This window comes from Paenibacillus sp. A14 (assembly GCF_036864815.1).
Taxonomy (GTDB): Bacteria; Bacillota; Bacilli; order Paenibacillales; family Paenibacillaceae; genus Fontibacillus; species Fontibacillus sanfengchensis.
In genome coordinates this window covers 1-115343 of sequence record NZ_JBAGJD010000006.1, presented here as the reverse complement: position 1 = coordinate 115343, position 115343 = coordinate 1, and the positions used below count along the sequence as shown (strand labels likewise).

Here is a 115343-nt window from a genome sequence, read left to right as displayed (position 1 = left end):
TTGGCGCGGATCGTCCAAATTCACATAGTAGATGGTATCCAAAAAATCGCTGATATGGTGTTCAAAATATTTAGCGTTCATATAAATCCCGCCGCCCAGCGTTCCCGGCAGCAAATAGCAGAAATCGAAATCACCGGTGCCGATCTCGGCGCCGACAAGCGCCAGCAAGGACATTGGCGTCCCCGCCGACACGAACATTCGATCCCCGCTCAACGAAAGTTCACGATGGGATCTCGTCGAGATGAATAAAGATTCCCGGCTTGGCTGGTCGGGAAACAACAAATTGGATCCCATGCCGAAGAAGACGGGGTTCAGACCATGCGATCGTGCCGCCTCCAAAACTTCGCGGATGTCGTCCTCGGTCTGCGGCAGAGCCAAAAATGTTGCGGTTCCTCCGATCTCATACGTGGAATATCGGGATAAAGGCTGGTCCCTGAGAAGACAGGCCAGATCCAGGGTTGTCATGTGAAGCTCCTTCCTTATGCTCTTGCCGTCAAACAAAAAAGCACACATCATATACGTTCATGTATATTATGTGTGCTCTAAAGGCGAGATGCAACACCAGGCCCGTACCTAAATTCCGGATTCCGAAGCAGCTTTCTTACAGAAAGCTTGTAGCTTCTCCAGAATCATTTCACACTCTTGCCTATTGGTAATTCTTTGGTTCAACCTATATAGAAAGTAATTTGCCGCTTAATCGGCTTTCCAGTTGGTCAGCATCCCTGCGGCCATCTCCATGTCTTGTTCTCTCCCCGTCGTCAGCGCAAATTTTGCGACCAGTGCGGGGTAAGCCGCCCACTGCTCGGCGATATGCTCAGACATGCGGGGCCAAGTTCGGCCACCGTACCGTTCATAGCGCCCCAGCAAATCTTCAAGTCCTTCACGTCCGAACAGCGCATAATAAATCGTAAAATCCTTTCCCGGGTCGGCGACTTCCGCTTCGGTCCAGTCAATCAGACCGGTCACGCGCTGATTTTCATCAACCAAAATATGAGGCGGATGCAAGTCACCGTGAATCAGAACCGAGAAGTCCGGCCAGTAACTGTCCGTGGAGAGCCACCGCTTCCATCGGGTTTCTAAAGGTTCAGGTACGGTAAAATGAGCGGATATTTCCCGAATATGATCCGCAAAACCTTGTCTCGCTTCCTGCGGCGTCTTGACCCGCAAGCCGGCCGCGGCGGCAGCTTCCCGATCAATCCGGTGAAGATCGGCAAGCGCGCCGGCAAGGGAGTCGAAAAATGAATCCGTGAGCTGATCCTGTTCAAAAGCCCAGGCATACCCTCCGGCGACCGGATCGACGGCGGCGACCGGATTTCCCGGAAGCAGCGGATAAGCGATCAACTCCGGGCTGAACATCCGCCAGTCGGGCACGGCCACGGACAGCTTGCTATGAAGCAGGTTCAACACGTTTCGTTCGTTGACCGCCCTCTCCCAGACATCCTCTCGTCTGGGCTTTCGAAGCACCCAAGTACGGCCAGTGTTCACGTCTTTTGCGAAGCCGACCAAAAAGTCCATTCCTGTTTCATTCAGTTCCAGACTCTTCCGTTCAAGATTTAACCCATGCCGCCGAGCATCCGAGATCAGTTGCGCTTCGGCATTCTCATTGCTGATACCATTTGAATTTGAATATGTCATAGATCGACCACTCCTCTTTGCTGAAAATAAAAAACACAGGCAGTTCTCTGCCTGTGACGGTATCGAAAAAGAAATGGCTTCACAGAACCAAATTATTAAGGGCAAAAAAATCACATAAAATGCACCTTAACAATAACGGTTTGAAGACACTCGCCGATAGACATACCTCTCCCGATTTCCTGCACACAGGCAGAACGAATACAGCTTGATGAATTCATTGCCGTCTCAATCGGGAATAATCTATCACACGAAAGCCTCCTTTCATTAGGTTGCGTAATCATATCACAGATAATAGCCTGTGGCAATCCAAATTTACCCTTTCGCCATATCCATTTTTTCCTTGGATTTTACATCCGCCCGTAAACTTCCCCATGCGGCAAAAATGGCGAGTAAGACGCCGAGCGCACCAATCCACGTTACCGAAGCCAATGAAATATACTTGATGGCCAAGCCGCCGACTCCCGCCCCGGCAGCCATGGCTAATTGCATCATCGACTGGTTCAAGCCTAACAGCACACCGGAGGCTTTGGGTTCCATCGTCGCCATATGGTATTGCTGGGTCGGACCCGTCGACCAGGCGGCGAAAGACCAAAAAATCAGGAGAAGGAACACACCGGTTACCGTTCCGGCTATCATCGACAATAAGATCAACATTAAAATATGGAGGAGCATCCCCCCGGCCAAAGTGACGTTAACTCCCCAACGGTCCGTACTGAATCCCCCGAATTTGGAACCGGCTAGACTGGCCAATCCGAAAGCGAGCAGTAAAGGACTGAGCAGGTTTCCGGCTATTCCCGAGACTTGAAGCAGATAAGGAGAGAGATAGGTATAAGCGATGGAGTACCCACCCAGCCAGAAAAAGGAGATCGACAGCCCCAGAGCGACGTTCCGCTTCTTCAGGAGAGACAACTGTTGGATCAGGGGGACCGGTTTATCCCCTTCAATGCGGTCGAGGGTTCGCCAAAGCACCAGGATGGCCAAAACGCCTATGACGGCAATTCCACCAAAAACGGTCTTCCATCCCATCGTATCGGCGACGATACGACCCAAAGGTACCCCGATAATAAGCGAAGCCGTGAAGCCCATGATGACGGTCGCAATGGCGCTGCCCTGCTTGCCGGCAGGCGCTATTTTGGCCGCGATATTGAGCGCGGTGACGACCACGGTCCCCGCTCCAAGCGCCATGATGGCGCGGGCAAGCACAAACAATCCATAGCCTGGAAGCAAAAAGGCAAGTACGTTTGCCGCAACGAACAAACCTAGTCCGTAGAGAATCAATTTCTTGCGGTCCATTCGCGAGGTTACAGCCATAACAATGGGGGTCCCCAGAGCGTAGACCAGCGAAAAAATCGTAATGAGCTGGCCGGCGGCCGAAATAGTAATCCCAAGATCCTCGGCAATTTTATCCAGTATACCCGAGATCACATATTCCGAAGTCCCGACTAAGAAACTAACGATAGCGAGCACGTAAACTTTCCAGGTATTTTGCATGAGGTTCACTCCTATTCTGTTACATGATTTAAAATCTATATAAAGACATTTCGCGATATAACGATATGTTAAAGAAAAAAATATATATCGCGAATTGTCGAATTGTATTTGAAAAAATGAATCCTGAGCCTTTCCATCACTGCTCAGGATCCGTGGTCTCAAATTTCCTTCTTCAAATATTCCGCAATTTCCGCGATCGCCGACTCGTCCCTCCGATAATAAGTGAACTTGCCGATCCTTTGCGTTTTGATCAGTCCGGCTCGCTGTAAAATCGTCAAATACTGCGAAGCTGTAGATTGCGTCATATTTAATTTGTCGGTGATTTGGGAAACGCACACTCCAATTTCGTTCATGTCAATGCCTTCATGCGGCTTAAAGTGAAGATCGGGTTGTTTCAGCCAGTACAGGATTTGCAATCTCGACTCATTCGACAACGCTTTAAAAACTTCAATTGGTTTCATGAATATTATTATATCGATAATTTTCGATATGTCAATTACTGATCCGGAGATTATAATTTAATTCCGCTAAGACTTCCGCCTTGAGCAAATAATCGGTCAATTCTCTTTTCCACGGCCGTATCCGGTACGAGCGGCGGAGCCTGGTGCGGTTTGGAGCGCGCATCAATGATGACGTTGTCGCAGCCCCAATGCTTGTTGTCATAGAAGCTGTTTACGCCATGAATATCATGAGACGGATTGCTGCGCGTAAAGGTCGCCCAGAGGAAGTTCCTCAGGTTGGCACTTACGAAAGAACTGTCGTCACACAGGATAATCATCGGGCAAGAAGAAAGCTCCCCTTTTCCGGAGATCGCTTGCGTCAATGTCTCCAGCTGTTTTTGCGCCTCCGGGTAACTTTCGAATCGCGGTCCTTGAATCGCTACGATTCCCGGCATGATGAGCTGGGGATTTTCAAAGTCCCGAATCTGCTTCAGCGAGTCCGGCACCTCCCTGCACAATTCCCTCTTCTTGTCCCCATAAGCCGCAAAAACCACTTTACTGCCGCTGTTCAAGCCGGTTCCGGAGTAATCGAGCGTATCGATCGTCGTCTGGGTTTGAAAATGAATATCCCGGTGCAGGTCGATCCGCTCCAAAATATAAGTCAGGAACTCCACTTCCCGGTGTGTATCGAGCGGCATCTTGTCCTCGGCCGTAATAAACAAATATTTCGCCAGGCTTAATTGACCGGTGCCGAGTACCCGGTTGGCGATCGTCAGCAGCTCCGCCGGCCGTTTTGCGTCTTGATAGGGCGTATATCGTTCACTGCCGATGGCGAACAGCAGCGGGTGTACCCCCGCCGCATCCACGGCATGAACTTCTTTGACGCCCGGGATTTCCTGGCGCACCGCGTCGCCGGTCAGTTCATGGATCAACTCGCCAAACGCGGTATCCTCCTGCGGTGGCCGGCCGACTACGGTGAACGGCCAAATCGCGTTCGTTCTGGCGTACACTTTGTGCACTTTCATCACCGGGAACGGATGGACCAGGCTATAGTAACCCAAATGATCGCCGAACGGTCCCTCCGGCTTGGTCTCACCCGGGTAAATCTCGCCAGTGATCACGAAATCGGCCTCATTGCTGATGCAGTACCCGTCCACATAGCTGTACCGGAATCTCCGGCCGCTTAACATCCCTGCTACCGTGAGCTCGCTAAGTCCTTCCGGCAACGGCATGACGGCAGAGAGCGTATGTGCGGGCGGTCCCCCGACGAAGATACTGACTTTTAGCGGTTGTCCGAGTTGGTTCGCTTTGTCCTGATGAATGCCAATTCCCCTGTGGATTTGGTAGTGAACGCCCACCTCGCGGTCCTGCTCGTACGAATTTCCGTTAAGCTGGATCCGGTACATCCCCAAATTCGAATTCATGATGCCCGGTTTGCCGGGATCTTCCGTATAAACCTGCGGCAGAGTTACAAAAGCCCCGCCGTCCATCGGCCAATGATGAATTAACGGCAGGTCCGAAATCCGGATTTCCCGCGAGGTTACCGGACGGTTTCCTCCCTTCATGGGCAGGGCTTTCAACGCCGCCCAACCGGTTCCGATGCTTTTGAAGGGGGTTTTCAGGGCAGCCAGGGGGTTGCTCTTCAAAGCGATAATATTCTGCGTGTTGTTCCAGGTTTTGCGGAAAATGAATTTGCTGCGCTCCAAGGTGCCGAAAAGATTGGAAGCGGCCCTGAACTTGGATCCTTTGACGCGCTCAAACAACAAGGCGGGTCCACCTGCCTCATAAACGCGCAGGTGGATTGCCGCCATCTCAAGATAAGGGTCCACTTCCTCGCGAACCCGGATTAAATGCCCATGCTTTTCCAAATCCAAAATACACTCTTCCAAATTGCGATACATAACGGGATTACTCCATTCTAGTCGATGTTACATTCAGCATAATCGAGATTCCCGCGAGGTTCAACCGCCGATTGCTAGATTCGGCTGTCCTCCAGTTCAATCAAACGGAGAATGGTTTTGATCTTCTCGAAATGCATGCCCTCATGATACAAACAAAAGCTCAAAAACTCATCCACTCTGGATAAGCGGAGTCCTTTGGAAGTCGTATAAGGCTGTTTAACCTCCTCTTTGAGCCGCGCGGACAACGCAGCCTCAATCCGCGTCATTTGCCCGTCCAATAAATCGAGGATTTCCGCAAGCGCGAATCCATCAGCAGGTTCACTGCCTGGACGAGTCCCTGGGGCATACAGCTCGGCAAAGCCGGGCGGAAGAAGCATCTCTTCCCCAAGGAAGTGGAAGGCGAATTTCTCCTGCACAAAGTAAATATGGCCAAGGTTCCATTTGACATGGTTGCTTAAACCTTCCAGCAGAATCTCCGATTTCCGTTCATCCAGCGTGCTCACGAGCTGTAGCGTATTGTTGCGCACAAAATTCAACTGCGTAAAAATATAGTTACTCATTTACGGAGTCTCCATTTCAAGATTAGTAAGTATCCTTTACCAGACAAAGTTCAGCACTTTTCGATAATTAATGACATAAATATTTAATAACATTTATATCGATTTATTGCTCTATGTTGGCCGGTTCCATATATAATACTTCCCAAAGATGCCCGTCCAAATCTTGAAAACTCCAGGAATACATAAAACCGTGGTCCTGCGGCTCGTTATATTTGGAAGCACCTGCCGCCATCGCCCGATTGACAATATCGTCCACTTGCTCCCTGCTGGTTGCGGAGAACGCCAGGATCATCTGAGCTTGAGATCGCGTGTCGGGAATTTCTTTGTTCGTGAAACCTTTAAAGTACTCTTCCGTTTGCAGCATGGCGAAAATATGCTCGCTAATGACCAGGCAAGCCGCATTCTCATTCGTAAACTGCGCATTGAATTCAAAACCGATCTCCTTATAAAAGGCCATGCTTTTATCCAGGTCCTTTACCGGCAGGTTAATAAAAACTTGATTCAACTGAAGCGCCATACGATTACCACCTTTTCCTAAATTTTTTTGAATTGGAATGATCATGAGGTCTGACCATGCTGCTCTCCTCCTCTATTCTTTTCATACAGAACAGAGGTTCGCCCTTATTCTAGCACAGAGTTCAAAATTTAGGAATTCTTAAATTGAAACAAATATGAACCTTACGGTACATGCCGTCGATATCTCAAAAAAACCGGGCCCGCCTCATGGCGAAACCCGGTTTGTTCATTACCGCTGCGAAGATTATGCTTCTTCAAACTCCACGTTGTGATATACCTGCTGCACGTCTTCCAAATCCTCCAGCGCATCGATCAGCTTCTCGAATTGAGCGACGGAGTCCTCGGGCAGCGTCAAATAGTTCTGGGCCAGCATCGTCAGCTCGGCCACCGTAAACTCCGTAATGCCGGCTTGCTTGAACGCTTCTTGCACCTCATGGAACTGATCCGGCTCGGCGTAGACAATCACGTTGTCATCTTCCTCAATGATATCGCGGACTTCCAGATCGGCCTCCATCAGCAGTTCAAACACTTCGTCGATCGATTTGTCCGCGACGCCGATCACCGCGGTGGAGTCGAACATATAGGCCACGGAACCGCTGACGCCCATGTTGCCCCCATTTTTGTTAAACGCGGCGCGCACGGCGGAAGCGGTACGATTCACGTTATTCGTCAAAGCGTCGACGATGACCATGGAACCGTTCGGTCCAAAGCCTTCGTAACGCAATTCTTCATAGATCTCCTCGGCGCTGCCTTTGGCTTTATCCAACGCCCGGTCGATGATCGCTTTAGGCACATTGTAAGTTTTTGCACGTTCCAACACGACCTTCAACGCGCGGTTGGATTCGGGATCCGGCTCGCCTTTTTTGGCCGCAACATAAATCTCTACGCCAAATTTCGCATAGATTCGGCTGGTGTTTGCATCCTTAGAAGCTTTCTTCTCTTTGATATTGTTCCACTTACGCCCCATGGGTGTACCTGCTTTCTTTTTAAAATTTACGGTATCTATTATAACATCATAACTAGAATAAATTGAAGTCCGTTACAAGAGTAACCGGCTCACCGTCTTCCCCGATCCCCCAGTAGGACGCATAGTGCCCGTCACCGTAGCCGGAAGCGAACAGGATGACATTTAGTCCGCTTTCTTCCTTGACGATTAAATTTCCCCAGTTGTCGTCGTTCTCCTCAAGGATAAATTCGACCTTGTTATCATAAAAGCTGATAAACTGATCCCCGAGCTCCCGGGCCAGCCGTTCCTCCAACTGCTCCATTTCCCGAATCGCCCTAGCGTCGGCAAAACAACCAAGCCCCGCATCAACAGGGTACCCGTAAATATGCCCCGGCTCCAGGGTCGAAAGGTCCTGTCCCGCCCTGGTGGCCATCTCCCAACGTACCGGTCGTTCCTCGGTTAATCTTAACTCCGCTCCGGCGATCCTGCCTTCCTGCTTGTGCCACCAGAGAATCACCGGGTAAACGCCGGGAGAAATGCGCTTAGTAAAAGATTCGTGATGAGGTATCAGCGGATCGCAGGCGATAATCTCTCCGGAGATTACAGTAAGGCCGCCAATGGTTTCGTTAGAAAGCGATGCATCGGTAACCCGTATTTGAACCTGTTCCAACAGTTTTGACATCAGATTTACCTCCTTACAGCAAAATAAGTTGAACTATTGATTTTCTGTCAGACAACGTATTTGCGGCGTGTGTAGTAAAACAATCCGTCCTTTAATTCGTCCGCTTGATTGAACATCAGCTTATTCATCAAGCGCTCTGATGCGGGGGATTTCTTTTTGAAAAATAACATACTTCACCTTCCCGGTTAAATGCTTTTGCTTAATAAGTAGGTCAGTTTATCGCGGTTCCGCTTATTGATATATTGTTTCTCAACCGTCATTCCGATCTTCTCCGCCACGCGTCTGGAGGCATGATGGTCCACGGCCATGTTGGCGCAGATGCGGGTCATCCCCAATTGCCGGAAGCCGTAATTGAGGCAGGCGGCGGCCGCTTCGGTTCCCAGATTTTGACCCCAATATTCGGCGGCCAAAATATACCCCAGATCATTTTCCATCTGCCCGGCCAATTCGGCCTGCATAAATCCGACGTCACCGATGATCTTACCCGTTTCCCTCAGAACCATGGCCCATCGTCCGAACCCCCATGTCCGGTTCGCTTCGAAGCTCCGCTCCAGCCAAGCTTCCGCCTGTTCTCTCGTAAAAGGGGCCGGCCAGAATTTCATTGTTTCGGCGTCGCCAACAATCGCAGCCAGTTCTTCCAGGTCATCCTCCTTGTACCGCCTGATCAACAGCCTTTCCGTTTCCAATACAACCCTAGTTTCTTCCACGACTCTATTTCCTTTCTTCAGTTAGGTCCCATTCCTTGTAAAATTGAACCAGAAACTGTTCCATAAATTGATGCCGCTCTTCCGCCAGATTCCTGGCATGGTCTGTATTTAACAAATCCTTCAACTTCAGCAGCTTCTCGTAAAAGTGATAAATTGCCGATTTATCAACCGATCGGTAATCCGATCCGCTGAAGTCCTGTCCGGGCAGATGTATTGGCCGTCCCTTGGCCCCCGAATACACAAAGGTTCGGGCGATGCCGATCGCTCCGATGGCGTCCAGGCGGTCCGCATCTTGAACCACCTTCCCTTCCAGGGTATCCATCGGCGGATTCTTACCTCCGTTATACGACATGGTCGAAATGATGGACAGGACTTTTCGCTCAACGTCCTCCGTGGCTCCCTGACCGGTCAGCCACATGCGCACCTTGTTCATCCCCGCTTCTTTCGAGTCGTTCAGCTTCTCGTCAGCTATATCATGGAGCAGCGCGGCCAGCTCGCAAATGAACGGGTCAGCCCCTTCCTGTTGCGCCAGCAGCACGGCAAGCCTTCGGACACGCTCGATATGCCACCAATCATGTCCGCTCGGTTCATGTTCCAGCTCTTTTTTCACAAAGTTTTCAGCCGCCTGGATGATGTCTCCCATACCCGTAAACCTCTTTTCATAGCAAAGACTTGAAGGACACCCGATATATTCCCCATAGGGCTCAATCGGGGCAAAGCCATGCTTCTCATAGAAGCGCACCGCTTCGATCTGATCGGCCCCGGTTTCCAGCTTCATGGATGCAAACGACTCGGCGCGGGCCCGCCGCTCCAATTCGCCCAGAATCAGACCGGCAATGCCTTGATTCCGATAGGCTTCGTCGACAAAAAAGCGTTTGATTTCCACGCTCGATTCGTCCACTTTTTTAATCGCTCCGCAGCCTACCGGCTTCCCTTGAATATAGGCGACGATAAACTGTATTTCATTGACGTAAGGATCGTTGAAATCGACCGTAAACACTTCCTCCGGCGGATAGAGCATGAACAAATACTCGTCCAATCGGGCAATAAGCGCTTTTAGGTCTGCATGATGAGGCGGAACCTGGATGAGTTCCACTTGCTGCATAATCATTCACCTCTCCGGAATTCAAAATCTTCATAGATGTTTCAGACGCCAAGTGACCGCCCTCACAAGCGGGATTCATAAATTAGTTAAAATTTAATTATACACCGTTTATCCTTGATCATGAGAGTGAGGAAACCCGTATATGAAACCCAAATATATTCCGAAACAGCACGGCGCCTGGGCTATGCTGATTATACCATTTTTGCTCGGCATGTTCGCCTCAGGACCGGGATGGCTTCACGGCTTGTTGTTTATAGGTTGGCTGCTTGTGTACCTGTTCACCTTCCCGCTCCTGCAATGGATTCGTACGGGGAAAACCCGGCTTTACGGCAAACCGATGCTTCTCTTCGGCGGCTTACTCATCCCGGTAGCTGTGGCACTAATCATGCTGTATCCGACGCTGTTGTTCTGGATCCCCTGTTTTCTCCCCTTGTTTCTGGTCAACGGCTATTTTGCCCGGCGCAACCGGGAACGGGCGTTTCTGAACGATCTCGCGGCGGTGGTGCAGTTCAGCCTGATTCTGTTCATCGCGTACCAAATGGGCGGCGGGAAGGATTGGCGTTTAGCCGGGAGCTTGTTTCTGTTAAATATTCTGTATTTTACAGGAACCATTTTTTATGTCAAAACGATCATCCGCGAGAAAAACAACCCGTTGTTCTACAAGCTTTCCGTAGGTTATCATATCGCTTCCCTAGTGGTCTGCGCGGTCTGGTTCCCCGCCGCCATGCTGATTCCGTTGACCGTCCTGCTGATGCGGGCCGTATGGCTGCCGAAAACAAAAATTACCGTGAAGCGGAGCGGCATGCTGGAAATCGCCTTTTCGCTTCTGTTCACTGTCTGCACCTTGGTCATTCTGTAACTGATGGTCAATAAAAAGGTTCCTAAACGCGTACCCGCGATTTTAGGAACCTTTTTTGCAAACGACAAAACCACTACCCGCCGATATAAGACATCCCGATTTTTTTCCGGTTTCTCGCGGTAAATTCCGTCCGCTCATCGGAATAGCGGTCGGTACGCTTTTCCCATACCGCCCGTACGGCTGCCGCCAGCTCTTCGTCGCTAGCGCCCTCGCGCAGGAGCTTTCTCAGATCAAAGCCTTCGGACGCGAATAAGCAAGTGAACAGCTTGCCTTCCGACGATAATCTGGCTCTGGTGCAGGACGAGCAGAACGATTCGGAAACCGAGGTGATGAAACCGAGCTTCGCCGTACTCCCGTTATATCGGTAATACTTGGCCACTTCACCGAAATAGGATGGCTCCACGGGTTCAAGCTCGTAAGCCTCGCCCAGCAGCCGAAGCATTTCCGCTTTCGGTGTTACCTTCTCAAAACTCCAACCGTTGTCATTACCGACATCCATATATTCGATCAGGCGCAGCGTGATGTTGCGATCTTTAAAATACTCGGCCATCGGGATGATTTCCCCGTCGTTCATCCCTTTCTGAACGACCATGTTTACCTTGATCTCGTAGCCTAACTTGCCGGCGAAATCAATATTCTCAAGAATCCGTTCGGGACGAATGCCTCTTCCGTTCATCGTGCCGAAGATACCCGGGTCCAGCGCGTCCAGGCTGATATTCAACCGCCGCAGCCCCGCTTCGTACAGCTCCTCGCCATATTGATGAAGGAGCAGGCCGTTGGTCGTCATCGCGATATCCTCGACGCCGCCGATGCCGCTAAGCTGCCTGATCAGCCCGCCAAGGCCGCGGCGGAGCAAAGGTTCCCCGCCGGTCAAGCGGATCTTTTTGACCCCGAAGGTCACGAATAGTCTCACCAGCCGTTCGATTTCCTCAAACGAGAGCAGCTCGCTCTTCGGCAGAAACGGGTAATCATCCCCATATTTCTCGATGGGCATACAGTAGGTACAGCGGAAATTGCAGCGATCCGTCACGGAAATCCGCAAGTCGCGCAGGGGTCTATGAAGTTGATCTTGCAACGGGGTTTCCATGATCCGCCATCCTCCAATCAGCCGCTCTTCCTCCGGCTTTCCACAAGTTCCGAAAAAGTTCCCACATAACGGATATCTTCACCGGTCTCATCTTTTATAGCACTTATGTTCAACCATTGTAAATAGACTTCGCCGTTTTTCCGGCGATTCCAGATTTCACCCTGCCACATGCCGGTTTGCTTGATGCTCTTCCACATCTTTTGATAAAAATCCGCCGGCTGCCGATCCGTTCTGAGGATATTCGGCTTCTTCCCGATCGCTTCCTCTTCCTCAAAACCCGTCAGTTCGGTAAATGCCGGATTGACCGCGGTGATAATGCCCTTCGCATCGGTGACCAAAATCCCTTGATGGGTCTTTTTGAACACTTCCGAGGATAGACTCAACTTGTTTTGATATACCATCCAAATAACCAGAATCAGACTCGCCAACGCAATTTGGGACAACAGCATAAATCCGATGGAATATTGACCGGTCATGGAATGAATCGCCGACAACAGCAGCGGCGGGAAAAATCCGCCAAGCCCCCCCATCATCGAAACAATCCCGTTGACAATCCCGGCCTGTTTGTTGAAATATTGCGGAACGAGTTTAAAAATAACGCCGTTCCCGATGCCCGCGCTGACCGCAATGGCCAGAGAGCCGAACGTATAAAGCGCGATGGTCGGCGAGAAGGCCAGGATGATCGCGGCCCCCGTAAAGGCGGCGAATACGCCGATCAGCAAATAGAGCGCGTTGAAACGGTCCGCCAGCCATCCGCCGACGGGACGCATAAATGTGGCGAGCGCGATAAAACCGGCGGTGCGCATACCTGCGTCCACTTTGGCCAGATCAAAATTCGTCACCAGGAAGTTCGGCAAATAAACCGTAAAGGCCACGAAAGATCCGAAGGTGATAAAATACAGCAAGGAGAAGAGCCAGAGCTTTTCGTTCTTGTAAACGCCTTTGATTTGCACGGCCAGCGACGTTTTTACTTTCGGTTCCTTCCGGTCGCCGAGCAGAAAGTTCAGCGCCGCAAAGACGAGCAGCAGCACCAGATAAAATTTAACGGTCATCGACCAGCCGAAGCGGTCGGCGACCAGCGGTGCGGCGAACGTGCTGACCGCGGTTCCCATGTTGCCCAACCCGTATATCCCGTTGACCAGCCCGTGCCGTTCTTTCGGGTAATATTTGGGCAGAGAGGTCACCCCTACCGAGAAGACGGAGCCGCCGATCCCAAGGAACAGCCCCCCAATAATCAGCGCCGAATAGGAGGACGCCTCGCTGATGAAATACACCGGAACCAGCAGCAGAATAAAGCTGATCAAGAAGACGATCCGGGCCCCGAAAATGTTGGTGTAATACCCGACCGGAATGCGCAGAACGGACCCCAAAACAACAGGGATCGCCGTAATGATCGCGACTTTCTCCGCCGGAATCGCAATATCCTCCCTCATATAAGGAAGCAGCGAAGAAATAATGACCCAGACCGCAAAACCTACAATCAGATTTAAGGTTTGCAGCGGCAATTGAGCTTTTTTAATCATACCGTATCACCTTTCCCATGAACTAAAATGAAGCCGAATGAATTTCCCCTGCACGTATTGTAGCGCAGAAAAAACGGCCCCCTTAATAGGGAAATCCCCTAATCGGCACGGTAAAAGCCCTATGCGCAAGGTTTTGACACACAAAAGCCCAAAATCATCAAGGGATGATCTTGGGCTTGTATAAGGGAAAGGACTAGTCGACAATTAGCGTATGAAGTTCCTCGTACAATTTATTCCGGTCGGGCTTCGACAAAGTCTGGGCTGCCAAGGAAAAAAGCACGGTTTCTTCTTTGACAAAATGAATCGTTAAGATTTCAAAGGCTTCACAAGCATCCCGAGAGATCGCACTCATTTCCAGAGGCGTATAATCTCCTTCCGAATGATGCAAAAAATGATCGATGTAAGCGAACACTTCCTCGTGCTCTTGCTCAATAGACATAATGGGACCTTGTTCATAACCGATATATTGGCCCAACAGCGGAAAGAAAATGGCCTCTTCCTTCTCCATATGTTTCTTTAAAGGAATTTTGAACTCCGACAGGAGCATGCGCAGCCGGGCCATCTCTTCTTTTGCCTGCGCAGAAGTATATACACAGTTTTGCAGATTCCGGGCGATGCTATGCCACTGTTCCATAAGATATGACAAATAGCGGTGTTCGTTTTCAAGAACCCGCATGGCGGGCAATTCACTCAACAAAGTCGATTGGGTCATGGGTGCCTACCTCTTTCGTCAAAAATCAAGCAATTTCTTCTTCAAAGCGTATTCCACCAGTTCCGGCCTTGTTTTTAGGTTCAATTTGTCCATTAGTTTGGCTTTGTGGGCTTCAACGGTTTTCACGGAAATATGGAGCATTTCCGCAATTTCCTTGTTGCCGTAACCCTTGGCCACCAAAGGGAGGATCTCGATTTCCCGCGTGGACAGCACCTGGTAGGGATTACTCTCATCCACGCCGTGATCCTTGTTAATGAATTCCCGAACCAGCGAGGTGGCGAGCTTGGGATGGATATACGTTCCGCCTTGGTGCACCATCCGGATCGCCGTGACGAGCTGCTCATCCGGCGAGTTCTTGAGCACATACCCCCTGGCTCCGTTCTTGAGCACATGAAACAAATACTCCTCATCATCGTACATGGTCAGGATGAGGATTTTCGTATCCGGAAAGTCTTCGTTGATTTTGCCGGTTGCGATCAAGCCGCTCTCACCGGGGGGCATGCTGAGGTCCATCAGCAGGATATCCGGCCGGTGCTTGGCGACCATCTGATAGGCCTCAATTCCATCCGCCGCCGTAGCGACAACTTCCATGTCTTCCTGGAAATTGATGATCATTTCAAACCCGCTTCTGACAACTGCGTGGTCATCCGCGATGACAATTCTCATTCCTCATCCCCCCGTCGATAGCTTTCACCGGAACCTCCGGACGGCTGGTCCGAAGTGGCCTTTCCCATAGGAATCCGCAAATGCACGGCGGTGCCTTTACCGGGCTCGGAAGTGATCGTTAATTCCCCATTCACCAGCTCGGTCCGCTCTTTCATCCCGTACAGGCCGAGCCCGGTCCCCTTCGGATCCCGGGAATTCACGTCAAACCCGCTGCCTTCGTCCCTAACGATCAATTCGAGGCTGTCCTCGCGCTCAAAGAGCCGTACGGCGATCTCGTCCACATCCGCATATTTCAGCGCGTTCAGTACGGATTCCTGGCAGATGCGGTAAACGACCGTTTCAATTTCGCTGTTAAACCGGGTTCCGTTCAATTCCGCCGTAAAACGGACCAGAACGCCGTAATTTTTCTCGATCCATTTGAAATGGGAGCGGAATGCCGCCTCCAGCCCCAAATCGTCCAGGGACGCGGGTCGGAGCTCGACGGATAGGTTGCGGATTTGATCCAGCAGACGGGTCAAGGAAGCCTCCGTTTGTTGGATCTTTTGCAAGGCTTCGTCCTGCACGTTCAAGTATTTGAGAACCCGAAGATCCACCAGGGAACTGATCAGTTCTTGAGCTACGCTGTCGTGAAGTTCGCGGGAAATCCGCTTACGCTCATCCTCCTGGGCTTTGATGATGCTCTTCGTCATCGTATTCCGGTTCAGACTGGCTTGCGTCATCAGCGGGTTGGTCAAATCCCGGAGCATCAGCACCCGGACCCCCGTGTCCTCGTCGATAGGGAAAAAGCTGGCCGAGAACGGGAGCAGCCCCCGCTCCTTCGTTTCCAAAAAAACCTGAAAAGATGTAAAGTCATTCGACGGACTGGACAAGTAGCAGTTGAGGCAGGACATCAGCTCCTCCTCGCTCGTATAACCGCGGCAGGAAAAACAGAAGTCGTTGTTGCCGCCAGAGGACAGCCGGTTCATCATTCGGGGATTAAACATGCGCTCGGCGGCCGGGTTCATGGCAAAAATACGGTTCCCGGCATCGAAGAACAGCACGGCTTCCGGGCTGTTTCGGTACATGTTTCCTAAAAGTTCGGATGGTATTTCCGCGATCTGCCGATTCATAGTACGGACATCTCCTTGACTTCAAAATCACCGAACCGGCCCTGAAGCTGTGCATTTAACAGCTCCAATCCTTCTCTCGTAAACCGTCCGCTCTCCCGGTAACCCGCAAGCAGAACGCCTTCCACCCGCTCAAACCGGTATAAGGGGATTGCGGCAAGGCTGCTCAGCCGCTCGGAAATCAGAATCGGATAATTGAACAAATCCCCCGGATTCAGCTCATCCGCAACATTCTCCACCAACATCGGCTTCCCCGTTTTAAACACAATTCCGGCGATACCTTTGCCTGACTGAAGCACAATCCGTTTATACCGGTTATTCAAATTACCGGAGGCAAACTGCCAAGTAATGACAAAACCGTCCGCCTCGGACTCGGCAAAAGCAAGCGAAACGAAATCATAGCCCATCTTCCCTCTCAATTGATCGATGATCGTTTGGTATTGACCGGAGGTTTGGCGCATATCTCTATCTCCTAACATTATTCCTGAACAAGTTAGCGGCGTACGCTCTGCTGACGATGTTTCCTATAAAGGATATAGCTTCTGCGGACATAATTCAAGGGTACGCTCCAAACATGAACCAGCCGGCTGAACGGCCAGAACGCGAAAATCAGGAAGCCGGCCACCACATGCATTTTGAACGAAAGCGGAACCTCGCTCATGAGCGCGGCGTCCGGTTGAAACAGGAACAGATTGCGGAACCAGACGGAGATTGTCTCCCGGTAATCAAACTCCGGCTGCACATTCGTGGTCACCAAAGTGGAGAACACCCCCATAAAAACGATGAACAGCAGCATGACGTTGACAATCAGATCCGAGGTGGTACTTAGTTGACGGATTGTACGTTTGGTTAGCCGTCGGGCGGTCAAGAGCAGCATCCCCACCAAAGTGATTACTCCAAATAATCCGCCGACATAAACCGCTCCGATATGATACAAATGTTCGTTAACGCCCAGCGACTCCATCCATTCTTTGGGAATCCCCAGACCGGCGATATGCCCCATAATGACGGGGAGGATACCGATGTGAAATAAAAGGCTGCCGACCATCAGCTGCTTTTTCTCGATAAACTCGCTCGATTTGGCCGTCCAGTTAAACTGATCATAACGGTACCTGAAAATATGACCCACCACAAAAACCGCGACGCTTAGATACGGAAAGATGACCCAGATAAAGTGATCGAGCCAATTCATGATTCCAGCGCCTCCTTCCGTAAACAGCATTTGAACGTTTCCCTTAACGCTTTGACCAGGTAAAAATAGGGGCTTTCGCTTTTCTCCAGCGCGTTCATCAGGGAATACGTGCCGTCTTCCAGGACGCTGAGCAGCGTATTGACGCCGAGTTCGGCTTTCTCGTGGCCCCCCCATTCTGCGGCATAGAGGAATTCGCACATCAAGGGCAAATAATCGGGAAGCTCACTATCCGCGATTTCCAGACCGAACATCTCATAGATCGCCTTCAGCGCGGTCATCATATTCCCCCGTTCGCGGGAGTCTTCATACTTATAAAAAGTCATATAGAGCGTCGTCGTTTTTTGAAAATCGAACGTTTGTACGTACCTCTCTTCGATTTCCTCCATACTGAGCTGCTCCATTTTCTCACGGTATGTCTTCAGCAATTGAGCGATGGCTGGGGGAACGTCCCCATCCATCGTCAGATTTTGCATACTTTGTTTCTCGGGATAAGCCAACTGCCGGGCAAAATAGCCGAAGGCTTCTTTATAGTCGTTTAACTTGACCAGATCAATCACGCCAGATCCCCCCGTAGAAGTTCTCCTCATACAGCTCCTTGCCGCTCTTGGCTTCCGCCCGTGGCGATGCCGGTCCGCATCCGTCGCAGTTCATGCCGCCGAACCCCTCCATCCCTTGAGCACGGTAAGGATCCATATATCCTTCTTTATGCGATGTCGGAATAACGAAACGGTCTTCGTACTTGGCGATGGCAAGCAGCCGGTACATCTCCTCGATTTGCCGGGCGGTCAAGCCGACGCGGGCCAACCGGCTCTCTTCCAAAGGCTGTTTCGAGAATTCCGCCCGTTTATAGGAACGCATCATCGCCATCCGCTGCAATGCTTCCTTGACAGCTTGGGTATCCCCGGCCGTAAGCATGTTGGCCAAGTACTGAATCGGCGTTCTCATTTCCTCGATCGCCGGGAAAATCATGTCCGGGTTCTGGATCGAATCTTTGCCTTCAAAATGGCTCATGATCGGGCTAAGCGGCGGTACGTACCACACCATCGGCAAGGTACGGTATTCCGGGTGCAGCGGGAACGCCAGCTTGTATTCAATCGCCAATTTGTAAACCGGCGAGTTTTGCGCCGCTTCGATCCACTCCTCGGCGAGCCCGTCTTTCCGGGCCTGCTCGATCACTTTCGGATCGTGCGGGTCCAGGAACAAATCGCACTGCGCCCGGTACAGATCCTTCTCGTCCGGCATGGACGCCGCATCCTGTACACGGTCGGCGTCATACAGCAGGACGCCGAGGTAGCGGATGCGCCCGGTGCAAGTTTCCGAGCATACCGTTGGCAATCCGGCTTCGATCCGCGGGAAGCAGAAGGTGCATTTTTCCGCCTTGTTGGTCTTCCAGTTGAAATATACTTTTTTGTACGGACATCCCGTCATGCAGTAGCGCCAGCCCCGGCAGGCTTCCTGGTCCACAAGCACGATGCCGTCCTCATCCCGTTTGTACATGGCGCCCGACGGGCACGAAGCCACACAGCTCGGGTTCAGGCAGTGCTCGCAAAGGCGAGGCAGATACATCATGAATGATTGTTCAAAATTGAATTTGATCTCTTCTTCGATCTTTTCAATATTAGGATCCTTCGGTCCGGTAATATGGCCGCCGGCAAGATCATCCTCCCAGTTGGGCCCCCAGTCGAGCTCCATCGTCTCCCCGCTCACCGCGGATTTCGGGCGGGCTACTGGCTGATGCTTCTTCTCGCCGGAGTTCGTCAATTTGGCATAGTCATAGGTCCAGGGCTCGTAATAATCCTTCATTTCCGGCATGTCGGGATTGTAAAAGATTTTCCCCAGCGCGATTTTGGACAATTTGCTGCCGGATTTCAGCTCCAGCTTGCCTTTGCGCAGGGTCCATCCACCCTTGTAATGTTCCTGGTCTTCCCAACGCTTCGGATAGCCGATGCCCGGCTTGGTCTCTACGTTGTTGAACCACATGTATTCCGCACCTTCCCGATTCGTCCAGGTGCTTTTGCAGGTGACGCTGCAGGTATGGCAGCCGATACATTTGTCCAGGTTCATTACCATGGCGATTTGCGCTTTAATCTTCAAGCCAGTCGACCTCCTTCATTTTGCGAACGGCTACGTATACGTCCCGCTGGTTACCGATCGGTCCGTAGTAGTTGAAGCCGTAACTGAGCTGCGCGTAGCCGCCGACCAGCTGTGTCGGCTTGAGATGAATCCGCGTCGGCGCATTGTGGCTGCCGCCCCGCTCTTTGGTGATGGAAGAGCCCGGAACGTTAATATGCTTATCCTGGGCATGATACATGAACATCGTGCCTTTCGGCATTCTGTGGCTCACCACGGCTCTGGCCGTCACGACGCCGTTGCGGTTGTATACTTCCAGCCAATCGTTATCGTTGATCTGATGCGCTTCCGCGTCCTCCCGGCTGATCCAGACGGTCGGTCCGCCGCGGAACAAGGTCAACATGTGCTGGTTATCCTGATAGGTACTGTGAATGTTCCATTTGCCGTGCGGCGTCAAATATCTCAGCACCAGCGTATCCTTGCCGCCGGTTACCTGTTGGTCGCGAGGGCCGAACACCATCGGCGGCAGCGTCGGTTTATAAACCGGCAGCGATTCGCCATACTGCATAAAGATCTCGTGGTCCAGATAAAAATGCTGGCGTCCCGTCAGCGTGCGGAACGGTACCAGACGCTCGATATTTGTCGTGAACGGCGAGTAACGTTTGCCCGATTTGTTGGAGCCGCTGAACACCGGCGTCGGAATGACTTCCCGCGGCTGCGCGGTGATGCTGGCGAACGTGATTTTCTCGGCCGCCCGGTCCGCGGAAATATCTTTGAGTTCCACGCCCGTATCCTGCTCGGCGGCCTCCCAGGCCCGCTGCGAGACCCGGCCGTTCGTCGCGGACGAAATATGCAGTACCGCGTTCGCTGCGTGCCGGGCCGTGTGCAGCTTCGGCCGGCCGTTTTTGATCGTATCGTCAAAATACGCGCCATTGATCTTCTTCAATTCCTCATACTCTTCCTTCACGGAGAAGGAAACGCCATGCGCTCCGACTTTGCCGTTCTCCAGGTTCGGTCCGAGGGTGACGTATTTATTGAAGATTTGCGTATAATCGCGCTCAACCACCGTGAAGCCGGGCATCGTTTTGCCGAGAACCGGTTCGACTTCGCCCTTCTTCCAATCCTTCACCAAGCCGTACGGCTGGGAGATTTCGGCCGCGGAATCATGACCGAGCGGGGAAGAGACGACATCCTTGTAAACCCCCGGCAAATGCGTCTCGGCCATCTCCGAGAACGTATAGGCCAACGACCGGTAAATGTCCCAGTCGGATCTCGATTCCCACAGCGGGTCGATAGCCGGGTTGAACGGATGTACGAACGGATGCATATCCGTGGACGAAATATCGACCTTCTCGTACCAGGTGGCCGCCGGGAGTACGACGTCCGCGTACATCGGGGTCGCGGTCATCCGGAAGTCGAGAGCGACGAGCAGATCCAGCTTGCCTTCCACTTCGTCCCGCCAGACGATTTCCTGCGGTTTCTCCTCCTCGTTCGGCGTGGACAACAGCCCGTTGCTCGTGCCGAGCAGATGCTTCATGAAGAACTCCTGCCCTTTCGCGGAACTGGAGATCAGGTTCGAGCGCCATACGAACAGGGTCCGCGGGAAGTTCTCCGGCGCATCCGGATCCTCGACGGCGAACTTCGTTTCGCCGGAGACGACCTGCTCGTAGGCATGCCGGATAATGTCGGCGTTGTCCGTGAGCCCTTTGGCCGCGGCCTCTTCCGCAAAGGCCAGGCTGCTCTTGTTGAACTGCGGATAAGACGGCAGCCAGCCGAGCCTTGCGGCCAGTACGTTGTAATCCGCAGGATGCGTGTAATCGATCGGCCCGCCGGTCGGTGATTTCAGCGACGCATTGCTCATCTCTTCGTATTTCCACTGATCCGTGGCGAAATAGAAGAACGATGTCGCGTTCTGCAGCCGCGGCGGCGCCTGCCAGTCCCGGGCGAACGCGATCGAGGACCAGCCTTCGATCGGGCGGCATTTCTCCTGGCCGACATAATGGGCCCAGCCGCCCCCGTTGACCCCTTGGGACGCGGTCAAAATGACCAGGTTCAAAATCGACCGGTAAATCGTGTCGCTATTGAACCAGTGGTTGATGCCGGCGCCCATGATGATCATCGATCTGCCGCCGGTGTCCACGGCGTTCTGGGCGAACTCGCGGGCGATTTGCACCACCAGCGAAGCCTTCACGCCCGTCACATTCTCCTGCCAGGCGGGTGTGTAATGGGAAGCGGCATCGTCATATCCAGCCGCAGCCAGTTTGCTGCCGGTCCGCTGCACGCCATATTGGCTGAGCATCAGGTCGTATACCGTGGCAACCAGACGGGTGGAGCCATCGGCGAGAGTCACTTTTTTCACCGGAATCGTCCGGTTAAACGTCCCGTTGCCGGCGTGATCAAAGAACGGGAAGACGATTTCCGTCCATTCCGCCCCATGCGGCTCCACGGACAAGGCCGGTTCGATCTTCGTGCCGTCCTCGCGCTCCAGGATCAGATTCCATTTCACTTCTTTTTCCCAGCGTTGGCCCATCGTTCCGTTCGGCACCAGAATCTCGTTAGCCGCTTCGTCCAGGATGACGGGCTTCCACTCCGCATGCTCCGAGGTATCGCCAAGATCGCTCGCCCGCAGGAAGCGTCCCGCTTTATGTTTGTCTTCGTGCGGCTCCAACATAATCAGGAACGGCATATCGGTGTACTGCTTAGCATAGTTCAGGAACATCGGTTCCTGGCGCTTCACGTAGAATTCGTCCAGGATGACATGCGTCATCGCTTGCGCCAACGCGGCATCCGTCCCCGGATGCGGAGCGAGCCAGTTGTCGGCGAATTTCACGTTCTCCGCATGGTCCGGCGCGACGGACACGACCTTCGTCCCTTTATAACGTACTTCCGTCATGAAGTGCGCATCCGGCGTCCGCGTTAAGGGGACATTCGAGCCCCACATCATCAGGTAGCCGGAGTTGTACCAATCCGACGATTCCGGCACATCGGTTTGCTCGCCCCAAATTTGCGGAGAGGCCGGCGGCAGGTCCGCATACCAGTCATAGAAGCTAAGCATTTCACCGCCCAGCAAAGAAATGAACCGCGCCCCCGAAGCATAGCTGATCATCGACATGGCCGGAATTGGGGTAAAGCCGGCGATGCGGTCGGGACCGTATTTTTTGATGGTATAAATCAATTGCGCGGAGATCATCTCAGAGGCCAAATCCCAGGTTACGCGGACATGGCCGCCCTTTCCGCGGGCTTGTTTGTATGATTTCGATGTTTCCGGATTTTCCACGATGCTGGCCCAGGCTTTCACCGGGTCCTGATGCTTGGCTAAAGCTTCCGTCCACAAACGCAGCAGACGGCCGCGCATATAAGGGTATTTCACGCGGAGCGGGCTGTACTCGTACCAGGAGAACGAAGCGCCGCGCGGGCATCCGCGGGGTTCAAATTCCGGCATATCGGGACCGCAGGACGGATAGTCGATCTGTTGGTTTTCCCACGTGATGATCCCGTTCTTCACAAAGACCTTCCAGCTGCAGGATCCGGTACAGTTCACGCCGTGCGTGGTACGAACGACTTTGTCATGCGACCAGCGGCCGCGGTACATGTTCTCCCATTCCCGGCTTTTTTCCTCAAGAATCGACCAGTTTCCCGAATAGCTTTCCGTCGGTTTAAAAAATCTCAAGCCTGTTCTTCTCTTCATGTGAAGTGATCACTCCTTCGTCCAGAATGAATCATTTGGAGGGGAATCCATCAGCGTTCATTCTTCTAATCCCATTATGAAAGGGCTGCGCTTTACTTCACATAAGGGAAATCCCTGATGATCCGGGTAAAAACCCTGTTCACAAAAACGACGCAAAAAAACCTCGAAAAGAGTGATCTTTGTCGAGGCTTTTTGACCTGTTGTGTATAGGGAATTTACCGGGTCCGTTTGAAGTCGCGCGCCCCTCCGCCGGATTTCTAACGGACGCAATAGCTGCTATTTCGCGCTTCAAGGCCGATTTGGAAACCTAACGGACGCAGCAGCCGCTATTTGGTTAAAAATCGGTCTTTTGGGTGGGAATGAACGCAAATAGCGGCTATCACTTCCGTTAAAATATCGAAACGGTGATCTATCGCCAAATAGCGGCTATTAGTTCCGTTAGAGTCCGAACGTGTATAAACTCTACAATCAGCGGCTTGTCTCACGAACAATAAGTGCACCAAAACACCCGCCCCGCGGGCGCTGCTAAATCGGATGGGCTCAAACGAATGAATCCATATGAAACATCATGGGGCGCTCCCCTTTTATATTGGACCCAAGGCATGAACTATCGCTTCCGGAATTTTGGAGTCTTTGTTCAACCTCATCGTATTAAAATAGACGCTTCTCAAAAGATTCCGGACATTTCCTCGAACGATGCTATCTTCGGGATACTTTCCGATCGTCTTGAACTTCGTTGCTTTTTGCACCCAGGCCACAATCGGATCATCGCCCAACAGATTTCTTTGGATGATCGTATTTATGACTTCCGCCATCCTTTCATCTTCACCATCCACATAGTAGTGCGTATTTACCTGAGCCTTTTCAAGAATCAGATCCATGATCGCCAGATGATCGTCTTTCGTTATGCCTTGACACTTTACAAGGGTTTCAAAAGCATCGGAAGTATGAGCGACCGCATGTGCCCAACCTTTATGCTCAACGTATCCTCTCAAATCGCTTTCCCCTCTAAAATAGCGGCACATCTGATTAAAGACATGGCGAATATCTTCTTCCGTTAAAAATGGCCGGGAAAAATTGCACTCCAGAATAAGAGGAGAAATCAGTACAGAAAAGGAGCGGGTAAACACCGTGTCCTCGCACGAACTACCCAATCCGCGGAACAAGTGGTTGTCGTCGAGACTTGTATACAGCATATTTCTCTTAGTTTCCGGACTTAATGCATTCCTTTGAATCCATTGATAAAAAGTAAAATAAATAAGATCGTCCCGTAGCTCGGAATCGATGGAGCCGATTTCACACAGCATCTCCTGTACCAACAGCTCTGCGTCTACTCCCTCGGGGATTTTATAATCACGCTCTCTAATATCTTTCAGTAGTTGCTTTAAATCCATCTCATCCTCCTATACCATCGGCAAAAGACCGCCCGGCAGCCGCTTATCCCGGGTCCAAGCCTCCACCGTTTCATTGAAGAGCGTGGGTTTCTAGCGGCGCCCCCTGTTATCCAACTTCTCTGTAAAACAACCCTATTCCGAACACCCCTTGGATTTGGGGTAAGTACGGTATAAACCATAGCCAAGCAGGAAGCCGACTGTGTTCAATATAAAATCATCGATATCCCAGCTTCCCCTTCTGGTCAGCAACTGCAAGGATTCGAGAACGAAGATGCCACCCAAAAATACAATCCATGATTTGAGCAGTTTCCCGCCTTTCAGGAGGAGGGGAAGCAGCAAGCCGTAGGGTACAAAAACCCCGATATTTCCAACCAAGTTTATCATCCAGATTTTAGGAGTAGAATCATCTGTATGTAGAAGGGCTGAGTTCATTATTCTGTCGTTCATTGTATTCTGTCGTTCATTGTATAAAGAAAAATTAATTAACTGAAAGCAGAGTCGGACCCAATTTATCCATATTTGATAACTCATTCTCAGTAATACTGCTAACGGTTGTTATACTATTATCATTTAAAGTATATCTATATAATTTTAAAGCAGGATTATCTGGGAAGTCGGATATATAATCAAAACATTTTCCATCTTTATACCACATAATACGATAAACCCCTAAATAATCTTCTCGTATTGGAGGATAAGAAAATGTATTTTTTTCGACATCATAAATAGCCAATTTACTTGTAGAGGTATCTCCATATCTAAAAGCAATTTTCTTTCCATCTGGCGACCAATTATTCGCACTGATACTTTCAACTGTTCCTTTGTTATTAGACTTCAACAAATCATTTAATATAAAATATTTTCCACTAGAAAGGTTAAGAAGCATCAACTTATTACCATAGCCATACTTTAGAGCAACAGCAACATACTGCTTTGTTGAAGATAAAGATAACGAAAAAATATCATCAGGTTTTGGATCTATTTTGATCTTGAAATTTTTATCCTTATTAATAAAATTTAACGTACTGATACTGTCCTTTTTCTTATTTGCTATAAATGTAACCTTATTTTCTTTCCAAGTAATTTTATTAGAGGTAACTTTTTTTACCGCCTCTTTGTCTGGTGAATAATAAAGTGATAAATCTACCTTTGTTTCATTTTGATTCGTTTTTGGCTTTGTATTAATCGTCTCATTAGGAATAGGTTGGATAACATCTTTATAGGATTTCGCCTTTGCAGTGAGATCCTTTTGTTGACCTTTGTCATCTTTGTATATAGCTTTGATATTCCCATTATCATCATTAAACATCACCCCGTTAACGGATATACGATTAGCAGCGTCAGCAATCGCCCAGGATTGAAAAGTAAGTACGAAGAAAAATACAAAAACAATAACCTTTTTCAAGACAAATCACTCCATTTTCAATAAATGAATTTTTCGCTTCACAATGCGAATTACTGGCGGTGGCCGTCAGGCTTCAAATTAAACAAATACTCGAATTGGGGAACTCTCCCGAATCCGAGCAGCATCCAGTAGCTGATAAGCAACGTGTAGCCCAATAGGACAAGGAGACCGATTTTTCTCATGGGGCGCTTGGTCTGTACCTATTGTATTGCGCAAGTTCTTCTCGTTTTACGTCCGCAACCTCTTCAACCGTTCCGCCACTTACGGAATAGCGATGCAATTTAAATTGGTCCGAAGGCTGTTCACTGATGACGTCGATCACTTCACCGTCAGTACTCCACAAAATATAAGCTGTCGTAATATAAGGGGCATCTTTCGCCAAATTCAGTGCGGTTTCTTTTTCAAAATCGTATGCCGCAATGCTGCTGGAACTTGTATCGCCGTAGGCGTAGGCCAAAATGCTTCCATCCGGCGACCAGTTGTAGGCGTGGATCGTTTCAACACCCTCTTTTTTACCGGAGGCTAGTTGGTTGAGATGGACTTGGCTTCCGTTCTCCAGATTGATGACGAGGACCTCATGGCCAACATTGTTCTGAAAGAGATCTACCGCCAAAAACTTACCGTTTGCGGATAAAGCCATGGCTTCGACCGAGCTTGGTTCACGCTCCGGCTTAAGCGAATAAGTCTTTCGGTTAGCTTCCACGTTCAGTTCCTTGACTTCATCCGGAGTGTTTTCGATGACCAATTTGACAGTACCCGCTGTCCAAACGACCTTGCCCTCCTGCGTCTCCTGCTGGATTTTCAAATCGGGTGCATCATATTCCGCAGCATTCTCTCCGACCTTTTCCGGGACGGCGTCGCTTTTCTCGGCCTGATTGTTCTCTGGCTCTGGAGACAGCGGTTTTTCCTGCTGCTGGCCGACCGCATCTTCTGTTCCGGGGGCGCCCGCTTGCCCTTCATGACCTCCGCATCCGATCAGGGCCAGAAGCAAGAGCGAAGCGCTAAGCAGTCCTACTGCTCGATTCATTGAAGTAAATCCTCCTCTGCGTCAATTCATCATATAAATTACCCAATAGTATTAACGTATTACGAAATGGCTTTGTTCCATTAAAAGTAAAAACTTTTCGGAAACTATTTGATTTCCCCTTCACGAATCACGCCGAACATGCCGGTCATCCCTTGATGGTTTTGGAACCCGTACTTTCTGTAAAATGTTTCTTTACCTTCAGCCGAAAACAGCCCGACAAATGATTTTTCCGGCGCGTTCTTCTCCAAATACCCGGTAATGGCTCCCATAATCAGACGGCCGACCCCCTGGCTTTGATGTTCCGGGATCACCGCGATGTCCTGAATGTAAAAATAAACGCATCCGTCTCCGACAATCCTTCCCATACCGACAATTTCATTCTGGTGTTGGACGACAACACCGAATAACGAGTTCTTTAACGAGCCATCCGCGGCCTCGAAATTCATAACATCGGCCCACCCTACCGCGGAACAAATCGCTTTATACTCCGCTAACGTAGGGGTTCTTCTAATCACCCGGTACTCTTTTTTCATCGTCCATCCCTCACAGACCGGCAATAAATCGCCAATATTACTATTAAATCCCATAATGGTCAGCACCATGTCAGGTTTAATCCAACGCTAGTTATGTAATACCATAATGTGGTTTTGAGTTTTGAAGAAAAACCGCCCTCACGGGCGGTTGCATGTTTCGACATCCATTTGTGGTCGTCATTTCATCTGCTTATACAAGTATAGCATCTCTCAAACGATATAGAGGGTAGTAAACAAGTATAAACTAATATTGACCAGCCAGTTCAGAGAGCGGCGGAATTCAAGACTGTACATGGAGATCTTGCAGCGCGGTAAGCAGCATCAGTGCAAGCCCTTGCCCGTATAACGCAGGGAAAACCGGAACCCTATTGTAATCCTCGACCGAAGCCAGCACGGGGGTTCCTCCCGATACTCCCGACACGCTTCCGTTCGCGCGGATTTGTGCCCGGACACCTGCCGCCCCGTTCAGTGCGCTTTCCCGGTACGAATCGTCCAGCAGTCCTTCCCGAATGCCATGGATCATTCCGCAGGCGATTCCGGCGCTTCCCGATGTTTCGGGAACGTAATCCGGGCGGTCAAGCACGGTCGGCCACAGCCCGTCGTCGCGTTGAACCGCGCGTATGGCGTTCATCATCGCCCGGTAACGGGTTCCAATTTCCCCGGGAACATCGCACAAGCCATGGACCTCGCGGTAAATCAGCGGCGTTCCCAGCGCCACCCAGGCGTTGGCCCGGGTCCACCTCGCGGCCGACATGTGAGAATTTAAAGCGCAGTTATACCCGTGGAAAAGCATGTTTGTTTCGGCATCCTGCAGCAAGCGGTAATGAACCGAAAGCTGCTCGACGGCTTCCTGCGCATATTTTTTATCCTGAAGCAAGCCGGCTAATCTCGCCAGGAACACGACCGCCATAAATACGGTGTCGGCCCATACCTGCTCGCGGAACTCGTCTCCTTCGGTCACTGTATGCTCGAACGCGCCTTCCTTCGTTCGCGGAGCGCTTTCGATAAGCCAATGGCCGACTTCCATGGCCGTACGCCTGTAAGATTCATCGGCGGTGATGCGATATAAGTCCGGGTAGACCGCAAACGGCGCCACTGAATTGATCACCATGCTTTCGCCAAGGAACGGACGCTCATTTTGTCTGGTCCAGGAGAGGATATCGTGCAGAACCTCACGGTGATCCGTCTCCTTAAAATATTCCATCGCCGTAATGATCGCCACGCCGGGATTCCAGTCCCAACGGTGGACATTCATGGCCCAGTCCCGCCATGGGTGGTCCCCCCATTCTTCTTCCGGACTATGCATCATGTAGCGGTATACCGGCTCGATTGAGGTCACCAACCTAACTCCCCCCCTCCCGCCGGTCTTTTCCGACATTTGCGGCGGGATCTTTGATCGAAATTTCTACGACAGGTTCCTCGGCGGAACTCAACTGAATTTCCCGCGGGACCGCATCGACGGCTTTGATCTCCTGCAGAGAAACCTCCGCGTTTCCGCCGGTCAACGTACGGAAGCGGAACTTAGCCAGCGGAAGGTCTTCCGCCGCGTCCGCAGGCAGCGACTTTCTCGTAGCTGCGACCTGGATTCGCCCTGCTTCCGGATCGTTCTTGATCACCCAAGCCTGGAAAGGTTCGGAGATTTCCACGCTGTCCTTGCCGCGTAATTCAAGTAAATCCGGATCGTAGACAAGCTCGAATTGGATACCGAACAACCCCGGAACATCCTGGCTCTTGACGGATATGTCCACGAAGGAGCCCCGCTTCAACACAGCATTCTGGTCTTGCAAAAACAGTTCGATTTGACTTTTCGTCCGTTCTTCGGCCTGAACGGGATTTGCGGCCAAGGCGAAACATGCCGCCAATATCGTTATGCACGCCAGCCCATTCTTCAGTTCCCTCATACGGCTTCCTCCTTGAAAATCCCCCTGCGGCTTCCGCTATTTCCTCCGAATACCGCAGGAGAATTCTTATCAGGTTTATTAGGACTGCATTAATTGAAGCGCTACGTAACTGAGATCCTCAATGTCGATGACGCCGTCCCGATTGACGTCGCATGCCGCCTTGTAGCCTTCGTCTCCTCTTCTCGCGCCGAAAGCTTTTGCGACCAACACCAGGTCGTCAATGCCAACCTTCCCATCCCCGTTAACGTCGGCCGTGAGGACCGGGAGGGTCTTGCGAATCGGGGTTTCAAGAATCGTTCGCTTCCCTGTGCTGTCGGAATAGTCGGAACCTTTCAACAGCGTTAGTTCAAATTCACTTAATGGTTCCAGCCGATTGAAAACGAGCCTCAGCAATCGAGCATCGCCGTCCACCCCCGATTCTCCGTCCAGAGCGGTTCGGGTCCCGACGATTCTCACCCTGTCCGCTCTTTCTTGGAATGTCACGTAGGCATGTTCTCCGAACTCGTCATCGGCCTCGGCGCGGGCAAGCTTCAGTTTCTCCCGATCATAGTTCATATCGAAGACAAATCCGTACAGGTCCGATGCCTGCGAAGCCTTAAGAACGACCTCAATTTCTCCGTTTTGGCCGGGTGCGGCTTGAACTAAGTCAAAGTCGAATGAAGTCGGATCGCCGGGTCCCGGAACCTCGTCTTCAATCGTTTGAACGCGCACTTGGTCGATCCACAATTCCGAATTTCGGTTCATAAAGCCAACCGAACCGCCCGTGATGTCCGAAATCTGTTTCGTTTCCATTATCAGTTGGCCATTGATCGACAAGGAAATGACATCGCCCTTCGCTCGAATTTTATAATCGTTGTATTTGTTGAAATCGAAATCGGGAAGCTTGGCGGCGATCGATACCGGCCCGGACAAATTGACAAAGCCTTGTTCGGAAGTATATTTCCAGAAGGAAACCTCGTTGGCGCGGGCGCTAAATTCAAAAAAGGAATAAGCCTGAACGTTGGCGAATCGAACCAGGGCTCGCATCTGCTCGCCGGAACCGCCGCTGGTAACACCGGTCAAATACCTGGCTTTGAATGAAAAGTCATAATCCCGGTTCGTTCGCTCATAATCGGCCCAAGCCGTGGACTTCGCCACTTTACGGACCGGATTTCCGTTGGTCGCCGTGCTCGTTCCCTTCATCACCTTGGATCCGATCGAAGGATCGCTCACTTGTGACCAACTGCCGACGCTTCCGCCGCTATCCCAGTTCGTGACGATATCTCTTTCGAAATCATCCGCGAACAGCTCGCGCAGCGCTCCGCCCACCTCAATCGGGCGGTCGAATCGATTGTTGCTCTGATTTTGCTCCTGCCAGCCTATAGCGCGTACCGAGACGGATAACGAGTAAGAGCCTTCTTCCTCAAAGGTCCAGGGTTCGCTGGACACCGTAACGGTCTCGCCTGCGGCGAGCGCACTTGGATGAGCGATCGTCGAAACGGGATCGCCATTCAAGCTGAACACCACCTCAAAGCCTCCCGGCAAGCTTGACAACCCGGCGTTGCGAACCGCCGCCTTGAAGGTGAGCTCTTGGCCGGCCTTTGGAATTTCCGGTTCGGTCCCAGCGCCGGTCACGGACAAGTCGGGCTCCCCGGTTGGGCCCTGGATGGTCCAGTTGTCAAAATCATATTCGACGGTCTCCCCGTCATGCATCAACCTAAGAATCGGGCTCCCCACTTCCTGATGCATATACGGATTATCGATGAGCGGCCACGATGTATAATCGACGGATTCCCCGTTAACGCTCCGTTCGCCGTTGAAGGTTAAGCTTAATGTATCTCCGGCAAGCGAATGATAAACGACGGTGGGATTCGCTTCATCCAACCGGGCGGCCTCCACCCTCGTGCCGGATTTGATCGCTTCCATGAAACGTGCGAGTTCGCTAGCCCGCCGTTCATCCGCCGTCTTGCCGTCATCCCCCGCTTCCGCATAATCCCCCGGGTCGGCCGTCTCCACGATCACCGCATTCTTCAGGCCTTCGCTGCGAAGAACGGGGATGGCCAGCGGCCCGACCGACTCTTCGGTCCAGCTGTAAGGCTTCATGATTTTGACCGCCAGCAGCACATTGCCTTCATGCGCAAAGATCCAGCCGCTTGAATCCTCGACCGTATCGATCACGCCGGACGGCAGCGGCCCGGCGATATATGGCTTCGGATCGCCCGCCGGAATTTGGGTCACGGCCAGCAGCGTTCCTCCATGTTGAAGCACCTGCTCGTATGGCGTGGCCCCTGACTGTAGCGCACCGTTTTTCGGATGAGATACATAAAAAGTGCTGAAAGCGTCCTCAGACTTCCATCTGACGAACCACCGGCGCAGTTGATCCGACCACCCCAAGGTACCGTAGCCGTCAAATTGGCTCGCTACACCGTAATGTTCCGCGATGTAGGTGGTCTTTCGATACCCGTGCGGCCAGTTCAGCTTGCTCGATGGATACTGATCATGACTTTCGAGATTTGTATAAGGCTCGCCCCGTTCGGCCGCCGCCGCTCGAATCAATTCCGGCACGCGGTAAGATGAGACAGCCGCAACTACGGAATACATCCCCTCCGGATAATTGAGTTCATTTTTAAGGAGACGCGGCCGCTCTTCTCCGCCAAGATACAGCCAGGCCATAGTCGTTCCGGCCGCGCCGAGTTTGGGGCTCATCCCCATATAATCGCGAACCGTGGATGATACCCAATACCCGTCCAGCCAATCTGCGGCCGTATTGGCGATTATCCAATCGAGCGCCATTTTGGCTTTTTGCTTCATTTGCGGATCATCGGCCAGATCATGCAGCATCAGCAAGCATTCGACATAGAGCGCCCAATACGTTGTGGAGTCGTATTCCTTCATGCCATACTTCACGAACCGCTCCAGCATATCGCTGATATCCCGTTCGGCGAACGCTTTCGTCGCCTGCGCCTGGCTCCAATCCGGCCAGGTTTGGGCTACCAGATAGCCGGCCGTCCGGAATTTGAGAAAATGATTCTCCGTGCTTCCATTATTGGAATAGTCGGCGGCAAGCATATTCGCTTTTACTTTCTCTCTGAGCGATACCGGGTAGAGGTGGCCGTATTTTAAATAGGTGTCGATATTGGCGGTATAAAAAAACATGGACGCGCCGGCGGGATTATTGTTGATGCTGGCGATATATTCCAATCCCTGTTCGACATCAACGCCGAGCGCAAACCTCGCCTGGGCGTGGAAAACGGCTTCCTTCACCCACAGCGTACGGTCCGCCTGCGTAGGTTCGCTCGTGGCGAGAGTTAGCAGAACATACTCTGCCCGTTCTTCAAACTCGGTCCGCTCCGCAGCCGGCTGGCGCACGGCAAAATAGTCCATTTTCGCATTGTTCCGGTCGTCAGTTTCCTGTATCTCCGCGCTCACCTCGGCTTGTAAGGCGTAAGTGCCCAAGGAAGCCGTCCAGGTTGTCGTTCCCGTCACGGTTACCGTATCGCCCGGTCCCAGACTCCCGGCATAAACCGCATCGGTTACCGTCGTATCATTGACGACAGGATTTAAAGTGAATCCCACCCGAATGTCCGAGTCCGTCAGGGTCCCCGTTCCATCATTCCGGATCTCCGCGCTGAATGTGACTTCATCTCCCGGTTCGGGTGCGGATGGAGCCAGGTGAACCGAGGATACCGAAAGGTCGGGCAACTCCGGCGGAATATGATTCGGATCCTGGTACACTTCCAGCTCGGCAAATTGAATGCCGTTCGGATTGGAGTTGGACGTTCCGGTGAACCGGACATACCGCAAATCCGCGGAAGCGAACTCCAATTCGACGCGGTGCTTCGGGTCTTTTTGGAACGAATAATTCCCTTCGGGAACAAGCGTCATGTATGTCTCGCCGTCCCGGCTTCCTTCCACGGCAATCGATTGCGTTCGCGCCGTCCAATTCGGACCCAGGCTCATGGCCACGCCTGCGACGGGATAAACCGATTCCAGGTCGATCGTAATCGACGCAGGTTTTGCCGCCGATTCCCATTGCGTGGAAAGGTCGCCATCGTTCGCGTTGACGGCGACCCGGCCGCTGGAGGAAACCTGGGAAGACGCGGTGATCGATTTGCCACGGGCCAATTCCTTGCCCGGCGTCGCCGCGGCCGCAGATACCTCCAATTCCCCGGGTTCAATACCGCTATTCTCTTCCGGGACATTTTGATCCGGGACGTTATCTCCCGGGGTATTTTCTTTCGAAACGCTCTCCATCGGGACATCCTCCTCCAGCAAAATACGTTCAGCGTCCTGCGTTACCAAACCGGCAGCTAAAGCGGCGTTTTCGGAAGCGGCTGCTGCCTGACCGGGCGGAATGGGGCAAATAGTAAACAAAAGCGTTATGACGAGCAGAATAGACCAGCATTTGCTTATTTTCATACTTCTCCTCCTCATCATCCTTTTAAAGGGCGGCTTCCGTCGGAAAGGCAGCAAACTTCTTCGCCTGGAGAATACGGATAGCGACATAGGCGAGGTCGATAATATCGACGCCTCCATCCTTGTTCATATCCAGATTCGGAGCATAGTTTGCCTCACCATCCCTGGCGCCGAACGCTTTGGCGATCGCCACAAGCGCACTGGAACGCGGCTCAGATCCCGTAATGGCAAAGGAATCCGCCACCGAAAGCGGATAGGCGTCGTCGGAACCGGTTGAAACACCAGCCATACTGTTGGAGACGGCAACCTGATCCGTGGCCAGGGTCGTGCGGCCATCCTGCTGCCGCGCCGCAAACACAATCCGCAGCAAGTCCGCATCGCCATCGATTCCCCGCACCCCGCCCAACCGGCTGGCGGCAATGCGCAGCTTGCCTCCGAGATCGGAATGCATCAGGAAGCCATCGCCGTGATCGCCGCCTTCCCGGAAAGGCTCCATCAATTCCATCGACTTGAACTCGAACAAGGTTGAATCATAATTGATTTCCAGCTCCATGCCGTACAGGTCGCTTGCCTCCTCGGCCGAGACGGTCAACACCGTCTCCTCGCCGACTTCCACAATGCTTTTGTCCGCTTTCAGCTTGATTTTCGCTTCTCCCTCCGGCGTCTCATGGCCGTCCTCAGGTTTCACCAGCGTGAAGGCGTCATAAGCGCCGGGATTTTTGCCGTCCGCCAACCCCTTCGTCCATTGGATGAAATTATCCCGGCCCATCTGATAGTCGGCATCGTTCACCGCAAGATTATAACCGATCTCAGTGCCCTCGGCCAAAGCAAGGTGATGGATCATACTGGCCGGCAGCGCCGTTTCGTAATAGGTCGTTTTCGCCGCTTCATCGCGGGTTATGCGGTACGGAAGCCCGTCACTGACATTTCCGTTCGGATTCGGCGAACGGGAGAAGAAAATATTCGCCAGGTGGCGTCCATCGTCATGGCGCGCAAATCCCCACTCCATATCGTCGTTGTTATAGGAAGCCGTACTGTCCCGCAGCGGATCAAAGGCGACCTGCAGGGAATCGTTTTTCCATAGATTAGGAGCGTCTTCCGAACTTTTGTGAATGTTGTCCTTGACCTCCACCGCGAGGTACAAATTGCCGTCATCCCACATCCCAAAGGCCTTCGCGTCCAGATTTGCCGGATCGTACCGCCCGTTCTGATTCCGCTTCGCCCCGCGCAGGTGCACCGGGTAGGCGGTCTTCCAATCGTCAAGGTTCCCATCGATGACAGGGGGCTGCGGGCTGAACCGCACAAGCAGAAAGTCGAGCGGTACCTGCTCGCGCAAGAGAATACGCTGGCCGTCCGGTTCGGTAATGATCAGCTCGTTGATGTATTCGTGATAATCGGACTTTGTCCTGTAGTTCCACTCAAATTGCATCGTCACCGATTGGTTCTTGGCCAAATTCTCGAACGTATCGCCGGACAGCGGCCGTAGCTCTTTTCCGTCCGGGGCAAGCACTTTGACTTTGCCGCTTTTCGGGGAATTCGATGTGCCTTTGATTTGAACGGTAATGCTCTCCAGATCGCGAACATCTTCGCTCACGGGCAAAATCTCGGCCTGGACCGTATCTTCGACCCGGAAATCAAGCTTGGCCGCGTCGACCGGTTCGCCCGCTCTTTCAACGATGACCATCGGCTCGTACGCGCCGGCTGCGGCGCCAAACGGTACCGAAAGAGGAAAATCGAATTCGAAAACTTCATGAGGACCGATGTCCGCCGTCAGCTCGGGGATGGCGTCCCAGCCTTCCGGAACTTGGAAACGGACCTTCACTTGCTGCTCCTGTGCCGTATCGTTGGCTACCGTGCCCGTAATCGCGCTCGGACTGCCGGCTTCGCCCGTCATTTGGATGGGCGTTACGTTCAGCCACACCCCGACGTAGACGGGCTTATCGGCGGCGATAATCTGTTGGACCGTACCCGCAAATTCGTGGGCAAGCAGTCCGTACACATCGCTTTCGGCCGCATTCCCGCGCGAAGCGTGTTCTTCCGCCAATCGCCCGTACCGGTTCGCGCGCATCAGTGCCGCGGTGGAAACCGGCAGCAGATTGTCCTCCCCTTTGGCCGCCGTATAAGCTTGGTTTGCGTTTTCCAGTCTTTCCTTGTAAGCTGGCGTGCCGCCCCCCGCTCCCGACGACGCCTTCAAATAAATCAACGCCTTCGAAACCGACTCGGCATAATAATAAAGAGATTCCAAAGCCGCAAACGTCTTGGTCCGGTCCAACCGGCCGGCTTGAACCTCGTCGGCCATGCCGCTCATCAGACCATAGATATCGCGAATTCCTTGCTCCGTCTGATTTGCTCTCACGGAGGGATCCGCCGAGGTAAATGCCGCCGACAAGCCGGACTTGATCGTCTCCAGCTGCTGCATCAAGCCGTCAAGGACCGATGCATTATCCGGCGTTTCCAGTTTCGCGATATCCGCCGACACCGCCAGATGGCTATCTTCAACCGCCTGCGCCGCGGCCTGGAGAAGCACCCCTTCCCCCGGGTTCATCACGTAAACCGGGGAACTGGAAACCGTGATTCCCAGGCTGTCACCGTTGACATGCTCGATCCGTTCAACCCCGTTGATGTCCCGCACCGTAACGGTGTCCCGATCGGAATTCAGCCGGATTACCGAGGTTGGCGGAACTTCCGCGGGATTGTCCTTATGGTCAACGGAGCGCCAAGCGACCACGATCGGCTCGCCGTCCTTCAGAAACACATACGCCCGCTCCCGGTTGTCTCCCGTGTCGATGCGGCCGACGTATTCGGCTTGGTCCAGCGTCGTCATCATGTTGCCCACGGCCGGATAGGCCAGCTTCGGACGTCCGTTCACATCCGTAATGCCCCAAAACACTTCGTAATAATTTTCATCGGTACCGTCGTTCTTAAAGTTGTAATATTCCCAAGCGCGCACCTCGGGCCGGGTCAGGTAGATCAAAAAAGCGCGGACGATGTAATCCCGCTGAACTTCCTCCGAGACGTTCGGATAACCGCCTTTCGCGGTCGGCCATCCTCCTTCGGTCAGGTAATAATCCTTCCACCCTCCGTATTCGTCGATCATGGCCCCGATATCATCGACAAACGCTTCGATGGCTCCGTCCGGCATCGCGTTGTATACGTAGGGATGCCACGAAAATGCATCGGCATAATTGTAAGCGCCCAAGCTCAGTTCCTCCGGAAGCACACTTCTTACGCTTGACGTATGGTCGCCCGCAATGATCACCGAATCCAAATCGGCGGCTTTTGCCGCGATATAGGCCCGTTTCCACTGTTGGACCACTTCATACGGAATATAAGGTTTCGTAAATAACTCCGGTTCATTGGGCGTCTCATAGTTTCGGATCTTTCCTTGATATCTGTCGACGCTTTCATAGATGAAATCCTCAACCAACTGCAATCCTTCGTAAGAAGCCGCCTTCTTCGTATCTTGAATAAAACCGAACACGGGAATATGGTTCAACCCGAAGCTGTTGATTTTGGACAAATAAGCGTCAACCTTGCTGTAGTCAAACACCGGATTGCCCGAGGAATCATAACGTCCGGTAAAAATTTCGGACAGATTCAGCCCGCTCCGGTGATGCTTTGCCCCCGTCTTGCGCACCGCATCCATGAGATCGTCACGCCAATTCAAGTCATAATGCGTGTTAAACCCGAATTTCGATGCCATATCGAGATCGGGTTCACCTTTTTCCGGGATCTCGCGCATGATCGCCATTCTCATCCGCTTGGTCATTTGATCCATCGGTACGCCGTCGATCGCAAGATTCACCTGGACATCGTAAGTACCGATCAAATGGGACGGCAAGTCGAAATATATCGCTTCATCCGCCAATCCGTACGCGTCCAGCGGATATTCCTTTTCTCCGGAAGTGACCAGCGCCCGATCTCCGTCCGCCCGGTACACCGTATATCCCACCTTATACGTATGCTCTTCCGATCCTCCGGCCAAATGCAAGTGGATGCCCGCTTGTTCATCGGGTCCGTAAATGCCCGTAAAATTTCCCGCCGGCTCTACGTTATAAATATGCGACGGTTTCAACGGCAAGACTTCAACCGCATCGATCATCAAGTCGATGCCGTAGACGGTACCGAATTGAATCCTTCCCTTCTCCATCCGGAGTTGATCGAAGTCGTCCACGGAAATCACTTTCGCTCCGTTGATATAAAGTTCGTGCGTAATGCCCGATACGCGGAGTTCATAGTCCACCCAGCGGTTTTCCAGAGACTCGTTATACGTGCCGAGGTAATAATTTCCCCCCAGCTCGGTTTTTCTCATAAGGAAGTACCGCCAATTATGCGTACCCCACTCCATGGCATAGTTGTTGTTATCATCGTCCATGCGGTAGCGCAGTCGCCATACATTGTAATCCTGGTTGCTGGTTCGTTCGTACTTGGCGCGAAACTTGATGATAAAGTTGTCGATGTTTTGATACATGGGTGCCGATAACGTCGCCGTCGGGAAAATTTGTCCCACCCTGCCGTTCAGGCGCAGCACCTTCTCTCCGGTAGCAAGCTGCGCAACCTTCGCGTCGCCTCTGACGTTCCAGCCTTCCGGCACCGCGCCAACCTGTACGTTTTCAAAATCACTGGCGTACGGCTCAAGTTTTCCGATCGGGACGGTCACCACCCCTGATTCCGGAAATCTCGCCGTTCGTCCCTCGTCATCCTGGGCCGTAATAAAGTAAGACACCGCCTCGGAACGGTTCGATCCCGGCACAAGCATCGTAAACGTCTTCTCCGTCTCCTGTCTTGCGGAGAGGCTTTGCTCGGCAGAATCGTTCCCGTAGCGGTAATAAACGGCCGCCGTGACCGGAGCAGTTGTATCCGCTACTTGAAAAACGACCGGCACATCCGCGTTGTACTGGGCCTCACCGGCCGGCGTATGCGAAATCGCCAGTTGTCCAAGGCCGCTTACCTTGACCGGGTGCGTGACCGCAACGTCGGCAACCATCATGTTCACGCCCTGCGAACGGAACCCGATTCCTCCGGCCGGATAACGGTTGGCGGGATCGGTGGCGGAGATGGCCGGCTCTCCGTTAACGAACAGTGTAAACGTATCGCCCCGCACTTGAATGCGGTAATGATTCCACTCCGCCGGATCGTAGAAGGCCGTTCGGTTGGCGGTCAGGTTTCGCTGGTACACGGTATTGTCCCAATAGTGCAATTTCAGCGTAACGGTTTCCGAGCTTTGGGAAAACAGCGCTTCGATGGAATAGAAGTCCCCTTCTTCGTTCGAGCGAAAGAAGAACTCGCCGCGTCCGTCCGTCCGTGAGGAGTACTTCCCCATAAATTCCACGTCATAGTCGCGCCATCCGCCGGTGTCGATCCCGGTCAGAAAGTTCCGCGTATTCGGAGCAACCGCTTTCATAACGGGGTACTCCTCATCGCCGACGACCGACCACTGTTCGGGGGTTTGGGTCCAATGCTCATTCGTGAAATCTTGATCCGTAAAAGTATCGTGATAACCGGTCGCTTGCCGGTTTCCTGCCGTATCCACCGCCTCAATGTAATAATGAAGCGTTTGATGTTCGGCGGAGGGAGTCGGCGGGACCGCTGCCGTAAACACCCGGCTCTCGTTCCCTGCCATAGGCACGCTGACAAACTCCCCGCCGTCCTCTCCGTGACCATATCGGTAATGCAGTGAAGCCGTGACCGGCAAGGAGGAGAGAATCGTTGCGGTAACCCGCGCGCCTTCGCTTGCCTGAACGGCCGTAAGCGGTTCGTGGATGATCCGGATGGCCGATTCCTCCGCGGATACCGACAGCGGCAAGGAGGTGCACCATAAAACCACGATCATAACCAGGGAAATTGCACGCTTCAGGGTTCTGTCCGTCATTTCCCGATTCTCCTTTACTCTGGAATAGTTCATCCTTTTACAGAAGACAAATTCACGCCTCGGATAATGTATTTTTGTAAGAAGGCAAAAATAATGAGCGGGGGCACCATGACGATGGTTAGGATCGCAAACTTTACGTTTTCCTGGATATTGTTGGTTTCGCCCGAAAGCACATATTTATAAATGACGGAGGCGATCGGGTATTTCTCCGGACTTGTGATGACTACGCCCGCCCAGTACCACTCGTTCCACGTTTGCGTGAAGCCGAAGATGAGGATCGTGGCAATGATCGGCAGCGACAACGGGAAAGCGATTTGCAGAAAACAGCGGATCTCCGATGCTCCGTCCATGCGGGCCGCTTCGAACAATTCTTTATGGATGCCGTCGAAAAAGCTCTTGAGCAGCAGGATCCAGAAAGCGTTGGCCCCCGCCGGAAGCCAAAACGCCCAGTAGGAGTCGAGCAGGCCGAGGCTTTGCAGGTTTAAGTAGTTCGGAATCATGTACGTCGCCGAAGGAATCATCAGTGTACACATAAAAAATAAGGTAAAGGCTTTGCGGAATGGGATCTTTAAATGCGACAGGCTGAATGCAGCCAGGCCGATGAACAGAATGGCAAACAGCATATTTCCCGCAAAAATCAGAAACGTATTTGCCATATGGCGGCCCAGATCCACATACTTCAGCATGTCGCCGAAATTCGTCCACACCCATTCTTTCGGCAGCAGCGTTGGCGGGAAGGTATAGATGTCGGTTTTCGTTTTGAAGGCGTTAAAGATCGTGACGAGGAACGGATAGATCATCGTCCACGCTACCGCCACCAGCATAACGACCATCACCCCGTAACCGAATTTCACCCTTTTCCGCTGCATGTCGTGGAAGGAGATAATCCCCCGCTCCTGATGCGAATCACCCTTCATTATTCGTCTCCTCCTTTTCTCTGCAACGCATACAACAAGATCGACAACAGCGTCAGCGTGACGAACAGCAGCACGCCCATCGCCGATGCCTTGCCGAAGGCGAATTGCTTGAAGGCGCCGTCAACGACCAGCAGCATATACGTGGTGGTCGCTTCGTTCGGTCCCCCGCCCGTCATCGCCAGTTGCGGTTCGTAGGATTGACTGTTGGCGATCAGCTGCATGATCAGCATCAGCAGAAAAATGTGGCGGACCGACGGGAGTGTAATATGCTTGATTCTCTGCCAAATGCCCGCTCCGTCCATCTCGGCCGCCTCGTATAAATCCTTGGGGATATTCATGACCGCCGCCAGGTAGATTAGCGCCGTAGAGCCGAAATAATGCCAGGTGTTCATGAGTACGATGGAGAACATCGCCACCGATTTGTCCGTCAGCCACTCTACCGGCGGCAGCTGAAAAACCGACAAGAAATCATTAATCGGACCGATCGGCTCGTAAAGCCATCGCCACATTCCGTATAAGGCGACGGCCGGAACGATATTCGGCAAGTAAACGACGAGCCTCGCGGTCGCCTTGAATTTTCGCAGTTCCGAGATGGCGGTTGCCGCAACCGCGGGCACCCAATAGCCCATGACCAAACCCAGGAACACGAACCAGAGCGTATTGCCGATCGCTTTAAAAAACGCATCGTCCTGGAAAATATCCCGGTAGTTTTGCAGGCCGACAAACGTGTTGCCGCGGATAAAATTAATATCGTGCAGACTGTAATAAACACCCATGATGATCGGTTTCCATAAAAAAACACAAAATATCACAATTTCCGGAATCAGAAATACCAAACCCCAAAAATAAAGCCGCGAATGCTTAATTAACCTGCTTCCGCTCGCCGGTTTGTGCGCGGCCAGTTGCGTCTTCATGCTCCACCATCCCGCTTCCGTCTTATTGGGAAGCCTATCCGAACCGCCCAGCTGCGAGGTAAGGACAGGCCTCGTTTTGGCTCTATTGGCCCTCTCGCGAACTCCACGCAAGCCCGCCGGCAGGCCGCCTACAGTTCAACCTTGTTCAGATAGTCGGCTTGCATCTTGTCCGCGCCTTCCTTCAGAAGCTCCCGCAGATCGGCATCTTTATTGCTGAAGATCTCCTGGATGATTTTGGTCATGATCGCATAGTATTCTTGCGCGTGAAAAGGGGGCTCCGGCATTGCGTTCGAACTGTAGAGCTTCAGGAACTCGGGATCGTATTCGTAGACAACGCCGGGGTATTTGGCGTACATTTCATTCATCCGCTGCGCATACTCGGAATCCGGATTGTAGTATGGCATCAGTTCCGGAATATGCATCTGCTTGTTATTCTGGCGTTCCTGAATTTTCAATTCCTCGTTTTCGATGCCGCTGTCCTGGAAGTAATCGAAGGTGATGAACTTGAATGCCATCTCCTGCTGCTCCGGCGATTGCTGCGGGTTAATCACAAAGAAATTTCCCCCGGTAATGGCATAGTTCGGCGAGCCTTTCGCCATACCGGGCAGCGGATAAATTTTGGCGTCCTCCGGCGCAAAACCGCCGTCGTTAATGCCCGTGTTGAGCGATCCGGAGTGGAAAATGATGCCGAGGCGGCCCTGCTTATACAAGTTCGATAAATCCGGATTGGCCAGATTCCAGTCGCCCGGCAGCACATTGTGCTTCCATCTCAAGTCGCGGTACAGTTCAAGCACCTTCAACCCCGCTGCGGAATTAAACGTTGCCGTCACCTTGCCGTCCTTGACTTCCTCGACAAAATCGCCCGCCTGATACATGAAGTTCGTCAAATTCCAGCCGGCCGCGTTGCTCTGCCCGGCTACCGCGAAGCCGGCGATCCCTTTGCCCGGATCACTGACGGACTTGGCCGCGTCGATCAGTTCCTCCCACGTCCAATCGTAGGCTGGAAGCTCGGCCCCCTTGTCGCGGAACAGTTTGGCGTTAATGCCGACGCTCATCACATAGCCGCCCTGCGGGATCGCATAGCACTTTCCGTCTATGTTGAAGATATCGAGCAGTTTCTGATTGATCTGATCCTTGAAGTCGTAGCCGTTCAGCAATTGCGTAATGTCGGCGGCGTAGCCTTTATCGGTGAGAATCTTCGCCTCGGTCGCGTACGTGTTGAAATAGGACGGGGCCTCTCCGGCCGCCAGCTTGAGCCCCAAGGTGGCCGCCCCTCCGTCGCTGTAGAACCAGTCGCTCTTTTCAATGACGACGTTCGGATATTTCTGTTGGAACCGCGCGATTTTATCATCCATCGCCTTGCGGTCCACCTCCTGATCAGGCGGCGGGTACTGCACGGTAATGGTGATTTTTTCGGCTTGCCCCGCTCCATCCGGATTGTCTTTGGCGGATCCGCCCTCTTCCGATTTCGCGCTCCCTCCTCCCGAACCGTTGCCGGAGCATCCCGCCAACGCCAGCATGAACGCGAGCGCCAACAACATGATCATCTTGGTCTGTTTCATTCTTATCCAGCCCCTTCCCTGTTGTTGATTGATTGATGTGTTGAGTTACGAATCATTATAGGTACAAAAGGAAGGGACTTGATTTCGAATTCTTTGGTAAACGCTTTCTATTTTTTGTAGGTCGTCAAATACCCGCCTTTCCGTAAATCGTTCATCATCGCTTCTCGAACCGTGTCGCCGTTATACACATGATCATGCTTTGCCACGTAGTCCATCCAGCTTTGGTCGTCCAGCGGCTCATTGCCGTATATGAATCGGGCCGCCATCTGTTCGCGGAATGACTTGAGCCCGTCGATCAAATCGGCGCGTTCCAGCGCGTACCCCATCGAATAGACCGATCCCCGCTTGCCGCCGTTATCAATCATACTGCGCACTACCTCGAACTGCCGCTGATCCGGGAACATGGCCCGCATCACGTCTTCGTCGTCCAGAAACACGCTGCGCTGGCCGATTAAACTGTAGACCTCCAGATACTCATTCTGCTTGCCTTCGAGCAACCGCTTCCGGCCGCCCTGAAGAATGTGATTGACACCTTCTTTACCGTAAAGAATCAAATCCCGTCCCTCTTCGCTGTAATACCAGTTCATAAGCTCGATAATTTTCCTTACCTTCTCCGGAGACTTCCCCGCCTTTTCCGTGACGCCGACGGTCGTGGGCACACGAATCATCGGCCAATGCGAGCCGGTCCCCGCCGGCCCTTGCAAAGGCGGCAAGTAGGCAATCTCCGCTTGCGGATTATGCGTCTTCATCTGCTGCATCAGCTCGGACGGGTAGCCGGTGTAGTGAAAAATGCCGACCTGGCCCTGCACGATCTTTTCCCGCTTTGTATTGGAATCGTTGGTCGCCATGTCCGGGTCCAGGGCGCCTTTTTGCATCAATCCGTTCATAAAAGTCAGGTATTCCCGGTATGCGGGACTGGTCCAGCCCCCTTTCAGCTGCCCGTCGAGCAAATACTCATCCGGCGACGTATTGCCGGTAAAGGCCGAGATTAGATCCCAAAAATCCTGACAGCTCATGCAGCCCCCGGCGGTAAAGCCGTAGGTGTCCGCTTTGCCATTTCCGTCCGGATCGCCCTTTGCGAATGCCTCGGCGACCCCGGCAAACTCCTGAACGGTTCGCGGTGCTTCAAGCGACAACGCGTCAAGCCAGTCGCTGCGGATGAACATGCCCTCCACGGAGGGGCCGGTCCGGTTGGGGATTCCGTGATAATAGCCCTCGTCATCCGAGATCGATCTCAGCATATCTACAGTGATATAATCCAGATGTTCCGGCAGATCACCGGGCTTCAGCACCTCGTTAAGCGGCATGATGTACCCCTGCGTGCGGGCGGTCCGGTAATCCATCATGTTGAAAAAATAGATCATGTCCGGCATATCGCCCGAAGCGACCCGGGAGGACAGCTTCGTCCTCCAGTCCTGCGACCTTCCGGTCGAGAAGTTGAACCGCAAATCGATATTCAACCGCTGGCGAATCGTTTGCAGAATCAAATCTTCTTGCGGATCGGGAAATTCCACATTGTACGGATACCATCGGTCCACCTCCAGTACGATCGGCGGCTCCTCCCTTGCGGGATCCGTACAGGATGCAAGCACCGTGCTTATCAGCAGGAGAGCCAGCATGCCCAGGCATTTTAGGTTGGCGACCATCCATAAACCTCCTCAAGTCAATTTCTTGCTTATATTTTGATATAATAGTGGTGCAAAGTGGACGCCTAATTTCCAAAAGATACGAACGTTTATCCAAAAAATTCGAAGGTTCGCCGCAAGTAAACTCGCGTTACAATAAAACAACTCCCATATAAGGAGCATTGTTGATGGCTAACGTTAAAGTGATGGGACTCGGCATTAAAATTTTTTGGATCAGTTTTTGCGGGATGGCCGGATTGATCGTGATCATCTGGTATTTAACGCAAAACTTCATGATGGATACGTTTAAGACCCAGCAAACCCGCTATGTCGCGAATTTGCTGGAACGCACGGAGGTCCATCTGAATTTGTTCATGAAAACGCTTCAAGGAAACCTGTTGGCATTGTCCCGGGACGAACGGCTGCAGACCGCTTCGGACGACGAGGCGATCAAGCTGATGGAGAGCTATCTTATGTACTGGAATCAGGATTTGAAAAATATGTATTTGATCCGTCCCGACCTGAAGGTCATCGGTACGTCGGACTACTTATGGGACATTAAAGGGCACCGCATGGCCCCGGACATCTATAAGGCGGTGGTGATGAGCGATCAGATGTATTGGTCGGAGCCGTATGTATCCGACGTTTCGGATCATACCGTCACCGCCGGTGTGAGCATTTACGATGCGGCCGGAAAGTTCTACAGCGTGCTGGCGGTTGACCTTGACCTGCAGAATATCTTGTCCAGCTACGGGCACTGGGATTTCTCGCAAACGGATGACCTGCTGATCGTGAGCCGTGACTTCCGGCCGATCTCCATTTATCACCCGCTTGTGACCTATAATGCTTTTGATGACGAATATCGCGTCAAGGAAAGTTTATTCGTCCGCCTGGCGGAGGCGAACCGGAAGGAATGGAACTACCGCGACGCCGGCGGCAATGGATGGTTCATATCGCGAGCGCGCAACAACAATTGGGGTTGGCAGATTATGGCGGTGTTGCCCGAAAAGGAGCTTTACAGCAGCATCGGCAAAATCCGCTTCTATACGCTCCTGGTCGGACTGATCGGCGTGATGCTGTCCCTCGTCATTTCCTATTACTTGTCCCGCTACGTCTCCCGCCCGATTTATATGCTGATTCGCCAAATGAAAAGGGTCAGCCGGGGGGACTTTCAGACGCGCATTACACTGCCTTTCCGCGGGGAGATCGGCATTCTCGTCCACAATTTCAACCTGATGGTGCAGAAAATCAAAGGCCTGATGGACGAACTGCTTCAGAGCGAAACGAGCAAAAAGCAATACGAGCTGAAGGTGCTGCAGGCACAAATTCAGCCGCATTTTTTGTACAACACCTTGAATTCGATCAGTTATCTCGTGCGGCGGGGAGAAACCGACGATGTGGACCGCATGATTACCAGTCTGGTGGAAATGCTGCATTTCCATCTGGACAAAATCGACGAAATTGTCCCGATCCGCCAGGAGGCACAAGGCGTAGAGCATTACGCTTATTTACTGTCCATGCGCTATCCCGGCCGGTTTTCCCTGGAAGTGGAGTTGGATGAAAGCGTCAACGCCTTTACGATTCCAAAGCTGACGCTGCAGCCGCTGGTCGAAAACGCGATCTTTCACGGCATTTTGGCGGAAGACCGGTGCGGTACGATCGTGCTGACCGGCCGCGTGGAAAATGGTGCGATCGTGGTACTCGAAGTATCCGACGACGGCGTCGGCATCCCCGAGAGCAAGCTCGGCACCCTGCTGCGGACGGGCGCTAATGAGAGCCGTAAAGCCTATTATCATTTGGGCATCAGAAATATCCACGAACGGTTGCAGCTCCATTACGGTCCGGAGTACGGCCTCCATGTCCAAAGTATTGCAGGCGAAGGGACGACGGTGACGATCACGCTTCCGGCCGTTCCTGACGCCAACCTGCCGATGGGAGGAGACGAACATGCTGCGAGTACTGCTCGTTGATGATGAATATATGGTCCTGGACGCCCTGTGCAGCGATATTCGCTGGGATGCGCTTGGCATGGAAATCGTGGCTACCGCCGCGAACGGAAAGCAGGCCCTCCAGCGCTGCGCCGTCTATCAGCCCGATCTCGTCGTGACCGACATTACGATGCCGGTCATGGACGGCTTCGAATTAATGGGCGAACTGTCGAGAGATTTCCCCGACATTCGCTTTGCGATCCTGACCGCACACAAAGATTTTCAGTACGCCCGACAGGCGTTGTCGGCCGGCGCGCTGGATTACCTGCTGAAGACGCCGATGAATATCGAAGATATCGAAAAAACGCTGCTGCGCTGTAAAGATGCGGTGATCAAACAGAAGGATGTAAACCGGCGGGCTTTGCTTGGTGACCGGCTGCAGAAGGAGCACATCTGGGAGATTCGCCGGCATATGCTGGAGCAAATCCGCCGCGGCGTATTCAACTACTCGGGCGAAGCGGACAATTTGCTCCGAAATAGCGGAGACGGGCCCGAGCGGGCCCCGTATTTCGTGCTGTGCGTGCGCCTGCAGCAGCGGTCGGCCATTTTTGCGCAGTATCCGGAAAGCGACCATTCGCTGATCTCGTTTACCATGAATCAAGCGATTTATGAAATCGTCTGCGAGAAGGTCCTGGGCGACGTCCTTCCCCATGTCAACGGCGAGGCGTTCATCCTTGTGCGGAAACCGGTTACTGCGAGCAAAGCCGAAGCCGAAACGCAAATTCACGGTCTCTATCATGCGCTAAACCAGTGGTTCCGTAAATTTTTGAACACCCCCCTGCTGTGCGGCATCAGTCCGGTTTTTCCCGAACTGTCCATGCTCAAGCAGGGAATCTCGCAGGCACTGCAAACTCTGGAGATTCAATTCTATGACAACCGCGCCACACTGCATTTCCATCATGACTATCAGCGCGTGGTATGGCGCCACGATACCGATTACGATTGGGAGATCTTGACGGAGAGATTACTGTCCCAATGGTCCATGGAAAATATCGAGGGCCGCATTCAAGGACTACAGTCGCTTCAGGCATTCGTTCGGGAGAAACGTCCGCGGCCAACCAAGCTGAAAGCGAACATTATTGAGCTGTTGGAACGGATGGCGCTCCCGCTTAACCGCCAGGAATGGCTGCAGTTGGAATACAGCGACACGCTGGAGCATTGGAACGCCCAGCTCGAAGCCGTGCTCGGCAAACTGCAGAAGCCGGCCGCCGGCCGACAGGCCAACAAGCATCCGGATATTCAAAAGGCGCTTTCCTTCATCCATAACCATCTCGGCGAAAACCTGACCCTGCAAAAGGTAGCCGAACACGTCCATATGAATCCGAGCTATCTGAGCCATCTCTTCAAACTGCAAACCGGTGAAAACTTCCTCGACTTTCTGACGATGCTGCGCATCCAGAAGGCGCGGGATTACCTGCAGCGGTCGGATTTTAAAAACTACGAAATCGCCGAGAAAGTCGGGTTTACGAACTATCCGCATTTTTGTACGGTGTTCAAGAAGATAACGGGCTTAACGCCGGGCGAATACCGGCGCAGTGTTAGCGAATAGCGTCCAGCAGCCTTGGGTCGGGCTATATGTTTGATCGCCCGCTCCCGCTGCTAAATTTCACCGGCCTGCCCCACCTGGACGATGACGGCTCCTTTTTTTCGTCCGGTTTCCGCATATCTGTGAGCATCGGGAATTTGTTCCAACAGATAACGTCTGTCGATCACCGCTCTTATTTTTCCCGATTCCATGAGTTCGGACAGAAAGTGCAAATCTTCCGGCCTGACTTTGGAAATTCCCTGCCCGTCCACCGTCACGTATTTGCCGTTCGGCTTTAAGGCCCGGCTTGAATGCGACTTTTTCAGTTTTCCGACGGCATCGAAAATAAGATCGTAAAGCTCTCCGTGCTTCGTAAAGTCTTCCTTCGTATAATCGATCGTCTTATCGGCGCCCAATGATTTGACCAACTCCAAATTGGCGGCGCTGCACACCCCGGTCACTTCCGCGCCGAAGAATTTTGCCAGTTGAACGGCCATCGTGCCGACCGCTCCGGAAGCTCCGTAAATGAGGACTTTTTGGCCGCTCCGGACATTCCCTTTTCTTAAAAAATACAAAGCATTCGTTCCGCCCATTGGAACGGCCGCCGCTTCCTCATAGGTTGCATTGGCCGGTTTTGGAGCCATTACGCTGTCTTCCGGCAGGCAAGTGTATTCGGCATAAGCCCCGAATCTCATTCCGGTTAAGGCGAAAACCCGATCCCCTTGCTTATATTGCGTTACCCCCGCTCCAACCTGCTCAACTTCCCCCGCCAGTTCAACGCCGAGAATCGCTTTTCTGGGCCTTCTCAGGCCTAAGAATAATCGCATCGGAATCCAGAACAACAAAGGACTGTTAAAGCTGCGAACTCTTAAATCCCCGGACGCCACTGTTGTCGCGTGAATCTTGACCAGAACTTCATGGTCCTTGGGAACCGGCTTCTGAACCTCCGTCAGTTGAAGAACATCCGGTGATCCGTAATTGGTGCAAATCATCGCTTTCATCGATTTTTCCCCCATCGGCCATTTTTCAAAAAGTATAGCCCTTTGCGGTAGAGGATTGCAGATACTAAAGTATGGTTTTAAGGGGGAGAATCAAGCACGATATCGTTAAAGAAGTCCCCATTCGCGGGCGCGCGCGACCGCCTCCGTCCGCCGTTTTACCTGAAGTTTGTCAAAAATGATCCGGTTATGCCCTTTCACGGTAGGGAGTGCGATAAACAGCCGGTCGCTGATTTCCCGATTCGACAGGCCTTGGGCGATCAGCCGCAGCACCTCCAGTTCCCGCTCGCTTAGCGGCTCGATCGGAGGCATGGCAGGTTTTCGCGCAGGAATATGGGAACGGACTATGCCGTCCGCAGCTTCATTCTCAAAAACCACGATCCACCCGGCCAGGTCATGCGCTATGCCGCGGCTTCCCGCCGCATGACGGAATAACTCGTACATCGGAGGGCCCTCATCGATAAAACTCCGGATATTGCCGCCAGCCTCGGCCATCGTTAAGGCTTCCGCAAGTTGTTCGACAGCCCTGGGATGATCGCCATACACTCCAAGAGCAGCCGCCTTCAGAATTTTGGCCTTCAGCCGTTGATCTTCCCAGCCCTTGTCCTCGGCCTCCCTTTCCAGCGGCTCCAGTTCCTTTAATGCGGCGGCAGCATCTCCCTGCGCGAGGAGCACGCGGACCAGGCTGTACTGCTGCCGGTGCTTCCGCGCCAAATGAGCCGCCCGGGCCAAATTCCCCCGGCGAATCAGCATCCGCACCTGCATGGCGGTAATGGACGGCAGTTGTTTTTCGAAATTTTGATCACGGGCGCTTTGCTCCGCCTTCGCCAAGATCGAAGCCGCTTCCGCCGCTTCCCCCCGAGCGAGCTTGATTTTGGCGAGAACAGCTTCACCCGCCACGGTTCTGTCCGATTGATCGAACCGCTTGGCGAGTCCGATGCTCTTCTCGACATGCCGCATCGCGGAATCCAGGTCATTCCATTCGTAACTTATGCGGGCCAAGCCCAAATGTGCTTCGCAAGCCGCCGGCGGTGGAGGTTCGCCCGCCAAATTCAGCGTGTTCATATACGTCTCGTTCGCTTCATGAAGCCGGTTGTCGCCCTCCTGCATCATGCCGAGACCAAGCGAAGCCATCATGGCAATCGTGGTATGCCCAATCGCCTGACTTAGCGAAAGCGCTTCGGCATATGCCCTGCCCGCCGCGGCGCGGTCGCCCTGGAGCTGGTAAGCATACCCGAGCGTCCAGATAGCGGACGTGCGTACCGGTAAATTATCCGGATGCAAAAATTCCAGGGCGCGAAGCGACTCGGTCCGGATGGTTTCCACCTGATGCTCGCTCACGGCCAGCGTGGCGCGGATGGAAGCGATGTGTCCGATCAGATCCCGGGACGTTTCATCTTCTTCGGCTTTTGGCAAGGCGAGTTCCCCAGCCTTCAATTTCTGTCGCGCTTCGTTCATTTGTCCCGTCATAAGCAGTGCGGAAGCATACATGACCCAAAGCGAAGGCCTAGCATCCAATTCATCGCCGGGCAGCGAACGGAGCCAATTCAAGACAGGCGCTACCGCTCCACGGAACAACAGCGGCATCCCCTCTCCCTCCATGAGACGTGCGGCGCGTCCGGTGTCCGCCGCAGCCACGGCATGCTGGAAGGCTTGAAACTCCATGCCCTGATCTTCGTACCATTCGCTGGCGCGGATATGCAGGTCGGCCACGCCGTCCTTGCCGTGTTCCTCGTTCCGTGCGGTGCCGTCCCACAGCTTCTTTTGCAGCAGATCCGCGAAAAGCTGATGGTATCGGTACCATCGCCGTTCGTTATCCAGCGGCACGATAAAAATGTTGGCGGCTTCGAGGCGTTCCAGCATGGCTTGTGCGGAAACGGCAGGGGCATCATTCCCCCCGCTAACCCGGCAACCGAGAACCGTTTCGCATAGAGGCCCGCACAACCGGTCGAGAATGGAGGTGCGCAGCAGGAAAGTCTGGATCTCATCGCTTAACCGCTGAAGCACTTCCTCAAGAAGATAGTCGACGATGTAAGCATGGCTGCCCGAAAAGGAACGAATGAAGGCCGAGGGATCTTCCATCCCCCGCATGGATAAGGAAGCCAGTTGGAGAGCGGCAACCCAACCTTCCGTCCGGGATTCAAGCACGCCGATATCGGCAGCCGAAAGATGGGATTCCGCCGTATTGTTCATAAATTCGGCGGTTTCCTCGCGGGAAAACCGTAATTCGGCGGTTTGAAGTTCGATAAGCTGGTCCCGGACTCGCAATCTGGCTAAAGGCAGACGCGGCTCTTCACGGGTCGCGATGACGAGGTGCATCTGTGGCGGCATATAATCGAGCAGATAAGCTATTGCTCCGTCGATCGTTCCGTCCCGGATGACATGGTAATCATCGAGAATGAGGATAAAGGGATGCGGAATGGAGGCGATTTCTTCAAGCAGGGGTGCCACTAAGGATTCGATGGGCATTGGCAGGGGGGACTGCCGCAAACCGAACGCGGCTGATTCAAACTTCGCCCCGGCCGATTTCAAGGCAGCCGTAAGATAAGCGAAAAAGCGTACGGGATCGTTATCTCCTTCATCCAGAGACAACCAGGCGATTGGCCTTCCGCAGCGGCGAGCCCATTCGCTGATCAGGGTCGTTTTCCCATAACCGGCGGATGCGGAAACCACGCTAAGCCTGCGATGCACGCCCGCGGTTAATCGCTCTGTTAGACGCGGACGGGCCACGGTGTTCGGGCGAACCGGGGGGATCTGTATTTTGGTGGATATCATGGGTATCGTCATATTTAAATTATAAAATTTGCGATTCTGCGGCGTCAACAAAACTCCATGCTCCCGCTGAACTTTCACGCTATCTCCCGCGCGCCCTACCGGCTTCCTGGACGATTGCCCGAACCCCCTCTTCGATTCTCCCCAGCGGTACCCTTGAAACACTGATCCGCAAAAACTTCTCCCTGTCCAAAACATCCGCCAAATAAAACCCTTTGCCGGACAGCACATGGACATTTCTGGCTGACAGCCGTTCCGTCAAACGTTCCAAATTGACCGTCTGGGGCAGCTTCAGCTGCGCGAAGATACCCGAGTTAACGTTGACCGGAATTTCGGCCAGTCCCGCCTCGGCATTTTGCTTAACGGCTTCCAATAACGTTCGAATCCGTTCGGAATACCGTTCAAATAATTTCCGCTTGTGGCGTTCGTACATTCCGTTTTTGAGGTACACCTCCAGCGCGGCCTGGGACAACAGCGAGGTGTCGGCATAGTTCTTAATGGCCCGAAAACGTTCGAGAAGCTCTCCCGGCAACACCGCGACACCCAAGCGCAGTCCCGGAAAAACAACCTTGGAAAAACTCTTCAAATAGACCACATGCGACGAGCCATCGTAAGCATAGATCGGGTGGTACCCCCGTTCATCCCCCAGATCGGCCATATAGTCGTCTTCCACGACGTACACATCGTATTTTTCGGCCAATTTGGCGATCGCCTTTCTTTCTTCTGTGCTTAGCGTTGTCCCAAGCGGATTGTGATTGCGGGACATGGTGTAGAAAAACTTGATTCCGCCCCTCTTGAACCGCTCCTCCAACTCGCGTAAATCCAGTCCTGCCGCACAGCGCGCGATCCCGCTCACGGGAATACCATTCGCCGCCAGAAAACGCAAATAAATATCGTAACTCGGCTGCTCGACCAGGATAGTCGAGTTCCCGTTCGGAAAAGGCAATCTTGCCAAAATTTCCAGCGCCTGCTGCACGCCTGAGGTCACGACGATTTGCTCCATCTTGGCGAACACCTGGTTGCTTGCCAGATGGGAAACGAGGGTCTGCCGGAGCTTCTCCATCCCTAGCGAATCCCCGTAGGTGAAGAGCTGATTTTTGTAGATATCGATCGCTTGGTTTAAGCAATGCTGGAAATCCTGGTAGGGGAACAGGTCGATATCCGGTAACGCCGACGTAAAATCGATCGTATCGCTTTCGCGGCTTGTCCGATCGGAGGCGGGATGATCAACCACATAAAAACCGCTTTGCGCAATGGAGTAAATCGCATGGCGCTTCTCCAGTTCGGCATACGCCTTGATGACCGTGCTGCCGCTGCATTTGTAGTCCTGCGCCGCCCTGCGCACCGACGGAAGCTTCTGACCCGGACGATATCGGCCTTCGGATATTTTCCGTTCGATATCGGACAGGATCGCCATGTACTTTTTCACGCTGCCCCCCCTCTCCTCATGTTAACCATTATACCGGCTAGCCCGAACTGTATCGATACAGTTTTGAAAAATCAGGATTTTTCTAAGCTTCAACCCGGTTACCCGCGGATCAAACCATCGTTTGGAACGGGTACTGATCAACGAGAAGAAGGTATCTCTTAAGGTTATATATGCCCAGGGAAATCCCTTCCACTTAATTATCGGGAAAACCTCCCGGTAATTTTGTCCCGCACGGCTTTGTTCATTTGAATCATCATACCCACTGCTCAACTCTTTCTTAAAATATAATCGACAAACCCTTGTCTAATCCGATTCCCCTCGAATTCCCGTTCAAGCACCCGATATTCTTTATACACGCATTCCATATCGGAGAATAAAGCATCGGCTTCGAAATATTCATAGTACGAGTGGATCACCGCCGCTCCATCTTCAATTTGTTCATACTGGGCTTCTCCCAAATCAATCCCCTCGCCAACCCGGAAATCATGAATGTTAAGGAAGTTTACAAATAGAAGCCCATCCCTCTTTAGCACTCGTTTCATTTCCTCGACGGCACCACGCACATCTTTCTTTCTCATATGAAAAACGGAATTGTAGGAATACACAAAACTGATCGATTCATCCGCCCAGGGCAGTTTTCTCATGTCTCCTTGCCGGATATTCAATTGCTGTCCGCGTTTATCGGCAAATTCATTGGCTAGTCGTATTTGTGTATCGCTTAATTCAATTCCGTTTGTAGAGTACCCGTAGGAAAAAAACAGGCTTAATGGGGGCATGTCTCCCCCCGCTCCACAGTCCAGCACTTCTTTTTCCAATCCGCTTTCATTACATAAGGCCAAAAATCGGTATAAAGGAATTTGCTTGAAAATCTCCATTCTTAATTAGCCCCTTTCACTCTGATGACTTCCGGCATTTCTTTTAAAACGGCTGCTCCAGTTTCTTCATCCGCCTGCTCCAACCATCCGCACCAGGTTTGCGGCAAAACCATCTCGCATAGGAAGGGTACCTAACCTAGGATTTCAACGTACATAAAAAGCGTTCCACCCCGGGATATTTTTCGCCGAGGGACCTGACCTGAAATCCGGCTTTTCTATAGAAGTCGACCGCATCCCGGTCCGTCTCGGCTACTAGTCTTCTTACTGCCGGGTATGATGACATAAATTCGGAGATCATTCTCTTTCCGATCCCTTGCTTCCTGCGCGTATCTTTAACGACTAAATGCGCTAAAACAACTGTACTATCGGGCAGAAACTCAACGCCCATCAATCCAGTTAATTCGCCGCCCTCATCGATCCCTAGCAATTCTCTCGTCGGATCTTCCTCGTATTTTTTAAAAATTCGGGCCGCATGGTCTGAGCCGGGAGATCAATAAATCAATGATTTCTTCAGGATTCTTATGTACTTTCAGACTATACATGCTCTTCTCCTCTTCCGTTTCCGGAGTAATGATTGATTTTGATTTCATGGCTCCCAAAACGAATCAATCGTCTGATCCAAAGAATTCAAATCATCGCAATAAGCATCTTTAAAGATAGAGTTCCGTATTATCGGCTCCACTAGATGATCGGGAACTTGGTCATAGTAGCCGAATTGAACCTCAAGCTTCTGCACTACCTTAAAAACACAAACCAAATCGTTCGAGAAGTTGTCTAGCTCCTTAAGGGGGATATCCGCAGTTCCCCTCCATCCTCCCCCGGCAGGCTGCAGACTTTCATTTCTGCCTCTACTCGAGCGAATCGCCTCGATCAGTGTAGGAAGTTCCGCGGGGGGACTTTCGAAAGCAACCTTCATTACAGGTTCGAGAATGATGGAATCCGCTTGTTTGATGGCCTGCTTGAATCCTATCGCTGCCGCGATCTGATAGCACATGGCACAGGAATCCGTTGCATGATAAGAGCCTTTAAACAAGGCGGCTCTGAAATCGACAACCGGAAAACCGCCTGCACTTCCCCGGGGCATACAACGTTCAAGCCCTTTTTTTACAAAAGGAATAAACTTGCTGGGGATCATCTCTTCATCGTGAATTTGATTGACAAATTCAAAACCGCCGCCTCTCGGCAGAGGTTCGAACCTTAACCAGCAGTGACCGTAACGTGCCGGGCTGGAGGTTTGTCGAATAAACCGCCCCTCCGCCTCCAATGGTCGACCGAATGTTTCTTTGTACAGAACTTGAGGCGGCTCAGCCTTCAATTCAACATCAAGTCGATCGGTTAAGCGCTTTACGGTATCGGCCAGATGCAGCTCTCCGGCTCCGGCAAGAATGATCTGTTTGGTGTCGTCCTTGGTGAAAACCAAAAGACGGGGATCCTCATCCAAGCAACTTTTTAAGGCCAAAAACACTTTTCTGACCTCATCCTTGGTGTGGAGGTGATCTAAGGACAAATTTACGGCCATATACGGGCCAGATAAATTTATAACGGACAACAATCGGTACATCTCCTTTCTCCAAAAGAAGAGTTCGACAAATTGGAACAAAATCCCTGCCTTATTTTGAGAAACGTCTGTCGACACTTTCCGCGCTTCGCAGATTAGCGGTCTTTTAGGCACCAGCATTGAAGGAAGGCCAGTGAATAAGTGCCTTAAACGGCCCTATTTTTGTCGACTTCGGCCCATCGGGATGACGTAAAATACGCTACCCCCATCGGCAAGGAATTACGGCTTTTTAGGGCTTTATTTTGGTAAAAAGCAGGCCAACCCTGATTTCGGGGTCCGCTCCAGGGCAATAAGGCCCATTTTGACCGCTATTATTGCCGTTGGGCAGAACCGGGCCGAAATAGCGCCGCAAAAGTCACTTGCGTTGCATTAACCCTGACACATGATTACAACGGAGCTTGATGCCTTAATCGCTTTTAAAGAACTTCGCAAAAAGTACAGTCCTTTTGCAGTTAGGAAGTCTAACGGCCGTGAGAGCCGTTATGTTGCGATTGAATCACGTATTGGGATTTTAACGGTCGTGTGGACCGTTATTTACCATCATTTCGACCAAAACAGCCATACTTATATGAAATAGGGGCCGTGGCGGCCGTTAGAATTTGGAATCAGCGCAAACAGGGCAAATAACGGCTGTGGCGACCGTTAGCATGGTTTAGAGGCGGAGACGACGATCTAAGTTCGACATGTTGCTTGCCGAAGCGGCGGATTGGCCCCAAATGGACAGCATCAAGGAAGGTTTGATGCAACGTCATTGCGCAAAAGGCCGCTATTGCAGCGAGCGCCTAAGTAAATTGCGGGCTCCGGGTCAACTCGACCCAAAAAAGCCCGGGAAAGATTCCTCTCTCCCGAGCTTCTTCAATTTGAACAGCAAACTACGAGCCCGCCCCGCGATACCGGCGTACCCCGTAGTTCCACGCGGTCAATCCGATCGCAAAAAAAACCGCGCCCACCACCGGCGTAAGGAATGCCATATTCCGCATCTCCCCCCGGTCAAGGAACAAGGAGGCCGGATAGACGCCGACGAAGGCGAACGGCATAATCCAGGTGAGCAGCACCTGAATGGCGCGGTTGTAAATCGTCACCGGATAACGACCGTACCCCTGCACGTTGTACATCAACGGCAAGATGCCTGTCGGCGCGTCCGAGTAAAACGACAGCGATGTCAGGGCCGTATAAATCCCGGTGTAAATCGCCACCGCGCTGATCGTCAGAATGATCAATGCCGGAATCGTCCACCATTCGAACGCCATATCAAGCTGGGCGCCGCTGATGGCCATAATGATGATGCCGATGATCGAGCCGACGAGCGCCGGCGGATCGACATTTTCCAGAAAGATCTGGAACAAATTGTGCGCCGGCCGGGTCATCACCCGGTCCATCTCCCCTTTGACAATGTAGCGTTCGCTGAATCCCCACAGGTTGACGAAACAGCTGAAGATGCCGAAAGGTACCATAAAAAATCCGTACACGAACACCACTTCGCTTTCGCTCCAGCCGCCCAGACTTTCGGTGTGCATAAAGATGACGAAGATAAAGATCAGGTTCGTCACCTGGAACAACAGATCGGAGATGACCTCGACCCAGAAATCGGCCCGGTAGGTCATCCGGGTTTTGATGTAGTTTTTCAAGTACTCGCCAATTAAGCCAAAATAGTAAGACATCCGCTCAACCTCCCTGCACAAACAGGCGCTTCCGGGAAGCCCGGTACAGCCATACCATCGGAATCAGCAGCAGCGCGAACCAAAGGACCTGAACGCCAAGCACATTCCAGATCCCCACCCCTTGAATCCGGCCCGTGAACACGGAACCCGGCAAATAAGTGATCGCCTGAAACGGCAGAAATTCCATGAAGCTTCCGAGCCATGCGGGGAATAAGCTGATCGGGATAATCAACCCGGAAAACAGGTCGACGACCACGCGCTTCATCCGCATGAAGCCTTCGTTATTTTCCACGAAAAAAGCCATGAGTCCGGTAATAATGTTAAGCTGCGAATTAATGAGAAAGCTGAAAAACAGCATCACCAGAAATCCGGCCCACGCTTCGGGCGCGGTAGGCAGCTTCACCGGGAAGAACAGCATGGCGATCGCCATCCCGGGAATCATGAACAGCATAAACCGGAACAACCCTTCGCCGAAGCCCTGCATCATTTTGACCATCAGATAGTTATAAGGCCGGATGAACTGGATGGCGATGCTGCCGTCGCGGATATCGGCGGAAATTTCCCGGTCCAGATTGTTGAAATAAAACGCCCGGGCCATCCAGGATACGGCCAGATACGTCGTCATCTGCGAAGCCGTGAATCCGCCCAACTCCCCGCCGCCGCCATAGATGGCTTTCCAGGTGAAATAATAAACCCCGATATTTAAGGTATAAATCAAGATGCCGGTGTAGTAATTGACCCGGTAAGCCAGCATCGTCAAAAACCGGATCCGGATAAAGTCGAGATAAGCGCCGCCGGTACCGTTAAACATGGGTCGCCACCACGCCCTCATCCTCACGGATCGTCGCTTCCGGCTTCTTCTCCGCCGTTCCGGATTGGTAGATGCTTCTGACGATATCGTCCGTGTTGGTCTCGATAATTTTGATATCGGTAATGTCCGCCTTGCTTACCACCTGCCCGAGCACGTCGGACACATTGATTTCCAGCGGAATCCAGACCTTCGCTTCCAGTTCGTTCTCCGCGGACCAGGTGAGGCCCTGCAGTCCCTCCGTCCAGCTTCTAAGCTGCTCAAGCCTTGTAGGCGTGCCGAACTGGAATTGGACCTCACGGCCAGTGCCCCAGCGGTTTTTCAGTTCCTCCAGCCCGCCGTCGTAAATGATTTTCCCGTCGTCCAGCATAATAACCCGTGAACAAAGTGCCTCGATATCCTGCAAATCATGGGTCGTCAGCAAAATCGTCGTGCCATGATCCCGGTTCATATCCTTCAGGAACTCGCGGATTTCGGATTTCACCACGATGTCCAGTCCAATCGTCGGCTCGTCCAGAAAAACGATGGACGGATTGTGCAGCAGCGCCGCCACCAATTCGCAGCGCATCCGTTGCCCCAGGCTTAGTTTGCGAACCGGCCGGTTCAGCAAATCCTGGAGCTGCAGCCGTTCGACCAACTCATCCAGCCGCCGTTTAAAGTCCGGCTCCGACACCTTGTACACCTTACGCAGCAGTTGAAAGGACTCGATCACGCCGATATCCCACCACAGCTGGCTCCGCTGGCCGAAGACCACGCCGATATGCTGCACAAACTTCTCCCGCTCCTCGTAAGGAACATAGCCGCCCACGCGGAGATGGCCGGAGGTGGGAACCAGAATCCCGGTCAACATTTTGATCGTCGTCGACTTCCCCGCCCCGTTCTCCCCGATATATCCGCAGATTTCCCCTTGCGGGATGCTGAACGAGATATCTTTAACCGCGGCGACTTCATTATATTCCCGCTTGAACAAATCCAGAAATGCACCCTTCAGCCCTTCGCGGTTCTTCTGAACCTTGAAGGTTTTGCGCAGATCCTTCACTTCAATCGCGTTTCCACTCATCGGTCTTGTACCTCGCTAAATTTAGAGTAGTTTATGGATCAGTATATTCCATATAATATCGCCTTAAAATTATATAGCAGCTTTCATAAAAGCGCCAGTCCGGGAACGTGTCCCTTTGGAATCATTCCCCGTTATTTTTCGCGCTTATGGCGCGCTCCTCATTTCCAGTACCCGGCGTACCACTTCCTCTACGGTCAGCGACGTTTTCACGCCGGGGAAACGCCGCTCTACGAATTCGACCCGCCCTTCGCCAGCCTCCTTGCCGACAACGATCCGTACCGGCAGCCCGATCAGATCGGCATCCTTGAATTTCACGCCGACCCGTTCGTCGCGGTCGTCCAACAGCACTTCCACGCCAAGGCCGCAAAGCCGCTCGTAAATCGCTTCGGCCAATTGCCGCCCTGCTTCGTCTTTCACCGACACCGGCACAAGGTGCACCTGGTAAGGGGCCAGGGAGACCGGCCAAATGATACCGTGTTCATCATGGTTTTGTTCAATGACGGCGGATAATACCCGCGACCGTGGACAAGCTTCCCCTTCCTGAACATTCCGGAAATCGCCCACCTGCGAGACGGTCAGGTCTCTCTCCGGAACCACATGACGGAAATGATAATCCCGTTCGTTGGCTCCTACGATCGCCTCTTCCATCTCCGCTGCCGTGGTGTCGAACAGGACGCGGATCCGCTGCCCGTAAGGGCCGACAAACCCTACCGACACGCCAGTTGGCGGATCAACCCGGCCCGCAGCAACAGCTGATGACTCGCGGTTTCCGCGTCGCCCGGCGACTCACGTAATGTATTTAGCAACAACCCGCTTTGACGCATCTTCTATCTTCCCCTTTCTTTCTCGCGCGTAAAAAAAAGACACACTCGTCAGGGACGAATGTGTCGTGGTACCACCCTTATTTAACCGCAGGCCTCCTGCAGAAAGCAGCTTCTGCAAGAATACAACGCCGACGGTCCTTTATCGATAACGGCATAGGCCGGCCAACGAATCATCAGATTCGCGGCAGCTCCCAAGGTAGGGTCTGGTTCGTCGCACCGGAAACCTTTCAGCCGGCGGGTTTCTTCTCTGGAGGGGCGGACGGTGAACCGAGAGGCCTTGATCCTCGCTTTTGGAGTTTCATACAATTTATTGCTAAATTACAAGATTCCCGGGCCAAAGTCAAGAAAAAGCGAGCCTGCCGTGAATAATCACCCCAAAACAAGGACAAACGAAGCTTGATTTCAAATGAAACATTTGTCATAGTCTGATACGGTGATAAAAAAGATAATTTAAACCGATAATATTTTTTTATAACCTAAAAAATGTGAGTAAAGAAGGCCTGGAAATGAGTCGAAATTTAGTTGCTCCGTTCATGAGCAAACCGCTAAAAACTTCGTTAAAACCGATGCAGGAGGTCGGGGTCATTATCATATCCGCCCTGCTGGTGGCCGCCGGTCTCAATCTGTTCCTTATCCCCCATCAGCTTTTGTCCGGCGGTGTAACGGGCGTTGCTTCCATCATCGGGTATATCACCGGATGGAATATTTCCTACGTGTTCTTTCTGTTAAATATCCCTCTCATTATTTGGGGATGGAAGTCGGTGGGACGAAGATACATCGTTTTGAGTTGCATTTCCGTCATCGCCACCACGTGGTTTATGGAGTTAATCCCCGTGATAAAGATTACTAAAGATCCTATTCTTGCTTCCGTATTCGGAGGAATTATCTCGGCGGCGGGCATCGGTTTCTCGCTGCGGGTCGGCGGTTCCACCGGCGGTTTCGATATTCTCGGCTCTATAGTGACACGCACCAGGGACGTTCCCATGGGGAACATCCTGTTTCTGATGAACGGAGCTGTCATCCTGGCCCTCGGTTTCTTCCAGAGTTGGGATCTGGCGTTGTATTCGATGCTGTCGACTTTTGTCAAGGGTAAAGTGGTCGACATGATTCATGTCGGGCATATCAAGGTGACCTGCTTCATTATTACGAAGCACAAGGACCAGATGCTGTGTCAACTGCGCAAGCTTCACCACGGGATCACCTGCATCCATTCGGAGGGCGGTTACAGTGAACAAGAAAACTACACGTTGATGACCGTAACGACCCGTTATGAGTTGGCCAGCGTGCGGAAAACCGTCTTGCAGACCGACCCTCAGGCTTTCATTAATGTGGTGCAGTCCACGGAAATTGTGGGACGCTTTTCCAGACCCAAACTATAGCGGAATTAATGATGTAAATTATGCATGAAAATCTTGACCTGCCCGCACTTCTATCACATATCCGGCGCGGATCGTAAAGTCGCCGAAATGCTCGCCTTCGCGCCGCTCCTTTGCGTAGTGGGACAACAAAGCTCGTAACGAGTCCAAAATTTCGGTCTCTCCGATATTTTCCTTGTAAAGCTTGTTCAGCCGTTCGCCCGCGAATCCGCCGCCGAGATACATATTGTACTTTCCGGGCGCTTTACCGATAAAAGAAAGCTCCGCCAACGCCGGTCTTGCGCAGCCGTTCGGGCATCCGGTCATCCGGATCACGATCTCTTCCTCGCGCAAACCGTTCTCTTCAAGCAGCATCTCCACGTTGTCCAGCAGTGTCGGCAAATACCGTTCGGACTCCGCCATCGCCAGCCCGCACGTCGGAAGCGCCACACAGGCCATCGAGTTCCGGCGCAACGAAGTATACTGCTTTCCGTCCGTGAGGCCGTATTTGCCGATAAGCTCCTCAATCTTCTTTTTCTTGGCGCTCGTCACATTGGCAATGATCAAGTTCTGATTGGCCGTCAGGCGGAAATCCCCGGTATGCAGCTTCGCGATTTCTCGCAAGCCCGTCATCAAAGGATAATCCGGCTCGTCCTTAATCCGGCCGTTCTCGATAAACAAAGTGAAATGCCACTTGCCGCCGGAGCCTTTGACCCAGCCATAACGGTCACCATGATTCTCGAAATAGTACGCCTTCGCGGGCGCCAGCTCCCAGCCCATCCGCCGGGTCAGCTCCGCGATAAACCAGTCGATGCCGCGGTCATCGATCGTATATTTAAACCGGGCGTGTTTCCGGACCGATCGATCGCCGTAATCCCGCTGAATGGTAACGGTTTTCTCGGCAACTTCGATGACTTGTTCCGGCGTACAGAAACCGATGACCTGCGCGATTTGCGGGTAGGTCTTCACATCGCCATGCGTCATCCCCATGCCGCCTCCGACCGCGACATTGAAACCGGCCAACTTGCCGTCTTCCACGATCGCGATTAAGCCGAGGTCCTGCGAAAAGACGTCCACATCATTGGAAGGCGGCACGGCCAGGCCGATTTTAAATTTCCGCGGCAAGTAGACCTTCCCGTAAATTGGCTCCTGTTCAACGCCTTCCGGGCTTTCCGCCACCTTTTCCCCATCCAGCCAAATTTCATGGTAGGCCCGGGTCTGCGGCTCCAGATGCTCGCTCAGACGGCACGCCCACTGATACACTTGAGCGTGAACGTCCGACTGGTGTGGATTCGGATTGCACATGACGTTCCGGTTCACGTCGCCGCAAGCCGCCAGCGTGGTCAGCAGCGATTGATGAACTTCCTGTATCGTCTTCTTCATATTCCATTTCAACACGCCATGCAACTGAAAAGACTGCCGCGTCGTCAAGCGGATCGTCCCGTTGGCGTAAGCTTGCGAGATGCGGTCCATCATCAGCCATTGATCCGGAGTGACGACGCCGCCCGGGGCCCGGACGCGCAGCATAAACTGGTAAGCCGGCTCCAGCTTCTGCTTTTTCCGTTCGTTCCTAAGGTCCCGGTCATCTTGCATATAGCTGCCGTGAAATTTCATCAAGCGGTTTTCATCTTCGGGTATCGAAGCCGTAATCCGGTCTTCCAGAACTTCGGCCAATTGCCCTCTCAGATAGTTGCTGCGGATTTTAATATCTTCCACGTCGCTGTGCGGCGCACTGTTTGGCGACAACAAATTGTTTTCTGACATGCTCCAAGTCTCTCCTCTCGCGGGTCCTTAGGGAACTTGCTTCTTAGTAAACATCCCGCTGGTAACGTTTTTGCTGCTGCATGCGGGTCAAATACTCCGAAGCCTCTTCAGGACTCAATCCGCCCTCGCGTTCCAAAATAACGGCTAACGTCGCATGCACGTCGTGAGCCATCTTTTTCTCGTCGCCGCAGACGTAAACCACGGCTCCTTCTTGTAACCACGCATACAGCTCCCGGCTCTTTTCGAGCATCCGATGCTGAACATACACCTTTTGCTCCGTATCGCGGGAAAAAGCGACATCCATTCGGGTCAGAACGCCCTCCTTCAACCAGCGCTGCCACTCCACCTGATAGAGAAAATCCGTCGAGAACCGCTGATCGCCGTAAAACAGCCAGGTTTTCCCCGCAGCCCCCGTCTCCTCGCGTTCGCTCAGAAAGGCGCGGAAGGGGGCCGCGCCGGTTCCGGGCCCGATCATAATGATCGGCGTTTCCGGATTTTCCGGCAGCTTGAAGTTCGGGTTGTGCTGAATGAACACCGGGAGCGAATCGCCCGGTTCCAGCCGCTCGGCCAATTGAACGGAGCATACCCCATAGCGGTTGCGTCCGTTCGCCTCGTAACGTACCGCGCGTACCGTGATATGCACCTCGTCCGGCGTAGCTTTCTGGCTGCTCGCGATGGAGTACAGCCGCGGCGGAATTTTCCGCAGCAGGCTGGTGAACTCGGCGGCGGAAATCCCCTTCAAACCGAAATCACGGATCAAATCCAGCACATCTCTGTCTTGGAGATAGGCCTTCAACTTCTCGGCTTGTTCCGGTTGAACCAGTGTCTTCAAACCCGCGTCGCCGCTTAATTCGGCAATTTGAGTGAACAGTGGCTTCGTTAACACCGTGATTTCGTAGTGACTCAGCAGCGCCTCCCGAAGCGGGGCGGTCTCTCCCGTTTTGCCGAGCGCTACTGCTTCGCTCGCATTCCACCCCGCAGCCTCGATCAGCTCATCCACCAACTGAGGATGGTTTTGCGGATATACGCCCAGGCTGTCGCCGGGTTCATAACGAAGATTCGAACCTTCCAGCGAAATTTCCACATGGCGGGTCTCCCGCTCCGAACCGCGGCCGTTCAGGTTCAGGTTTTCCAGCACCTCGGCCTGAAAAGGACGGCTGCGCGAATACTCGGGTTCGCCGACATCACTGCCCGTGAGCGACGGAGCGGAGCCGATGACCGCGCCCGTTGATAGCGCTCCCTCTTCACCGGCAGGCGCGTCGGCCAGCGTGCTAACGACCTGGCTCATCCAGGCCGAAGCCGGTTCTTCGAAATCGACATCGCAGTCGACGCGCGGAACAATCGCCTTGGCGCCCAATTCGGCCAACCGCTTATCAAAATCTTTGCCGGTCTGGCAGAAGAATTCGTAGGACGTATCGCCCAAAGCCAGCACCGAGTAACGGGTCCCCTCCAGTTGGGGCGCTCTTTTGCTGTGCAGAAATTCGTAAAACGGAATGGCACTGTCCGGCGGCTCCCCTTCGCCATGCGTACTGACAACGATCAGGAGATTCTCGACCTTTTTTAACGTATTCGGTTTAAAATCGCCCATCGACGCCAGTTGAACGGAAAATCCACGCTCCTGCAGCTTTTTGGCCAGCTTTTTGGCCAGACCATTGCTGTTGCCTGTTTGGGAACCGAAAAGAACCGTCACCTCTTTGCTGATCGCCTTGACGGGTAGAGCCGAGACGACCGTGCCAACCGTTTGCTGCCCCCCCGCCCCTACTACGGCAACCGCTGCGGCAGCGCCTTGCAGTGCCGTGAGATATCCGCTAAGCCATAAGCGCTGAAGCTCATTCAGCGTAGGAAGCAAACGATTCAATAAATCCGCCTGCTCTTGATTAAAAGGGCTGTTTGTCACCTGCAGTTCCAACTTATCCACCTCACAAAAGCTTCCATAGATTCAATTCCTACTAATATGATCAGAATTATACTATCTTGAAATTATCACAGGATGAAAGAATGGTCAATTCGAAGGATCTTATAGGAACCATCAGGTTTGCTGATAAAGTGAAAAACTAGGCGAGGTCCAGGAACTGTTATGGAACTAACCTTACTATTTTAGTTGACATAACAATTAATAAGTTCCCTTTAAACAAAAAAAATTCTCACCAATTATGGGCGAATGCATAGAATATTCCAAACTTAAAACTTGGAGTGTGACATTGTGAACGTAAACCCTATGCCCCACAAACATTTGGCTTGGCATGAAACGATGGAATTGCATGAACTGGTAGCCTTTCAATCGACGCATCTGGTTCTGTTCAAAAAGTTATGTCCGACCGTGCAAGACCCTACCCTCCGTTGTCTCTACGAGGAGACGATCTGCGTCCTGGAGCAAAATCTGAAGGACCTGTTGAAGTTTTACCCTATGGCTCCAACCGCTCATCGCAGCCCGATCCCTGACCCCACGGCTTTTGAAGCGGCCAACCTGCTCGGGTTCTTCAAAACGGCCGTACGCTCCTACGCGATCGCCATCACGGAAACGGCAACCCCCAGCTTGCGCGAAACCTTCCTGAAGCATCTGAATACCGGCGTAGCCCTCCATGCCAAAGTGTTTAACTTCATGTACGTGAACGGCTACTATCCTTCCTACAACCTGGAGCACCTGCTCGCCAACGACATCCAAATGACTACCGCCGCCTTGAGAATGTAAACGATTGAATAGAAAAAGAGCACGACCGAACGTCTTGTTTCTTATCGGCTGTGCTCTTTTTACCGTTGGGTGATTGGCTCATCAACTTTCATTTTCCAAGCAGCTAGGCTTGTATTCCCTCTCCACAGGTAATAAATCACTATTAAATGGACCAATGCTAATTTGCCGTTTCCAATCATGAACCATATCTGTAATGTCATTAATCGTATGTATCCATTCATTTACATATTTCTGCACCGCTTCTCCTCTTAATCCGAGTTGAATGGCTCTTCGATCCAGTTTGTTTCCGTAAATATCTCTATCGGGATCCCATTGGCATACCATATCAGACTCATCCAACATGGCTTTCCATTTGGCGGATGATTCATGAATCTTAGGTTTATATTTGGTTAATACCGCCTTTGATAAAATATAATCAAATCCTTCTCTGGAAAGGTCGATAGACAATATTCTTTCCTGGTCGTTTTTGTTCCCCCATCCGGATCTATGCATCATCCATAAAAATGATGGCTTGATCCACGTCATTCTGTCCAACTTAAATGAAGGGCCGAATGTTTTTCTTTCCAGAACTTCGTCTGCAATGAGATGATTAAACGCTTGGTAAACCGTTACATAATTGTCCGTGTATTTTGCGTAAAAGCCTTTATAAGTTGGCACCCTCTTCAACCTTTCTGATTTTACTCTCTAAAAAATAAATTATAACACCTCAACGTCAAGGCTTGTTTGACTTTTCCTTTGTTTGATCCGAATCGCCTTGTTTAGATGGACAAAATTGTGCCGGGTAGCCGGCATCAGCACTAGGCCTGCCCAGGTCTTTTTCCCCCAGTAATCCAGCAGCCAGGTCGCTTCTTCCTTTACCGCACCCTGGTCCCGAAGCAGGCGAATCCGGTCGGTTTCCACCTTCCGGTTGAATTGTCCCGGTTGCACCGCCCCAATGACTTCCCGCGTTGCGAGTCCGACGGCCCGGCGGTACGCCAACAGCGCGGGGATATCTATAGACCGGCTTAATTCGGCTACTTCCTCCTCCGTCATTTCGTTACCTGTATGCATAAAACGGGTCCCGAGCTTGCTTGCCCAATCCCCGGTATGAAAGATCTGCTCACGGTTTCCGATCAGAACATTCATCGTCATGTCTTCAATCCTGGCAATATGCCAAAGATGCCACGCGATGGAATTCCTGGTATCCGGGGTAACCGCGGGATAGCGCCGGAATGGTTCTTCCAGCAAATTTTGCAGAAGGACATCTTCTAAAGTTTCAGACTTTGACTGGGATATGTTTGAGGAATGAAGCAAGGCGTGTTGATTTAAAAAAAGTTTGACAGCCTCCTCATGCTCCGCAGCCTTCGTCAGAATACTTGTTAAATGCTTGTGATTCTCGTTCCAGCGTTTTCTTTGCTGCAGATCCATATCATCCACGGCTCCTTTCTTCGCTTCAGTTCTACAACCGTTTCGACGGGTGAGTCCGAACTCTTCTTTATGATCCTTCACAAATTTTTGAAGGGCTATATATTTCATCATAATGGCTTCTTACTTATGTGCAAACTGTTCGGTATCGCCCATCATATCCGTTGGAGCTTACACACTTAACCGCTATATTAACGGGAAAACCTCCCGTTAATATAGCGCTCTAGGCCCTTGGATCCGATTTAGCTGGAAAAGCTCCATCTATTTCGCGATTCAATCGCCGATATCCGCAATTTCAGGCGAATTAGCGGGAGGTTTTCCAACTAATGAGCCTCTGCAGCCGCATAGGCACCAAATTAACGGGAGGAATTCCCGTTAATTTGGATTTCGGCGCTATGCGCCCGAGGCTGCTTGCTGTGTTATGGCTATTGCTTTGGAACCTCAATAAATCTCGGCTTTGTTCCGCTCTCGTCTACTTGGATCGGCGGCATTTCCTGCAACTCGTTGCCGGCCAGCCGTACCGAATCACCACCTTGGCCCTTGGTGGGGCCGTTCCCTTAATCGGCAGGGGATTTACGTTGGTCGGATACGGAAAATTTCCCGCACGGCGGAATCACCGAGAACACCTCTTCCGTCACCGTCGGAGGCAAAGTCGTAACCTCGGGGTCGTTTAAATAAATGTTCATGACCGGGGGATCCTTAATACCGTCGACCTGGGCCTGGACCGGTAATACCGTTTGTGCCAGAATCGTTCCCGTTAAAATGATGCTTACCGCAAGTTTTGCTGCTTTCCTCATGTTTCCCTCCTTCAGATGCATGCTGCCTTGTAACTCTTCGCTAGTTTCCTTCCGAAACTGCCAGCTTTCCTGGCTCCACCATTGTCTCCCCTTTCCTGGCTTATTCACGAATCAACGAATCTAATGGTATAAAAAAATTCGCCTTAATTTTGTAGCCGGATTCACAAAAAGAGAATTTAAAACAGTAAAAACCGCTATCCCGTTAATCCGAGATAGCGGTTCGCATTTCATTCTCCCAACTGCGTTTTATAAGCGTCGAGCTGTTTTTGCAACTCCGCCAGCACTTTATCGTAACCCGCCTGTTTGAGCTTATCGCGGAATTCCTCCACCGCCTGGGCCGGATCACCGGCCTTGCCGAGGACAATCGCCGGGCCCAACTCGCCTGTCACCTGCGAGATCGCCGTCAACTCGGCTTCTACCGGGGTCTTGTCAAAGACGAATTGCCCGTACACATACGGCTTCTTGATTTTGTCGTATTCGGCATACAGCGTCTCTTCGATTTGATCCCAGGAGTTCGCGCTCGGAATTTCGAACTTGTCGACGCGACCGCCCCAGAAGTCCGAATAATAACCGTGCTCGGCATCATTGAACCCTTCCGGCTGGACGCGTTTGCCTTCTTTCACTTCGTATTGTACTCCTTCAAGCCCGTAATTGATCAAATGGTAGATCTCTTCGTTGTTGCGGATCAAATCATAGGCCATAAGCGCACGCTCGGGGTTTTTGCTGTGAGCTCCGACGGATGTGCCGCCGTGGGTAATCGACAGTTCCAGCAAATTCGTGCCCCGTGTCCGGGAGAACGGGAACATCTGCAGTTCCGAACCCGGCTGTAATTTATCCATTTCGACGCGCAAACCGGAGAACGTTTGAGTATGATGCTGGTCCATTCCGGTCAGGCCCGCTTTTAAGGCGTCACGTGTATTATTTTTGTTGTTCAGCGCATCTTCGCGCCAAAAGCCTTTATCGGCCCAACTCTTCATCATTGTGGCGTAATTCAGGAATACATCTTCAAAGACGGGACTTGTGACCGTAAATTTCTCTTCGAACGACTTCGCCGTATAGACGGGCATAAAACCGGTCGAAATCGGCAGCTCCAGCTGATCGGTGTACGACTGGATAAATCCGCCCCACGTCTGCGCCCCTGAAGCCGCATCCCATGGAATAACCTCCGGTTTACTGTCCTTGATGTACTGCAAATAAGTTTCAATCCCTTCCCAATCCTTGATCGGCTCCGTAATACCCGCTTCCTTAGCCCAGTCGCCGCGGTAGAAGAAACCGTGATTCACCCACTGGGTATAGTCGTTTTCCGGAATCAGCACGATTTTGCCGTTGTACCGGCTCTCTTTCCAGTCCTCTTCGGTGATGGATTTCCACGTTTCCGGCGCATACTTGGGCAGCAGTTCATCGAGGTTCATAAAAGCGCCTCGCTGTGCATTTCCCCAGGTATCCAGCCAGTCGGTTCCGATCGTAATCAGATCGATGGGCTCGCCGGACGCCAGCGCAAGGTTATATTTGGTCTGCCAATCCGCCCATTCGATCCACTTCCATTCGAGCTCGGCATTGATTTTTTCCTTCATAATCTTATTGACTTCCGCAAGCACCTTTTCGAATTGTCCGTTCTTCGGCTTATCGCCCAGCACCAAGTAACTGATCTTGACGAACTTGGAGGTGTCCGGACCGGAGCCGGACGCTGTCCCGGATTTGGATTCCCCCGCCTCCTTGCCCCCGTTGCCTCCGCCGCATGCGGAGAGCATAAATACCATGACGGATACCAGCAAAACAATCGAAGCTGTTCCCCATTTCGTCTTCATAACTCATGACCTCCCCTTATCCCTCATTATGAAATTCAGCCCTTCACCGCCCCGACCGTAATACCTTTAATAAAATAACGCTGCACAAACGGGTAGAACAGAATGACGGGCCCCGTGGCGACAATGGCGGTCGCCATCTTCATGGACTCCAGCGGCACGTCGCGCAGCTCCACATTGGAGGCCGCCGCCGAATTCCGGACAAAGTCCGCGCTGGTGATCACGTTATAGAGAAACAACTGCAGCGGCCGGTACTTCATATCCGGTGACAGGAACAGCATCGAGTTATACCATTCGTTCCAATACCCCAGCGCGATGAACAGACCGATGGTCGCCAGTGCCGGTGTCGTCATGGGCAGGATGAGCTTGATGAAGATCGTGAAATCGCCTGCGCCGTCGATTTTGGCGGACTCGGTTATGGCGTGCGGGATGGAGCGGACGAAGCTTTTCATCATAATAATCAGGAACGGACTGAGCAGGCCGGGAAGCAAAACCGCCAGATAATTGTCCTTCAAATTCAGGTATTGTGTGACGAGAAGGTAGAACGGGACAAGTCCGCCCGTGAACAAGGTCGTGAAATAGATAAAAAATGAAATTTTATTGCGGTATTCGAAATCCGGCCGCTGCAACGCGTAACCGGTCATGGCGACCAGAAACAATCCCAAAGCGGTACCTGCCACCGTAATGACGATCGTTACCAGATAGGAGCCGATGATCAGATCCGGGTTCTCGAAGACGATTTTGTACGAAAACGCACTGAATTCCCGGGGCCAAAAATTAAATCCGAACTTTTTGATCGCATCCTCGGAGGTGAACGAGGTGCCTAGAACGAGCAGGAACGGCAGCAGACAGCACACGGAAAACAGTCCGATAAATACGTAGCCAATGATTTTCACAAGAATCCCGCTGAAATCCGTCCGGACGCTTCGGGTTTCGATGATTTCATCCATACGCAGCGCCTCCTAGAAGAGAGAATTGTCGGGCGAAAATTTCTTGACCAGCCAGTTGGCCGTAATGACCACGGCAAAACCGAAGACCGACTGGTACAAACTGACCGCACTGCCGATCGAGAAGTTAAAGTTCGTCATCAGGGCGCGGAACACGTAGGTTTCAATGATATCCGTCGTCGCGTAGAGTGCGGTGTTGTTGGCCCCGACCAGGTTGAAAAACAGCCCGAAGTTGCCTCGGAGAATCCCGCCCAAGGAGAACAGGAGCAGGATGATAAACGTGGGCTTCAGCCAGGGAAGAACGATGTAGCGAATCCGCTGAAAGGCATTGGCTCCATCGATCTCCGAGGCTTCGATAATCTCATTGTCGAGCCCCATAATGGCGGCAAAATAGACGATGGAACCGTACCCCGTCGACTGCCATAAATAAGTCAGGATAATGATAAAAGGCCAGATGCTGGAATTGGAGTATGTTTTCACGGGGTCCATCCCGAGCGAGGTCAGAATCCCGTTCAGCAGCCCGTAATCATAGCTCAGCACATTGTAAGCGATCAGCCCGATCAGAACGGCCGAGATGAAATGAGGCAGGAACATCAGCGTTTGCGAGACTTTTTTGAACCACTTCAGGCGAATTTCGTTTAAAAAAACGGCGACGACGATTTGCAGCACATTGCCGAGCAGGATAAAGGCCAGGTTGTAAAGAACGGTATTTATGGTCAGCCTCCACAAGTCACCGGTCATGACGAGGAACTTGAAGTTATCGAACCAGACGAACGGGCTCTTGAAAATGCCGTCCGTGTAGTTGTACTTTATGAAGGCCAAATACAGGCCGGGCATCGGCAAATAAGCGAATACGATAAAGAACAGAATCGCGGGCAGACACATCAGCAGCATCGTTTTATTGTTCCAGAACCGTCTCCTCCGGCTGCCGGAATGCATGGGCTGAAGCTTGCGGCCGCGGGTTTGCGCAGCAGTCTCCATAGCGAACCTCCTTATACGGGTATAAAATCAAGCGCCTCCAATCTTCCTGATGCCTGCGGGTCCACCGCCTCCAAATAGATGAGGAGCCGCGCTTCTCCTTGATCGAGCCATGGTCCCGGGAGGTAGAACGAATCCGTGCTTCCGCCGGTCATCACCGGGCGGGAGCCCCCTCCCGGCAGCCAAAGGCGGGAGACAAGGGATTCGTTCAAGAACACGGTAAGCTTAAGTCCCGTGCCGGTAACGCGCACCCGCCAGCCTTTGCCGTCGGCGGAGTTCCCTATAAAGCTCGTCAGCCAGCCTACGGCGCCGGGAGCCAGATCAAACGGTAGTTGGGTCGGCCGCCGCAAGTCTTCCGCGGCTTCCTGTTCGGCGCTGTCCAGCAGTTCCGGTTCCTCAGCCGCCTTGATCGTGTAGTCGGTCGCGGTGATTCCCTCATACATGATCACCCGCCCCGCGGATTGGCCCACCATCATCTGGAGATGGACGGCGAGGTTCACCGTTTCGCCGGGAGTCACATGTGGTGTGATGTCGACGAAGGAATCGAAGGGGTGAATAAGGCCGACATCGGTGCCGTTCACATACAGTCTGGCCTTCCCCTGCAGGTTTTGGAAATGCAGGGTCCAATGATTGACGTCCGCCGAAGCGGCTAAAGTTCTGCTGTATATTTCATCCGGGAAATGATCAGCGGACAGCCAGCCTCCGAAACCGACCATCGGGTGCCAAGCTTCCCCGGCCCCGCCTTCTGACGCTTCTCCATCGGATTGCCCGGCTGCCGGGGACATTCGCCAGTTTGCAGTGAGTTCGCGAATTCCCGTAATGGCAACGATGCTTTCCAAGCCTCTCGGCGAATGGAGCCGGAGCCCCGGCAGACGGTTATCGTCGAAATTGGAGTGCCCCCAAATCTCCACCCTTGCACCAATGGAAACTATGCCGCAAAACGGTTCCGCTCTTGCGTTCTCCAGAGGGGCATAGAAGGTCCCCCCGCCGGGCGCGAAAGTTCCGGCATAGCGGCCCGCCGCGTAAAGCGACACAACGTCGCCGGCTTTTCTCACCAGCATGCCCAGCGCTTCTTTCCCTTCCGGAATGGCGGCTTTGGCTTCATACCAGGCGAACCCCCGATAGACACCGAGACGTTCCAGCGGTTCAAGCCTGCTCTCATGCGTAGTCGCGACAACTTTAGCCTGTGCGGCGGTTCCCGGTGTGGCCGAAGACCATTTCCATTTCATGTCCACGACGCCGGCTGCAGGGCGTTCCTCACCGAATTCCGGTTGCAAAACGGTCAATTCACCGCTCAGAGAAACGCTCTCGGCATAAAGCGCTTTCAAATGGTCGCTGATCACTAGCGTCAGTTGACGTCCCCCCTCAAGTCGGAAGCGAACGCTTGCGGTTTCGGCGGCGGATGGTTTAATCGTGAATTTTCCATCTTCCCGGATGACTGTCGCCGCTCTTGCCTCAGGCTCGAAGGAGGTGTCGATTTTCAGTACAATTTCTCCATGATCCCCGTCCTGATGGAACGCCAAAACTGTGCCTGCTACTTGCTGTTCCGCCCAGTAGAGCTCGGCGGTCGAGTGGATAAGGGTACCGTTAATCCCCCATTGTGAGAGCGGTACGTCCATCGGCAAGATTAATGATCCAAGAGAGTTTAGGGTCAACGTTCCCGCCGACGGTAGGCTTCGCCCGTCATTGGCCCGCAGTGTGAGAGACTTCGCTTCCTCTTCCCCGTTGGTCAAGAAAAGCAGCCTGCCGCCTCCTTTCAACCGAAGCCGGAACGGGCCGAAAACCTCCCGCACATCCCCCTCTGCACTCCAGTCGCAGTCCGAATCATCTTCTCCGGCTTCAGCTAGAGAAGGCCCATAAGCCCGAAGCAGCCTGCTCAGCAATCTGCCTTCGTAACCTTCTCTCCGGACATTCCCCTCGGGAGAAATCATCCCCCCGAAATCATAATCCGAAGCCAGAAAGGCGAGCGGTTTGCCCCAGTTGTTCGTGGCGTTGGTAAAACCGAAGTTCGTCCCCGATACTTGCAGGTACGGACCCAGCAGCTTCGCTCCGGCCGACAGCAACCTGCGGAGCAAATAATGTGACCGGTTCGTCTCCGTCACCATTAACGGGAATCCGAGGCCTGAAAGTGCCGCACGATAATGACGCACCTTGGTCTCGAAATCGGGGTCGCGATCATCGGGATAGAAATTGCAGGTCGGTACGATCCCCTCCGCCAGTCCGGAGGCATCGATAAGCCCCCCCTGCCCCGCGCAGGCAATCAGCGGAACCTTGATGCCATGAGCCATGGCCATATCGCGGAGCGCCGACATATAGGCTTTGGGATCATCGCATCCGTAGAAATCGAGCTCGTTATCCAGTTGAACAAAGATGACGCTCCCGCCTTCCCCCGCCTGATTACGGCGAAGGATCGGCAAGATCCGGTCGTACCATTTCGCAACCTGCTTCAAAAAGCCGGGATCGTGATCCCTGAGCTTCATACCCGGTTTCTTGGCTAGCAGGTACGCGGGCAAGCCTCCACCGTCCCACTCGGAGCAAATGTAGGGGCCTGGCCTGGCGACGACCCATAGCCCGCACTCTGCGGCAGTACGCAAAAACACTTCCGCGTCACGCATCCCCGTAAAATCCCATTCGCCTTCTTGCGGTTCATGATAATTCCAAGGAAAATACACATCGATGCAGTTGTACCCCATCGCCCTGACTTGTATCATACGTTCTTTCCAAAGCTCTCGCGGAACTCGGAAATAAAAAAGCGACGCACATAACAAAATGATACTTTCACCGTGAATTTGGACGGAATCAGGAGTCAAGCGAACAACCGACTCTGCATGGATACGAGAACCCAAACGAAATCACTCCTCACATTTCGGAAATGAACAGACCGTGGCGATTTCTCTGAAACCCATTTCATGAAACCCGTTTCATTTTGGTGTGTTCATAGGTAATGGATTTGCCTATCATGGCGGTAAAAGGCGATCCTAGCCAATAAATTGATGCATCTAAGTCCGTTAAAGTTTAATGAAATGGGTTTCATAGTTTGGAGAAAAAAAGAATTCAGGATGATCATGAAAATGGGCGACAAATACAAAGTTAGAAGAAAAAACTCGGAAGTCATGCAAGTCGAAGTGAAAAAGATTAGTAAGGATTAGTGTGATGTGGAGTGGGATCAGAAGAATAATGTAAGGGTTTTCACCGATATTTTAGCTTAGCCTATAACGGTTGTCAATCCTGGATTTCGTTCATAAACGCCCCCGTTCGAAAAAAATCACGGGGCGGCGGGGGCGCCTGTGGACTCGCGTATCACCAGTTCGGGCTTGATCAGCGTGGTTTTGGGCACCTTGCTTTTGGTAATCATCTTATGCAGAAGTTCCGCCGCCGTGACTCCAAGATCATGGGCACGCAACGATACGGTCGTCAATTCCGGGATACTGTAGGACGCAAACGGGATGTCATCGTAACCGATGATCGAAATATCCTGCGGCACCTTCAAACCGGCTTTGACGGCAGCCTTAAGCACCCCGATCGCGACCAGGTCGTTCAGGCAGAACACGGCGGTCGGGCGGTTCGGAAGCCTGAGCAGCCGATTCATAAATTCGGTTCCGCTGTCTACCGAAAATCCTTCGTGGAGGACCCATTCCTTGCGCACCTGCAGCCCGTACCGCTCCATTGTTTTGGTGAACCCCGCCGTGCGCTGCAGCGTATTGCTCATGTGCCGATATCCGCCGACGAGGGCAATATTGCGATGTCCGAGTTCAATCAGATGCGTGGTGGCCATCTCGGCGCCGAAGCGTTCATCGTTCGCGACGCGGGGAAGACCCGCGCCCGGAATTCGGCCGTTGATCAGCAGGACAGGAAGTCTCTTCCCCACTTCGACCACTTCTTCGGCCAGTTCTCTGCCCGGCTTGGCCAGATCGATCCTTCCCCCCAGCATGACGATGCCGTCCACTTGCTTCTCCGCCAGCACATTCAGATACTGTGACTCCCTGACATACTGCTCCGCATCGTCCGCATTGGCCGATACCGTGTCGCAGAGGAAGTACGTATACCCCTTTTTTCTCGCTTCCCGGTCGAACCCCGACAGCACCTCCGGGAAAAAAGGGTTCGTAATGTCCGGCAGGATAATGCCGATCATGCCCGTTTCTTTTTTGATCAGACTCCTGGCGAGTGCGTTGGGCTGAAACTGATACTTATCGATCAATTCCTTGACTCGCTCCCGGGTCTCCTTCTTCACGGGAGCCGTGTTATTCAGTACCCGGGAAACGGTTGCGACGGAGACATTGGCTTCCTTGGCGATATCATAGACTGTAACCGATTTCATAGTGTCACCTGCTTCATTTTAGTGGCAGTTCACACCCAGTATATCAAAATTCCCAACCTATGGAAACGGCTTCGTGAAACGCAAAAAGCGCGAGCGACAAAGGGTTTCCCCTCACAGCTCACGCCCTCTTTCTTTCAAGCCGTTTCTACCCAGGACAGCCTTCTGCCTCAATACCCCAGCAAACTCTTCGTGCTTTCGAAAATCTCATTCGCCATTTGCGTATAACGGGTGCTGCCATTGGCCTCCGCCGTCGCCAAATAGGTATCCCAATTGGACAACGGTTCCTGGCCCGTGATAAATTTCAGGGTCATCGTGTTCACGTAATCCATCAGCGGCGTGGAGATCAAATTCATCTCTTCGCTCTGGTCGGGAGTTCCCATGATCGGCGGCTGGATCGGACGGACCTCGCGATATTTCAGAATCCGGTCGTTGTAGTCCTTCTCTCCTTCCGTCATTTTCGAGAGTTTCAGTTTGGATGAACCGCCGTAGGCAAACACGCCCCCACCAAATCCAAAGTCGACATTCAACTTTTTCGCGGCCGTGCCGTCATTCATCCCATTAAAGGAAATATCCTTGTTCAATACGATGTTGCCCTCCGCATCCTTCGTATAGGTTTCGCCTTCCACCCCCCACAAGCTGAGCGTCTGCCCCTCATCGGAGTACCACAGCCAGTCGATAAAGCGCAGCATCTTGACGAATTTTTCCTCGCCCAACTCCTTGAGGGCATTCTGACTGATCATAATGCCGTTTTCCAGACGCGAGTTCTCGATTTGCAAAAGTCCCTTGGGACCTCCAGGTTGGACAATCATGTACAGTTCGGCGTTCGGATCCTGCATCTTGGTTTTGTATTCCGCCAGAAGCTGGTAGTTTCCGTTGATGATATAGCTGTCTCCTTTGAAGAATTTGGAACGCGCCGTATCATCCTCCTGCGTGAACGATTCCGGATCCATAATTCCTTCGTTGATCAGTTTGTTGAAATAAGTCACGTAAGCTTTAAAGTCCTCCGTCGTATTGGCAAAATAGAACTGCTTCTTCTCCTCGTCAAACTTCAGTCCGTTCGCCAGGCCCCAACCTCCGGTCACGCCATAGGCGGCCGCGGCGATACTCAGTGTTGAATTTCCCAGAAACTGATCGGAGAAAATGTTGCTTTTGCCCGTATGTTCTTTGACTTTTTTCAGCGCTTCATAAAAGTCCTCGTACGTCCACTTTGCTTCTTCCGCTTCCACATCGATGCCCGCCGCTTCAAAGATATCCTTGCGGATAATGTATGAATATCCTCCGCCCGCGACTTCCCAAAGCCCTGGAAGCACGTAATATTTCCCGTCGGCCTGCAGCTTGGCTTTTAAATCCTTCTCCATGCCCCAGTCCTTGACGGCTTTCATATAGTTGGGCATATACTGCACCCAATCGCTGATGGCCACGATTTGCCCGCCGGCGATGAAGCCCGATTCGTCATAGGTTTTCGGGATGATATAAGGGGCGTCGCCGCTGTTGACAAGGAGCGATTTCTGATTCTCGTATTCCGTCCGGGCCGTGATCGACAAGTCAAAACCGACATTCGTCTTTTCCTTGATCGCGCTCCACAACCTCCAGCTTTCCTGATAAGGATAGTTTTCGTGGTCGCTGTACATCATGGAATACGTGACCGGCTCGTTGGAACGGAAGGTCTTGTTCTCGCCGTATGTGTAATCCGGATTCTTATCTTCGATCCGTTTGGGAGGCGCCTGTTCATTCCCGGCCGCCCCCTGCTCCCCGGAGCTTTGGCAGGCTGTCATGCCAAAGGCCGTCACCAGCGCCAACAGCCCCCCGGCCCATCTGTTGAACCTTCGTCTCTTCATAACATGCCTCCTTATCGTTTATTAAGCATAGGTTGGCGAACTCCCTCTTTTGCCCGCTCACCCTTTGACCGATCCGATCATCATCCCCTGTACAAAATACTTCTGCACGAACGGATACACGCAAATGATCGGAAGAGAGGTCAGTACCATGGCGGCGGACTTGACGGTAGCCGCGATTTGGTTGGCCGTTTCGGAGGTGGCCCCGATTTCCGTAGGACTGATGGCGCTCTCGATAACCTGACGAAGGTACAAAGCCACCGGCCATTTTTCTTTCGACTGAAGATAGAGCGACGGGCCAAACCAGTTGTTCCAGATACCCACCATCACAAACAGGACCATCGTGGCAATAATCGGTTTGGACAGAGGCAGCGTTATTTTCAGAAAAATCCCGTACACATCAAGGCCGTCCACCTTCGCCGCCTCTTCGATCTCATTCGGCAAGCTCGCAAAAAAGGTCTTCATCAGGATGACATTAAAAGCACTGATGGCCCCCGGGATGACGATCGCCCAGATTGTATCGCGCATCTCCAGCGTCTTGGCGACCAGAATATAATTGGGGATCAGCCCGCCGCCGAAATACATGGTAAACAGGACGAACGGGATAAAAAACTTGTTCAGACGCAGCTTATCCTTGGACAGCGGGTAGGCCAGCACGGCCGTCGCCGCCACGGAAATGAGCGTGCCTATCACGGAATATAAAATGGTGTTGCCATAGTAGCGGAAAAAGTCCGGCTTGCTTAGAATCACCTCGTACGTTTTCGTCGTGAAGTCCACCGGATAGAAAGAAACCTTTCCCGCATAGACGGCGGCTTCCGAGCTGAAGGATTGCGCCACCAGGTAGACGAACGGGTACAAGGTCATAAAGACCACCAAGGCCATGATAAAGCCGTTAACGATTTGAAATGCGCGGTAGGATTTGGATACCTTCACGTCATTCGCTCCTTTCTACCACAAGCTGGATTTCGTGGTTTTCTTGGACACCTGGTTGGCGATCGTGACGAGAATCAGCCCGATGACACCTTCAAACAAACCGACCGCGGTGGCATAACTGAAGTTCCCGCCGGTAATCCCGATCCGGTACACGTAGGTGGATATGACGTCGGCCGTCTCGTAGGTCAGCGGATTGTAGAGCAGCAGGATTTTTTCGAAATTGGAGCCCAAAATCCCCCCGATATCAAGGATCAACAGCGTCATAATCGTAGGCAGAATCCCGGGGATCGTCACATGCCAGGCCAGCCGGAACCGGTTGGCCCCATCGATTTTCGCCGCTTCGTACAGTTCGGTATTGATCCCGGTCATCGCCGCCAAATACAGAATCGTCCCCCAGCCGAGCCCCTGCCAGATGCCGGAGGCGACATAAAGGGCCGGAAACCACTCGGGCACGGAGATGAAGGTGATTTTCTCCAGCCCGAGGTTGGCCAGCAGCGCATTGATCGGTCCGTTTAACGAAACCATTTCCTTGACCATGCCGGCAACGATAACCATAGAGATAAAATGGGGCAGGTAGGACACGGTCTGAACGAATTTTTTCAGTCCTACGCGCACGATCTCGTTTAGGAGCAGGGCAAATCCCAAAGTGAGCGGGAACCGAAACAGCAAATAAGTCGTACTGAGGACAAGGTCGTTTTTAAACGCTCGCCAAAAAGCGGGATCCTTCATGAACATTTGGAAATAAGTCAGGCCGACCCACTCCGTGCCGAACAAATTGGGCCCGCCCCGGTATTTGCGAAAGGCGATCACATTGCCCAGCATCGGCGCATATTTGAAAATGAGAAAGTAGAGTACGGGGATGACCAGAAACGAATACAGCTTCCACTCTTTGCGGACATGGCTCCAAAGCGGTCCCGCATCCGCGGCTTTACTGCGTGCTGCCATCTCCTCACCACTTCCTTCCGGTAGATCTCCTATTTTACCGCAGCAGCCATACCTGCCCTTGTTAAACTTCCCTGTCAATTTCGGACGCGATTGTTAAAGACTCCACGGATTTCCCGGTGAGCTGACGGCTCCGGCTGTCCGGTTGGGAAGCTCCTACAAAAACGGAATAGCTTCCTTTCCGCACCCTTCTTCTGCCGGCCTCATCGTAAATCCCGAAAGCCTCCAACGGGAGATGCAAAGTGACCCCTTGCGTTTCTCCCGGCTGCAAATGAACCTTGCGGAACCCCTTCAGCTGCGGATTCGGCGGGCCTGCGCCCTCCGCTTTAACATAGACCTGCAGTACTTCCCCGCCCGCGTAGGTTCCCGTGTTGCGGATCGAAGCGGTGACGCGGACGCCTTGGTCCGTAAGCCGGAACGTTTCCACCCGGACATCCGTTATCGCAAAGTCCGTGTACGAGAGGCCGTAACCGAACGGGTACAGTGCTTCCCGCTCCATATAGCGGTACGTCCGGTTTGTCATCGCATAGTCCGTGAAGGCGGGGAGCTCCTCCGTCGTTTTGTAGAAGGTCACCGGCAGTTTTCCTTCCGGCGAGAACGCCCCGAAGATCGCTTCGGCGATAACCCTCCCGCCCTGAGCTCCCGGATACCAGCCCTGCAGAATCGCCGGAATATGCTCGTCAGCCCAGGAAATGGCCAGCGCGCTGCCGGAGAGAAGCACCAGGATCACGGGTTTTCCGCTCGCATAGGCGATTTTGAGCACTTCTTCCTGGAGACCCGGGAGGTTTAGATCTCTTTTGTCCCCGCTGGCAAATTGGTTGCCGGTATCCCCTTCTTCGCCTTCCAATCCCGCATCCAGTCCCAGACAAACGATCACGACATCGCTTTCCGCGCAGACGCCCTTGACCTCAGCGATTCTGTCATTGGCCATTCCCAACCCGCTAATACGGTCTTTATGCAAATGGCATCCTTCGGAATAGAACACGCGAACTTCGTCCCCGACATAGTCCTGAATCCCTTCCAGGACGGTAATATAACGGGACGCCGTTCCTTCGTAGTTGCCGACCAGCGCTTTGCGGTTGTTTGCGTTCGGACCGATGACGCCGATACTTTGGATTTTGGCTACATCGAGCGGCAGCAAACCGTCTTCATTTTTGAGCAGAACCAGGCTTTCCTTGACGGCTCTCCGGTTCAGCGCCCGCATTTGGACGGAATCGTTCTCCGCGTAAGCGATGGACGCAAAGGGGACCTTCGCCGGATCGTCGAACAGGCCGAGCTTCATTCTCGTCGTAAACAAGCGGGTAACCGCCCCGTCGATCTGCGTTTCGGTAACGAGTCCTTCCCGGACCGCGTCCAGCAAAAATACAAACAGGCTGCCGCAGTTGAGATCGCACCCCCGGTTTACGGCCAAAGCGACCGACTCGACCGCATTCCCCGTCACTTTGTGATGCTCGTGAAAGTCTTTGATTGCCCAGCAGTCCGAAACGACGTGCCCTTCGAACCCCCATGCTTCCCGTAAAATTTGGCGGAGAAGCAGCTCGCTGCCGCAGCAGGGCTCGCCGTTGGTACGGTTGTAAGCGCCCATGACGGCTTCGACCTTTGCTTCTTCCACGCATGCGCGGAATGCCGGCAAATAAGTCTCATATAAATCCTGTGCGGACACTTCCGCATTAAACTGGTGCCGTACATCTTCCGGACCCGAGTGAACGGCGAAATGTTTGGCGCAGGCCGCCACCTTCAGATAATTTTCGTCGTGCCCCTGCAGCCCCTGGATAAATCGGACCCCCAACCTGGAAGTGAGATAAGGGTCCTCCCCGTACGTTTCATGTCCACGTCCCCAACGCGGATCCCGGAAAATGTTAACGTTCGGGGCCCAAAAGGTCAGCCCTTTATAAATATCCCGGTCCCCGTACTCCTGCTGCATCTGGAACTTGGCCCTGGCTTCCGTGGCGATCCGATCGCCCACCTCCTCCAGCAAATCCTCATCGAACGTGGCCGCCAGCCCGATCGCCTGGGGAAAAACCGTGGCCGTCCCGGCTCTGGCAACGCCGTGCAGCGCTTCATTCCACCAGTTGTACGCCGGAATGTTCAACCGCGGTATTTCCGGGGCGGCGTGCAGCATTTGACGCACCTTCTCCTCCAACGTCATTCGTTTCACCAGTTCCTCGGCCCGTTTTTTAAAGTGTCCGATCTTTTCACTATTTCTGACCAGCTCCGTCATCAGCCTTCCTCCGTCTCCTTCCGAATCCATTTCATGACTCAAGTTGAATTGGCAAAATAACTAACGCATGGTATTATTTTGAATGCGGTTTCATTTGGCTATATTATATCGGCTTTATTTTTGCGGTTCTTCGTGAATTTAGCTTTCGGCTTCTCAAATATTGCTAAATTCCAGACGGTCACTCTGTGGATTCTGTAGGTTGATTGTCTTTGATTTGATTGGATTATCGTCTGCCATCTGACCAAAGAAAGGATAGGATACGGATGATCGAAATTTTGAACGGAGCCCAGGAAACAGTCTCTTACCGCGATCACTTCGGGATCCGGATTTATCTGAACCAGGAAGACGAGGATTATCCCATCCATTGGCACACCGCGGGCGAAGCCATCATGCCGCTCGAAAACCATTACACCGCAGTAGTCGACGGCATCAAGCATGTGCTTCATCCCGGCGACATCCTGATCATTCCTCCGGGAGAACTGCACCAGCTTTTCGCTCCCAAAACCGGGAAGCGAATTATTATGCAATTCGACTGCTCGCTCCTATACCACTTGAACGGATTCGACTCCACCTTCCACCTGCTGCGTCCTTGCCTAATTATTTCAGCCAACCAGAACAAGGAACTGCACGCATCCTTGGAACCCCTGATGCTCCACTTAAAGGATGAGTACTTCAGCCAAAATTTTTTAAAGGAAGCCTCGGCCTACTCCATGCTGATTCAATTCTTCGTCATTCTCGGACGCAATTTCATGGACAAAGAACGGCGGTCCGAACGCCGGAAAGGCCAGAAGCAGCACAAGTATATCGATAAGCTTCTGGAGGTTTGCAATTACATGAACGAGCACTGTACGGAGGATATCCAGGTCGAGAAGCTAGCCGAACTGGCCGGGTTCAGCAAATTTCATTTTATGCGCCTGTTTAAGCAATATATGGGGATGTCCTATTACAGTTATCTCAACCAGCACCGCATCATGCATGCGGAAAAGCTGCTGATCGATCCGAATTTAACGGTGATGGAAGTGGCCATGAGCTCCGGCTTCGGGAGCCTTCCCACTTTTAACCGAATGTTCAAACGATACAAGAAATGCACGCCGTCGGAATATAAATGCCTTTACGGAAACCATGCCGTCCGATAGAAGAGGACCGCAATAGTCCCTATACAGCAATTCAAAAAAGGAGCCTTATCCATGAGCATGAAGCAACCATTCAACGCAAGCTGGTTTTTCGCCAAACAGCCGTTAGGTTCGACACTGGAGACGGTATCCGCGACCGACACATCCCTTTGGATACCGGTTACGCTTCCGCACGACTGGTTGATTTATGACGCCAAACGATTGTATGAAGACGGTGAAGGCTGGTACCGCAAAACCTGGGTCCTACCCGACAAAGAAGCTGGGCGGCGCTTTTCGTTACGCTTTGAAGGGATCTATATGGATTCCTCGCTGTTTGTCAACGGTCAACTTGCCGGGGAATGGAAATATGGCTATTCCACATTTGAAATGGACCTCACGCCATATATTCGGGAAGGTGAAAACGAACTCTATGTCCGGGTGGTCCATCAGTCGCCCAACTCGCGCTGGTATTCGGGGGCGGGCATTTACCGCAAAGTGTGGCTGACGACCTACCCCGAAACGCATTTGGTGCCCGACGGGATTTATATTTCGGCAAAAAAAGGCGACGGCTCCTGGAACGTGGAGATCGACACGGAAGTCAGTTTCGGAGAAGTTTCCGACACTCCGGCTTCCTGCCGGCTTCGCCATACCGTTCTGGATGCGTCGGACCGGGCCGTCGCCCAAATCGAGACCGGGCTGTTCGGCGAATCGGACTTGACCGTTTCGGTCCCCTCCCTCCTCTCGTTAGCCGATCCGGTGCTGTGGGATATTGCACAGCCTTACTGCTATCGGCTAAGAACCGAGCTTCTGGCGGGAGCCGCGGTCATAGACCGGGAGGTGCACATCTTCGGATTCCGCACGATGGAATTCGACACTCAACGCGGCTTCTTCCTGAACGGCCGTTATGTCAAAATCCACGGGGCCTGTCAGCACCATGACCTGGGCTGTCTTGGCGCCGCGGTGAACAGGGCGGCGATCCGCCGCCAAATCGCCCTGCTGCAGGAGATGGGCGTGAACGCGATCCGCACCGCCCACAATATGCCCGCCGTGGAACTGATGGAACTGGCCGACGAGATGGGCGTATTGATCGTATCCGAAGCGTTCGATATGTGGGAACGCAAGAAAACGACCTATGATTACGCCCGGTTCTTCCCGGATTGGTGGAAGAAAGACGTGGCCAGTTGGGTCCGGCGGGACCGGAATCACCCCTGCCTGCTGATGTGGAGCATCGGTAACGAAATTTACGATACGCATGCGGATGAACGCGGGCAGGAATTGACCCGGCAGCTTCGGGACGAGGTTCGTCTGCACGATTCCAGAACCAACGCCTACGTGACGATCGGCTCGAATTATATGCCTTGGGAAAACGCGCAGAGGTGCGCCGATCTGGTCCAGTTTGCCGGCTACAACTATGCGGAGAAATATTATGATCAGCACCACGCGGAGCATCCCGACTGGATCATATACGGCAGTGAAACCGCCTCTACCGTGCAGAGCCGCGGGGTTTACCATTTTCCGCTGAGCCAGTCCGTTTTGTCCGATGACGATGAGCAGTGCTCCTCCCTCGGCAACAGCTCCACCAGCTGGGGGGCGAAAAGCACGGAAAGCTGCATCATCGCCGATCGCGATGCCGCATACTCGCCCGGTCAGTTTATTTGGACCGGCTTCGATTACATCGGCGAACCGACGCCGTATTTTACCAAGAACTCCTACTTCGGCCAGTTGGATACGGCGGGATTCAAGAAAGATTCCTATTACATCTACCAGGCCGAATGGACGGATTACCGCAAGAGACCCATGGTCCATATCTTCCCGTATTGGGATTTTTCCGAAGGGCAGTTGATCGACGTCAGAGTCTGCTCCAATGCCCCGAAGATCGAGCTGTTCTTTAACGAGGAATCCGTGGGGACCTTCGAAATCGATCATACGCAGGGCCGCAAGCTGGCGGGCGACTGGAGGCTCCCTTACAGCCGGGGAACGTTGCGGGCGGTAGGCTATGACGAACAGGGAAGAACGATTGCCGAGCAGATCCGCTCCTCCTTCGGAGATGCCTTTTCACTCGTCATGACCCCCGACAAATCCACAATTCAGGCCGATGGATCCGACCTGGTTTTTGTGGAGATTGGAGCGGTTGACTCAGAGGGCCAACCGGTCGAGAATGCAAACAACCGCGTGCGGCTTACGGTAGAAGGCCCCGGAAGGCTTGTCGGCCTGGATAACGGGGACAGCACGGATTACGACTCCTATAAGGGTACGAGCCGCAGGCTGTTTAACGGTAAGCTGCTTGCCGTGATCGCAAGCACATTGGAAGCGGGTACGATCTTGGTGAAGGCTGAATCCGCGGGTCTTTTGCACTACGAGCTAACCGTTGCAGCAGTCGCGTCACAGAGGGTCAATACGGAAGGCGGGCCAGACGGGCAGGAGCAACCGACCTTGTACAGCCACTCTCCACAACAAACGGAAGCAGCTATTCGGGATGCCGAGACCCGCGGTTTGCCGGGTGACGAAATCCCGGTCCGTAAGCTGGAGTTGATCTGTCCGGAGGGAAATCGGCTTACCCCCGACAAACGTTCGCTTCCGGTGCGCGTTCAGCTCCATCCCGCAAACGCGACCTACCGTGAAGTAAGGTGGCGGGTCACGAACGCGGCCGGCGTCGATTCGAACATCGCCAAGCTGGAGGCGAACGGACAGGAAGCCGTCATTACGGCTTTGGGCGACGGCGAAATCTATGTCCGGTGCGCCACGACGAACGGGGCGGAGCAGATTCGACTTTACTCGCTGATGGAGTTTAAAATCAGCGGTTTGGGGCAGGCCCTCATCGACCCTTACGAATTCGTCTCCGCCGGGTATCATGATAAGAGCGCCAGCCGCAATTTAACAAACGGCAATGAGCGGGGCGTTGCTACCGGCAGGGACGGAGAAAGCCGGATCTGCTTCAGAAATTTGGATTTCGGCGGATACGGATCCGACGAATTGACCCTCCCCATCTTCTCGCTGGACGATGAGGAGTTCCCGATTGAAATCTGGGAAGGCATCCCCGGTGAAGATAATGCCATCATGCTGACGCGGGTCCGTTATCAAAAACCGTCTCGATGGAATGTATACCAGGACGAGACGTACCGTTTACCGAAGCGATTGAAAGGCGTCACCGCGATCAGCCTTGTTTTGCATCGGAAGATTCATTTGAAAGGGTTCAGGTTCGCGAAGCCGCACAAAGCCTATTCCCGGTTAAGCGCCTTGGAATACAGCCACATTTACGGCGATACGTTTAAGGTGGGAGAAGCGAGCATCGAACATATCGGAAATAACGTCTCACTCGTCTTTGAGGACATGGACTTCGGCGACGCCGGAAGCGGCAAGCTGCTGTTGTGCGGCCGCTCCCCGCTGGATAAGAACACGATTCACCTTCTCTTTAGCGGACCGTCCGGGGAACAACGGCAAATGATCGAATTCGCTTATTCCGATGATTACTGTGAGCGGGAATTCAAGCTGGATCGCATCAGCGGCCCCCAGGCGGTTACCTTTATGTTTTTGCCGGGCAGTCAGTTTGATCTGAAATGGTTTCGCTTCGTTCCTTCATAAAGCTATTCCGCTTCACGGCAGATCGAGGGCTGATTTCCGCAAGCCGAAACAGCCCTCTCATCAGCTTGATCATAAGCGATATTACTTATATAATAAGTCATATCACTTATGAGGAGTTGAACCTGATGAAGATTGATCATGTTGCCATTTGGGTTGAAGACTTGGAGAAAATGAAGGAGTTTTATGTCACCTATTTCAACGGCCGTGCCAACGAAAAATACGTGAATCCCCGTACTTCCTTCTCTTCTTATTTTATTTCCTATGACGAAGGCTGCCGTTTGGAATTAATGCAAAGACCCGACATTAAGGAACCGAATCCCAATACCGTTGATGTTCAGGCTTTGGGCTTTATCCATATGGCCATCTCTGTCGGCAGCGAGGAGCAGGTTGACGCGTTGACCGCCCGCTTGAAAAACGACGGCTTTGCCGTGATCGGCGAACCGCGCTGGACCGGGGACGGCTGTTACGAAAGCGTCGTGTTGGACCCTGAAAATAACCGGGTTGAAATTACGAGCTAACCTTTCGCATGACAGGCTAAAAGGAGGCGGTGCCAATGGACCAGGAAACCAGGTTGTCCCTCATTGAAGACATGACCAAAACAATGGCACTCGTGACTGTGCAGAACATCTGCGATACATTCCAGGTGTCGCGGGATACGGCAAGACGTGATTTGGTCAAGCTGGAGCAGCAAGGCCGAATCACCCGAACCCGGGGAGGTGCCGTCTCCTCAACGATCCAAACTTATGTCCGGCGAAAAGAAGACAGCGGAGACATCAAACGAAAGCTGGCGCAGGCGGCCTCACCTCTTCCGAAAGACGGGGATCTGCTGTTTATGGATTCTTCCACTTCGGTAGCCCTCCTGGCCGAGTTTATCGGAGACCGCGCCTTGACCATTGTGACCCACTCCCTCCATATCTCCCAGGCCTTCAGCCATTTGCCGAAGGTGGAGCTGGTACTTCTGGGAGGCCGGCTCCATCCCCGGGATCAGTATGTATACGGATCGTCTGCGCTTGACGCATTGGACCAGTATCGGGCGGATTGGTTTTTTACCGGCGCATGCGGGATCGAGGAAGGCGAGATTACCGGAGTTCACTGGGAAGATGCGCTGATCAAGCGAAAAATGATCGCTCGATCACGAAACGTAATCATGCTGGCGGATCATTCGAAATGGAATGTGGACTTCCCTTACAAAGTTGGGCGGCTTGAAGAAGTGGACATTCTGTTTACGGACCGGGAGCTGCCATTGACTGCGGGCACTGCTTCAAAACCTAAAGAAATTTATGTTGTCCCTTAATTTTCTCAATCAATGATGGGGCCATAAAAAGTCCAGCACTCGAGCATTTAATACCTGATGAAAGGCCGGTCGATCAAACCCCGGGGGATCTGTTGCCGGTAGAAATGCAGGATGCCTCATCTTTTCGGGAAACGGACTTAAAAAGGAGAAATGGCCCGCTCCATGAATCACGGCAAATTCCACTTTGGAACGGTCCTTGACTCCCTCCAGAATGATTTGGCTGTGGAAGTGCGGAGTATAATCATCTTTCTCGGCTGCGAGCAGCAGGATGGGAAGATGAACTTCGTCCAATGCGTTGGGCTTTCGAAACCATACCGAGGCGGGTGCCAGTAATACCAGGGAACGAATGCGCGGATCTGCGGCGACGGCAATTTGTTCAGCGATTCCATTCGGGGATTCGTGAGGAAAGGATGTCGGCTTCCCTCCGGCCGCCGCCAAAGCCGTGTACCCGCCCATAGAATGCCCGATCACCGAAACGGTATCTGAGTTAATAGAATCGGCGCACCATTCGCTTTCATAAAAATAATCGATGGCCCGAGTCAGATGGCGCGGGCGTATTGTTAAGTTCTCCACCGTTCCATCCAGCGAGTTATCGTTTCGGTTATTAAAGGGATGCTCGGGTACACCCACGATATATCCATGACTCGCCAAATGCATGGCCAGCGTCCGGTAAACCCAGAGCGAACCGCCGCTTCCGTGGGATATTATAACCAGCGGATATCTCCCGGACGCAGGCTTAGCATCAAGGGCCACCTCCAGGCTAAACGGCCCCATTTGCTCTATTTTTCCCGGGGTGTTCGAAGGATACATAACCAGCATCGGGAAAGCCGTTTGGGCATGAGGATCCACTACCTCGACTTGCTTTAAACCTACAAACCATTCCTTTTGATTAACGTGATTAATAATCACCCATTCAACTCCTTCATGTCATTAATTACTCGCCGTTCACTTCTGTTCCGCCTTGCGATAACTGCGATTTAAATGCATATTGGAATATACAGATCGATTTCCGATGCATGATGCGTCGGCCGCCGATACGTCGTATCTTTCAGGTCGGTCTGCCTGCGGAATTGTCCGGGCGGTATACGGAACATCCTCTTGAAAGCCCGGGTAAAAGCCTCCTGCGATTCAAACTGATACTTCACGGCAAGGTCGATAATTCGGATCTCCGAATCGAACAATTCGCCGGCCGCGTGCGTCAACCTCCGTTTTCTGACGTAATCGGACACCGTGTTCTTGGTCAGCAGCTGAAAAATTCGGTGAAAATGATACGGAGAAAAACCGGCATTCCGGGCGATGTCCTCCATTTTAAGCTCCTTCTCCAATCGTTCCTCAATAAAATCTATCGCTTTTTTTACGGCGTCGAAATAGCTCATTTTTATCCTCCCGGGTACAGGTATTACTTTAATCGAAAACCCGCATGATTGTTTTGATTTTTTTTGCGGAATGGAATGGATCAGACGTATTTCAAGGCCCTATTTCTTCTAAAAAAAGCAGATACAGGGATAAATCTCCTGCATCTGCCACAATAAGACCTTTTTAGACTGTTAGCACGGACGTTGCATCGAACCTGTACAATGGTGTTGGAGGTAACGAGCCTTGATGCAGCGCCAGTCCGTTAGCCTTGTACCGGTTTAAATTCGATCCAGTCGATTTGAATCCCCGGTTTGATGAATTCCAGGGTCATCTCGTATAAACCGGCTTCCAGCTTCACCTTCACCAGTTTTTGTCTCACCCAGTCGCCTTCCGTTCCGTTCGTTTGTACGGTCGTCATCAGGTCGCCGTTCAGCAAAACATTGCAGGCGCTTTGCGCCAAATTGGAATCCGGTGACATCACATTGACGATGATCCGGTATTCGCCGGCTTGCTCGGCCCGGAACAACGTCGAACCGGCCGCAACGGGCTTGACTTGCGTGTTTTGATCCAGGGATTGCGCCCGTTCCCCGGCAAGCGCTGGATTGGCCTTGAACGAATGGACGGTCTCCACGATCTCTTGCTTCCGGAAGAAGACCGGCGCCTGCATCAGAAACTCGCAAATATTGATGGCGCTGCGCTGCAGTTCCCCGCGCGTGAGCGTGCCGTTCTCCAGGGATTCGAGCGTATTATCGTCCCAAGCATTGATTTCGGCGCCATAATTGCTGACCACCATATACAGATCGTTTTGGGCCCGAACCATCCAGTTCGTGTACTTCCGATCCGCCGGTCCGCCGTTGGCCGTGTCATTCATAATGGCCCACCAATCCGTCATGACAATGCCTTTGAAGCCCCATTCCTTGCGTAAAAGGGTAGTGTTCAAATCATAGTTCGACGCCGACCAGTGTCCGTTGATCGGGTTGTAAGCGGTCATCACGGAGTTGGCGCCGCCTTGTTTCACCGCGATTTCGAAGCCTTTCAGGTAGATTTCGCGAAGCGCTCGCTCGGATACGACCGCATCCACTTTGCTGCGGTGCTTCTCCTGATTGTTGCAGGCGAAATGCTTCAGTGTGGCATTCGAGCCGCCTTTCTTGATGCCCCGCGTGCAAGCGGTGGCAAACCTCCCGGTGACCAGCGGGTCCTCCGAGAAATATTCGAAATTCCGCCCGTTCAGCGGACTCCGCCGGATATTCAGCCCCGGTCCAAGCAGCGCATCAATATCATTGCTGACCAGTTCCTGCCCTTCCATGATATAAAGTTCTTCCACCAGGTCTACGTCCCAAGTCGCGGCCAGCAAAGTTCCGATTGAAACCTGGGTCGCCTTCAAACCGCTGTCCATGCGGATGCCGGACGGACCATCGGCCGTACTAGCTACCGGAATGCCGTAGTTAAACAAAGCGTCGCTTACGCCGCCGAAGGCCGAAGCCGTCCCCGGAGTCACAAGGGGGCTGCTCATCCCTTCGCCTCGGACAATGGTGGCCAAGTCCTGATCGGAAAGCTGGGCGATAAAATCCTCCATGCCGACCTTTCCGTCGTAGACATCCCTTAATTTGTAGCCGCGGTTTCCGGTTTGTTCAATCGTTTTGGGAAGGTTGTTCTGAATGCGGTCCGCTAAAGAGATTTTTCGTTTCGGCGCCTCTTCGTAAACGAGCTCGTACGATCCGTCCGCCTTTCTGGCGCCCGGTTTCATGCGTTGGTAGCTCTCGGTGGGAGCCAGAGCTTCCTCCAACTGCTCCACGACTTGAAGACGGTCCAATGTATAACCTTGTTGCCCGCCCACAGGGATAGGCGAAAGCTTTTTGACGCTGCTGCCCACATAAATCAAATAGGTTCCTTCCTCCAACACATAGGCGGAAGGATGTCCGGTCACACCGCTGTCATCATAAGAAGCCATGGCGCCGATTGGAAAGCTGAGGGTCAGGCGCTGCGATTCCCCGGGCTGCAGCAGTCCGGTTTTTCCGAAAGCGACCAACACGCGGGCCGGCTTGCCGAGCTTGCCCTGAGGGGCCTCCGCATAGACCTGCACGACCTCTTTCCCCGCATAAACCGCACCTGTATTTTTTACGGTAACACCGATTTCAAGGTAGCCCTCGCCATCCTGATCAACCCGCTTCGCTGCTTCCGGCTCGATTTGAAATTCCGTGTACGACATGCCATAGCCAAACTCGAACTGTACGCGGTCCGGACAAAAGGTTTCAAAATACCGGTAACCTACGTAAATGTCCTCTTCGTACAGATTTTTAAATTCATTGCCGTAATTGCGGGTCGACGGATAATCTTCGATAGAATAGGCGATCGTATCGGTCAGCTTCCCGCTAGGAGTCACTTCGCCCACAAGCACGTCCGCAACCGCGTTACCGCCTTCCATCCCGCCGTGCCAGGCGTAAATGACGGAGGATATCGGGTGAACATACCCCGCATCGTTCAGCCAGCTCATTTCGATGATATTCGACACATTCAACACCACGACGGTCTTCTCAAAATGAGCCGTAACCATCTGAAGCATCTCTTTTTCTTGGGCCGTCAATTGATAGCTTCCCGGTTCGTTGGCGTTATCCTGATCCTCTCCGGCGGTCCGGCCGATCACAATGACCGCCTTGTCCGATTTCTGTCTGGCTGCGGCAACAAGTTCCCCGGTCAAAGGCATCTCCTTCTGATACCACGGCTCCGCCGCCCAGCCGCCGCCGCCGTTATCGAACGGATTTGCTTCGATCCACTTCTCATATACCGACGCCAATTCTTCGTTGACCGAAATGCCCTTCTTGCTGCGCAGACCATCCAACAAATTGGTCGTATACGGTACGTTTACACTACCGCCCGACCCCGTACCGCTGCGGTAGTAATTCACTTGAACTCGTCCAAAGATCGAAACCCTTTCGCCCTTTTGAATCGGAAGAACTTGTCCGTCATTTTTCAAAAGCACCGCGCCGTCCGCGGCAACCTTCCTGCTGAATTCCGCGAAGCCCTTCAATGGAATGCCCAGTTTCTCTGTGTTCAACATATTCCCTCCACTATTGTCATCTGCTCTGTATTTTCGGGCTTTCGATCCCTATGTATCCTCCGGGACTAGCCCCGTTTTATAGCTGTAACCTCTCTCCATTATTCTCAATATTGAAAACATTTTCAAGAGGGAAATCGTTTTCCGACGAGATTTATGGCTCTTTTCCCTTAAAAATTCCTATATTTTTAACGTTTTTTACCTTGACAAACCAAAACTGGCCACCCCTAGCGGGGCGGCCATTGCGGTTTTGCTCACGAAGTTTTTGAAGACAGGATCAGGAACGGTTATCCGCGGAATTGTCGCTCTTTTCCCTTACCTGGTCGGATGGATAGGTTGTAATGTCGTCTTGGTCCGGCATAAAACCGGTCTTCGTATGCGGGCTTGTATCCTCGTAAATCGTGTTGGGATCGCCGTCGGTTTCGTCGGTTGTGCGATTATGCGGCATGCACAGCCACCTCCTTTTGAGCATTATCCTCCCCGAAATTTAGATTTTGATGCGATAACGACGATCAGAATCGGACCCGGCCATTCTTTTTTTCCGAAAAAGAATGGTATGATAGACCGGAAAGTTTATCTGGCGCATTAGGGGAGTGACCACAGTGAAGAAGAATCGATTAGGCAATTCCGATTTGCTGGTAAGCGAGATCGGCCTGGGCTGCATGTCCTTGGGGATAGAGGAAAGCAAAGCCGTTTCACTGATTCATGAGGCTTTGGAACGGGGGGTCAACCTGCTTGACACTTCCGATTTGTATGACAGCGGCCGGAACGAAGAACTTGTCGGCAAAGCGATCCGGGGACGCCGCGACCGGGTGGTCCTGGCCACCAAGGTGGGCAACCGCCGGATTCCTGGTCAGGAAGGCTGGGTCTGGGATCCTTCCAGAGCTCATATTTTATCCGCAGTCAAAGAGAGTCTTCGCAGACTCGGGACGGACTATATCGATTTGTATCAGCTGCATGGAGGTACAATTGAAGACCCGATCGATGAAACGATCGAAGCGTTCGAACAGCTAAAACAAGAAGGTGTAATACGGGAATACGGCATATCCTCCATCCGGCCCAATGTGATTCGGGAATATGTTTCACGCTCTTCAATCATCAGCGTTATGAACCCTATCAGCATCTTGGATCGCAGGGCCGAAGAGACCGTTCTCCCTGTTCTTCAGGAGAAAAGGATCAGCGCGATTGCGAGAGGCCCGCTGGCGGGCGGGGCTTTGGCTGCCGGCCGGGAACCGGCCAAGGGCCTGCCGGACTACGAGCTGGCCGAGCTGCAGGAGCTGCGCTCCCGGCTGAAGCGGTTGGAGACGCCAGGCCGGAATCTCACGCAGTTGGCGATCCGCTTCACGCTCACCCAGCCGGCCGTCGCGGCCGCCATCCCGGGTGCCAGCTCCCGCGAGCAGTTGCTGCAGAACATCGCCGCTGCGGATGTGCCGGAGCTGAACGAGGAAGAGCTTCAACTGATCCGGCAATGGAGCAAAAAGAACCTGTACCATCAGCACCGGTAGTAATCGGGCGCAAACGAGGGGATATGCCCGCGGAATCCATGACTTATACCGGTTGTGCCCGGCCTTGAAACTGATGCAGCGGAGCAAAAGAAAACGCCCGCTTGGATTTCCAACAGCGGGCGTTTTCTTTGAAGTAACCGGATCTTATAACTGGATATTTGCTTTTTTCTTGTTATTCACTTCCTCGATCAGCGGCAAAACCGATTCATTTCGAATTGGTTTGCTCACATAATTATCCATTCCCGCTTCCAGGCATCTCTCCTTATCCCCTCTTAAGGCGTTTGCGGTAACGGCCACGATATAGGGGCGGTCTTTTTCGGGCAGCGATTCCTTAATCAGTCTCGTAGCTTCAAACCCATTGAGCTTGGGCATATGCACATCCATAAATACGATATCGTAACTGGTGCGCTTCACGGCCTCCACCGCCTCCTTACCGTTGCCCACACTGTCGACGAGATGGCCCTTTTTCTCGATCATTTTTCGGAGAACCAGTTGATTCACTTCGTTATCCTCCGCGATCAGAATCCGCAAAGTATCGTTGCTTCTTCTTTCCCGCAGCTGTTGATACGAACTGATCTCCTCGGACGTTTTCGTTTTAAACCAGGCCGTAAACACAAAAGTCGTCCCCGGTTCATCACTCTCGTCAATCCAGATGTCCCCGCGCATTAACTGAACCAGTTTCTTGCTTATGGCGAGCCCCAGTCCCGTGCCCTGAGGTGTCCGCGTCATAAAGTTATCCAACTGGTAAAACGGTTCAAATAAATGTCCCCGCTTTTCCCTGGGAATGCCGATTCCCGTGTCCTTCACCTTGAATCGGAACTGGACGTCAAAATTCTGAACATCGGCAAGCAGCACCTCGATGTCCACACGCCCTTCCACGGTAAACTTTACGGCGTTGCCGATGACATTCGTCAAAACCTGCTTCAGCCGGTAAGCATCCCCGAATAGAGGTGTCGATATGTTGTCATCCCATGCTAAATGAACTTTCAAATTTTTATCGCGAATCAAGGGCTTCACCATATCGATCGTCTCGTGAACGACAGTTTTCAGATCAAAAGGTCCCTCGACCAGGTCCGTTTTGCCGGACTCGATTTTGGAAAAATCGAGGATGTCGTTAATGATCGCAAGCAGCGATTCCCCGCTCTTCTTGATAATCTCGATATATTCCTTTTGTTCGCTGCCGAGCCCATCGGTTTCCAGAAGCAAATCGGTCATCCCGATGACTCCGTTCATCGGCGTGCGGATTTCATGGCTCATCATCGCCAAAAATTCACTTTTGGCCTGACTCATGCGTTCGGCGGTCTCCTTCGCGATCAGGAGCTTTTTCTGTTCGGTAATGTCCTTGGCAATCAGGTAATATCCCACATTTTTCTTATTGATGATAATCGGAGCCAGGGTGGCCAGCACTTCCGTTTCATGTCCATTCACATGCAGGATTTTGTTGATTTCCTTCTCCGCCAGTTCATATTGCCCGTTCTGAATAAGCCGATAGTTCTCCTTGCCGATAAACCGGGAGATACTGGTCCCGGCCATTTCGGGCACCGGGCAACCGGTCATATTAATCGCAACAGGATTGGCGTTCATAATATTTCCCTTCATATTGAAGGAAATAATCGCATCATGATTGTATTTCTTGAGGGAGGTATACCGTTCAACGGATTCCTGCAGTTTAAATTCAACCAGCTTGCGCTCCGTAATGTCCTGTAGTGTCCCGTTGATCCGAATGGGCCGGTCGTTTTCGTCAAACGTCACAACTCCACGCAAATGCAAGTGTTTCTCGTTGCCATCCTCATGAACATAGCGATATTCGAAATCCAGCGGCTCTCCTTTTTTGGCCCATTCGATATGTTCCCTTAGCCGTTTTCCGTCCGCCGGGTCAATAAGCTTGTAAATTTCGGACGCGCGTAAAGGTGCCGGGCTGCACTCGAGTTCAAAGATTTCGAAAATCTGGTCGGAACAAGAAATGTAGTCGTTAACCATATCCCATTCCCAACTGCCGATGGAAGCGATTCGTTCGGCTTCCGCACTGATTTCTTCGTGCTTCTTCCGTTCCGAAATGTCCCGGCCGATCGCAAGGATTTTTCCCTGCTCGGCATCTCCAATCATTTTACACGTCGCTTCAATCCACAGATAATGCCCGTCTTTATGGCGCAGTCTAAACCTGAGAAGTTTAACGCCCGTGAAATTTATATTCTTGATGCGCTCCAGATCCTGGGGATGAAAAACCTCGAAATTCTTCTTCCCTATAACATCATTAATTGTCATTCCAAGCAGTTGTTCAACAGATGGCGAGCAGAACTGACATACCCCATCCGGAGAGGCGATGTAAATAAGTTCCTGGGCATTGGCCGATATCAATTTGAAGATTTCTTCGTTGTAAATCATCTTCTGTTCGATCGCTTTACGGTCGGAAATATTCACGACATGGCATATAAAATAAAGAGGTTCGTTCGTTTGTTCAGCCCGAACCAGGGCTACATGCAAGGAGATCCAGAGAGTCTGGCCATCCTTTCTGACATAACGCTTCTCATATTGATATCCCTTAGATTTTCCTTCCAGCAATCCGCAAACATAATCAAAGTCGCCCGCCAAATCGTCAGGATGGGTAATATCCTGATAAGTCATCGTAAGAAGTTCTTCGCTCGTATACCCAAGCATTTGACAGAAAGCGGGGTTCGCTTTCGTCCATTGCCCTTCAGGAGAGGCAAGCGCAATCCCAATGGGTGCCTGTGTATAAATTTGTTTGAACAACTCATGATGATCGACCCTTTGAACCTGCATCAGACGCTCTCCTTTTGGCTATAAGCTCAATTTATAAAAACGGAGGAGCCAAGCCAAATCTAAAATTTGCGCCTAGCTCTTCCGTTTATGCTTCAATCGTTAAAATTACGCACTCTCCAGAAAATACCCTATTTCTCGGTAAATGAATCTAAAATTTTAACTGTTTTTCTTTCCAATGATACAAAAGCCCCGCGAAGGTCATAGGTTGAAGTACGGTAGAACGGTAGAACTAAAAAAACGAGAAGGCTAGGGGAAATTCCTTAGCCCTCTCGCTTTTTATAGTCCGCTGCTGTCGCTGGTTTCATAGCCATAGTCGATCGTTTCCGTGGTACCGTCATCGTATTCCAGAAGAATCTTGTCGATTTTTATCGTATGTAAGGCGCCCTGATATGTAAAAAGATCAAATAAAAGCAGGGTTTCGTCAGGTTTAACCGGACCGACGACTTTTAGCTTAAATGTGCTTTCGTCCGACATTTGATCGTACGATGGATCCCCTACAGGGTTGAAAGTGCTGATTACGACGGTGTAGTAATTAATCGTTTTCCCGGTCAAATTTTTAGCTTCCCAAGTCAGCTTGACGCCATCGGCGCTATTAATGCTGTAATTGAACGTAAGCGGCTCGCCGATCTCTCCCCCGGTTACCACTTTGGCCGAGTTAGAATCCCCTTGCTTTTGCTTAGCATCAGCGGAGTTCTGCTCGCTCTTCGCTGAACCGGAGTTTGTGTCGGATGCTCCCGCATTCGTGCCGGTTTCCTTTACGCCGGCGGTCCCGGTGGCTTCCTCCGCTGCCGCCGGCTTCCCGAACACATTCTTCTGAATGACCGGCGCCGCATAAATCCCGGCGAGAAAGGAGATCATCATCGCCATCATAATACTGAGAATCATATTAAATTTCTTCATGTGCCTCTCCTTGCTGGATAATTGGTAATACTACCACATTAACACAAGGACCTTCGACCTAACAACAGATTTTTTAGGACGTTAAACCCATCAAAAATCACTAGACTGCCGTATACCCCCCGTCGACCATTAAACTTGTCCCTGTAATAAAGGAGGCATCGTCACTTGCGAGAAACAAAACCGCCTTGGCCACTTCCTCCGCCTTTCCCAGCCTCCCCATAGGATGAAGTCTTGAAATCTCTGCATCAATAATTTCTCCCCTCATTTCTAACCACACATTTTCTCGTGTGTAGTATGCAACTTTTCCCATCGAATGGACGTTTATTGCTTTGTGAGATTTTACAGAAAGTACAGGAGGATGTTACACATGCAAAAAAAATGGAGATCCATCACACTTACCACCACAATCATCTCTCTTCTGCTCTCTAGCGCACCCCTATATGCCGATACTCCGGCCCGGACTGATTATCAGCAGAGCATTTCGGCCGTTGAACTGGATCAAGACGTCACCCTGCGACTAACGAATGTTTTAAACAAAGTCGCACCGGAACAACAAATTCAGTTTACGAGCGTAGATAAGACAATCGAATCGATGTGGCAAATCAAAGGGACCTTAACCGGTAAAGCGGATGCGGAGTTTATTCAGCAATATGACCCAAAAAAGGGGCGGGTCGAGTCCACCACCGTGTACTACAAAGCGGAGGGGTTGAAGCAGGTTTTGGACCCGGCGTTACAGACCGGCGTCTCCTCTTTTTTGAAAACCTTTGATACTGGAAATGTCTTCAAGCCCGAGGCGTTATGGCGGGTTTACTTTCCATACCAGGATAATGAACCCCGCAATTATTGGGTGATTTGGGGGACAAACCAAAGTCTGGAAATCGATTTGGACCGCAACAGCCAAATTACGGCCAGAATTTCAACCCCGATCAGCAGCGCTAATTCGAAATTAACGAACCAGGCGAATCGGGCACTAAAATCCTTGGGGATCACCAAGATGACCGCCTTTGATTATGTGGTCAAGTATAAGCAAGGGGAAACGGAGTTTTCATGGATTTATCGTGACGACAATGATTTGAACCGGGTTGTCATCGGAGCAAAAACAGGAAAAATCTGGGCTGTGGTCAATGAATTCGGCAAGGATTGGGCCGATGACAAGGACTTTGCAAAAACCTTCGCCAAACCGAAGCTCTCCAAGAACCAGGCGCTCACTGTGGCCAAAGCTAAAGCGTCCTCTCTGTTTGGTTTGAATATCAAGGGTTATAACGTCAGCATCAAGAACAATGAGTACACGTTTACAAAGAAAGGCGCCTCTACCCTACTTGGTAAGATCAATAAAAAGGGGAAATTCTATTCCTGGGAGCTTATCCCCACGAATGGCGTAAGGTCCTGATTATTTGGCCGGCTTAAAGTTCCCGCATATCCATCTTTCCCGAAAAAACAAGGAAGCTACGACATCGCCGTCGAAGCTTCCTCTCTTTTTGGCCGAAATCTCTCTTAATCTATATCAGCCGTTTATATACCCTTTTCACCATCTCCGTCATCAACCAACTTCCTGTTCCGGCCAGAAAAGCGTTATGGGCCAAAAGCAGCCAAACCTTGTAAAATAAAGTGCCGAGGCCGAATTCAATCAGGATAAAATCCCGGACCGCCGAAGCCTCCATGACATAAACTCGAAACTCTCCATCCGCCGTTACCGCCTTCACCCTTCCACCCCGCTATAGTCTTTTTCATACCTATATGCCGGAGACAACATGTCTAAGAAGGCGGAATTTTCGGTCTGGGACTCATGGCTTTCGTCTAGTGGAACAGGCCGGCCATTCCGGCGATCAGGACGATAACCGCAAAAATCATCCGATAGTATACGAATACTTTCATCGGTTTCTTTTGCAGGTAAGAAATAAACTTGCTGATGACGGCGAGCGCAACGAGGAACGAAACGACAAAGCCGACGCCGAGCGAAATGAGTTCGGTCGAAGTCATCGACGAAAATCCGCCGATTTTCATAATTTTCAGGAAGCTCATGCCGACCATGACCGGAATCGCCAGGAAGAAGGAGAACTCCGCGGCCGCCACCGTAGTCAAGCCGGCCACCCAGCCGCCGATGATGGTCGAAGCGGAACGCGACATCCCCGGAATAATCGCGAGACACTGGAAGGCGCCGATGATCAACGCCTGCTTGATCGTGACGTTCAACTCGTCGCCACCGCCGTTCAATCCGTTGTTGCGGAATTTTTTCTCCGCGTAAAGCATCCACAGCCCGCCAAAAAACAGCGTGAACGCCACGACGACCGGCGTAAACAGATGTTCATCGGACCAGTCGTTCAGCAGAACGCCGAACACGCCGCCGGGGATACAAGCGATCGCCAGCATCAGCCAAAAGCGGAACCCCGATCTTTCAAAGCCGACCTTATGCGGGAAGAAGTTGACCAGCGTATCCTTAATTTTGCCCCAATACAGGACGATGACCGCCAATATAGCCCCCAGTTGGATCACGTACGTATACATCTCCACATAAGACGGGGTCGTCCCTTTAAAGCCCAGCAGGTTTTCGAAGATGACCAGATGGCCTGTGGAAGAGACCGGCAAAAATTCGGTAACCCCCTCCACAATCCCCAAAACAATCGATTTCAGGATCGAAAAAATCGTTTCCATAGCATAGAGATCTCCTTTTTTCTATTTAGCGGCCGCCACTTGCAAATCCTTTTACAACCTTTACAGCGATTCCTTAATGATCCGTTTATAGAAGAACAATGATAAAATCCCGAAGATACTATAGAGCAGTGTATAGAGCAGCATGACCAGGAACATCGGCGTCCACAGTTCGGTTCCGAAGAAGAACCAGCCGGACTGGACGGCAAAATAACTGTGCGATAACCCGACCACGAGCGGAATGCCGAAGCTGAACATCTGCTTAAACTGAATACCGCGCACCAGATTGCCCTGCGTGAACCCGAGTTTTCGCAAAATCGTGTAACTCGGCTTCTCCTCCTCGCCTTCCCCCATCTGCTTGAAATACAAAATGCAGCCGGAGGTGATGAGGAAAGTTAAGCCGAGAAAAGCCACGATAAACATGATGAGTCCCATGTTGCTCTTCTGGACGGCGATATTGTTTAACAGGGAAACGTACCCTGGCTGATCGTCCACTTTCATATCCATAAAGATCTCATTGGCGCGTGCCAGTTTATTCGGATCGGCGATATCAATTCCAATATACATGCCTGCCGATCTCTGAAGTTCCGGCACTTTCTCCTGCGCCAGCCGCTCAAAGACCGATTGGTCCACGACGAGCGTCGGAGCCCCTTTGGAAAAATACAGGGAAATGACCGATTCTTTATTCAATCCCTTTACATGCAGAGGGAACGATTGCGTCCGCCCCTTCAGCTCTAAATCCCCCGTGGATTGAATGCCCATAAACTGCTTCATGGCATCGCTGGAGCCGGTAAACCAGGCTTCCCCGGGCGAAACCTCCGTTCCCGCCACCGACTTCTCATCGACGATGGGCAAAGGGATGATCCCGTCGGACTCTTCCGCCACGCTGGCTCCGATCATGCGGGAAACATCGGCATCCATCATGATCACATCCCGGCGAATCTCCGTGTAATCGATGCCTTCTTTCCGCAGCCCCGCGGTAAACGCCGTTACATCCTTTTCCTCCAACAGCGTAAAATGATTCGGCGCCGTTTGCCTGGACGACTCCTCCGCCGAATAGTAGGAGATATAGCTGAGTGACAACAGCCCGATGGCTAGTGCGGACACCGTCGTGATGATGGTTAGGAGCAGAGCGTTCGATTTCATCCGGAACATAATGGACGAAAGCGAGAGCACTTCATTGAGCGACAAATAACCGCCTTTGCTTTTTCGAATCATGTTGAAAACAAAGCTGACCGATCCTTTATAGAACAGATAGGTTCCCACAATCACCGAGCCCAAGATCAGCACCATCGCCAGGAACAATTCGTTCATTTTGACGAAAGCGCCGCTAAACAGCTTAGTGGACACATAATAGCCGAACAAAATAAGCGAAATTCCCAGAAAACCGATGATTACTTGCGATAACGTCATTCTCCGGACCGTATTTTCAGTCGTGGAGACCACGCGGAACAAGGAAAGAATGCTCTGCCGTTTGATAAACGAATAGTTCATCAGCATGATCAACAAATAGATCGCCGCGAACACGATGACGGTCTGCACCAAAGCCTGGACCGAAAAGTTCAGCGACGCCTGGGCATTCACCCCAATGATCTTGAACAAAACCATCAATAACAGCCTGGAGGAGGCAAAGCCGAGGAAAATACCGATCAGCATCGAGCCGAAATAGAGAATCAAATTTTCACTGCTCAGAATGCGGAATATTTTCCCTTTAGTCAAGCCGACCAGCTGGAACAGCCCGATTTCTTTACCCCGCCGCTTGATAAAAATATTGTTCGCATAGAGCAAAAATACGGCGACGATCACCACGAGAAGAACCGACGCTGCGGAAAGCCCGGCCGCGCCTTTGACGGAGCCTTTAATCTCCTCCATGGCCGGATCGTACTGCAGCGTAACGAACGCGAAGTATAGAGCCACGCTGAAAACTAATGCAAATACGTACAAATAATAGTTTTTCAGGTTTTTTTTCAAATTGCGGAAAATCAGATAGTTGATGTTCATTCCTGAACACCGCCCAATACGCCCTGGGTCTTCATAATATCGTTGAAGAGGGCTTGCCGCGTCTCCTCACCCTTATTCAGTTGCGTATAAATTTGACCATCCTTGATAAATACAACCCGGCTGCAATAGCTCGCCGCGACCGGATCGTGAGTTACCATAATGATCGTGGCCTCCATCTTGCGATTTAACTCGCTCAGCTTGTCCAGCAAATCGGAGGCCGATTTGGAGTCCAGCGCTCCCGTCGGCTCGTCCGCGAAAATGATGCTCGGTTCGTGAATAAAGGCCCGCGCCGCCGAGGTCCGCTGCTTCTGACCGCCGGAAATCTCGTTGGGGTACTTGTCTTTCAGTTCGTAAATCCCAAGCTCCGTGGCCACCTCGCGGAATTTATGATCCGCTTCTTTCCGGGATACGTTTTTGATCGACAATGGGAGCAGCACGTTCTCCTTCACCGTTAATGTATCGAGCAGATTATACTCTTGAAAAATGAAACCCAAATGATGCTTCCGGAATTCGGCCAGCTCCTTTTCTTTCAGGCCCGTGAATTCTTTGCCTTCGATTTTAATGCTGCCGAGGCTGACTTTGTCGATCGAAGACAGCACGTTCAGCAGCGTGGTTTTCCCCGAACCCGAAGCGCCCATAATGCTGACGAATTCGCCTTTTTCCACACTTAAATCGATGCCCTTGAGCACTTCCTGCTTATTGAATTTATTGCCGTAGCTCTTATGAATTTTACTGGCTTCCAGAATCGCCATTTCCACCACTCCTTCAGTTCATGCTCTAATCATAAGCGAGATGCCCCGATCTTTCCTTCGATTCGGCGAACAAAGCAGAAAAGCATGTGACAATGTTGTCACATGCCCATCGGCCACGGCCGGATTAGATCTACGAACTCATTGCGTTTCGGAAAAATGAGCGAGAATGTCGAGCCCTCTCCCGGTTTGGACTCCACCTCAATCCGGATGGATAACACCTCGGCGGACTTTTGAGCCAAATAGAGCCCCATGCCGGTCGCGGCGCTGTCTTTATGCATCGTTGTCGACGTAAAGCCCTTATCGAAAATACGCGGCAAGTCCTTCGGATCAATCCCCCTTCCGAAATCGCGAATCCGGAGCCGGACCCGTCCCTCCACTTCCTCGCTTTCGATGAAGATATCCGAAGAAGCGCCGCTGTACTTCACCGCGTTTGTCAGGAGCTGCCTGAGGATAAAGCCGAGCCATTTCTCGTCCGTCAGCACTTCCTTCGCCGAAAGGGATACGTCGAAGCCGATGCCTTTTTGCAAACACCAGGATCTGAGCGCTTTGATTTCTTTGTAAATGACGGCTTCCAGGACCGTCTTCTCGATGTACACGTCATTTTTCATGAATGGAATCCGCTTCTGGTGAAGCTGTTGATCCAACAAAAGATGGATGCGCAGCCACTCGTACATCAGTTGGGATTTGAGCGCCTCGTCATCCATGCGGTCGATGATCAACTGCATGGTGGTGAGCGGCGTTTTCACTTCATGGATCCAGGAAAGAAGATCGTCCTTCTCCTGTTCCAATTCGACAAGATGCTGCGAAGATTCCTTTTTGAACCGTTCGGTTTGCAAGGTCAGGCGATCCAACGCAATCGCTTCGAACGGACTCTCCGGGTGAGCGATGGAGGAAAGATCATAGTCATCCTCCCAAGAAGCAAGGCCCTTATAGAACCTCGATTCTTTGACATACCGGACCAGGAGGAAGCCCGTAAAGAGCAGCAGCGACAAAAACACAATATACAGCATCGGCAGAAACGGGATCGCCGTATCCAGATAAGCGACAAGCAACAGCAGTCCTTGAAGGAACAGCACGAGCAAAATCCAACTCAGCCGTTCCCTTATGTATTTACCGATCATAGCGAGCCGGCCTCTTCCGTCGCCATGTAACCCTGTCCCACCTTGGTTTCGATGTAAGCGTCCAAACCGATCGCTTCCAGCTTCTTCCTCAGACGATTGACGTTGACCGTCAAGGTGTTATCGCTGACAAAATGCTCGTTGTCCCACAGACTGCGAATGAGTTCATCCCTGCTCACAATCTGGTTTTTTCGCTCGATCAGCATTTTTAAGATAAACATTTCGTTTTTGGTAAGCTCAACGGCGCCCTTTTCTCCCGTAAGAGTATTTTTCACATATTCCACTGTCGCCCCGCGCCATGTTCTTAGTTCCACGCGGTCCGTATTATAGTTATAAACCCGCCGCAGGGTGGCCTGAATTTTCGCGACAAGCACCTCAAAGTGAAACGGCTTCTGGATAAAATCGTCGGCCCCGAGCTGCATGGACATCACCATATCCGTCGGGTGATCGCGGGAAGACAGAAAGATGATCGGCACATTGGAGTGGGAACGAATCATCCGGCACCAATGGAACCCGTCGAATTTAGGCAATTGAATATCGATAATGACCAGATCCGGCCGATTCTCCGTAAACTCCTGGAGCACACGGCTAAAATCCTCTACGCCAAATACTTGATAAGACCATTGCTGCAGTCGTTCTTTAACCTCATGAAAAAGAGTCATATCATCTTCAATCAGCATTACCTTAAACATAGAAGTCACCACGCTTTATCATCTGCATCAATACCCAGTGTATAGCAAATCTGCGAGATATGCCATCCATCCGGTTTAAAGCGCGTTTAGTTCGATTTCGAAACCAAGGTCTTCGATCATTTGGTGATCGAGGGAAATCTCTTGTCCCGCGGTCGTTAAATAGTCTCCCACAAAAATCGAGTTTGCCGCATAGAGCGCCAGCGGCTGAAGTGTCCGTAGCGTCAGTTCGCGTCCGCCCGCCACGCGGATTTCTTTGGATGGACAAACGAAGCGGAACAAGGCTAGCGTCTTCAAAGCTTTGGAGGCGGTCGTTCGTTCAGCCTGAGCCAGCGGGGTTCCGGGAATCGGATTGAGGAAATTGACCGGGATGGAGTCCACATCAAGCTCACGAAGCGTGTAAGCCATTTCGACGATTTCCCGGTCGGACTCGCCCATCCCGATAATGACCCCGGAACAAGGCGACATTCCCTTGGCCTTGACTTTCTCTACCGTCTCTACCCGCTGCTCATACGTATGCGTCGTTGTGATGGATCCATAGTTCGACCGGCTGGTATTCAAATTATGGTTGTACCGGTGAACCCCCGCTTCCGCAAGCCTTCGGGCCTGCTCCTCGCCAAGGAGACCTAAACAGGCACAGATTTTAAGTGGCATCGTTTCCCGAATCTCCTCTACCGCCTCGATTACCTGCCCCAGCTCCCGTTCTGTCGGCCCCCTTCCTGCCGCTACGATGCAGTATGTGCCGGCCTTCCTGGCCATCGCTTCCCTAGCCCCGGCCAGCAGAGTCTCTTTATCCAGCATCGTATATTGGGAAACCGGGGCTTGGGAAATGATTGACTGCGAACAGTAACCGCAATCCTCGGGACAAAGTCCGCTTTTCGCGTTGATGATCATATTCAGCTTCACTTTTTTGCCGTAATAATGCTTTCTTACCTGAAACGCGGCTTCCAGAATCTTCAGCAGTTGATCGTCCTCCGCCGCAAATATGCTAAGGCCCTCCTCGATCGTCAAAAGTCCGCCGTTCAGCGCCTTTTCCGTTAACTTCATCCAACCCCGCCGCTTATGCATACACTGTGTCTCCCCTCTAGCGAATTTATAACGTACTCGTCAATCCTAATTGTCAACCAAAATAATAAACCTTAAGTTGACAATTAGTCCACTAAATTTTTTTATTCATGTCACCTAGTCACGGAACGGAATGTGAAAGCATTGCAAAAAAGACCAACTCTCTCACGAGAGTTGGTCCGGGATAATCACTTTAGCAAGCTTATTGCAACTTTTTATTTTTTATATTCGTGCCGGACTGTTCGATCTCCGAAAAGAGCGACATTTTCTGTGATTTCGGGACATCCTGTGATTTTATTACCGCGGTGGCTCCATAAAATACTGATCCAGTAAATCTCGCATTTGCTTTAAGGTAACGGGTCCGGCATCCTCAATAAGTTCATAGCCCAGCTGCCCGTTCGGGTCGATGGTCGCTGTCTTCACGTCGCTGTGCCACTGAATCCCCGCCTGCCGCAAATTGATTTCCAGCTGATCTATTGTCTCGGCGAGGTCACAAGCAAGTTATGGCCTTCCTGATCCGATATGAGCTTGAAGCAATCCGGAATTCAAAATCCAAGGTTGTTATTTGTAAACATTACTATTAAAATAAAACCATCATCTTCCTGACTCTATCTCCAGAGACTATCACAAAGGAGTATTTTCTTCATGTTTTCTTTCGTGTTCCGATATGAGGACCTGCTTACCTTCCGCACGATGTTCATCAGCATTTTTCTTGAAGCGCTGCCGTTTATTTTACTCGGGGTTGTGTTTTCCGCCCTGCTGCAGGTCTTCGTCCCCGAAGAAATGATTGCGCGAATGATCCCCAAGAGCCCGGTTTTAGGGATCCTTGCGGCTTGTTTGTTCGGCATTCTCTTCCCGATTTGCGAATGCGGAATGATTCCCGTCATCCGGCGGTTAATTGCTAAGGGCATGCCTGTGTACATAGCCGCCGTCTTTATTTTAAGCGGACCGATACTAAATCCGATCGTCTTTTTCGCGACGTACACGGCGTTCCGGAGCCGCCCTGAAATTATATATTCCCGGATGGGTCTGGCTTTTATCATCGCCTTCTGCATCGGGATGATTATTTACAGGGTCGTCCGCTATCAGCCTCTTCGGCTTCGGGCGGAAATGATGTATGGTCAGGAAAGCGGCGGTAACCGTTCTCCTCATCCCGGCGGCGGTACGGACAAACTTATCGGTTTCTTGAACCACATGAGCCAGGAATTTTTCGAGATGAGCAAATATTTACTGCTTGGCGCCTTTATAACGGCACTCATCCATACGTTCGTCAACACCGCCCAATTGGCCGCCTACGGTCAGGGACCGCTTTCGTCCCACTTCCTGATGGCGGGCTTCGCTTACTTGTTGTCGATTTGTTCCAACTCGGACGCGTTTGTCGCTTCTTCCTTCGTCAATGTATTTTCCGCGGGCTCTCTTATCACGTTTCTGGTGCTGGGTCCCATGCTCGATTTAAAAAGTACACTTATGCTGCTTTCCGTATTTAAAACGAAGTTCGTTATCACGTTGGGAGCTTTGATCATCGTGCTGGTGCTGGTCTTCAGTGTAGGCTTGGATCAACTGCTGCTCCAATAAGAGCCGAGGTGTCCTATGAAAAACAAGCGTCTGCTCTTTCATAATATCTTCAAAACCGCTCTATTGCTGGCATTGTCCGGTTATATCGCTTTTTTGGTTGAGACGGATGCCCTTCAGCTGTATATCGGCGTACGAATCATGCCGCTCGTCAAAGCTTCGGCCCTCGTCGTGTATGCCCTTGCCGTAATTCAAGGCTTTGTCGCTTACCGCACCTATAAGGGCCAGATCGTCGACTGCGATTGCTGCGAAGTCCCGCAAACGGCTTCCCGATTCGGCAGTGGTCTGCTCTATGCGCTTTTCCTTCTTCCGCTCGTGCTCGGTTTTACATTGCCGAATACGGTGCTTAGCGGCTCGTTGGCGGAGAAAAAAGGAATGCAGTTCGGCTCAGTACAGCTCGGCCAGGCCAAGGCAAAAGCAAAAGCCGAAGCTTCCCCCGCGAATGCAGCACCTGGTGCATCAACCGCTTCCGGTACTATGGCTCAAGCCGAAGAGCCGGACCTGGACCGGATGTTTCAGGCGGACAATGATTTCGACCGGGACCTGGCGGAATTGGCCAAAAAGCTGTATGTATTACCCGTAATCGAAGTCAAGCCGGAAATCTATATGGAGATTCTTTCGTCGATCATCACGTTTGCCGACCCTTTTATGGGAAAAGAGATTGAAATCACCGGCTTTGTTTACCGGGAGCCGGATCTGGCCGATAACCAGTTCGTGATCGGGCGGATCGCCGTCCAGTGCTGTACCGCCGACGCCTCCCCGTACGGCGTTCTCGCGGAATCCGGCGAAGCCGCCGCATTCAAAGACGATACCTGGGTAAAGGTGAAAGGCACCCTTGGTCATACGGAATATAACGGGAACACCATCATCAAAATCGACGTGCAGGAAATCGAAGTCATGGAAGCTCCGGGAAATCCATATATATACCCTAACTTCGAGTTTTTGAACGTCAGTCTCCCTTAAAATCCAAAGAAGTCAGGAGCGATTATCGTTGAAAACCCCCGTACTTATTATTAGCGGTTTCCTGGGAAGCGGAAAAACGACGCTGCTTCTGCAGTTGCTGCGTGAAATTCAGCAGCGTGGGCTGAGACCCGCGATTCTCATGAACGAGTTGGGCAAACAAGACGTAGACGGCTTGATCCTTTCGGAGGCTCTGGACGGACTGCCTTTGGAGAAGTTGCTGGACGGCTGCATTTGCTGCAGTAAAAAGAGCGAGATTTCGGGCGCTCTCCAAAATTTGCTTGCCTTGAGGCCGGCCCCAGATTTGCTGGTCATAGAACTTACCGGGGTCGCTAATCCCGAGGAAGTAGTGGACGCCATGGCCGATCCGGAGCTTCGCCACAGCGTAGTACTGGACAAAATCATAACGGTTCTTGATGCGGAACATGCGCTGGAATACAACAGTATTTTCTCCACGGATAAAGAGCTTGTTCATACACTGCGCCGGCAAATCGATGTGGCCGATGTAATGATCATCAATAAGACGGATCTTGTGGATTCTGCGCATCTGATCAAAGTAACCAAGCTGGTGGAAAAGCATAATCCAAACGCGCCTCAGCTTCCCGCCGTGAACGCCAAGATAGACTTTGAGCTGCTTCTTCATGGATTTCAGCCTTTGCAACACGCCAACGCCAACCAAGAAGCGCCTGCGCCAAATCGCTTGAAGGTGCTTGCCTCCCATTCACATGGGCATAAGTCGCATTCCCGTATCCAGAGCATCTTTATCCCGATTCCCGAACAGGCCTCTTTCTCCGAGAAAAAGCTCGAGAAGTTTCTCAAACACCGGGAGGGCCGGGTTTTGCGGGCCAAAGGTTATCTCTGCCTGAACGGATCTCCCCATGCTTCTTTGATTCAGTTTGCGGGCAAACGCCTGCAGATAGAATCATCGCCATACCGGGGTCCGCACTATCTGGTCGTTATCGGCTATGAACTGGACGAAGCCCGGCTGCTTGAGGAATGGCGTATCGTGTGCTGATACGGCTAAAAGCCTTCTAACCCGCGGGAATAAACCCTACGATTAGAAGGCTTCTCTTTTGCGATGCCCGGTTATTTTCCTCCTTGCGCCGCTGCGCGAATGGCAGCCCCTTCCTCCTCATTGGGACCGTAAACTCCCGGAGGCACAACGCCCGCTTGGCGCATCAGAATGGTCATTTGACCGCGATGATGGATTTGGTGCCGGACTACCGTGTTCAAGACGCCGCCGTAGGTCGTATCGATAAAGCCGAACAGCTTCAGACTTTCCGACAGCTTGGCGTCATTCCATTGCGCTTTCAGCGCGGTCGTAGCCGCGGCGCTCATCTGCCGGTAGCCTTCCAGGATTTCCGCCGCACTGCTCGGTGCAGGCGCTTTAAAGTCCGGACCTTCAATCTGAAGTCCCGCACCTCCCAATATGCCCCCGAGTCCGCCAAGCAAATGCCAAGCCAAAGCGCCCAAGGTGCGGGGCTGCTGTTCCGACACCGCTTGATTTAAGGAAGCATCCGTCAAACGCTCCAGCACTTTGATCGTAAGACCCTCTTCCTGCTTCCAATCCTCCAAAAACTCCTGAATTGTGTGGTACATGGGCTAACCTCCTTAATATGTAAAAATATAAATCCAGTATACCATTTAGCGGAAGCACTCCTCAAACGGTGGCTCTTGAGCCGGTACAAGATACACCAAATCACAAAAAAAGAAACCCTTTCATCCGGGTTCCTTGTTTCAAAGCATGGATCACTTTTCTTCTTTTTCTTCCGGAACGTCGTATTTGTTAATGTGTGCCGTGATCGCCTCCACCGCATCGTTGACGTTTGTGGTTGCCGGCACCTCCTTCACTTCATCCTCGGTCTTGTCGAGGAAATTTTGATGATCCGCGCGGATGGCTTCGATTTTATTGCTCATTGATCGTGTCACCTCCTTAAATGGTTTCGGCGGGCAAAGAAGGATTTGCCCAATCTTTTATACCAGGGATTCCAGAGGAAGCGGCTGGAGAGCATGGGTTTTATGCAGATAGATAAAGGCGTCATATCTGGCCGCCATATCGGAAGGCACGTAATTTCCTAACTCGTGCCGCGGGTCATATACAACGCCAATGGCCCGGTGTCCCATGAGTTTGGGAATGGCCTCCCGGGAGGTCCCCTCCGTAAGCAGCAGCAGGTCCTCTCCATCTCCGGCCTGTGCCAGTAAGTCCTCCCAGCTCCCTTTAACGGCGGGAGGGACAGTCATCACTTCGGCGGGAGCCCCCCAGGCGGACCCGGCCAGTACTTCACCGTGATGCGTGCCGAAGCCCACGCTAAACGTTTCATGCTTCAAATATTGCTCCCGGACGAGCTGGCCCACATTCACCATGCCGTCCTCGGCCATATCGGTCGCCCTTGCGTCACCAATATGCGTATTATGCTCCCAAATTATCGCTTGCGCATCGGAACCGTGATAATCAAGCAGTTTCTTCAGGGCATGAACCATATGGCGGTCCCGCACATTCCATGACTCCGGCCCGCCTCGGACCATCGTTCTGTAATAATGCTCGGCATCCGCAGCGACCAGCGCATTCAGTTCCGCGCTAAGTTCAGCCTCGGCGCGCTGATGACCATGGTACCCGCCAAGGCCTTGCTCCGATAGGCTCATATCCTGCAGCAGGCGGATCACTTCTTCCTCGCAACTTTCGCCAAGCAGACCGGCCGAAATTCCGTAAGACTGAGAGTCTTGACCAAAGGGCTCAAAGCAGGCAAAGGCATGAAGGGCCTGCTCCAAAAGCGGCGAACCCGTACGCTGTAAATACCCGATGATTTGCTGCATCGATTCCCATAAACTGTACAAGTCCAAGCCGTAAAAACCGATCCTCTCCCTCGGTGACCGCTGCAAGTTATAAGCTCTGAGCCATTCCGTGAAAGCCTCGACTTCACGGTTGGCCCACATCCACGATGGCCAGCGGTTAAAGGCCTCCAACGCTTCCCTTGCCGAATTGGCTTCATTGTCCTCAAGATCCTTTACATATTTGTTCAATTCAAAGCAGGAAGGCCAATCTCCTTCGACTGCGATAAACCGGATTTCTTTTTCGGCAATCAACTGTTTGGTTAACTCCGCGCGTGTCGTATAAAACTTCGAGGTCCCATGAGACGCTTCGCCCAAAAGCACCACACGCGCCTGCCTCGCCGCTTGAACGACGGGCTGGAGATCCTCGGGCCTCTGGTAACGAAGAACACATTCCCTTAGCTTCTCCATCGGCGGCACGGCATACACCAACCGCTGCATGATCTTCCTCCTTTCACCGCTTGCTCTTCATACTTTTTGAATATTCATGGCGTTCTATGTATGGCAATATTTTCGCCTCTTCGCGGCAACTTCTTTACAAAAGAGTCGGATTGTTTGAGCAGCCTTAAGACAGATTCGTAATCTTCTCGAAGCGAGGCTGTATCCTGAATATCGTGGAACGTTTGAAGCGACACCGCCCGTCCGTCCCGAAAGCCGTTTTTTCCCGGTATAAACAGCACATCATCCTTGAAAAAAGACCCCTCCGGCAAATAATATCTGACCCCTACCAGGTTATGCTCCACATTCAGCAAATCCTGTCCGAACGCCGTAAAATTTCGCTGTTCCAAATCGATTCCCATCAGGTTAGCCACCGTCGGGAGAATGTCCACATGACCGCCTGTCCGCTCGATTACCCATCCCTGCTGCTGACCGGGCAAATGGATGATCAGAGGGACATTCAATCGGCTGATAGGATCATGATAAGGAAGCGCCAACAATTTGCTGATATTCTCGGGCGTGTGTTGGTTCTTGTTTAAACCGAAATGATCACCGTAGACAACCACAACGGATTTATCCCATATCCCGCTCTTTTTCAACTCATCGATAAAAGTCCCCAACGCATAGTCGGCATAATTTATGGCATGGATATAGTCACCGAGCCGGGATTTGTCCAGATCCTCAGTCAGTTTAATGCGCTTCATCTCCTTGGGGATCACAAACGGGGCATGGCTGGATACCGTTACAAACTGGGTGTAAAACTTTTGCCCCCGGTCCCTAAACGCCTTGATTTTCTGTATGCCCACCCGAAACAGTTCCTCATCCGATGCACCAAAGCGATTAAACTTGGTTTGAGAAAAGTACGGTTTGTCGTAATATTGATCAAAACCTAATGACGGATAAAGCTTGTCCCGGTTCCAAAAACTCGCTTCATTCACATGAAACGTACGCGTTGTATATCCCGAAGACTTGAGGAGCCGGGGAAGACTCGGAATGATCCGGTCCCCGAAGGCCTCCGACATCGCTTTGGCCCCGATCGGGTAAATGGACGTATTGCTTAAAAACTCCGCATCCGACGTGTTCCCGCTACCGATTTGCTGAAAAATGTAGGGAAAATACAAGCTCTCCCCAGCCAGTCGATTCAGAACCGGGGTGACCGGCTGTTCCTGAATGGATGCATACAGCATAAAATTTTGCAGGGACTCCATCTGAACCATAATCAGATTACAGTTTTTTCCCGTGCCAAAAAAGGCATGTCCCCCGCCTAAGTCTAAGCTCTTATGTTGATTCAAGGCTTCCACCCATTGGGTTTGAGAAGAAGGCGAAGCGTGTGGGGAACGTGGGGAATGATGTGTTCCTACAGTATGAAACCAACAAACCAGCGAAGCGCAGAGGACCAGAACGGCCAGCAGATTCCCGGCGTTTTTTCCCATATGAAATCCACTCCATTCGGACAAATATATTTCATTAAATTACCTCCAAACGCTTCAGATTATGTGCCTATATAGGTTGAACTAAAGAATTGGCGTTAGGCAAGGATGTGGTAGGCCCACTTAACTAATTAGATCTTTAACAGCTTTTTGAAATATAAAACTATGTCATCATCTACTACAATGCTATCTCCATACTTTAGATAACGTTCACCATTGTGAATCCCTCTGCCATCCGGAATATATCCACGCTTTACATAAAGTACTTGGGCATTGCCGTAATCTGAAAAGAGACCAACACCGATACCCGCTACTCGGGATCTCTCACGAATGATTTCCTCCGCCTTGTCCATCAGTTTTGATCCTATTCCCCGTCGACGATATTTCTGAAGAACATTAAAATCACTCACTTCAGGGATATTGCATTCTCTAAAATAGTCATAATACGAATTCCAAATCACGTTGACGTAACCTGCAAATTCGCCGCCTAATTCAGCAACTAGAGCAACTCTTTCCCCACGATGCTGCTCTTCAACATATTTCTGGTACAACTCAACCGGTTTATGCCAACCTTGTTCTTCAAAAGCCTTGGAAATAACTAAGGGATCTTTTTCAGTCATTTCACGTATATATAAGTTCATCCAAATTTCTCGCTTTCGGTTTAATTAGATATCTTCCAGCCCTTGGTTCGTGTTTTCCTTATGGCAACGCAACCGCTGCTTTAAACGGATCACTCATGGCAATTAACTCGCTAAATTTACGACTGCCCGTCGCCCAAAGGAAAAGCGCCCGGTTTCGGCGCTTTTTTCGTGTCGCATTTGACTTGGCTCTCATCAGCTTTGATGGCTATACATCAGGCATTTGGTCCAGTTTTAATTTCATTCCGTCAACCGCCGCCTGCCCTTCTTTTTCAATCTTTTCAATCGCTTCGTCTAGCGTGATTTTATTCTCTATAACTTCTTGAATCACGTTTTGACCCACATCTTTAAAAGCGTTTATGATTTCATAATGAATATAGTCATAGGGATTGTTGCTTTTCGTCACGAGATCCAGCTCGTACAAGGGCGATAAATCGTGGCCCTCAACGGTCTTCATCAGATTCATTCTTACAGGCAATCCCATCGATTGTTGATTTTGCTGGTTTTTTTTCATTTCCTGCGTATCGTTCGTTATGAAATTAACTAACCCCCAAGCTTCTTCTTCATGCTGCGTCCTGGAGGATATCCCGTAAATCTCCTGCACCTCGTAATAGTCGCTTTGCCCTCGAGTTCGGCTACCCACCGGAACGGTTACCATGTCCCAATTGATACTTTTGGCACCGATAAACCGGCTGTATTCTTTAAAATTATAAGCTATCGCGTAAGATTGAATTTCCATGGCGGCATGGCCCGTCAATATAGGCGCCGGTTCGCTTTCACCCGTAGGATCGTCATCTTTGTCATAAACGGCTTTATCCTGGAAATCAATGACCGTTTGAAAGATGCCATGCCCTGCGGCTGGATCCATTTTCACTTGCAGTGTTCGGGCATCTATAAAAGTCAGGCCTTCCGTCTGACCGATTCTGAGGATCATCGAGAATGGGATATTTATGTAGTTATTTGATTTAAAGCCGTACAAGGCCTCACCTAAAGCCGAATACCTTTGTTTGAATTGCTCCTCTTTGGTATTTCCGACGTCTAATGTTACATTTTTATCCTTGGGAAAAGATCTCGTTTCCGTAGAACAGCCGGATGTAAGAATCAAACATAGCAGAGCACACACTATCATTTTTTCTTTGAAAACAATCTAGCATAACCCCCATTCCCAATGCGGAAAAACTTAAAATTAAAATATTATCTTTTTTTGGTATATTATTACTTTTATAGAACATTACATCTTTTGTTAACATGAGTCAAGATCTAAAATAAGAGCATTGCATAAGTACGCACTTCGGCAATGATCCTTTTGAGATGTCACTCTGGAGTAAGTAGTCTCTTCTAATCGAAATTCCTGCAAATCTGCAGGTTTTTTCGCCAATGGGGCCCCATTCCGGGGAGAGGACCGAAAATTCCTGCACATTTGCATCCTTTTCGCTCTTCGGGGCACAAACGTTCGGAAATACCTGCAGATTTGCATCAATTTGTATTAGAGTATACAAAAAGAGCACCACCGCTTCATACGGTAGTGCTCTTTCTTAGTTGCTTGGCAACGTCCTACTCTCCCAGGACCCTTCGGTCCAAGTACCATCGGCGCTGGAGGGCTTAACGGTCGTGTTCGGGATGGGTACGCGTGGAACCCCTCCGCCATCGCCACCAAACGTGTTCAGATGTTTGATCACCTGAAAACTGGATACGAA

The 115343-nt window shown here is 51.9% G+C and carries 94 protein-coding genes, 1 rRNA gene and 4 pseudogenes (1 of these 99 running past the window's edge); 15 read left to right on the top strand and 84 right to left on the bottom strand.

Annotated elements, in window-relative coordinates; translation table 11 throughout:
• The 13 genes and pseudogenes from V4U88_RS17080 to V4U88_RS17020 all read right to left on the bottom strand — a co-directional run.
• On the bottom strand, positions 1 to 465 hold the 5' end (the start) of the coding sequence (locus V4U88_RS17080) for a UDP-N-acetylmuramate dehydrogenase (RefSeq protein WP_334074460.1). 552 nt of this gene lie to the left of the window's left edge; 465 of the gene's 1017 nt are visible here — the first part of the coding sequence; the start codon lies at positions 463 to 465; its stop codon lies beyond the left edge, outside the window.
• A gap of 228 nt (positions 466 to 693) precedes the next feature.
• The gene (locus V4U88_RS17075; protein ID WP_334074459.1) at positions 694 to 1635 is read right to left on the bottom strand and encodes a macrolide 2'-phosphotransferase; all 942 of its coding nucleotides are present in this window, start codon (positions 1633 to 1635) and stop codon (positions 694 to 696) included.
• A 312-nt stretch (positions 1636 to 1947) separates the two neighbouring features.
• On the bottom strand, positions 1948 to 3126 hold the full coding sequence (locus tag V4U88_RS17070; RefSeq protein WP_334074458.1) for an MFS transporter: 1179 nt from the start codon (positions 3124 to 3126) through the stop codon (positions 1948 to 1950).
• Between the two features lie 158 nt (positions 3127 to 3284).
• A complete protein-coding gene (locus tag V4U88_RS17065; RefSeq protein ID WP_334074457.1) occupies positions 3285 to 3587 on the bottom strand; it encodes an ArsR/SmtB family transcription factor in 303 nt (100 codons plus the stop codon).
• A 50-nt stretch (positions 3588 to 3637) separates the two neighbouring features.
• Positions 3638 to 5467 (bottom strand): UbiD family decarboxylase, encoded by a 1830-nt coding sequence (locus tag V4U88_RS17060; RefSeq protein ID WP_334074456.1) that lies wholly within the window; start codon positions 5465 to 5467, stop codon positions 3638 to 3640.
• A 74-nt stretch (positions 5468 to 5541) separates the two neighbouring features.
• Positions 5542 to 6027 carry a DinB family protein gene (locus tag V4U88_RS17055; RefSeq protein WP_334074455.1) on the bottom strand — a complete coding sequence of 162 codons (486 nt, stop codon included), beginning with the start codon at positions 6025 to 6027 and terminating at the stop codon, positions 5542 to 5544.
• A gap of 103 nt (positions 6028 to 6130) precedes the next feature.
• The gene (locus V4U88_RS17050) at positions 6131 to 6544 is read right to left on the bottom strand and encodes a VOC family protein (RefSeq protein WP_334074454.1); all 414 of its coding nucleotides are present in this window, start codon (positions 6542 to 6544) and stop codon (positions 6131 to 6133) included.
• Positions 6545 to 6787: 243 nt separating this feature from the next.
• Complete coding sequence (locus V4U88_RS17045) at positions 6788 to 7510, bottom strand: YebC/PmpR family DNA-binding transcriptional regulator (RefSeq protein WP_334074453.1); 723 nt, start codon at positions 7508 to 7510, stop codon at positions 6788 to 6790.
• 52 nt (positions 7511 to 7562) lie between these two features.
• Positions 7563 to 8171 carry a DUF4241 domain-containing protein gene (locus V4U88_RS17040; RefSeq protein ID WP_334074452.1) on the bottom strand — a complete coding sequence of 203 codons (609 nt, stop codon included), beginning with the start codon at positions 8169 to 8171 and terminating at the stop codon, positions 7563 to 7565.
• Between the two features lie 47 nt (positions 8172 to 8218).
• On the bottom strand, positions 8219 to 8341 hold the full coding sequence (locus V4U88_RS17035; protein WP_334074451.1) for a hypothetical protein: 123 nt from the start codon (positions 8339 to 8341) through the stop codon (positions 8219 to 8221).
• Positions 8342 to 8356: 15 nt separating this feature from the next.
• On the bottom strand, positions 8357 to 8878 hold the full coding sequence (locus tag V4U88_RS17030; RefSeq protein WP_334074450.1) for a GNAT family N-acetyltransferase: 522 nt from the start codon (positions 8876 to 8878) through the stop codon (positions 8357 to 8359).
• Positions 8879 to 8882: 4 nt separating this feature from the next.
• Positions 8883 to 9521: an HD domain-containing protein gene (locus V4U88_RS17025; protein WP_334074660.1), complete on the bottom strand. Its 639-nt coding sequence runs from the start codon at positions 9519 to 9521 to the stop codon at positions 8883 to 8885.
• A 60-nt stretch (positions 9522 to 9581) separates the two neighbouring features.
• A pseudogene (locus tag V4U88_RS17020) lies at positions 9582 to 9899 on the bottom strand (GNAT family N-acetyltransferase); the annotation flags it as partial.
• Positions 9900 to 10125: 226 nt separating this feature from the next.
• Here V4U88_RS17020 and V4U88_RS17015 point away from each other — a divergent pair.
• Positions 10126 to 10842 (top strand): YwiC-like family protein, encoded by a 717-nt coding sequence (locus V4U88_RS17015; RefSeq protein WP_334074449.1) that lies wholly within the window; start codon positions 10126 to 10128, stop codon positions 10840 to 10842.
• Positions 10843 to 10915: 73 nt separating this feature from the next.
• On the opposite strand, the gene moaA is transcribed toward V4U88_RS17015, so the two are convergent.
• The 24 genes from moaA to V4U88_RS16895 all read right to left on the bottom strand — a co-directional run bounded on the left by moaA (position 10916) and on the right by V4U88_RS16895 (position 44452).
• Positions 10916 to 11929 carry a GTP 3',8-cyclase MoaA gene (moaA, locus tag V4U88_RS17010; RefSeq protein WP_416367257.1) on the bottom strand — a complete coding sequence of 338 codons (1014 nt, stop codon included), beginning with the start codon at positions 11927 to 11929 and terminating at the stop codon, positions 10916 to 10918.
• A gap of 17 nt (positions 11930 to 11946) precedes the next feature.
• Positions 11947 to 13452, bottom strand: coding sequence for a nitrate/nitrite transporter (locus V4U88_RS17005; protein WP_334074448.1), 1506 nt, complete (start codon positions 13450 to 13452; stop codon positions 11947 to 11949).
• 193 nt (positions 13453 to 13645) lie between these two features.
• Entirely contained in the window at positions 13646 to 14164 is a 519-nt protein-coding gene (locus V4U88_RS17000) for a hemerythrin domain-containing protein (protein WP_334074447.1), read from the bottom strand.
• Positions 14165 to 14182: 18 nt separating this feature from the next.
• The gene (locus tag V4U88_RS16995; RefSeq protein ID WP_148457564.1) at positions 14183 to 14830 is read right to left on the bottom strand and encodes a response regulator transcription factor; all 648 of its coding nucleotides are present in this window, start codon (positions 14828 to 14830) and stop codon (positions 14183 to 14185) included.
• Positions 14827 to 15939 (bottom strand): sensor histidine kinase, encoded by a 1113-nt coding sequence (locus V4U88_RS16990; RefSeq protein ID WP_334074446.1) that lies wholly within the window; start codon positions 15937 to 15939, stop codon positions 14827 to 14829. The genes V4U88_RS16995 and V4U88_RS16990 overlap by 4 nt, the downstream gene beginning before the upstream one ends.
• Positions 15936 to 16397, bottom strand: coding sequence for a GAF domain-containing protein (locus V4U88_RS16985; RefSeq protein WP_334074445.1), 462 nt, complete (start codon positions 16395 to 16397; stop codon positions 15936 to 15938). Before V4U88_RS16985 ends, V4U88_RS16990 begins: the two co-directional genes overlap by 4 nt.
• A gap of 32 nt (positions 16398 to 16429) precedes the next feature.
• A complete protein-coding gene (gene narI, locus V4U88_RS16980; protein WP_334074444.1) occupies positions 16430 to 17128 on the bottom strand; it encodes a respiratory nitrate reductase subunit gamma in 699 nt (232 codons plus the stop codon).
• On the bottom strand, positions 17125 to 17685 hold the full coding sequence (gene narJ / locus V4U88_RS16975) for a nitrate reductase molybdenum cofactor assembly chaperone (RefSeq protein WP_334074443.1): 561 nt from the start codon (positions 17683 to 17685) through the stop codon (positions 17125 to 17127). Before narJ ends, narI begins: the two co-directional genes overlap by 4 nt.
• Positions 17678 to 19222, bottom strand: coding sequence for a nitrate reductase subunit beta (gene narH / locus V4U88_RS16970; protein ID WP_334074442.1), 1545 nt, complete (start codon positions 19220 to 19222; stop codon positions 17678 to 17680). Before narH ends, narJ begins: the two co-directional genes overlap by 8 nt.
• Positions 19212 to 22886, bottom strand: coding sequence for a nitrate reductase subunit alpha (locus V4U88_RS16965; RefSeq protein ID WP_334074441.1), 3675 nt, complete (start codon positions 22884 to 22886; stop codon positions 19212 to 19214). The genes narH and V4U88_RS16965 overlap by 11 nt, the downstream gene beginning before the upstream one ends.
• 584 nt (positions 22887 to 23470) lie before the next feature.
• Positions 23471 to 24280, bottom strand: a complete 810-nt coding sequence (locus V4U88_RS16960) for a DUF2785 domain-containing protein (protein WP_334074440.1) — start codon at positions 24278 to 24280, stop codon at positions 23471 to 23473.
• 132 nt (positions 24281 to 24412) lie between these two features.
• Entirely contained in the window at positions 24413 to 24811 is a 399-nt protein-coding gene (locus V4U88_RS16955; protein ID WP_416367256.1) for a VanZ family protein, read from the bottom strand.
• Positions 24759 to 25685: a hypothetical protein gene (locus V4U88_RS16950; protein WP_334074439.1), complete on the bottom strand. Its 927-nt coding sequence runs from the start codon at positions 25683 to 25685 to the stop codon at positions 24759 to 24761. The genes V4U88_RS16955 and V4U88_RS16950 overlap by 53 nt, the downstream gene beginning before the upstream one ends.
• 50 nt (positions 25686 to 25735) lie before the next feature.
• Positions 25736 to 25867 carry a hypothetical protein gene (locus V4U88_RS16945; protein WP_334074438.1) on the bottom strand — a complete coding sequence of 44 codons (132 nt, stop codon included), beginning with the start codon at positions 25865 to 25867 and terminating at the stop codon, positions 25736 to 25738.
• Complete coding sequence (locus V4U88_RS16940; protein WP_334074437.1) at positions 25864 to 26712, bottom strand: hypothetical protein; 849 nt, start codon at positions 26710 to 26712, stop codon at positions 25864 to 25866. The genes V4U88_RS16945 and V4U88_RS16940 overlap by 4 nt, the downstream gene beginning before the upstream one ends.
• A 104-nt stretch (positions 26713 to 26816) precedes the next feature.
• Positions 26817 to 27245 (bottom strand): GNAT family N-acetyltransferase, encoded by a 429-nt coding sequence (locus tag V4U88_RS16935; RefSeq protein WP_334074436.1) that lies wholly within the window; start codon positions 27243 to 27245, stop codon positions 26817 to 26819.
• A gap of 280 nt (positions 27246 to 27525) precedes the next feature.
• Positions 27526 to 28584, bottom strand: a complete 1059-nt coding sequence (locus V4U88_RS16930) for a glycoside hydrolase family 88/105 protein (RefSeq protein WP_334074657.1) — start codon at positions 28582 to 28584, stop codon at positions 27526 to 27528.
• Between the two features lie 4 nt (positions 28585 to 28588).
• On the bottom strand, positions 28589 to 29146 hold the full coding sequence (locus tag V4U88_RS16925) for a cohesin domain-containing protein (protein ID WP_334074435.1): 558 nt from the start codon (positions 29144 to 29146) through the stop codon (positions 28589 to 28591).
• Positions 29147 to 29224: 78 nt separating this feature from the next.
• The gene (locus tag V4U88_RS16920) at positions 29225 to 33544 is read right to left on the bottom strand and encodes a CARDB domain-containing protein (protein ID WP_334074434.1); all 4320 of its coding nucleotides are present in this window, start codon (positions 33542 to 33544) and stop codon (positions 29225 to 29227) included.
• Between the two features lie 22 nt (positions 33545 to 33566).
• Positions 33567 to 39413, bottom strand: coding sequence for a sugar-binding protein (locus V4U88_RS16915; RefSeq protein WP_334074433.1), 5847 nt, complete (start codon positions 39411 to 39413; stop codon positions 33567 to 33569).
• A gap of 29 nt (positions 39414 to 39442) precedes the next feature.
• Positions 39443 to 40330, bottom strand: a complete 888-nt coding sequence (locus V4U88_RS16910) for a carbohydrate ABC transporter permease (protein ID WP_334074432.1) — start codon at positions 40328 to 40330, stop codon at positions 39443 to 39445.
• Positions 40330 to 41244 (bottom strand): carbohydrate ABC transporter permease, encoded by a 915-nt coding sequence (locus V4U88_RS16905; protein ID WP_334074431.1) that lies wholly within the window; start codon positions 41242 to 41244, stop codon positions 40330 to 40332. Before V4U88_RS16905 ends, V4U88_RS16910 begins: the two co-directional genes overlap by 1 nt.
• Before the next feature lie 128 nt (positions 41245 to 41372).
• On the bottom strand, positions 41373 to 42806 hold the full coding sequence (locus tag V4U88_RS16900) for an ABC transporter substrate-binding protein (RefSeq protein WP_334074430.1): 1434 nt from the start codon (positions 42804 to 42806) through the stop codon (positions 41373 to 41375).
• Positions 42807 to 42913: 107 nt separating this feature from the next.
• A complete protein-coding gene (locus tag V4U88_RS16895; RefSeq protein ID WP_334074429.1) occupies positions 42914 to 44452 on the bottom strand; it encodes an extracellular solute-binding protein in 1539 nt (512 codons plus the stop codon).
• A gap of 167 nt (positions 44453 to 44619) precedes the next feature.
• Between V4U88_RS16895 and V4U88_RS16890 the strand changes: the two genes are divergently transcribed.
• Together V4U88_RS16890 and V4U88_RS16885 are read left to right on the top strand one after the other, a co-directional pair.
• Complete coding sequence (locus V4U88_RS16890) at positions 44620 to 46401, top strand: sensor histidine kinase (RefSeq protein ID WP_334074428.1); 1782 nt, start codon at positions 44620 to 44622, stop codon at positions 46399 to 46401.
• On the top strand, positions 46379 to 47968 hold the full coding sequence (locus V4U88_RS16885; RefSeq protein ID WP_334074427.1) for a response regulator: 1590 nt from the start codon (positions 46379 to 46381) through the stop codon (positions 47966 to 47968). The genes V4U88_RS16890 and V4U88_RS16885 overlap by 23 nt, the downstream gene beginning before the upstream one ends.
• A 50-nt stretch (positions 47969 to 48018) precedes the next feature.
• Here V4U88_RS16885 and V4U88_RS16880 read toward each other — a convergent pair whose 3' ends face one another.
• The 6 genes and pseudogenes from V4U88_RS16880 to V4U88_RS16855 form a co-directional block, all read right to left on the bottom strand.
• On the bottom strand, positions 48019 to 48945 hold the full coding sequence (locus V4U88_RS16880) for an NAD(P)-dependent alcohol dehydrogenase (RefSeq protein WP_334074426.1): 927 nt from the start codon (positions 48943 to 48945) through the stop codon (positions 48019 to 48021).
• A 105-nt stretch (positions 48946 to 49050) separates the two neighbouring features.
• On the bottom strand, positions 49051 to 51729 hold the full coding sequence (locus tag V4U88_RS16875) for a LuxR C-terminal-related transcriptional regulator (protein WP_334074425.1): 2679 nt from the start codon (positions 51727 to 51729) through the stop codon (positions 49051 to 49053).
• Between the two features lie 67 nt (positions 51730 to 51796).
• On the bottom strand, positions 51797 to 53143 hold the full coding sequence (locus V4U88_RS16870) for an aminotransferase-like domain-containing protein (RefSeq protein WP_334074424.1): 1347 nt from the start codon (positions 53141 to 53143) through the stop codon (positions 51797 to 51799).
• A 266-nt stretch (positions 53144 to 53409) separates the two neighbouring features.
• Positions 53410 to 54018, bottom strand: a complete 609-nt coding sequence (locus tag V4U88_RS16865; RefSeq protein WP_334074423.1) for a class I SAM-dependent methyltransferase — start codon at positions 54016 to 54018, stop codon at positions 53410 to 53412.
• A gap of 136 nt (positions 54019 to 54154) precedes the next feature.
• Positions 54155 to 54484 (bottom strand): annotated as a pseudogene (locus V4U88_RS16860) (GNAT family N-acetyltransferase); the annotation flags it as partial.
• Positions 54485 to 54604: 120 nt separating this feature from the next.
• Entirely contained in the window at positions 54605 to 55696 is a 1092-nt protein-coding gene (locus V4U88_RS16855) for a hypothetical protein (RefSeq protein ID WP_334074422.1), read from the bottom strand.
• Between the two features lie 262 nt (positions 55697 to 55958).
• On the opposite strand from V4U88_RS16855, the gene V4U88_RS16850 reads away from it, so the two are divergent.
• Positions 55959 to 56153, top strand: a complete 195-nt coding sequence (locus tag V4U88_RS16850; RefSeq protein ID WP_334074421.1) for a hypothetical protein — start codon at positions 55959 to 55961, stop codon at positions 56151 to 56153.
• Between the two features lie 295 nt (positions 56154 to 56448).
• On the opposite strand, the gene V4U88_RS16845 is transcribed toward V4U88_RS16850, so the two are convergent.
• The 5 genes and pseudogenes from V4U88_RS16845 to V4U88_RS16825 all read right to left on the bottom strand — a co-directional run.
• Entirely contained in the window at positions 56449 to 57237 is a 789-nt protein-coding gene (locus V4U88_RS16845; protein WP_334074420.1) for an ABC transporter permease, read from the bottom strand.
• A gap of 4 nt (positions 57238 to 57241) precedes the next feature.
• Positions 57242 to 58048, bottom strand: coding sequence for an ABC transporter permease (locus V4U88_RS16840; RefSeq protein ID WP_334074419.1), 807 nt, complete (start codon positions 58046 to 58048; stop codon positions 57242 to 57244).
• Positions 58041 to 59105, bottom strand: a complete 1065-nt coding sequence (locus V4U88_RS16835) for an ABC transporter ATP-binding protein (RefSeq protein ID WP_334074418.1) — start codon at positions 59103 to 59105, stop codon at positions 58041 to 58043. The genes V4U88_RS16840 and V4U88_RS16835 overlap by 8 nt, the downstream gene beginning before the upstream one ends.
• 144 nt (positions 59106 to 59249) lie before the next feature.
• Entirely contained in the window at positions 59250 to 59669 is a 420-nt protein-coding gene (locus V4U88_RS16830) for a His/Gly/Thr/Pro-type tRNA ligase C-terminal domain-containing protein (protein WP_416367264.1), read from the bottom strand.
• Positions 59670 to 59705: 36 nt separating this feature from the next.
• Positions 59706 to 59864, bottom strand: a pseudogene (locus tag V4U88_RS16825) (YbaK/EbsC family protein); the annotation flags it as partial.
• Between the two features lie 571 nt (positions 59865 to 60435).
• On the opposite strand from V4U88_RS16825, the gene V4U88_RS16820 reads away from it, so the two are divergent.
• A complete protein-coding gene (locus tag V4U88_RS16820; RefSeq protein WP_334074417.1) occupies positions 60436 to 61308 on the top strand; it encodes a YitT family protein in 873 nt (290 codons plus the stop codon).
• Positions 61309 to 61326: 18 nt separating this feature from the next.
• On the opposite strand, the gene cysI is transcribed toward V4U88_RS16820, so the two are convergent.
• Entirely contained in the window at positions 61327 to 63048 is a 1722-nt protein-coding gene (cysI, locus tag V4U88_RS16815; RefSeq protein ID WP_334074416.1) for an assimilatory sulfite reductase (NADPH) hemoprotein subunit, read from the bottom strand.
• A gap of 43 nt (positions 63049 to 63091) precedes the next feature.
• The gene (locus V4U88_RS16810; protein WP_334074655.1) at positions 63092 to 64957 is read right to left on the bottom strand and encodes an assimilatory sulfite reductase (NADPH) flavoprotein subunit; all 1866 of its coding nucleotides are present in this window, start codon (positions 64955 to 64957) and stop codon (positions 63092 to 63094) included.
• A gap of 309 nt (positions 64958 to 65266) precedes the next feature.
• Between V4U88_RS16810 and V4U88_RS16805 the strand changes: the two genes are divergently transcribed.
• Positions 65267 to 65740, top strand: coding sequence for a spore coat protein (locus V4U88_RS16805; RefSeq protein ID WP_334074654.1), 474 nt, complete (start codon positions 65267 to 65269; stop codon positions 65738 to 65740).
• Positions 65741 to 65821: 81 nt separating this feature from the next.
• On the opposite strand, the gene V4U88_RS16800 is transcribed toward V4U88_RS16805, so the two are convergent.
• The 12 genes from V4U88_RS16800 to V4U88_RS16745 all read right to left on the bottom strand — a co-directional run bounded on the left by V4U88_RS16800 (position 65822) and on the right by V4U88_RS16745 (position 81920).
• Positions 65822 to 66397, bottom strand: a complete 576-nt coding sequence (locus V4U88_RS16800) for a DUF4291 domain-containing protein (RefSeq protein ID WP_334074415.1) — start codon at positions 66395 to 66397, stop codon at positions 65822 to 65824.
• 39 nt (positions 66398 to 66436) lie between these two features.
• Positions 66437 to 67147, bottom strand: a complete 711-nt coding sequence (locus V4U88_RS16795) for a DinB family protein (RefSeq protein ID WP_334074414.1) — start codon at positions 67145 to 67147, stop codon at positions 66437 to 66439.
• 554 nt (positions 67148 to 67701) lie between these two features.
• Positions 67702 to 67941, bottom strand: a complete 240-nt coding sequence (locus V4U88_RS16790; RefSeq protein WP_334074413.1) for a hypothetical protein — start codon at positions 67939 to 67941, stop codon at positions 67702 to 67704.
• Between the two features lie 227 nt (positions 67942 to 68168).
• Entirely contained in the window at positions 68169 to 69749 is a 1581-nt protein-coding gene (locus V4U88_RS16785; RefSeq protein WP_334074412.1) for a DUF3502 domain-containing protein, read from the bottom strand.
• Between the two features lie 35 nt (positions 69750 to 69784).
• Positions 69785 to 70696: a carbohydrate ABC transporter permease gene (locus V4U88_RS16780; protein ID WP_334074411.1), complete on the bottom strand. Its 912-nt coding sequence runs from the start codon at positions 70694 to 70696 to the stop codon at positions 69785 to 69787.
• 12 nt (positions 70697 to 70708) lie between these two features.
• Entirely contained in the window at positions 70709 to 71632 is a 924-nt protein-coding gene (locus V4U88_RS16775) for an ABC transporter permease (RefSeq protein ID WP_334074653.1), read from the bottom strand.
• Positions 71633 to 71685: 53 nt separating this feature from the next.
• Positions 71686 to 74481, bottom strand: coding sequence for a beta-galactosidase (locus V4U88_RS16770; RefSeq protein WP_334074652.1), 2796 nt, complete (start codon positions 74479 to 74481; stop codon positions 71686 to 71688).
• 455 nt (positions 74482 to 74936) lie between these two features.
• On the bottom strand, positions 74937 to 75989 hold the full coding sequence (locus V4U88_RS16765; RefSeq protein WP_334074410.1) for a LacI family DNA-binding transcriptional regulator: 1053 nt from the start codon (positions 75987 to 75989) through the stop codon (positions 74937 to 74939).
• A gap of 167 nt (positions 75990 to 76156) precedes the next feature.
• Positions 76157 to 77827, bottom strand: a complete 1671-nt coding sequence (locus V4U88_RS16760; protein WP_334074409.1) for an ABC transporter substrate-binding protein — start codon at positions 77825 to 77827, stop codon at positions 76157 to 76159.
• Between the two features lie 57 nt (positions 77828 to 77884).
• Positions 77885 to 78706 carry a carbohydrate ABC transporter permease gene (locus V4U88_RS16755; protein ID WP_416367263.1) on the bottom strand — a complete coding sequence of 274 codons (822 nt, stop codon included), beginning with the start codon at positions 78704 to 78706 and terminating at the stop codon, positions 77885 to 77887.
• 66 nt (positions 78707 to 78772) lie between these two features.
• A complete protein-coding gene (locus tag V4U88_RS16750; protein ID WP_334074407.1) occupies positions 78773 to 79702 on the bottom strand; it encodes an ABC transporter permease in 930 nt (309 codons plus the stop codon).
• 61 nt (positions 79703 to 79763) lie between these two features.
• Entirely contained in the window at positions 79764 to 81920 is a 2157-nt protein-coding gene (locus V4U88_RS16745; protein ID WP_334074406.1) for a glycoside hydrolase family 3 C-terminal domain-containing protein, read from the bottom strand.
• 263 nt (positions 81921 to 82183) lie between these two features.
• Here V4U88_RS16745 and V4U88_RS16740 point away from each other — a divergent pair, with 263 nt between their 5' ends.
• From V4U88_RS16740 to V4U88_RS16725, 4 genes are all read left to right on the top strand, one after another.
• The gene (locus tag V4U88_RS16740; RefSeq protein WP_334074405.1) at positions 82184 to 83056 is read left to right on the top strand and encodes a helix-turn-helix transcriptional regulator; all 873 of its coding nucleotides are present in this window, start codon (positions 82184 to 82186) and stop codon (positions 83054 to 83056) included.
• Between the two features lie 51 nt (positions 83057 to 83107).
• Positions 83108 to 86614 carry a sugar-binding domain-containing protein gene (locus V4U88_RS16735; RefSeq protein WP_334074404.1) on the top strand — a complete coding sequence of 1169 codons (3507 nt, stop codon included), beginning with the start codon at positions 83108 to 83110 and terminating at the stop codon, positions 86612 to 86614.
• 125 nt (positions 86615 to 86739) lie between these two features.
• Positions 86740 to 87132 (top strand): VOC family protein, encoded by a 393-nt coding sequence (locus V4U88_RS16730; protein WP_334074403.1) that lies wholly within the window; start codon positions 86740 to 86742, stop codon positions 87130 to 87132.
• Positions 87133 to 87167: 35 nt separating this feature from the next.
• Entirely contained in the window at positions 87168 to 87908 is a 741-nt protein-coding gene (locus V4U88_RS16725; protein ID WP_334074402.1) for a DeoR/GlpR family DNA-binding transcription regulator, read from the top strand.
• 9 nt (positions 87909 to 87917) lie between these two features.
• On the opposite strand, the gene V4U88_RS16720 is transcribed toward V4U88_RS16725, so the two are convergent.
• The 4 genes from V4U88_RS16720 to V4U88_RS16705 all read right to left on the bottom strand — a co-directional run bounded on the left by V4U88_RS16720 (position 87918) and on the right by V4U88_RS16705 (position 92767).
• Positions 87918 to 88817, bottom strand: coding sequence for an alpha/beta hydrolase family protein (locus tag V4U88_RS16720; protein WP_334074401.1), 900 nt, complete (start codon positions 88815 to 88817; stop codon positions 87918 to 87920).
• A gap of 68 nt (positions 88818 to 88885) precedes the next feature.
• The gene (locus V4U88_RS16715; protein ID WP_334074400.1) at positions 88886 to 89284 is read right to left on the bottom strand and encodes a helix-turn-helix transcriptional regulator; all 399 of its coding nucleotides are present in this window, start codon (positions 89282 to 89284) and stop codon (positions 88886 to 88888) included.
• Positions 89285 to 89526: 242 nt separating this feature from the next.
• Positions 89527 to 92322 (bottom strand): glycoside hydrolase family 3 C-terminal domain-containing protein, encoded by a 2796-nt coding sequence (locus tag V4U88_RS16710; protein WP_442951893.1) that lies wholly within the window; start codon positions 92320 to 92322, stop codon positions 89527 to 89529.
• 274 nt (positions 92323 to 92596) lie between these two features.
• Positions 92597 to 92767 (bottom strand): hypothetical protein, encoded by a 171-nt coding sequence (locus V4U88_RS16705; RefSeq protein ID WP_334074399.1) that lies wholly within the window; start codon positions 92765 to 92767, stop codon positions 92597 to 92599.
• A gap of 154 nt (positions 92768 to 92921) precedes the next feature.
• Here V4U88_RS16705 and V4U88_RS16700 point away from each other — a divergent pair, with 154 nt between their 5' ends.
• The gene (locus V4U88_RS16700; protein ID WP_334074398.1) at positions 92922 to 93824 is read left to right on the top strand and encodes an aldo/keto reductase; all 903 of its coding nucleotides are present in this window, start codon (positions 92922 to 92924) and stop codon (positions 93822 to 93824) included.
• A 144-nt stretch (positions 93825 to 93968) separates the two neighbouring features.
• On the opposite strand, the gene V4U88_RS16695 is transcribed toward V4U88_RS16700, so the two are convergent.
• The 3 genes and pseudogenes from V4U88_RS16695 to V4U88_RS16685 form a co-directional block, all read right to left on the bottom strand.
• Positions 93969 to 96605: a PAS domain S-box protein gene (locus tag V4U88_RS16695; RefSeq protein ID WP_334074397.1), complete on the bottom strand. Its 2637-nt coding sequence runs from the start codon at positions 96603 to 96605 to the stop codon at positions 93969 to 93971.
• Positions 96606 to 96881: 276 nt separating this feature from the next.
• Positions 96882 to 97505, bottom strand: coding sequence for a hypothetical protein (locus V4U88_RS16690; RefSeq protein ID WP_334074396.1), 624 nt, complete (start codon positions 97503 to 97505; stop codon positions 96882 to 96884).
• A 100-nt stretch (positions 97506 to 97605) separates the two neighbouring features.
• A pseudogene (locus V4U88_RS16685) lies at positions 97606 to 97743 on the bottom strand (SDR family oxidoreductase); the annotation flags it as partial.
• A 129-nt stretch (positions 97744 to 97872) separates the two neighbouring features.
• Between V4U88_RS16685 and V4U88_RS16680 the strand changes: the two are divergent.
• Positions 97873 to 98895: a hypothetical protein gene (locus tag V4U88_RS16680; protein WP_334074395.1), complete on the top strand. Its 1023-nt coding sequence runs from the start codon at positions 97873 to 97875 to the stop codon at positions 98893 to 98895.
• A gap of 109 nt (positions 98896 to 99004) precedes the next feature.
• On the opposite strand, the gene V4U88_RS16675 is transcribed toward V4U88_RS16680, so the two are convergent.
• From V4U88_RS16675 to V4U88_RS16640, 8 genes are all read right to left on the bottom strand, one after another.
• Complete coding sequence (locus tag V4U88_RS16675; RefSeq protein ID WP_334074394.1) at positions 99005 to 99208, bottom strand: hypothetical protein; 204 nt, start codon at positions 99206 to 99208, stop codon at positions 99005 to 99007.
• Between the two features lie 94 nt (positions 99209 to 99302).
• A complete protein-coding gene (locus V4U88_RS16670) occupies positions 99303 to 100157 on the bottom strand; it encodes an undecaprenyl-diphosphate phosphatase (RefSeq protein ID WP_334074393.1) in 855 nt (284 codons plus the stop codon).
• 60 nt (positions 100158 to 100217) lie between these two features.
• Positions 100218 to 102155 (bottom strand): ABC transporter permease, encoded by a 1938-nt coding sequence (locus V4U88_RS16665; protein WP_334074392.1) that lies wholly within the window; start codon positions 102153 to 102155, stop codon positions 100218 to 100220.
• The gene (locus V4U88_RS16660; protein WP_334074391.1) at positions 102152 to 102907 is read right to left on the bottom strand and encodes an ABC transporter ATP-binding protein; all 756 of its coding nucleotides are present in this window, start codon (positions 102905 to 102907) and stop codon (positions 102152 to 102154) included. Before V4U88_RS16660 ends, V4U88_RS16665 begins: the two co-directional genes overlap by 4 nt.
• 98 nt (positions 102908 to 103005) lie before the next feature.
• On the bottom strand, positions 103006 to 104028 hold the full coding sequence (locus tag V4U88_RS16655; protein WP_334074390.1) for a sensor histidine kinase: 1023 nt from the start codon (positions 104026 to 104028) through the stop codon (positions 103006 to 103008).
• Positions 104025 to 104717, bottom strand: coding sequence for a response regulator transcription factor (locus V4U88_RS16650; protein WP_334074389.1), 693 nt, complete (start codon positions 104715 to 104717; stop codon positions 104025 to 104027). The genes V4U88_RS16655 and V4U88_RS16650 overlap by 4 nt, the downstream gene beginning before the upstream one ends.
• A 75-nt stretch (positions 104718 to 104792) precedes the next feature.
• Positions 104793 to 105782: a biotin synthase BioB gene (bioB, locus tag V4U88_RS16645; RefSeq protein WP_334074388.1), complete on the bottom strand. Its 990-nt coding sequence runs from the start codon at positions 105780 to 105782 to the stop codon at positions 104793 to 104795.
• A 294-nt stretch (positions 105783 to 106076) separates the two neighbouring features.
• Positions 106077 to 106247, bottom strand: a complete 171-nt coding sequence (locus V4U88_RS16640; protein ID WP_334074650.1) for a YetF domain-containing protein — start codon at positions 106245 to 106247, stop codon at positions 106077 to 106079.
• 177 nt (positions 106248 to 106424) lie between these two features.
• Between V4U88_RS16640 and V4U88_RS16635 the strand changes: the two genes are divergently transcribed.
• From V4U88_RS16635 to V4U88_RS16625, 3 genes are read left to right on the top strand one after another with little or no spacing between them, the layout of a single operon-like run.
• The gene (locus V4U88_RS16635) at positions 106425 to 107354 is read left to right on the top strand and encodes a permease (protein ID WP_334074387.1); all 930 of its coding nucleotides are present in this window, start codon (positions 106425 to 106427) and stop codon (positions 107352 to 107354) included.
• A gap of 15 nt (positions 107355 to 107369) precedes the next feature.
• Positions 107370 to 108314, top strand: a complete 945-nt coding sequence (locus V4U88_RS16630) for a TIGR03943 family putative permease subunit (RefSeq protein ID WP_334074386.1) — start codon at positions 107370 to 107372, stop codon at positions 108312 to 108314.
• 28 nt (positions 108315 to 108342) lie between these two features.
• Positions 108343 to 109326 (top strand): CobW family GTP-binding protein, encoded by a 984-nt coding sequence (locus V4U88_RS16625; protein WP_334074385.1) that lies wholly within the window; start codon positions 108343 to 108345, stop codon positions 109324 to 109326.
• 71 nt (positions 109327 to 109397) lie between these two features.
• Here V4U88_RS16625 and V4U88_RS16620 read toward each other — a convergent pair whose 3' ends face one another.
• The 7 genes from V4U88_RS16620 to rrf all read right to left on the bottom strand — a co-directional run bounded on the left by V4U88_RS16620 (position 109398) and on the right by rrf (position 115304).
• Positions 109398 to 109910: a DinB family protein gene (locus tag V4U88_RS16620; protein WP_334074384.1), complete on the bottom strand. Its 513-nt coding sequence runs from the start codon at positions 109908 to 109910 to the stop codon at positions 109398 to 109400.
• Between the two features lie 150 nt (positions 109911 to 110060).
• Complete coding sequence (locus tag V4U88_RS16615; RefSeq protein ID WP_334074383.1) at positions 110061 to 110228, bottom strand: hypothetical protein; 168 nt, start codon at positions 110226 to 110228, stop codon at positions 110061 to 110063.
• A 57-nt stretch (positions 110229 to 110285) separates the two neighbouring features.
• Positions 110286 to 111581, bottom strand: coding sequence for an erythromycin esterase family protein (locus V4U88_RS16610; protein WP_334074382.1), 1296 nt, complete (start codon positions 111579 to 111581; stop codon positions 110286 to 110288).
• A gap of 44 nt (positions 111582 to 111625) precedes the next feature.
• The gene (locus V4U88_RS16605; protein ID WP_334074381.1) at positions 111626 to 112795 is read right to left on the bottom strand and encodes an LTA synthase family protein; all 1170 of its coding nucleotides are present in this window, start codon (positions 112793 to 112795) and stop codon (positions 111626 to 111628) included.
• A 344-nt stretch (positions 112796 to 113139) separates the two neighbouring features.
• Positions 113140 to 113628 (bottom strand): GNAT family N-acetyltransferase, encoded by a 489-nt coding sequence (locus tag V4U88_RS16600; protein ID WP_334074380.1) that lies wholly within the window; start codon positions 113626 to 113628, stop codon positions 113140 to 113142.
• Between the two features lie 226 nt (positions 113629 to 113854).
• Positions 113855 to 114751: an ABC transporter substrate-binding protein gene (locus tag V4U88_RS16595; RefSeq protein ID WP_334074379.1), complete on the bottom strand. Its 897-nt coding sequence runs from the start codon at positions 114749 to 114751 to the stop codon at positions 113855 to 113857.
• A gap of 436 nt (positions 114752 to 115187) precedes the next feature.
• Positions 115188 to 115304: ribosomal RNA gene (gene rrf, locus V4U88_RS16590) — 5S ribosomal RNA — on the bottom strand.
• Between the last annotated feature and the right edge of the window lie 39 nt (positions 115305 to 115343).

Coding starts and splice junctions, on each gene's coding strand:
- V4U88_RS16960 (WP_334074440.1), bottom strand. CDS start 24,280: ATGGATTTAAAGCAACTACTGAAAGATATTAGAGAGCGTGATTATAAA.
- V4U88_RS16600 (WP_334074380.1), bottom strand. CDS start 113,628: ATGACTGAAAAAGATCCCTTAGTTATTTCCAAGGCTTTTGAAGAACAA.
- V4U88_RS16920 (WP_334074434.1), bottom strand. CDS start 33,544: ATGAAAATAAGCAAATGCTGGTCTATTCTGCTCGTCATAACGCTTTTG.
- V4U88_RS16955 (WP_416367256.1), bottom strand. CDS start 24,811: ATGAGTTATCAAATATGGATAAATTGGGTCCGACTCTGCTTTCAGTTA.
- V4U88_RS16900 (WP_334074430.1), bottom strand. CDS start 42,806: ATGAAACAGACCAAGATGATCATGTTGTTGGCGCTCGCGTTCATGCTG.
- V4U88_RS16785 (WP_334074412.1), bottom strand. CDS start 69,749: ATGAAGACGAAATGGGGAACAGCTTCGATTGTTTTGCTGGTATCCGTC.
- V4U88_RS16620 (WP_334074384.1), bottom strand. CDS start 109,910: ATGTACCACACAATTCAGGAGTTTTTGGAGGATTGGAAGCAGGAAGAG.
- V4U88_RS17070 (WP_334074458.1), bottom strand. CDS start 3,126: ATGCAAAATACCTGGAAAGTTTACGTGCTCGCTATCGTTAGTTTCTTA.
- V4U88_RS16875 (WP_334074425.1), bottom strand. CDS start 51,729: ATGACGATACCCATGATATCCACCAAAATACAGATCCCCCCGGTTCGC.
- V4U88_RS16890 (WP_334074428.1), top strand. CDS start 44,620: ATGGCTAACGTTAAAGTGATGGGACTCGGCATTAAAATTTTTTGGATC.
- V4U88_RS16695 (WP_334074397.1), bottom strand. CDS start 96,605: ATGCAGGTTCAAAGGGTCGATCATCATGAGTTGTTCAAACAAATTTAT.
- V4U88_RS16910 (WP_334074432.1), bottom strand. CDS start 40,330: ATGAAGGGTGATTCGCATCAGGAGCGGGGGATTATCTCCTTCCACGAC.
- V4U88_RS16735 (WP_334074404.1), top strand. CDS start 83,108: ATGAGCATGAAGCAACCATTCAACGCAAGCTGGTTTTTCGCCAAACAG.
- V4U88_RS16760 (WP_334074409.1), bottom strand. CDS start 77,827: ATGAAGAGACGAAGGTTCAACAGATGGGCCGGGGGGCTGTTGGCGCTG.
- V4U88_RS16660 (WP_334074391.1), bottom strand. CDS start 102,907: ATGGCGATTCTGGAAGCCAGTAAAATTCATAAGAGCTACGGCAATAAA.
- V4U88_RS16730 (WP_334074403.1), top strand. CDS start 86,740: ATGAAGATTGATCATGTTGCCATTTGGGTTGAAGACTTGGAGAAAATG.
- V4U88_RS16905 (WP_334074431.1), bottom strand. CDS start 41,244: ATGAAGACGCAACTGGCCGCGCACAAACCGGCGAGCGGAAGCAGGTTA.
- V4U88_RS17025 (WP_334074660.1), bottom strand. CDS start 9,521: ATGGGAGACATCATCCAGGCGGCTGAAAACTTTGTGAAAAAAGAGCTG.
- V4U88_RS16725 (WP_334074402.1), top strand. CDS start 87,168: ATGGACCAGGAAACCAGGTTGTCCCTCATTGAAGACATGACCAAAACA.
- moaA (WP_416367257.1), bottom strand. CDS start 11,929: ATGGAAACCCCGTTGCAAGATCAACTTCATAGACCCCTGCGCGACTTG.
- V4U88_RS16680 (WP_334074395.1), top strand. CDS start 97,873: ATGCAAAAAAAATGGAGATCCATCACACTTACCACCACAATCATCTCT.
- V4U88_RS16945 (WP_334074438.1), bottom strand. CDS start 25,867: ATGAGAAAAATCGGTCTCCTTGTCCTATTGGGCTACACGTTGCTTATC.
- V4U88_RS16665 (WP_334074392.1), bottom strand. CDS start 102,155: ATGAACATCAACTATCTGATTTTCCGCAATTTGAAAAAAAACCTGAAA.
- V4U88_RS17035 (WP_334074451.1), bottom strand. CDS start 8,341: ATGTTATTTTTCAAAAAGAAATCCCCCGCATCAGAGCGCTTGATGAAT.
- V4U88_RS16615 (WP_334074383.1), bottom strand. CDS start 110,228: ATGAGCAATAAAATCGAAGCCATCCGCGCGGATCATCAAAATTTCCTC.
- V4U88_RS16805 (WP_334074654.1), top strand. CDS start 65,267: ATGCCCCACAAACATTTGGCTTGGCATGAAACGATGGAATTGCATGAA.
- V4U88_RS16775 (WP_334074653.1), bottom strand. CDS start 71,632: ATGCATTCCGGCAGCCGGAGGAGACGGTTCTGGAACAATAAAACGATG.
- V4U88_RS16915 (WP_334074433.1), bottom strand. CDS start 39,413: ATGACGGACAGAACCCTGAAGCGTGCAATTTCCCTGGTTATGATCGTG.
- V4U88_RS16630 (WP_334074386.1), top strand. CDS start 107,370: ATGAAAAACAAGCGTCTGCTCTTTCATAATATCTTCAAAACCGCTCTA.
- V4U88_RS16895 (WP_334074429.1), bottom strand. CDS start 44,452: ATGGTCGCCAACCTAAAATGCCTGGGCATGCTGGCTCTCCTGCTGATA.
- V4U88_RS16790 (WP_334074413.1), bottom strand. CDS start 67,941: ATGAGGAAAGCAGCAAAACTTGCGGTAAGCATCATTTTAACGGGAACG.
- V4U88_RS16765 (WP_334074410.1), bottom strand. CDS start 75,989: ATGAAATCGGTTACAGTCTATGATATCGCCAAGGAAGCCAATGTCTCC.
- narI (WP_334074444.1), bottom strand. CDS start 17,128: ATGAATTGGCTCGATCACTTTATCTGGGTCATCTTTCCGTATCTAAGC.
- V4U88_RS16985 (WP_334074445.1), bottom strand. CDS start 16,397: ATGCGCCAAACCTCCGGTCAATACCAAACGATCATCGATCAATTGAGA.
- V4U88_RS16855 (WP_334074422.1), bottom strand. CDS start 55,696: ATGCTGGTGCCTAAAAGACCGCTAATCTGCGAAGCGCGGAAAGTGTCG.
- V4U88_RS16840 (WP_334074419.1), bottom strand. CDS start 58,048: ATGTTTAACGGTACCGGCGGCGCTTATCTCGACTTTATCCGGATCCGG.
- V4U88_RS17015 (WP_334074449.1), top strand. CDS start 10,126: ATGAAACCCAAATATATTCCGAAACAGCACGGCGCCTGGGCTATGCTG.
- V4U88_RS17045 (WP_334074453.1), bottom strand. CDS start 7,510: ATGGGGCGTAAGTGGAACAATATCAAAGAGAAGAAAGCTTCTAAGGAT.
- V4U88_RS16745 (WP_334074406.1), bottom strand. CDS start 81,920: ATGACGGAGCTGGTCAGAAATAGTGAAAAGATCGGACACTTTAAAAAA.
- V4U88_RS16605 (WP_334074381.1), bottom strand. CDS start 112,795: ATGGTTCAGATGGAGTCCCTGCAAAATTTTATGCTGTATGCATCCATT.
- V4U88_RS16845 (WP_334074420.1), bottom strand. CDS start 57,237: ATGTCTTACTATTTTGGCTTAATTGGCGAGTACTTGAAAAACTACATC.
- V4U88_RS16885 (WP_334074427.1), top strand. CDS start 46,379: ATGCTGCGAGTACTGCTCGTTGATGATGAATATATGGTCCTGGACGCC.
- V4U88_RS16940 (WP_334074437.1), bottom strand. CDS start 26,712: ATGAATCGAGCAGTAGGACTGCTTAGCGCTTCGCTCTTGCTTCTGGCC.
- V4U88_RS16755 (WP_416367263.1), bottom strand. CDS start 78,706: ATGGCCTTGGTGGTCTTTATGACCTTGTACCCGTTCGTCTACCTGGTG.
- V4U88_RS16670 (WP_334074393.1), bottom strand. CDS start 100,157: ATGGAAACGATTTTTTCGATCCTGAAATCGATTGTTTTGGGGATTGTG.
- V4U88_RS16795 (WP_334074414.1), bottom strand. CDS start 67,147: ATGGATCTGCAGCAAAGAAAACGCTGGAACGAGAATCACAAGCATTTA.
- V4U88_RS17065 (WP_334074457.1), bottom strand. CDS start 3,587: ATGAAACCAATTGAAGTTTTTAAAGCGTTGTCGAATGAGTCGAGATTG.
- V4U88_RS17000 (WP_334074447.1), bottom strand. CDS start 14,164: ATGACCCAATCGACTTTGTTGAGTGAATTGCCCGCCATGCGGGTTCTT.
- V4U88_RS16750 (WP_334074407.1), bottom strand. CDS start 79,702: ATGGCAGCACGCAGTAAAGCCGCGGATGCGGGACCGCTTTGGAGCCAT.
- cysI (WP_334074416.1), bottom strand. CDS start 63,048: ATGTCAGAAAACAATTTGTTGTCGCCAAACAGTGCGCCGCACAGCGAC.
- V4U88_RS17055 (WP_334074455.1), bottom strand. CDS start 6,027: ATGAGTAACTATATTTTTACGCAGTTGAATTTTGTGCGCAACAATACG.
- V4U88_RS16835 (WP_334074418.1), bottom strand. CDS start 59,105: ATGAGTGGAAACGCGATTGAAGTGAAGGATCTGCGCAAAACCTTCAAG.
- V4U88_RS17005 (WP_334074448.1), bottom strand. CDS start 13,452: ATGATTAAAAAAGCTCAATTGCCGCTGCAAACCTTAAATCTGATTGTA.
- V4U88_RS16610 (WP_334074382.1), bottom strand. CDS start 111,581: ATGCAGCGGTTGGTGTATGCCGTGCCGCCGATGGAGAAGCTAAGGGAA.
- V4U88_RS16865 (WP_334074423.1), bottom strand. CDS start 54,018: ATGGAGATTTTCAAGCAAATTCCTTTATACCGATTTTTGGCCTTATGT.
- V4U88_RS16780 (WP_334074411.1), bottom strand. CDS start 70,696: ATGGATGAAATCATCGAAACCCGAAGCGTCCGGACGGATTTCAGCGGG.
- V4U88_RS17060 (WP_334074456.1), bottom strand. CDS start 5,467: ATGTATCGCAATTTGGAAGAGTGTATTTTGGATTTGGAAAAGCATGGG.
- V4U88_RS17050 (WP_334074454.1), bottom strand. CDS start 6,544: ATGGCGCTTCAGTTGAATCAAGTTTTTATTAACCTGCCGGTAAAGGAC.
- V4U88_RS16635 (WP_334074387.1), top strand. CDS start 106,425: ATGTTTTCTTTCGTGTTCCGATATGAGGACCTGCTTACCTTCCGCACG.
- V4U88_RS16690 (WP_334074396.1), bottom strand. CDS start 97,505: ATGAAGAAATTTAATATGATTCTCAGTATTATGATGGCGATGATGATC.
- V4U88_RS16965 (WP_334074441.1), bottom strand. CDS start 22,886: ATGAAGAGAAGAACAGGCTTGAGATTTTTTAAACCGACGGAAAGCTAT.
- V4U88_RS16650 (WP_334074389.1), bottom strand. CDS start 104,717: ATGTTTAAGGTAATGCTGATTGAAGATGATATGACTCTTTTTCATGAG.
- V4U88_RS17075 (WP_334074459.1), bottom strand. CDS start 1,635: ATGACATATTCAAATTCAAATGGTATCAGCAATGAGAATGCCGAAGCG.
- V4U88_RS16715 (WP_334074400.1), bottom strand. CDS start 89,284: ATGAGCTATTTCGACGCCGTAAAAAAAGCGATAGATTTTATTGAGGAA.
- V4U88_RS16850 (WP_334074421.1), top strand. CDS start 55,959: ATGATTACAACGGAGCTTGATGCCTTAATCGCTTTTAAAGAACTTCGC.
- V4U88_RS16925 (WP_334074435.1), bottom strand. CDS start 29,146: ATGAGGGAACTGAAGAATGGGCTGGCGTGCATAACGATATTGGCGGCA.
- V4U88_RS16990 (WP_334074446.1), bottom strand. CDS start 15,939: ATGAATCGGCAGATCGCGGAAATACCATCCGAACTTTTAGGAAACATG.
- V4U88_RS16740 (WP_334074405.1), top strand. CDS start 82,184: ATGATCGAAATTTTGAACGGAGCCCAGGAAACAGTCTCTTACCGCGAT.
- V4U88_RS16820 (WP_334074417.1), top strand. CDS start 60,436: ATGAGTCGAAATTTAGTTGCTCCGTTCATGAGCAAACCGCTAAAAACT.
- V4U88_RS16880 (WP_334074426.1), bottom strand. CDS start 48,945: ATGAAAGCGATGATTTGCACCAATTACGGATCACCGGATGTTCTTCAA.
- V4U88_RS16995 (WP_148457564.1), bottom strand. CDS start 14,830: ATGAGAATTGTCATCGCGGATGACCACGCAGTTGTCAGAAGCGGGTTT.
- bioB (WP_334074388.1), bottom strand. CDS start 105,782: ATGCATAAGCGGCGGGGTTGGATGAAGTTAACGGAAAAGGCGCTGAAC.
- V4U88_RS16710 (WP_442951893.1), bottom strand. CDS start 92,322: ATGTTGAACACAGAGAAACTGGGCATTCCATTGAAGGGCTTCGCGGAA.
- V4U88_RS16655 (WP_334074390.1), bottom strand. CDS start 104,028: ATGATCGGTAAATACATAAGGGAACGGCTGAGTTGGATTTTGCTCGTG.
- V4U88_RS16935 (WP_334074436.1), bottom strand. CDS start 27,245: ATGAAAAAAGAGTACCGGGTGATTAGAAGAACCCCTACGTTAGCGGAG.
- V4U88_RS17040 (WP_334074452.1), bottom strand. CDS start 8,171: ATGTCAAAACTGTTGGAACAGGTTCAAATACGGGTTACCGATGCATCG.
- V4U88_RS16705 (WP_334074399.1), bottom strand. CDS start 92,767: ATGCCGCATAATCGCACAACCGACGAAACCGACGGCGATCCCAACACG.